The organism is Photobacterium sp. 270122K, from assembly GCF_059941365.1.
The window spans coordinates 57,672-172,260 of the sequence record NZ_JBPOEN010000014.1; the positions used below are offsets into that span (position 1 = coordinate 57,672).

The following is a 114,589-nucleotide window of genomic DNA, read 5'->3' on the forward strand; positions in this document are numbered from 1 at the left end:
TAGATGGCGTGCTCGAACAACGTATTTTAAGTATTCATAAGCTCGCCAATTCACCCGTGTTTCAACTGGCCCACGCACAGGCGTTAAGCCAAGGCAATTTCATGCCGGATTACCTGCGCGAATTGGTCAGAACCGATCCCGGCTTTAGCCGTATTGACGTGATCGAATACCAACAGGGGGCGCTGCAACCCATCGCCAGCTCTGTCCCCTTTAATTTGCGCAGCTTTAACTATTATTTGGCACAAGATAGCCTGACCCCCTTGCTGGATGATCTCCCCTCGCTCATCAGCGGCAAACGTGACTTGTTATTCACCCCGCCTCAGTTTGCGAATAACAAAGCTTTTGTGTATATCATCAGCCCCGTCGCTCACGTCCATCAAGCCGAGGATACCCGCGAACGGTTCTTGCTCATCAAATACCAATTGGATGAACTCAACAGCCAGCTGACCTTTTTAGGGAAGCGGATCAGCGATACCGATTACGTCATGCTGATCAACCCGCAAGGGGAAGTGGTGTTATCAGGCCGCCATCAAGGCCAGCAGCTCAATGCCTTTACCGATTTTTCCCGTTTCTATACGCAAAACCCCGATCTGGTCACTCAAAAGCCCGAAAAAGAAACCTTCGTCTTCACCCCAGAAGGCGATCTGGTGCCCGCAACGGATACCACGCCCAACCGTTCGCCGCTGCTGAGCTACACCAACCGCCATGGCGCCGAGATGGTCGCGACCCTTGCGCCACTGACCTTTGAGCAAGTCGGCTTTCCCCAATGGACACTGGTGTCTGTCACACAAAAAAATGCCGTCACCGCCACGTTGGATTATTTGCAGCAATGGTTCCTGACCGCCCTCTTTTTCACGGCCGGTATCGTGATCATTTTGTCACTGATCCTAACCCGCCATATCACTGAACCGCTGGCCAACCTGTCGCGCTTTGCTGCTCAATTCAAACTGGGTAATTATGCCCGCAACAAAAGTTTCCGAGGCCCGCAAGAATTTCAAATGCTGCACGATGCGCTCAACCAAGGGGCAGACAAAATTTCAGACGATACCCAACAGTTGAATCTCGCGCTGCACAAAGCCAAGTCTGCCGATCGCGCAAAATCGACGTTTTTGGCCAACCTCTCTCATGAAATCCGCACCCCGATGAATGGCATGCTAGGGCTGGCGCAATTGCTGCTGAAAACCGACCTCACCCGTGAACAAGATCAGCACCTGCGTACCCTGCTTGATTCGGGTAAACACATGATGTCACTGCTCAATGACATTCTCGATTTTTCTAAAATTGAGCAAGGGCAACTGGTCCTCGACCCGACCCATTTTTGCTTCACCGATTTACTCGGCACCATTGAAAGTACGTACCATTCCTTGGCACAAGAAAAAGGCATTGGTTTTCAAATTCACTGTGATTTTGACCAACGTCGCTGGTTCTTTGCCGATAAGGCGCGCATTCGCCAAGTGCTGTTTAATTTGCTCAGCAATGCGATCAAATTTACCGAAAAAGGCCGTGTAGATATCACGCTCAGCTTGGATGACACAGCAGGAACCTCGCCACGCCTAACCATCATTGTGAAAGACAGCGGGATCGGCATTCCGAAAAACCGCATTACCCAAATTTTTGACCCGTTTGCGCAAGCGGAAGTCTCTACAAGCCGCCGATTTGGTGGAACCGGCTTAGGGCTGAGCATCGTCAAACAGTTAATTGATTTGATGAAAGGGGACATCTCCGTCACCAGTTTGGAAACCATCGGCTCCACCTTCACGGTGGTGTTACCGCTCACACCGGGACACTATATTGCCGACGATTATGAAGATATTGATTTTGACAGCCGCGATTTTGCTCACCTGAATGTCTTGATCGTGGAAGACAACCCACTCAATGTGTTGATCATCGACAGCTTCCTCAAACAGCGTCAGTTTGTCACCACGGTGGCCAACAACGGCGCTGAAGCGCTGGAGATAATGGCGCAGCAAGATTTCGATTTGATCTTGATGGATAATCACATGCCCGTCATGGACGGCATTGAAACCATCGGCCGGATCCGTAAACTGCCCGCCCCCACCTGCAATACCCCGATTTTTGCCTGTACCGCCGATGTGTTTGCCGAAACCCAACGCAAAATGCTCGATGCGGGGGCCCAGTGTGTGATCACCAAACCGCTGGATGAACGTAAATTGGTGGATGCGCTGCAACGCTTCAAACACAAAATCACCGCCATGTCGCATGCCTCCACCTCAACGCGTAACGCCAGACGCCCCGTTTCCCGTGCAATGACCGAAGCAACAACGCTGGTGACAGCGCCGGTACCAGCGCCTGTCACGGCATCTGAAGCCCCCTCTCGCCCAATCACGCTGGCATCATGCCAAGCCACGGCTGCGGCTCCCATGGCGATAAGCGCGTCTGACTCCGATGGCATAGAGCCTGACTCGACCTCTCGCTCTGATACGGGTTCTGAGCAAGCGTCTGCAGCTGACGCAATAGCGAACACTAACGCGACATCTGGATCTGGCACCCCAAACACAATGCTGCCTGCGCATTTTGAAACACTCAATATTGATGCCTTGCTCGATTTAATGGATAACGATCATGACATCGTGACCGAGTTTCTGCACATGTTCTGCCACGAACACAGCCAAGATGGCCAACGTTTCGCACAGGCACTGGCCGTGCCGGACTTTGATCAGGCGATTTTGATCAGCCATTCCTTAAAAGGGGCAGCAGGCAGCATTTCTGCGCATGCCCTCGCAGCGGCCGCACAAGTTGTCGAAAAGCAGGTGAAACAACAGCAGCTACCATCGGATGCAGAGGTGGAGGCGCTCAATGTGGCTTTGAACGCGCTGGTTGAGGAAATTGCGCATAAACTGAATCCATAACGGCAAAAACTCGATTCGTGCGATCCTAAAGGAGGCCACCATGCGCGTTACTTTATCTTTACTGCCACTCGTTATCGGACTGGCAGGGCCGGTCATGGCCAAAAGCGACAGCAGTGCCAGCCCAACGATTGACCTACCGCCGGTACACGTCACGTGGGAAAACCCGCAAGACTACCGTGACGTACGCGCCGCGACCGGCAGTCAATCCCGCTTTGAAGCCCGCACCTTTAAGCATTTAACCGAATCGTTTAGCCACAATATGAAGCCCTATCTGACGAATGGACAAACCTTGTGGGTCACCGTCACGGATCTGGATTTGGCCGGTGACGTGAGGGAGCCTCGGGACGTACGTGTACTCAACGACAATACCCCACCGCGTATGACGTTCAGCTACATTGTGAAAGAAGGTGACACGGTGATCGCCCAAGGGGATGCCAACATCAGCAGTCTCGGCTATCAAGGCAAAGTCATTGGGTTGGCGCGAGATCGCCCTTACGCCTATGAAAACCAACTGATCAAAGACTGGGTGAAAAAGACGTTTTAGCCACACGCGTCACACCGTTCGCCCCCTTTCACACACTATGGCCACTGAATGTCAGCGGCCATTTGCTCAACATCGTTTGTTTTTCCACCATCTTATCGGCGACCCCTTCTTTATTTTCACGTGTTCACACACCCAAGAATAAACATATGATCATACTAATGATCATATGCTCACGCATTTCGCCCAATATTCACTCGGTAAAATACACATAAAAAAGCTTTGGATCCCCTAACTGCGAGACGGTCGTCATAAATAGTGCGACAACACCACGACTTAGCGGTGTTTGTGATTGACATTTTTTTTGAAAATGCTAATTATCAATTCATCAAATGTTCTTAAGCAAACCATCCGCTCAGCGCGAATGTTTTTGGTTTGCAGCGTAAGCGTTAAGAATGCGTAACAATGGTTTTGCTAGCCGGAATTTCAACTAGCATTGAAACACAGCCCACATGTATAAGGTCGATAGATATGAGCACTAAATTAGAACAACTGCGCGCACTCACCACCGTTGTTGCTGACACTGGCGATATCGAAGCTATCAGCAAGTACCAACCTGAAGATGCGACAACTAACCCGTCTCTCATCTTGAAAGCTGCTCAAATTGCTGAATACGCACCCTTGATCGATCAAGCGATCGCTTATGCAAAAGCACAAAGCACGAATAAAGAACAACAAATTGCTGATACGTGTGACATGCTGGCGGTCAACATTGGTAAAGAGATCCTCAATGTCGTGCCGGGCCGTATTTCGACAGAAGTGGATGCGCGCCTTTCTTACGACACAGAAGGCAGCATTGCCAAAGCCCGTCAGTTGATCAAAATGTACAACGACGCAGGCATTACCAATGACCGTATCCTGATCAAACTGGCCTCTACGTGGGAAGGTATTCGTGCGGCAGAAGTGCTAGAAAAAGAAGGCATCAACTGTAACCTGACGCTGCTATTCTCGTTCGCTCAAGCGCGTGCGTGTGCGGAAGCCGGTGTCTTCCTGATTTCACCGTTCGTGGGGCGCATCATGGACTGGTATAAAGCCCATGAAGGCCGTGATTTCGAGCCAGCAGAAGATCCAGGCGTTGAATCGGTAACGGCAATTTACAACTACTACAAAAACCACGGTTACAACACCGTGGTAATGGGCGCAAGCTTCCGTAACACCGGTGAAATTTTAGAACTTGCTGGCTGTGACCGCCTGACGATCAGCCCACAACTGCTGCAAGAGCTGGAAGATGCACAAGGTGAAGTGGTGCAAAAACTGGCGCCAGTCAGCGACATCCAACCTCGCCCAGCGGCAATGGCTCACGCTGAATTCCTATGGGAACACAACCAAGATGCGATGGCCGTTGAAAAACTGGCGGAAGGCATCCGTAACTTCGCCATCGATCAGGGCAAACTTGAGACCATGATCGCAGAGCGTCTATAACTGTATCTCCTTATTCAGAAAGCGGCCCGAAGCCGCTTTCTTCTTATTTAACACGATTTGAAGCAAATCATGGCTACAGTGGAAACCGATATGGAACAGACCACCCTTTCTCGTAAAGATCTTGCCAATGCGATTCGTGCGCTTAGCATGGACGGTGTACAAAAAGCGAACTCTGGTCACCCAGGCGCCCCAATGGGCATGGCGGATATCGCCGAAGTTGTTTGGCGTGGCCACATGAACCACAACCCACAAAATCCACAGTGGGCTGACCGCGACCGTTTTGTTCTGTCAAACGGCCACGGTTCAATGCTGATTTACTCATTGCTTCACCTGACAGGTTACGACCTTTCTATTGATGATCTGAAAAACTTCCGTCAGCTGCATTCAAAAACCCCGGGTCACCCAGAGTACGGTTACGCACCGGGTATTGAAACTACCACAGGCCCGCTTGGCCAAGGCATCACCAATGCCGTGGGCATGGCAATGGCAGAAAAAGCCTTGGCTGCACAGTTCAACCGTGACGGTCACGACATCGTTGACCACAACACCTACGTGTTCATGGGTGACGGCTGCTTGATGGAAGGGATCTCGCACGAAGCCTGTTCATTGGCGGGCACACTGGGCCTGGGCAAACTGATCGCATTTTGGGATGACAACGGTATTTCTATCGACGGTCACGTAGAAGGTTGGTTCTCTGACGATACGCCTAAGCGTTTTGAAGCGTACGGCTGGCACGTGATCCCAGCGGTTGATGGCCACGATGCTGACGCGATCAACGCGGCGATTGAAGCAGCAAAAGCGGATCCTCGTCCCACGCTGATTTGTACCAAAACGATCATCGGTTTCGGCTCACCAAACAAAGCCGGTTCTCACGACTGTCACGGCGCACCACTGGGCGCGGAAGAAATTGCCGCAGCCCGTGAGTTCTTAGGCTGGCACCATGCACCGTTTGAGATCCCTGCGGACATTTACGCGCAGTGGGATGCGAAAACGGCAGGTACCTGCAAAGAAGCAGCGTGGAACGATAAATTTGCTGCCTATGCAGCGGCTTACCCAGAACTGGCAGCAGAATATAAGCGTCGTGTAAACGGTGAACTGCCTGCTGAGTGGGAAGAAAAAGCATCTGCTATTATTGCGGATCTGCAAGCGAACCCAGCGAACATTGCGTCTCGTAAAGCGTCACAAAACGCACTGGAAGCGTTCGGTGCGATGCTACCTGAATTCTTGGGCGGCTCGGCAGACCTTGCACCGTCTAACCTGACCATGTGGTCGGGCTCAAAATCACTGACAGCAGATGATTTCTCAGGCAACTACATCCACTACGGTGTGCGTGAGTTCGGCATGACGGCGATCATGAACGGTATCGCCCTGCACGGTGGTTTTGTCCCTTATGGCGCGACCTTCCTGATGTTCATGGAATACGCACGTAATGCGATGCGCATGGCTGCACTGATGAAAATTCAGAACATCCAAGTGTACACCCACGACTCTATCGGTCTGGGCGAAGACGGCCCAACGCACCAGCCAGTAGAGCAAATCGCATCGCTGCGTCTAACTCCAAACATGAGCACATGGCGTCCATGTGATCAGGTGGAATCAGCAGTCGCGTGGAAACTGGCGATTGAGCGTAAAGATGGCCCATCTGCGTTGATCTTCTCGCGTCAAAACCTGGCACAGCAACCGCGTGATGCTGAGCAAGTGGCGAACATCGCCAAAGGCGGCTACATCCTGAAAGATTGCGCAGGCAAGCCTGAACTGATCTTGATCGCAACCGGTTCTGAAGTTGAACTTGCCGTGAAAGCGGCAGAGCAACTAACCGCTGAAGGTAAAGCGGTACGCGTGGTGTCTATGCCAGCAACCGATGCGTTCGACAAACAAGATGCGGATTACCGTGAAGCGGTATTGCCATCAGATGTAACCGCACGTATTGCTATCGAAGCGGGTATTGCTGACTTCTGGTACAAGTATGTGGGCTTTGACGGTCGCATCATCGGCATGACCACCTTCGGTGAGTCTGCGCCTGCGGATCAACTGTTCGAGATGTTCGGCTTTACTGTCGGCAACGTGGTAGAAACCGCACACACTTTGCTGGACTAATGCTTAAACAGCCTTGGCGGGGATAGCATTACGCTCTCGCCAATCACAGCACTTGAGGGCTTTACTGATGATTCAGTAAGGCCCTTTCTGCTTCATTTTGTGCCCATTTTATTTCCTCGCCTTCCCCCTTTTCATCGTAACTCTGTATATACCTCACAAAACCGCCATAAAATCGACTAAAAAATCGCGTGTTCGATGAAAATAACTGCAATTCATTTGATAATAGAAGACTGTTTTTTATTCAATTCCACTCACATCTAACCAATAAGGTAGTAATTATGACGTGGCAAGTCTCAGAGCTAATCCCTCTATTAAGTGATCATGACGGCTGGCAGGTTGACGCTAATGAGCAAACCTTGGTGCTAAAAAACGAAGACAATATTGAAGCGTTTCTGGCCGTTGCCGGCGAGCAAATTGTGGTAGAAGTTCTCCTCTTCCCTCAAGACAGCGTAAAAGATGTGAACGCGTTGAACGATGACATTCTCCGCACCCATAAGCTGTTCCCACTTTCAACCATTGGGATCAACCAAATTGATGGCACCAGCTACTACGTAGCCTTTGGCTCTCTGTCATCACAATCAAAAGCAGAAAGCATCGTCATCGAAGTCGCGACATTGTTCCGCAATGTTGAAGCCTTCATCGAACTGTATCAGGACCATCTCAAGGAGGTCGCGTAATGAGCGTATGGAAAAAGCTGTTTACCGCCATTAAAGGCGGCGTAAATGAAACCGCAGAAGCCGTGGCCGATAACCAAGCGCTGCGCATCCTGGATCAAGAGATCCGCGACGCCAAACTCGAACTGCGCCGTTCTGATGAAGCCCTTGTCAGCATTGTGGCCAAGCGTAAACTGTCACAACAAAAAGTCGACGGGTTCAACCACGGCATCACCGAATACGAAAGCCATGCGCGTAACGCGATGGAAAAAGGCCAGCAAGAATTAGCGCTGGAATGTGCTCAAAAAGTGGCAACGCTGCGCAACGAGCAGCAAGCTGAACAAGCTTACTTGGATCAGTTCATCACATCTGAGCAGCGTATGCGCACCAACATCAGCCAAGCCAAAGACAAACTCCGTCAGCTGGAGCAACAAGTGGATGTGGTGAAAGCCAATGAAGCGGTACAAAAAGCCCAAAGTGCCGTGTCGGCCACCAATGTCGGTGCCAATGCCAAAATGCACACCGCAGTAGAATCGCTCGACCGCATCAAGCAGCGTCAGGCGGAAAAAGCGGCCCAGCTTGAAGCGGCAGCTGAAATGGACGAAGAACAATCAGGCAGCGCGCTGGATAAAAAACTGGCCGAAGCCGGTATTACCGCAGGGAAAAGCGCGTCAGCCGAAGATGAGCTGAAGCGTATCCTCGGTCAGTAATGCTTAACGCTGTAACCGAATACTGACAAGGAGCTATCAATGTCACTCTGGTTTTTAGTTCGCCGCTGGGCGGCGTGTCAATTCCACGCATTGAGTGGTCGCAACCTCCTACTGATCATTCTCGGTTACTGCGGGCTTAGCTATGCCCTGCTCGCCCTTGCCGGTGAGCAGGCTTTAATCCACTCTGTTACAGACTTCATCTATTACCTTGTCGTCACCGCCTCCACCGTGGGTTACGGTGATATGTCGCCTTCCACCCCGTTAGGAAAGTGGATCGTGATGCTATTTGTGATCCCCGGCGGGCTAAGTTTATTTGCCATTGCCGTGGGCCGAATAGCCAGCCTGTTAGTCACTTATTGGAAGCGAGGCCTGCAGGGTAAACGGAGCCTTATCGTGAACAATCATATTTTAGTGCTGGGCTGGAATGCGCAGCGCACCTTACACCTGATCAAAATGCTGCAGCATGAAGAACGCGGGCGTCGCCCTATCGTGCTGTGTGCCCGTCAAGAAATCGACAATCCCCTACCGGGTGAAATTGAATTTGTTCATGTACCGTGTTTTTCCGATGAAGACGGCATGACACGGGCAGGGCTTGAACACGCCAGTTGTATTTTGATCGACAACCCCGAAGACGACATCACCCTCACTGCCGCGTTGTACTGTACCAGCCGGAATAAAACCGCACACCTGCTGGCCTATTTCAACGATGAGAAGCTGGGTAAATTGCTGAAAACCCATTGCCCGAATGCGGAATGCATTCCTTCTGTTGCGGTGGAAATGCTGGCCAAAGCGGCCGTCGACCCAGGTTCCAGCGAGCTTCACCACGAACTGCTCAGCACCCACCACGGCATGACCCAGTATGCGGTCAACTATCCCGAAGATGCGCAGCCGACGACCGTGGGCAATTTGTTTTTGGCATTCAAGCAACACTATGAAGCGATCCTGATTGCTATTGATAACGGTGACGGCGAGGGCGTTGAGCTTAACCCGCGTTTGGATCGTGCCGTCACACCAGGTAGCAAGCTATTCTATATAGCAGATGAACGCGTAAACCATTTCAACTGGCAGCAACACTGAGCCCCCTGATTGCGTTGGAGTAACTATGTTTGACTGGTTTAAGAAGAAAACCGCGCCCCCACCACCGGCAGACACCGGCCCTGAGTGCTTGGGGTTACGTTTGGGCGGCGCGTTTGAGTTGGACGACCTGAAACTCAAAATCATTGAACCCTTACTGACCATTGAAGGGGCCGCACGTACACAGCTGATCAAAGCCGTTGGCGAAGTTCAGCTTGATGAACAAACACGCATTATTCGCTATTACACCGATGATGATGGCTTTATCCAGATCCTGACGCATGGCCCGTCAGAAGCGGACATCAGTGAAGTGAAGCTGTATTATTTCTATGAGTCACGCCCGATTGACAGCGATGCCCAATGGCAACAACTGCTGGATAAGCAGATCGTGCAACCACAATGGACGCTCGATGATCAGGCGTTTGATAAAGTCTGGGACAACGATCGCCCTGTTGCGATGACCGAAAAAACCTGGCTGGAAAACGGTACGATCACGCAAACCGATCAGTTTGTGATGATCTACGACCGCGACTGCGGAGACGAACAGTTTGAATCCTTACTGGTGGCGGGGGAAGAAAAAATTTACCACAACCAAGCCGAACGCTGTCTTGCACTGAGCACCGGGTTTGATTTGTCTCCGACCGATTTCACCCTCATTGGCTAATCTTGATTCGTCACGATTTTTTACGTTAACCCCCAAAAAGATGGAACCTACATGGAAGTCTTAACAAACTCGCTGGCTGGCCTTGGCGCCTTTCTGCTGTACTTTTCGCTCTCGTTAGCTTTTTTGCTGTTGTTTAAATTCGTCTACGTGCGTTTTACCCCGCACGATGAATGGAAGTTAGTGAAAGACGACAAAAACGTGGCCGCCGCGATTGGTCTATCCGGATCTATTCTGGGCTATGCCATTGCGATTTCTGGGGCCGCCAGTAACTCCGTCAACTTGGTCGATTTTGCCCTGTGGGGCATCGTTGCCTTGGTGGCACAGCTGCTTGCCTTTGCCATTATGCGTTTTGGCTTTATGCCAAAAATTGTTGAGCGCATTGAGGCCGGTGAAGTGCCCGCCGGCATTTTGATGGCTGCCGTTTCCGTCTCTGTTGGCTTGCTTAATGCGGCCTGCATGACGTACTAGGAGGCAGCACAATGAAACGCAGTAAGCACGTTGTTCTGGGCAGTATGCGGAAAAATTGGCGCCCCGTCGTGATGGCACCATTCACCGCCGTGATTGCCAGTGCTGCCCTGTCTGGGTGCAGTGACTCGTCAGAAGAGGCCTCCATTTATCAGGGGCTGAATGACTGTATCGGCGATAATCCCGATTACGCGCAAGAGTGTCGTGCCGCCTACCAATCCGCCTTAGAGGAAGCCGCACGCACCTCACCAAAATACAGTACACGCGCAGATTGTGAACTGGAGTTTGGTATTAACGCGTGCATGCAAGCCCCCAGCAATGATTGGTTCATGCCGGCCATGGCAGGGTTTATGTTTGCCCGTATGCTCAATAGCGACAACCGCTACTATTCGCAGCCGATGTTCCGTTCCACTTACCCCACCAGCCGCTACTATGGCGATTGGGTGAGCTCAGACGGGCGTAATTACGGCAGCAGCAGTTACAAAAAATCCAAAGTCCGGATCAAGTACGATGACATGAAACCCAAGCCTGCCGTTAACCGCACCATTAAGCGCGGGGGGTTTGGATCAAGTGTATCGGCGAAATCGAGCTGGAGCAGCAACCGCGCCACCACGTCGAGCCGGAGTAGCAGCCGCAGCGGCTGGGGCGGGTAATCACCACCGTTTTTCCGGTTTCGCCCAATATTTCTCTCGGGGCGGATCATTAAAAAGCGAGTCACCGATGTGACTCGCTTTTTCTTTTCAGTGTTTCTTTTCGCCCTTTATCATCCCCCTGTGATCGATTCAGGCTACGGCAACGTTAGTAAGCAGGACACGTTCATATCTCGTCATTTGTTAATGTAACGTCGGCCTGCGCATCCCCTTGTCGCAGGTTTTTTTTGTCGTTTTTTTCCTCGTTATTTACTTTGTGCTTGTTATGGCTTTTCTGTCGTCATCAATGTGTACGGATCACTGAACATAGGATCGGTCAGCAGCACGTCATCGGTTAACGTCCCTAAGAAGGCCACCAACGCCGCTTTTTCTTCATCGCTCAATCCCAATTGTATCGGACGTCCACCCACACGACCCGATGTGGTGAGATCTGGGCTCAAGTTCGGATGAGGCTGTATGCCGCTGTTATAAAACTCCACCACGTCTTCCAAGGTCGCTAAACGCCCGTCATGCATATAGGGCGCCCCTACGCTGATATTGCGCAATGACGGCGATTTAAAGAAGCCCCCACTCGCGCCTTGATCGGTTTCGCTACTCGTCACTAAGCCATTTACATGGGCTTGATCCATCGCATGGGACGCGGTTTGGTGACACGCCACACACCCCAATGAGGTATGTTCGCCGTCAGGAAAACCGGCAAACAACTTATGGCCTAATTGCTCTTGCTCGGTAAACACCGCCGCAAAGTCAGGGGCATTCCACGAGCCCGCCACAAAGGCTTGATCGTATTTCGACTGATAACTCACCATCGAACGAATAAACTGCGCCAAAGCGAACGAAATGCGATCACTGGTAATGGCTTCATCCCCAAACGCCTGATCGAACAAGGACGGATAAAAGCTTGTCATACCCAGTTTGACCTCCAGATCGAACAGGTTCATGCCCATTTCCACCGAGTCCTGAATCGGCATCAGCACTTGCTCTTCAAGCGATCCCGCCCGTTCATCCCAGAAGAACTTGCCGTTACGGTAATAAGTGGCATTCGACAAACCCATGGAATGACGGCCCGTCAGTTTTCCCTCAAACCCGACACTGAATGTGTCGGGATCGGTAAAGCCATGGGCTTGAGCATGGCAAGACGCACACGAGGTGGAATTATTAGCAGACAGACGCACATCATAAAAAATGACACGTCCAAGCGCCGCCCCGGCATTGGTCACGGGGTTATCAAACGGAGTATTGTCTTGCCCTCTTACATTGCCCATCGGCGATGTCACCCGCGTGTAATGCAACGGCTGCGCCGCCAAATAGGCTTCATAATCATGAGATAACGATAAATCCGGCATCGGTAAGCCATCAATGTCCATCACCGGTTTGGGCTCGACTGGCGGTTCGACGGGAGGGGGCGGCGACGGGGTGACGGGTTGTTCCGTGTCTGGCGGCACAACGGCGGTACCCTCAGTGGCGTCGTCAGTGACCGGCGGCGTCGCCGCGACCTCTTCACTTTCATTGGATGCCCCAACGGCCGTCCCCGATGCATCAGACGGATCTTCACGGCACGCGGTGGCAGTCGCCAATACCGCGACCGCCAACATATAGCGGGTGATTTTCATTCAAACACTCCAAACCTAGCCAACTTAGGTTATCTGTGGGTTATTTAGGGTGACACTGAGCAGTCATTATTTTTATTCTGCCTTTGTACTCAACCTAGCAACCGGTCAGGTTCTTGTTTCTGACAAGTGAGATAAAAGCCTGTGAATGCAGGCAGTTAGCCCTACTTTCAATGATCTACTTCCCTCTTCTGATCACGGCAACCCCCGCATGATCCCCTGTTTTTCTACCTCCTCCTCATTCGTTAAACGCCTTAATAACCTTTTATTTTATAGGGTTAAGACCTTGTTCATGGGGAGAAAACCGCCCCTTTCGCCGGCAATTTGACAGATTCAGCTATAATTTTTCACTGACAACCTTTCAAGCGCCTCAGCGTACATACACCCCCAACCTTTCACGTCCAGACCAATAAGGGTTATTACGATGACAAATATGATGATTGTCGGCTGGCGAGAAACACTTAGCTTACCGAGCCTAGGCATTACCAAAATAAATGCTAAGGTTGATACAGGAGCCAGAACATCATCCCTGCATGCCTTCAAAATTGAAGAATTTCAGCAAGGTAACGAACTGTGGGTAAGATTTTGGCTTCACCCCGAACAAGACAATACAGCGATCGAACAGATCTGTGAGGCCAAAGTGATTGACCAACGCGGAGTAAAAAACTCTGGGGGCCAAGAACAAACCCGCTATGTGATCCAATCGGACTTGACCCTTGGCGGACAAACTTGGCCGATCGAAATCACCTTAGCGAATCGTGACAATATGGCTTATCGCATGTTGCTTGGCCGCACGGCCATGCATGGCCGGATCATGGTAGACCCTGAGCAATCTTTTTTAATCGCTTGCGAGGAGAGCAAGAAATGAAAATTGGCATTTTGTCACGTAACGCAAATCTCTATTCCACCCGGCGCCTTATTGAGTCGTGCGAAAGCCGTGGCCATGAAGTCAAAGTGATTGATGCCCTACGCTGCTACATGAATATCAACTCCGAGAAACCGCAGATCCATTTTAAAGGGGAAGAGCTCTCCGATTTTAACGCCATCATTCCGCGTATCGGTGCGTCCGTCACCTTTTACGGCACCGCCGTACTGCGCCAGTTTGAAATGATGGGGGTGTATCCGGTCAATGAATCGGTCGCGATCACCCGTTCGCGCGATAAGCTACGTTCCATGCAATTGTTGTCCCGCAAAGGGATCGGGATGCCGATCACCGGCTTTGCCAGTAAACCCGATGACATCAAAGATTTACTCGACATGGTAGGGGGCGCCCCTGTGGTGATCAAACTGCTCGAGGGCACACAAGGGATCGGCGTGGTCTTGGCGGAGACCAAAAAAGCCGCCGAAAGTGTGGTGGAAGCCTTTATGGGGCTAAAAGCTAACATCATGGTGCAAGAGTTCATCAAAGAAGCCGGCGGCGCGGATATTCGCTGCTTGGTGATTGGCGATAAAGTGATTGCCGCCATGAAACGACAAGGGGCAAAAGGCGAGTTTCGATCTAACCTGCACCGTGGCGGCTCGGCCTCTCTGGTAAAAATCACGCCGCAAGAACGCCGAACGGCGGTCGCGGCCGCAAAAATCATGGGGCTCAATGTTGCAGGGGTGGATTTACTGCGTTCTGAACGCGGCCCGTTGGTGATGGAAGTCAACTCCTCCCCCGGATTAGAAGGCATTGAAGCCGCCACCGGTAAAGATATTGCAGGTATGATTATCGAATTTATCGAAAAAAATGCCCCCAGCAAACGCACTCGTACCCGAGGACAAGGCTAACGCGTTCTCCCTCCGTTCGCTTGCGCATACCGATCGCTCTGCGTCACACCGTAGACAGCAAAAAGCCGACGCACAGGGCGTCGGCTTTTGACTATAGACCTCGGTGACGGCTACTGCGCCGCTTGTTTCGCGGTATTCAGCCAGCCATTGAAGGTGGACTGATTCGCTTTAATCCACGAATTCGCGTGTGCTTCAATATCTGCCGATGAGTTCTTGCCTTTGCTCATCAACATGTTTTGGGCGCTGACATCGTTGATGTTGAGTTCGATGATCTCAAACAGTTTCGCCGCTGCAGGGTTATTAGTCGTAAACGTCTTATTGGCGATAATACGCATCGAGTTCATTTCAAACCCGTAGTTCTTACCGTTTGGTAGTGTGGTATCGACATTCTTACGCTCACCCGGCAAGGCTGAGAACGGCACTTCCAGCCATACCACATCTTTACCCGGGATCAACACACCACTGACCCAATACGGCGTCCACGTGTAATACAGGATAGGATCGCCTTTCTTATAACGAGAAATGGTATCAGCAATGATCGCCGCATAGTTACCTTGGTTATGCGCGACAGTATCACGTAATTTAAAGGCACTGAGCTGCTCTTCGATCACCATCTCACAGCCCCAGCCTGGGTTACACCCGGTCAGGTCGGCTTTGCCATCACCATCAGCATCAAACAGTTTGGCCAATTTCGGATCCGTGAGCTGGCCGATATTGGTGATACCGTGCTTTTCAGCCGTTTTCTTATCAATCAAATACCCTTGCGCCGCACCCGTAATGTAATGGCCTTTGCGGTACAGTTTTTCGTCACCGCCTGCCATGGTGTATTTGTCCGCATGTAGCGGGAACCAACCCACGGTCAGGTATGTCGCATCCCCTTCCGCAATCGAGGTATAGCCAACGTTGTAATCGACTTCTTTGGTTGGTTTTACGGTATAGCCCAACGCTTCAAGGGCTTTGTTCACGATGAGCGTCTGAAAAGTTTCTTCAGCAACGGTCGATTGTAACGGCTGTACCGTCACCCCTTGGCCAGGTAACGATTCGGCCCATGCACTACCCGCGGCACACGCCGCAGAGATCAAGACACTGGCAGTCAGTGTCTTCTTCCATGAAGTGATCATGCGTTTTCTCCCATTTTTTTTACGCTTACAGACGATGATTGACGACGTACCATCAGGCCAACAGGCCCTTGGTGGTACCACTTACTTTTGGCATTGCGCAAGTTTGCACCTAATGCCTGCGTGATCCTGTCGAGCAAAATCGCCAGAATCACAATTCCCAGCCCCCCAACGGCGGCCAGTCCCATATCTAATCGGCCAATGCCGCGCAGTACCATTTGCCCCAGCCCCCCGACGGCAATCATGGAGGCAATCACCACCATTGACAGTGACAACATCAGAGTTTGATTCACACCGGCCATAATGGTTGGCATGGCGAGCGGCAATTGAATGCGATAGAGCATTTGTTTCGGGCTGGCCCCAAAGGCATGACCCGCTTCTATCAACTCCTCCGGCACTTGCTGGATCCCCAAAATGGTCAGTCTGACTACCGGTGGCAACGCAAAGATAATCGTGACCACAACGCCGGGTACGTTACCGATCCCGAACAGCATCACAATCGGCACCAAATACACAAAGGCTGGGGTGGTTTGCATCGCATCCAAGATAGGCCGCACCACTTTGGCCGCCGTCTGACTTCTCGCCAGCCAGATCCCCAGCGGCAAACCGAGCAATAAGCAGAAGAACACCGAGGTCATCACCAATGACAAGGTTGTCATGGCTTGTGTCCATGCACCGATCAAACCAATCACGAGCAACGCACCAAGGGTCGATATCCCCAACTTGAAGCCTGCAAATTGCCACGCTAACAAGAACAAGAGGACCAACATGAACGGGGCTGGTGTCGAGACCAAGGCGGATTCAAAGGTGGTTAAGATAAAATCGATCGGCACGCGAATGGCCTGAAACACGGGGCGGCCGTGTTCAACCATCCAGCCCAAACTGGTTTCTACCCATTGATCAAACGGGATGAGGGCTTCATTAAAGGGTTGCTGCCAATCAAACGCGGTTGACGCGGCATCGGCATCCGTCAGCCATGCCTGTTCGGCACTGTCTGATGAGGTGGTCGCCCATGGATCAGCCTGTTGTTCCGTCTGGCTCCATGGATCACTCGCAGGCGTACTTTCCTTAGCCATGTGTTTATTCCCTGTCTAATGTCTGAAGTAATCGTGCTTTAGTGATGACGCCATAATAGTGCCGCTCGTCATCAACCACTGGCACCGCATAAGGCACACTCGCCACCGGTCCGAGCACCTGATTGATCGGCGCATCAGGCGAGACGGATAACGGATCTGGCAATGCAGCGCTGGCCAGTGGGCGATCATCATTGTGGGCGCGAGTGAGCGACTCGACAGACACAATGCCGGAGAACTTATTGGCTTTATCGACGACAATGCCAAACTCTCGGTCATGCTCAAGCAACAATTGCAGCGCGGCCGCGGGGCCATCCACTTCGGATTTTTTCACCACCGCCGCCGGTTTTTTACGGGCGATATCTTTCGCAGAGAGGACCGTTGCGACATTCACGCCACGGAAGAAGGAACGAACATAATCATTCGCCGGATGATGAAGGATTTCATCAGGGGTTCCGACTTGCACCACCACGCCGTCTTGCATAATGGCAATTTTATCGCCGATGCGCATGGCCTCGTCCAAGTCGTGGGAGATAAACACAATCGTGCGCTTATCATCATTTTGCAGACGGATCAGCTCATCTTGCATCTCGGTTCGAATTAATGGGTCCAACGCAGAAAAGGCTTCATCCATTAATAAGATATCCGGATCGCACGCCAGTGCACGGGCTAACCCGACCCGCTGCTTCATGCCGCCGGACAATTCATCCGGGTAGGATTCGCAGTGGTTACCCAAGCCGACCCTTGTCAGCGCCGCACGGGCATTTTGTTGGCGCAACTCAAGGCTGAAACCCGCAAGCTCCAAACCGAACGCGGTATTTTCAATCACGGTCATGTGCGGCATAAGGGCAAAATTCTGGAAGACCATCGAAATGTTATTCCGCCGCACCTGACGCAGTTCATCTTCAGAGATATGGGCAATATCACGATCACGCAATAGCACGTTACCGCGTGTCGGCTCAATCAAGCGATTGAGCAAGCGCACCAAGGTCGACTTGCCCGACCCCGATAACCCCATGATGACAAAGATTTCCCCTTCATTGATCTGCAAGGAAACATCGTGCACCCCCACGGTTAATCCCGTTTGAGCGAAAATCGTGTCCTTATCCAGTCCCTTCTCGATTAACGGAAACGCCGCGTCAGGCTTATTACCAAACACTTTATACAGGTTCTGTACTTCTAATATGGTTGCCATTCAAACTCATCCTTGGCCTTGAACCATTAACAATTTAATCACAAAACAACGCATCGAACACTAAACAAATATGACAGCGAGATCAATCTTCCCCCTGCATCACATTCTCTGTTGCGCCTAGCCGGCAACATCACGACGAACCATGATTTTCCAACAAGATAGTTTGCGTTCTAATGGTGTGAAATTATTGTGCAACTACTGTTTTAGTATCAAAAGTTAGCACAAAAAGCGCACAGAACACAAAAATACTTTGAACTCTAACTATTTTCAATTCATTCAATAAGGGGCCATGACGGCACGACAAAACCCTTCGAGAAGTAATGAATTGCAGCCGAAATATAGGTGAAAAGTGTCTCAAAAAAGCGGTAGACAAGAGAGGGAGAAACAGAGAACAACCATGAAGAGGTCATGTTGTTATCACGACAAAAAAAGAGGCCGAATGGCCTCTTCAATGTCGCAGTAGGGTTAAGTATTACGCTTTAAATTCACGCAAATACTTATAAATCGCATGGCGGGTGATCCCCAGTCGTTCCGACACGATGGCTGTTGATTCTTTCAGCTCAAAGATACCGTTATCAAATAACTGCTTGGTGATCGCTTTATTTTTTCGTTTTAAATTCACCGCGCTGTCATGTTCAATTTCAGTAATGGCATGGTCAAGCGCCTGATTGATCACATCATTTGCGCAAGCGCTGAAGTTCTCACTTACACCAATATTGCTATGTCCGATATCGGGCATCAATGTTTTGATGATTTCGGGAAACGGAAACGACAGATTCATATTGATACAGAACATACCAATCGGCTTGCCTTCCTCTCCCGCCAAGATACACGTCGTCGACTTCAACAACGCGCCATCTTTACCTTGCGTAAAGTAACTTTTCGGCGTCACTTCACCGGTTTTTTCAAAAGCGCTGATCATTCTTAAGCCGAGATCGGTGATCGGTGATCCAAGCTTCCTGCCAGTATGGTGACCATTCACAATTTTCACGACCGACTTCTCAAAGCTCTCAAACGAGTGAATGACCACCTCGCTATGCGGCCCAATAAAATCGGCGATGGTTTCTGCTAACCGAAAATACGTAGAGAGGATCTCCTTATCCTTATCGGTAAATTTTGTTGACTGAGCTTCTGGGGTGTCGACACACATTTTAGATCACTTTTGTTAACTTTAACGAGTAACAGCCAGATGAAAATCCGCCATTTTTCCGAGCGATATTCCAATATCTTTGACTATGAAACGCTTTGTTGACCCTATTTGCAATACAAATACCGTTTCATACCCACAAAAGTTGAGCAAAATCACTAATCCAGAACAAAAACATCGCACAGAGTTCACTATCGTTAACTTGTCGATTCCGGTCACATTATTTAACCCTGATGTCGCTACACTAGCTCACATACTGTCAACGTAATCAATAGCAAACCTAAAAGTTCACTTTCTGTAACTTTTATCAGCATGACAAACCGATTCCACACCGTGTTTAACCATCGACGTTGATCAGAAATAAGTAACGACGAAATAGCAAACCACCTCACCGGTAGTGAGTGAACAACGGAAAGCAACACTGAAACCTTTTTCTTTTCGCTTTACACAATTTAGGAAGGTCAATATGGACATGAAAAATAGCAATGTACTTCTGGGATGGGTTGCCGCCATTTCTGTTGCCGTTATCTGGGGTGTCACCGGGGTGGTGTCTAAACCGCTGTCGATGGCGGTAGATCCGATGACATTGGTATTTTTCCGCTATGTCACCGCGGTGATTGGCCTGTCTGTGATTTACTTTTTCACGTCGAAAAGCGCTTCGCTAAGCAAAGATTTAGGCGGCAGCTTAAAAATTGACAAGAAAGACATTTTGAAAATCGCCCTTTGCGGCATCATCGGCCAAGGGGCGTTCTCTCTCTTTAATTTCTTGTCATTGTCTCACATTGGCGCGACGGAAAACGGCGTGATCCAAGGCATGCAGCCTTTTGCGACCGTCTTTTTTGGCATGATGTTCATGAACTTTAAGATGAACAAAGTGCAATGGGGGGCATTTACAGCGTCTGCATTGTGCATCTACGCCATGAGTGTGGGACCAACAACCGCGGTTGAGAACGGTAATTCACTACTGGGCTATGCCTATGTGACCGCCTCTATGCTATCACTGGCTTGGACTGCACACCTACGTGGCAGCCTTGCTGAGAAGTATGGTTCTGTTGTCTCTATGCTGTACCAGTACATTTCTGTTGCCGCACTGGGTGTTATCGCAGTATTCGCGATGGATCTCGACCTGTCACAAATCAACATTATTCTGTCTAGCCCACTGCTGATTGGCCTACTGATTTTCTTGGGTACGGGCATCTCAGGCGGTAGCTACCTGATCCAGCTTTACTCTTTCAAACAAATCGGCGTAGAAAAAGCGACGATGGCCCTGAACCTGATGCCACTTGTTGGCTATGTGGTAGCCGTCATGACACTGGGCGAAGAAATGGTACTGAGCAAAACCATCATTGTTTCACTGATTGTGGTAGCACTGTACATCTTCACCAAGTTTGAAACCAAAGAAACGGATAACAGCAAAGACGCAGCGCTGGTACCACAAAAAGCATAATTACATTTCACCTATAAACAAAAAGCGCTGCAGGCTATCTGCGGCGCTTTCTTGTTTTCCCCATGCTAGCCAATCACATACGCAGCACTGCGCTCCTCTGCATGGCTTTCTTCGCCCTCAGTGACAGTATTCCACATCAGCGTTGGCTCCCCCTTTCTTAACGGTACCGCCGATGAGTCAAAGACCATTTAACGGAATAATCCGTCAATAAAAGCGACCTGAGCAACAACCGGAACAACGACCTAATCAATGGCAGACATCGCCCTCAAAGGCCGTTACGGCTGACTTTTGAGGCTATGAGATGACGTAGGGATATGAGAGGTGGTAAGGGTATCTCGCCCCGTGTGATTGCACAGAGACCGTCTGTGAACGAGTACGGAATGACGCGGTTACTTATCCCGCTCTACCGTTTGTGACATGGCAAAATGCAACCGTGCTTTTAACGCATCTCTTTTCTTTTGTCGCTTTTTCTCTAAGTAATGCAATAGAAATGATGGCATGAACCTAGCTCCTTAACGTTCTACTTATCGTATGTGCTCGCTTGGTAAAAATAGACCGCCCCTCACAATATGCACCTAAGCTCACCTTTATTCCGGTAAAAATCCTACTTAGCTCACGTTGATGTTTCTATTTTAACCGCGTAAATACAAAGTGTTGCACCTGTTATATACCTAAAGCACACTTTTGCCAACCCTGTTGTATTCACCCAGGGCATACGAAATATAGCGTTTCACACTGAACGTCAGCGCACGACAGATAAAAATACAAAAAGAGTGTGAAAATAACAGCACTCCGCCAGTCATTGCATGTTTCATCGCAATAAAAAAAGAGGCCTTTCGGCCTCTTCTTTATCAATCTTTGGGGGGATCTAGCAAATTGCTATAGATTATAGGGCTTGCTCGCCTTCCCACACGATACGACGGTAGCGTGCTGGGTTCGTGTCGCCTTCTGTGCTAAATAGCATTACCACAGAATCTTCACCCAGACCCATCATTTGAGCGTGGGCACGGCCTTCTTCCGTCGTCATCAGTAGGTACAACATACCCATGGTGATCGCGCCTGATTCACCACTGATCACCGCTTCGTCGCCGTTCAGTGGGTTACCAAGAATACGCATACCGGTTGCTGCCACTTTGTCTTCAACAGACATGAATGAATGGCTGCAATCACGTAGAACAGGCCATGTCACTGGGTTTGGTTCACCACAAGCAAGACCTGCCATGATAGAACTTAGTGAGCCCGTTACGTTAACCATCTCGCCTTCAAGGCCAGAACGGTAAATACAATCTGCTGCTGCTGGTTCGCCGATGATCGCGTTGAAGTTATCTGCACCTAGACGATCAGCCATAAAGCCAAGTACGCCGCCAGCCATTGCACCAACACCTGCTTGAAGCAGTACGTGTGTTGGTAGACCTTCAGCCATTGCTTCTGCCTGCTCAACCGCTTCGTCAGCCATGGTCATGTAGCCTTGAGAGATCCATGTTGGGATCTGCTCGTAACCTTCCCATGCTGTATCTTGCACCAGCATCCAGCCGTTTTCTTCAGCCGTTTTGTTTGCTAGACGTACGGTGTCATCGTAGTTAACGTCAGTCACGATGCACTCTGCACCCAAGCCGCGGATACGATCAACGCTTGCCTGTGGTGAGCCAGCTGGCATGTAAACAACGGCTTTCTGACCCATTTCACGTGCAGCCCAAGCCACACCTGTACCGTGGTTGCCAGCGGTCGCGGTAGTGAATGCCAATGGCTTTTCTAGCTTAGATGACACGGTTTTCAGGTCGATTTCGCTGATGTCCATGTTCAGGTGCTCAGCCAATACGCGACCTAGCGCGTAAGAACCGCCCAGCACTTTAAATGCGTTCAAACCAAAACGTTTTGACTCATCTTTCACCAAAATTGCTTTCACGCCTAGCTGCTTAGCCAGGTTAGGTAGCGAAACAAGTGGCGTTGGGGTGTAGCCATCAATCTGCTGGTGGAAAGCACGCGTTGCCGCTGCGGCTTCTTTAGAAAACAGCGCGCTAACTTCGCCAGTGTAATTTGGGTTTTTAGATACTTTTAACATCGCGATCACTTCGGGCTAGAGGGTGAAAAAACTGGCAAACCTAAAACAGGGGAAACGGTTTGCCAGATTTAAAACAAAGAATTACTTGTTGATGTAAGCAACAGCTTCTACTTCAACTAGCGCATCTTTTGGTAGACGTGCTGCTTGTACGCATGAACGTGCAGGTGCAACGTCAGTACCGAAGAACTCAGTGTACACTTCGTTGAATGCCGCGAAGTTTTCCATGTCAGACAAGAAACATGTTGTTTTCAGCACGGTGTCCATTGATGCACCGGCTTCTTCCAAAATCGCTTTCAGGTTAGCCAGAGACTGACGCGCCTGCTCTTTAATGCCACCTTCCGCAAAAGCCATGGTTGCTGGATCAAGAGGTAGCTGACCAGAAGTGAAGACGAGATCGCCAAAGCCCAATGCTTGTGAGTAAGGACCGATGGCTGCTGGTGCTGAATCTGTGTGGATTTGTGTTTTCATTGTATGTCTCTTGCTATCCGTAACTATGACTTAAACTCGCGCAAATATTTATAAATTGCATGGCGAGTGATACCCAACCGTTCCGAAACCATTGCTGTGGCTTCTTTTAATTCAAAGATGCCGTTTTCAAACAACTGCTTCGTAATGGCTTTGTTCTTACCTTTCAAATTGATTGAGGCATCATTCTCAATGTCGGTGATGGCGTGATTTAACGCCTGATCAATCACATCATTCGCACTGGCGCTGAAGTTTTCACTGACCCCAATATTGGTATGACCCATTTCTGGCATCAGTGTTTTGATGATCTCTGGAAACGGAAATGACAAATTCATGTTAATACAGAACATGCCAATCGGTTTACCCCCCTCACCGGCGAGAATACATGTCGTCGATTTCAGCAACGCGCCGTCTTTACTTTGGGTAAAGTAGCTTTTCGGCGTGACCTCGCCCGTCTTCTCAAACGCGCTGAGCATCCGGAGTCCCAAATCAGTGATTGGGGATCCCAACGTCCTGCCGGTGTGATGTCCATTCACAATCTTGACGACTGATTTTTCAAAGTTTTCAAAGGAGTGGATAACCACTTCACTATGAGGCCCGATGAAATCTGCAATGGTATCTGCTAACCGATAGTACGAAGTGAGGATCTCTTTGTCCTTACCAGTAAACTTTGTTGACTGTGATTCAAAGGTCTTCTCGCTCATCTTAGGTCACTTTTGTTAACTAACATTGACGACATTGTGATGCAAAGGCCGCAACCTTTCAACTGCAAAATCAATTTTCGTTAACTATGGAACGCTATAAATGCTTTCTTAGCAACTAAAATAGCAACCAAAGTTCAAAAAAGTTGACCTTGCTCACTAAATTCATCCCGACAACCCTCTAATCAGTTCACAATAGTTAACTCTGAGAATCAGGTCACATTATTTAACTGAATTATCAGTAAACTGGCCGCCATAACGTCAACAATAGTGAACTTTAATGATTTTTGGTTCACTAGACGTAACCGAAATAAAAATAGATAAGTAATGAGGGATAACACATGATGAATCATCTAGCTCGCGGTTTTGAACTGGCTGAATTTGAAGAGCGTACAGCGCGTGCACAAAAAGTAATGCGTGAGCAAAATCTTGATGCAATGATCTTCACCACTGAGCCAAACGTTCGCTACTTCACCGGCTTCCACACGCAATTCTGGCACAGCCCAACGCGTCCTTGGTTCTTGGTTATCCCAGCTGAAGGCAAGCCAACTGCGATTATCCCTGAGATCGGTGCAAGCGGCATGGCCGGTACTTGGATCGACAACATCATTACTTGGCCTTCACCACGTCCAGAAGACGACGGTATCAGCCTAGTAGCAAGCTTCCTGAACTCGCTACCTTGCCGCTTCGGCCGTGTCGGTGCCACGCTGGGTATCGAATCTCACCTGCGTATGCCTGTAAACAACTACGTGAAACTGACTTCTCTTGTGAAGAAAGAGTTCGTGGACGTTTCTCTAGAAATGCACGGTCTTCGTCAGGTTAAGTCACCTGCAGAAATCGCAAAAATCAAAGAAATCTGCCGCATCACTAACGTGGGTTTCGCAAAAGTGCCTGAGTACGCACGTGCTGGTATGTCTGAGCGTGAAATCTGTAAGCGTTTCCGCATCGACATGCTAATGGAAGGTGCTGATGAGTGTCCGTACATCATCGCAGGTTCTGGCCCAGACGGTTACGACTCCATCATCATGGGTCCAACTGACCGTGTAATCGAAGATGGCGACGTCTTGATCATCGACACCGGTGCGGTACGTGATGGTTATTTCTCTGACTTCGACCGTAACTGGGCGTTCGGCTCTGCAAGCGAGCAAACAAAAGACGCGTACCGTGCAACGTACGACGCGACAACGGCGGGCTTTGAAGCAGCGAAACCTGGTGCAACCACCACTGACATCTACAACGCAATGTGGAAAGTGCTAGAAGCCAACGGTGCGCTAGGTAACGACGTAGGTCGTCTAGGCCACGGTCTGGGTATGGAGCTGACTGAGCGTCCATCTAACACCGCAACAGATAACACCGTACTAAAACCTGGCATGGTAATGACGCTAGAACCTGGCATGGTTTACGCACCAGGTAAGTCAATGGTTCACGAAGAAAACATCGTGATCACCGAAAATGGTGCAGAGTGGTTGAGCGAGCGTGCTGAACCAGAACTGATCATCATCAAGTAATTCGCAGCACCCTGACGACGACATAACAATAAGGGCTGGCCCACCAGCCCTCATCAAAGAGAAAAACACACATGAACACGATTGAAGACTTTAAGCAGTTTGAAGTGCCACTTTCGTACGTACCAGCACCACGTATTAACCGTACTCACATTGGTCTGGTTCAGCTAAGTACTGACCACTCTCTTGAAATGGATTGGGCAAAGCTACTCGGCACTCAAGCCGCTGTTTTCAGCTCTCGCGTTTTCTACAGCAGCGAAATGACACCTGAAGCGTTGGATCGCATCGCAAACGGTATCAGCGAAGCGTCTGATTTGATCGCTTACGGCCTACCAATGGACGTAATGGCATTCGGTTGTACCTCTGCCTCTATCATCATCGGTGAAGAGCGTGTGGCTGGCCTGCTAACCGCTAACCGTGGCGATATCCCTGCGACCAACCCGTGGACCGCTGCACAAGCCGCCTTTAAACACCTTGGCGCGAAAAAAATTGCCGTGTTCTCTCCGTACCCAACGGACGTTAACTTCCCACTTTACCAGCAGCTTACCAAAGCCGGTTTTGAAGTGGTTGTGCTAGGCTCTCTGGGCATTGAGCGTGATACTGATATCACGACGGTATCTAAAGAATCCATGCTAGAAGCACTGGAAAAAATCCTACCGAACTCAGGTGCAGACCTTGTGTTCATGTCATGTACTAACCTACGCGTACTTGACCATATCCAAGAAATTGAAGACCAATTCAATATCCCAGTCGTATGCAGTAACTCTGCGATGTTCTGGCACGCGATGCACCTAACTGGTAAAGCTGCATCTTGCCCAGGCTACGGCCACCTTCTGAATCTTGGCACAACAGCGCCAGTAGATTTAGACCGCATCATGAACATCGACACAGAAGCGACAGCGTAATCGTTCTTTTTAGATAACGAACGAATGACAGATAGGTTGTCAGTCAAAAAGTATCAAGTTTAGCGTTACCGGTTAGCGACCGTCCCCATGAAAGAGTTACGGAATTTAGGCCTTAAATAGGGGCTTACGGGGACGTTCGTCTTAATTAAATGGACAATAAAGGATTTAGATTATGAACCGTACAACAACAGGTTGGATAGCTGCAATTTTCATCGGTCTTCTATGGGGTATTCCATGGATCGTCGGCACCCCGATTTTGGAAGTGATGGATCCACAAGTACTCGTGTGGGCTCGCTATACTGTGGCTTTCATTACCCTTGCAATTATCCTTAACGTGGGTATTGCAACCGGTAAAGTTGAGAAGAAACGTGATTTTAAACTGAACTGGGAAAACCGTCATGACATCGTGTGGTCTGCCGCGTGTGGTATCATCGGTCAAGGTGCATTTAGTTTCTTTTCATTCCTTTCTCTTGACTATATCACTGCCTCTGAAAACGGTGTTATCCAAGGCTTGATCCCTATCTTGATTCTGACTGTCGGTTTCTTCCGCCACAATGCTCGTTTCTCTACCCTGCAGATGGTTGCAGCACTGGGTGCGTTCGTGGGTGTAGCGATTCTGGTTATGGATCCAACATCAGAAACCAGCGGTTTCAACATCGGTCACTTGATCTGTTTCGCAAGTGCGGCAAGTTTTGCAACCATGGCTTACGCTCGTGCTGAACTGGCAGAGAAATACGGCTCTGTTGCGACCATGTTCCACCAGTTCGTGTTCGCTTCAATCGGTTTCGGTCTATACCTTCTGTTCACAGGCGCTGACCTAAGCTCTGCACTGGGTATCTTCAGTTCTCCACTGCGTATCCTATGTATCACTATTTTGGGTGTAGGTATCTCTGGTGTGAGCTACATCATCTACATCTACGCTATGGAGCGTGTAGGCGTTGATGGTACAGGTATGGCACTGAACCTAATGCCACTGTCTTCATTCGTACTGGCTGTGTTTGCACTGGGCGAATCAGTAACACCAATGCGTCTTCTAGCAATCGGTGTGGTTATCGTTTCTATGATGATGTTCATGAAGTTCGGTAACGACAAAGCGAAAGCAGAAGCACTAGAAACACAAACAGCATAATCCAATAAATATAATATGAAGCGCAGCAGGTTTCCTGCTGCGCCGTTTGCACAAAAGAGGAAGTTCATTATGACCATTAAACAACAAGTGACTGAATGGCGTCGTCATATCCACAAACACCCTGAATTTGGCTTTGAAGAGGTGATGACTGCCGAGATGGTCGCGACTAAACTCGAAGCGTTTGGTGGTATTGAAGTTCACCGTAACATCGGCCAAACCGGTGTTGTCGGCATCCTTAAATGTGGTGACAGCGATCGCTCTATCGGCCTACGTGCTGATATGGATGCGCTACACATCCACGAAAAGAATACATTCTGTCATGCCTCTGTTCATGAAGGCGTGATGCACGCGTGCGGCCACGACGGTCACACGGCAATGCTACTGGGTGCAGCCCACGAATTAGCCCGTACCCGTAACTTCGACGGGACGGTTTACTTTATTTTCCAACCGGGTGAAGAGCACGGTGTGGGCGCAAAAGCGATGATCGCAGACGGCCTGTTCACGCGCTGGAAGATTGATGCGGTTTACGCGATGCACAACTTGCCGGGTATTGAAGCCGGTCACTTTGTGACACGCCCTCACTCGCTAATGGCGAGCGAAAGTAGCTTTGAAATTGAAGTGATCGCCACGGGCGGCCACGCGGCGATGCCACACATGGGCACGGACCCTATCGTTGTGGGCGCACAGATCGTGACAGCGATTCAGACCATTGTTTCTCGCCACCTAAGCGCGATTAATGAAACCGCTGTGATCTCTGTGACCGAGTTCGCGACCAACGGCACGGTGAACGTGATCCCTTCTCGTGTCACGATTAAAGGTGATACGCGCAGCTTCACTGACCAAGCATTGCACAAGATTGAAAAAGCGCTTGAGCGTGTTGCAGCGGGTACGTGTATGGCTGCGGGTGTTGACTACAAGTTCAACTTCAACAATAGCTTCCTGTCTACGATCAATACTCCGGAAGAAACGGCACATGCGGTACGCGCAGCCATTGCGGTTGCCGGTGAAGACAAAGTAAACGGCAGCTGTCAGCCTTTCACCATCAGTGAAGATTTTTCGTTCATGCTGCGTGAAGCCAACGGCTGTTACATCCTTGTGGGTAACGGTGTGGGCGAATGCGGCGGCACGGCGCTACACAACCCACTGTACGATTTCAACGATGAAATCCTGATGTCAGGCGTGAACTTCTGGCAGACATTGGTTGAGCAGCAACTGAACAAGTAGTTCTCCCCTTTTAAGTAAAACAAAGCCTAACCGGCGCGCTTTCCTCTTGTAAGATAAAGCACGCGGTTAGGCTTTTTTGTTACGCTTTCGTATTCTCATCACACCTTCCCTTTTTAGACGTTAAATCGATGTCACTACCAATGGAACTATCATTATTGTCAACATAGTTAATCATATGAATGACAATTATAAGCAAGATATCGCTCGCAACCTTTTGTGAAATGTCGACAGCGTGATTTTATTATTTATAGCTCAGTCCGTTCTTACTGGTTTCATTCCTTTGTTCAATTAACAATCATTTTTTATTCCCCTACTATCTGCCGGTATTAATACACGGAATAGATAACGTCAGAGGAAGAAAACGTGAAACGATCCTACTTATTACCACTCAGTTTGCTATTCGCTCCCCTTGCTATCGCGCAACAAAGCGATTCACTCTCACCACAATACCTTAATGCGGTATCCAACGACCTCGCTGCACTAGAAAGAACCCGCGTAGCAAAAGGCGTTGCCAAAGCAACCGGATCCATTCCAACCGCACCGAACGTACTGAATATCACTGAAATCAGTACCAGTGATTTCCCTGCTGTACAAGGCTTCTTCAGTGTGAGGGATGCAGAAGGTGTCCATGTTCCAGGGTTATCGACCAGTGACTTCAACGTTAACGTTTCACACCCTTCTCTGGCGGCATATCAAGTACCAACCGACCTATTAATCAGTGAACTTGGATCGAGCACATCAAAAGCCGATATTGCTTTTGTGATTGATTCAACAGGTTCAATGTCAGGCGAGATCCGTACAGTCATCAATAACGTGCGATCATTTGTCGATGCACTTTCGGCAGCTGACATTGATTATCGTTTGGCGGGTTTTTCATTCGGCGATGAAGTCCCCTATCGCGGGAAAATAAACTTTACCGAAGATGCAGAATCATTTAAAAGTTGGGTCTCGTCATTGTCAGCCAATGGGGGGAATGACTGGCCAGAAAACCCGCTCGATTCCATTATCGCAGCAGGCACCGAACTTGACTGGCGCCCTGATGCACAGCAAATTGTCATGCTAATTACCGATGCGCCTGCACACGTCGCTGCCGACGGGGGTAACAGTGCAACCACTGCCACTTTCTCACTAGCAGCAATGTCTATCGACAGCCAAACGTTTTATTATTCCTCACCAGAAATACAATATGACTCTTTAGGCAGCAGCTTAAACTGGCCCTTCAATGGGGAGGTGTTGCTCTCCGAACTTGGCGATGCCGTCACCAGTAGCTACCAATTTCGCTTTACCGATCCCGTCGGCCTTTTCGATGGTATGACACGTCAGTTGATGATCACACCGGAAGGATTACCTTACGTTCGTGATACTGCCCCCTATAAACCTGAAACCAACACCCTACGCCTTCCTCTCATTGTAAAAAATAACGACCCAGAACCTCGTAGTATCGAAGGCGCCCAGATCACGGTGATTGATAATGACGGCGATACCAAAACGTACATCAGTGATGCTCTCGGACGCGTTGACCTGGAATTAACCGGCGATAAAACATACCAAGTCACTGCTGGTCTCACCGGTTTTTACGCGCAGCAATCGATGGAAGTTATCACCTCATTTGATGACAGCGGCGATGTTATTCTCGACAAAACGGACCTTCTCTTTAATTTGGCACTACTGACCGTAGAAGACATTAAAGCTGACGTCAGCACGCGTCTAAACAAAATAAAAACGTTTAATCCTGCGGCTCTCTCTGGCTCACCGTTTGAATCTGAAGCGGATAATGCGCTCAACTGGCTTATTACCATTCCAAATACCGCCGACGAAAGTACGGGAGAAGGGCCCTCAGATGCGCAAAAAGAAGGCTTGAAGCGCATGGATATTGCAACAAAAGCACTCGACCTCTCCAATGAATACATCAAAAATGATGTGAATGTCATCGGTGGTAATATTGCGAAAACCGTTACAACATTCCTTGACCTACGCAGCACCTTTGATGATATTCAGGTAGGCTTGATCAGAGCCGCTAATGGCTTAGACCCCGATGCGGCAGACTGGGCAGCAGTACGTTGGTCCTATCAAAAAGTCAAAGATCTGCTCAATTCAACCGCCTCTACTGTCGGTCAATTCTCGACCAGCTTAAGTAATTTATTACTCGATGTCGTCAAAATGAATTTAGATGCCACGCATCACGGCATTATTGATCGACTCAAAGATCTGATTGCTACCGCATCGGCAAACCCTAACTTGCCATTACTTCAGACAGCCGCTCAACAAACCGCGCTGGAAATCCTCATTCCGCTGTATGAGAACGGGGTCGATACCACATTTAATGAATCGATTAATCGTCACTCATCCATCACCACCTCACAAACAGCAGGTGCCCTTGCAACGCAACTTAATCAAGCTAACCTGTCACTCAATGCCATGCTAAAACAGGCAGAAGCGGTCAAAGCAACCCTTGATACCGCGAGCAAGATCAGTGACTACGTCGGTGTTATTGGCGGTGTAACCAGCACAATCAATAATGTCTTTGATATTGTACCGAGTAAGTTCAGTCATACCATTCCGGCACTGGCGACGATAAAAACCGCACTGAGCGCCGTCGATAAAGGCCTAAAAGTGGGTGATATTTCTCTTTCAGCATCCAACTCGGCCTTAGCATCCGCCCATTTCTCCGTACTTGACGCGCAAATTGAAAATGTCATTACGCGTACCTCTACCGGTGCAGTTTCAAGCAAAGTCGCAGAGAGCGCCGCACCACGTTTGTACAACGAGCGTGCACTCGGGCACATACGACATAGCAATGAAGCCTTGCAAAAACACGGTATCCGTCTTTCACAAGATGTTATGACCGAACAATTCCACCAAGCCATTCAGCTCTTAGATAATAATGACACTGAGGCGTTCTTTGACTTCTATGTCAATACTCTCACCCCCTCCATGCTGAATTATCAAAACGATATCGATAGCATGATGACGTATGTGAGCAGTGCCGATCAATTGCAGACACCCAAACCCAGTCACTGGGATGCCCTACGGGCAGATGCGATTGCCGCAGCGATCAAGCTGAAACTCCAAGCCACGAGCAATCAGCTCGCAATCAGTGCGACGTTACTTGAACTGGGGACTGCAGATAGCGAATATGCAGCGCAATTAACACGGCAATTACGTGAGAAGTTAGCGAACTGGCAAGCCGAAAATACCTTACTGACTGTCGATGTAGCACAAGCCCGTTTGGTCGCCAGTGAGTTGGTCGGAACCAAAGGATTAATCAACCTTCAAACGGTAAATATCACCCGTCAACCAGAGGGCGATAATACCCACTTCACTATTGCCGTCACGCTCTCAAATATCGGCGATACAGCGGTGGACTATATCGCTCCAACCATCAGTACTGACTCCTTAACATTGGTCAGTGAAACGTATGGGGACGACACGAAATCTTATGAGAAAGGTGAGCGTTACCAACATCACTTTGTCTACTCCAATGAAAACAATCTAGAGCTCGACAAGCACACCTTGGATATTCAATTAACCCAGCGTGTAGGCTCAACGGACGTTACTGCAAATCAAATTGAGTTTGCTTATATCCCTGTCCTTGACAGTGATGGTGATGGCCTGCCTGATCATATTGAACAAGCACACGGGCTTGACCCGAATAATCCCGCCGATGCATACCAGGATCTGGACGGTGATGGTGTAAACAATACAACGGAATACCAGGTTGGGTTAAATCCAGACGATGCATCATCAAACGGTACCGATAAACCCGATATGGATAACTATATTGAAATGCTGATCCCCGGTGACGTATTGGCTGGCGATGTCAATCAAGACGGTACGGTGGATAGCCTCGACCTTGACCGCTTAATGGCCATGTACGGTATCAGCACGCAAACGGATACTAAGCTCATTCTCGGTGATTTTAACCGTAACGGTAAAATCGACCTCTTTGACATCACTACGTTGAAAAAACTGCAATAATCTAAGGAGAGACAACAATGAGAAAATGCCTCGTTTTACTTACGGCCTTGCTACTCACCGCGTGTAACTCCGACAGTGACACAAATGGTGATCCTAATACTGGTACTGGTGGCGGTGGTGATAAAAACTACAGCGCCAAAACATTAGGCCCAACCACCTTAAATAACACGGTCACTGTTGCTTTCATGGTAACGCCTAACGATACAACTGAATCTGTCACTGCAAACCCAACGGTTAACTTTGATCAGAACAGTGGCCAACTAACCATTGCGCAAGGTACAGGTATCCGCTCAGCAGAAGCCACCTTCTTGCTCACCAATAAACAAACGCTTGATATCACAAGTTGTGGTCATCTTGAAGCGCTGACACAGTCTGATTCAGGGTGTCTTTTGACGGTATCAGCCAGTGATCTTAATCAGGTTTACCTCAGTGGGGTGCAGCTTTTTGACCAACACGGTAATTTGATTAATACGGCGATTCAGTAATACGTGATGTAACCTATCACTCAAAACGCCTCCAACAGGGAGGCGTTTTTATTTCTGCTTTTATTCTCACTGTTGACTGACTTACATCGGGTTTACTTGCGTTTGCCTTTCCATTTATCAATCAGCTTGAACGCGATAAAAAGAATCACGCCAGCGCCGACCAATATCCAAAACACCTGATCGGTATAATCCATCTTATCCTCCAACCAACAGGCGTATCCATGGTGGATACGTTTACCACGCTATCAGTGTATCGCGTCAACAGTTTACCGCTTCACCCATGCATCCTGCCACGACGATCCGTATCCCGGTTCATAATGTGTGGCCGAGTTAATGTTGCACCAGCCACCTTCCGGGAACGGGCGGCACTGATAGGTGTGACCATCTCGTCCAAGCACCACGGTTTCACCGGCCACATAGCCACCGATACCGGTGGGATAAGCATAATCGTACCCCGCCCCGTCGGGCAGTGGCGCCGGTAATGATGTCGGAGGGGGTGTCGGTTTCGTTTCTGGTCGCGTTGGCTTCACCGGCAGGGTATTGTTCCCACCCTGCACCCAAATCGTGCGCTTAATGATCGTTGGCGCATCCTTGGTGTTCAACGGGGTGGCCGTGAACGTCACCGTGTACTGGCCGGCTTGGGTGGCGAGTACCGCCAACGCCGCCCGATCTTTTTTCACCTCATCACTGTCACGGGCAACCACGCGCTGCTGGCGGTTCTTTAGCGCCATATCCACCTTGTAGTCACGGCGAGTTTTCACTGTCACCGCAATCACCGCATGGCCTTCACGGTTTAAGGTGTATTGATCTTTTAAGCCCAGTAAGATCACTGGCACGTAATTGGGCTTGTTCACCGCTGGGGGCTTGGGCCGGGGTAATGGCACTGGTGTCGGCGAAGGTAACACCACAGGAGGTGTCACTATCGTGTCATCGGAACCGCCGTTGCCGTTAAAGCGGATATCACTGCAGTTATAAAAGCCTTCCCCAGCCGGATCGTTACGTTGCCAGCGGGTCACTAACGTCGCGTTGCCGCTTCGTCCAGCAGGCAACGTGACATCAAAGAAAAAATATTGCCCGTTACCTTCTTGCCGAGGCTGAATGTTGCCGTGCGACGCAATCAACTCAAGATCTTGCCAGCGCAACTTAGTGGTCGCCGCGTTAAAGCCGGGTTTGGTAATGTAGACCTGCCAAAAACTGGGAGTATGCGGGGCGGTGCCTCGGTAGCGCAGCGTAAACCTCTCACCTGCGCGCATCGTGGTGCGCTGCCAGTGCGCCGACGGAAGACTCATACCCCGTTTACCGCTATCGCCCCCAGAGCAAATCAATCCGTTAGGTACCGCCCGCTTCACGGCGGCCATGTTGTTGTAATCCGGTACCATGGCGGCGAATTCATTTTTTTGCACAAACTGATAGGAGCCCGAGGCTTTAAACGCGGCGCGGCAAGCGCGGTTTTTAATGCCAGAACCGTCAGCTGCACTCCAATAGCCCCCCGCCTCTTCACAGAAGACTTGGCGCGCTTTGGGGTAATCGGCCCAACCGTGGGCGTGCGCGGCACTGAACGGTAATGCGGTTGCTGATGTCGCCAGCATCGAAAGAAGGATCCATTGCTTTTTCATGCCGTCACCGCCAACACCAACACCAACAGGATCAACGGTGTGGCGTTATGCGCAACACCATCAGAAGGGGAAAAGTGCATGTCTGACGATGCGTGGAAAATGCGAGTACGGGAGACACAGCAAGGTTCAGCGGTTAACGTTAATACAGTCATAGTCACCTTCGGTATACGACGTGAGATCAATTAAAAACATTGTTCAAGAAACACTCACCTTACACCGCTTATCCCATGATGGAATGAAACCCTGACATCAGCAGGCATGAGAAGGCCATTTGTGCGAGAAGACCAACCATCACCTCTTTCTTCTCACACTTGTTTCGCCATAAAAACAGGTGTGAGATCACAGAACCACACCGTATCAAACCCAAAAACAGCGACCTGCCTCGATGTTTTACCCCCTTCCCCCCTTTATACTGACGTAATAGGACGCTTATTTTATGACCACTCGATAACGTTAAGGATGACGCATTGAGATACGTACCCAGTCATAATGATTTACCCAGTAGTGCATTAACCACAGACGCCATTGCACAGCGTATTACCCACTTTTCACGCTTTCCCCACCAACGAGCACCGGAAGCCGTGAAGATCCCCCTGCGATTGCTGGATCATTGGGTACACAGTGATGTGCCCAAATCCCCCCTCGATTTTATCAAACGCTTATACGCCACCGCTGATGCCTACACTGACCACGCTGTCATGCCGTTATCCGTCTGCCGCCAAGGGTGCGCTCACTGCTGCATTAACCGTCCGGTTGAAGTCTCTGCCGCGGAAGCGGTGTACATTCACACGCACACCGCCTTTCGCCTCAACCGCAAAGCCGAGCCGCTAAAAAAATACCTGCCCCCGGTGCGTACCCCATGCCCGTTCCTTAACACCCAGACCGCGCAATGCCACATTTATGCCGTGCGCCCTCTGGCCTGTCGCCTGTTAGCGCGCCTCGATCACTATCAACATTGTGATACCCAATCCCCCACGCAAGGGTTACTGACCATCGATAGCCATATGTACTTTCACGCCATCACGCAGCCGTTACATGACATCAGCCAGCAATTGGGCAGTGCCAACAACATGGCGGCTGTCGCTGAAATCCGGCAGTGGTTCGCTTCGCCGTCCGCAGACTAACCCGACTTTCTGGCGATCCTCTCTGAGGGCGAATACCGCTCACTTAAAACCGAGTGTTTTTTGTACAGCGCAGATTAAAAATGGCTATCTGTTTGCCATGACGACGAAAATTCGCCAAATTCACGAAAAAAAATGACTACATGAATCCTCACTTATTCTGCATAAGCATATTTCAGCATGGTGGCAACGAAAACGTTGCACTCGATGGAAGCTTTCCCTGAACCTGCGTCAAATCCCCCTCTAAGTGTATGAATTTACATACAAGCGTGATTTAAATCACACTTTGTAGGGTTTTATCAAAACCACTGGTCAGATTTGTATAACAATTTGAATAGGCATTTAGATTGGCTCAAAAAAACCGATTCATGCAATGCTTGATTGCATTTTTAGGGTTTTTAAATCATCAAAAATCAATAAGAATACGTCCATCGAATAGAGACACACTTTCTAAACGATTTAGTGAATATATTTTTAATTAAAAAGATATATTCATTAATGGATATATTCACATTGGTAAAACAAGTGAATATCGCTGTAATAAGAGCACATTCGTTATTTCTGAATATCACCAATATCAAATTACCGCCCTTTACTATACAGTCGCCACGGATTAGGCCACTCACCACTAAAGAGAATAAATATTATTCTGTCTCATCTGAATTGAGGGTTAATATAATGTCTTCAGATGCCAATAGTAAAAAAATGGGATTGGTTGGTTTAACCGTCCTTGTTGCTGTAAATATGATGGGCTCCGGTATTATTATGCTACCGGCGAGTTTGGCACAAGTGGGTGCCATTTCAATGTTATCTTGGGTAGTAACAGCATTAGGTGCAATGTGTATTGCTTACACCTTTGCTAAATGTGGTGCTTTCTGTAAGCGTTCCGGCGGTATGTCAGCGTACGCACAAGAAGCACACGGCAAATCTTCTTTCTTTATCTCTTCTTACACCTATTACGTCTGTTTAGTAATTAGCTGTGTAGCAATCGCCGTTTCAGCAGTGGGTTACATCAAACCTTTCATTCCTTGGTTAGATACCCCTGTACACACGTTCTTCGGTGTGTGTGCAATCCTTATTTTCACTATGTTCGCTAACTTTGGCGGCCCAAAAATCACAGGTCAAATCTCAGCATTCACGGTGTGGGGTATCATTCTTCCTGTACTGGGTCTGTCTGTTATCGGTTGGTGGTGGTTTGATCCACAAACATTCATGAGCGCATGGAACCCACACCACGACACCACAATGCACTCTGTTTCTTCTGGTATCGCACTGACATTATGGGCATTCTTGGGTATTGAATCAGCCGGTGCTAACTCTGATGCGGTTGAAAACCCAGAGCGTAACGTACCACTTGCTGTCTTGTTTGGTACGGGTTTCGCAGCGGTCATTTACATTGCCTCTACCGGTGTTATCCAAGGTATTATTCCTAACGCAGAATTGGCTAACTCAACCGCACCGTTTGGTCTTGTATTTAGCCACATGTTCAACCCAACCGTGGGTAACATCGTAACATTGGCAGCGGTTATTGCGTGTATCGGTTCTCTATTAGGTTGGCAGTTCACTAACGCACAAGTATCAAAAGCAGCAGCAGACGAAGGTCTATTCCCTAAAATCTTCGCGAAAACCAACAAAGCGGGCGCACCTATCTTCGGTATGCTTATCATGTTGGCGGCTGAACTAACACTGGCGGTAATGACTATCTCTCCTAACTTGATTAGTCAATTTAACGCCCTGCTTAACCTGGCCGTATTCATCAACATGGTGCCTTACATCTTGTCGATGACAGGCTTAGAAGTTCTACTTCGCAAAAACATGGCGACACAAAAGCAATACCGTTTCGGTGCGATTGTGGGTACGTTAGGTGTGGTTTACAGTATTTACGGTGTCTATGCTTGTGGTGCTGAAGCCGTGTTTGGCGGTACTATCCTGACGCTATTCGGTTATATCTTCTACGGCTTCATTGCAGCACGAGATGTTACCCCTGAAGTCTCAGAACCAAAAGTAAACGCATAATTTTCAAGTCGGTTCCTGTCACTATTTATTGTCATTGCACATGAACCGACAACGTAACACTTAATTAAATGACTGGTCTTAATCTTCATCCTTCTATTAAGGTCAGCCATTTAATTAATAGGTGAATAATAGACACATTCGAGCCACGGTGTTTTCACCGCTCGACATCAATATCAATTAACGTTAACAACTCTGCCTGACCTGTTTATCTCTATCAATATAAGCAAGCCATCCAGCTGAAAAGAACATTGCATATTAGGTATATTTATTATGAGCAACAACTTCAGCAAAATGCGCACTCTGGTTGTAGAGCCGCAAAATATCGATTCAAGCAGCTATGCTGCACGTACTACACAAGCGCTGATTGCAGAGCTAAACGAACGTACCATTGAAATCGTCACGGCAAATTCTTATGAAGATGCGAAAGCCGTTATTCTCGCGACACAAATTGATAGCTTAGTCCTAACGCTGGACAAATCTGAAGAGCAGATCCTTAATTCAAATGAAGAAGTTGACCTGCTAAATACGCTGAAAGAGCGTCAAACTGAAGTCCCTGTTTTCCTACTAGCAGAACGTGCACGTACGTCTATTCTTGCCAACCGCAAGCTTATGGAACGTGTTGACGAATGTTACTCTGTACTTGAAGACACCGCAGACTTCGTGGCTGGCCGTATCGTTGCTGCCATGAAGCGTTACCGCTCACAAGTGCTACCACCGTTCATGAAAGCGATGATGCACTACAACGACATCCATGAATATTCATGGTCTGCGCCAGGTCACCAAGGCGGTATCGGTTTCACTAAGACACCAGCGGGTAACCAGTTCTTCGAATTCTTCGGTGAAAACCTGTTCCGTACCGATATGGGTATCGAACGTGCAGCATTGGGTTCACTGCTTGATCACAGCGGCGCATTCAAAGAAAGCGAAGTGGAAGCAGCGAAAATCTTCGGTGCTCACGAATCTTACTCTGGCATTGTTGGTACATCGGGTTCAAACCGCACCATCATGCAAGCGTGTATGAAAGACGACGACATCGCGATCTGTGACCGTAACTGTCACAAGTCTATCGAACAAGGTTTGATCCTAACCGGTGCGCGTCCAATCTACATGGTACCAAGCCGTAACTGCTACGGTATCATCGGTCCGATCAGCAAAGTACAAATGAGCAAAGAAGGCATTGCCCTTAAAGCGAAAAACGCGGGTATTCCTTTCAACGCTGACGAGAAAAAAGCGGGCTACGCGGTAGTCACTAACTGTACTTACGACGGTCTGTGCTACCACTCAGAAGTGACTGAAGCGCTACTTGGCGAAAGCTCAAGCCGCATTCACATGGATGAAGCATGGTTTGGTTACGCACGCTTTAACCCTATCTACAAGGGTCACTTCGCGATGCGTGGCGATGCGAAAGACCACAAAGGTCCAACCGTATTTGCAACACACTCAACACACAAATTGTTGAACGCCCTGTCTCAGGCATCTTACATTCACGTACGTAACGGTGAAAACGCGATTAACTTCGACCGTTTCAACCAAGCTTACATGATGCACACATCGACTTCACCACTGTACGCTATCTGTGCATCTAACGATGTTGCAGCGAACATGATGAAGGGCGAAAGCGGCCTGTCTTTGACTAACGAAGTGAACCGCGAAGCGATCATCTTCCGTCAAAACATGCGTAAGCTATTCAACGACTACACCAGCGAAAACGACTGGTTCTTCAAACCTTGGAACGCAGAAACCGTTACTGAAATGAACGGCGACAAAGTGAAGTTTGAAGACGCGTCTGTTGAGTCGCTAATGACCATTCAACAGAACTGGAAACTGACTCCAGGCGACAAGTGGCACGGCTTTGACGAAATCGACAACGACTGGTGTATGCTTGACCCAATCAAAGTGAGCTTGCTGACTCCGGGCCTTGACGATAACGGTCAGTTCCTAGAAACCGGTGTACCTGCTGCACTTGTGACTGCCTACCTAGGTCGCTTCGGTATCGTACCAACCCGTACCACTGACTTCCAAGTGATGTTCCTGTTCTCAATGGGTATCACTAAAGGTAAACGTGACACCTTGATCAACACCTTGTTGTCATTCAAGCGTCACTACGATGCGAACGCGGATCTAGAAACGCTACTGCCAGAGCTTGTTGCGTCTTCTCCAGAAACATACAAAGGTCTCGGCCTGCGTGACCTGGGTGACCGTATGTTCCAATACCTAGTCCGTCACAACCCAGCGCAAGTGCTGAACGAAGCATACTCAAGCCTACCTAAGATGGAAGTGAAACCACGTACTGCTTACCAGTTCGTTGTGTCTGACGAGGTTGAGCTAGTGCCATCGGATGAATTGGAAGGCCGCGTTGCCGCGAACTCCGTGATCCCTTACCCACCAGGCATCCCAATGCTAATGGGTGGTGAAAACTTCGGTGATGAAACAAGTCCTCAAATCCAGTATTTGAAAGCACTTGAAGCATGGGACCGCGAATTCCCTGGTTTCGAACACGAAACTGAAGGTGCGGAAATCGAGCACGGTAAATACCACGTGCTTTGTATTAAAGCCGACGCGCTTTAATACAAACCGCAGGTTCATCCTGCCCTATCAGGGTGAACCTGCTCCCCAACTTTACTGATGACTGGCAATGACATCGGTAAAGCGTTTATTCATCGCCAAGGCGACTATCATCAGGGTGGCCATGGCGATGGATACACATTGACTGCCAAAGTATTGCCAAAACACTGTCTTATATTGTCGGCCTGCTGAATGCCGAAGGTAACGGTAGCAACTTACCTACGATCACTTCATTTAGCATTTTCCCACGCCCACCTCATGATGAAGAGGGCGTTTTTTTTATCCCGCTTTTACTGTCCCTCCCCCTATTACTGGCTCCTGCCTCCCCAGCTTGGCTTTTGCTCGTCGTCTTTTCCCTTATTTTCTTTCTTCTTTTTTGCTGATCTTTCTGCTTATCGTCTCGCTGACGCTTTCAGTCGATAGCACACCGCGTAGCCAATGCGGCAGCCTTTGTTGATGTACCTCACACTTTTCCCTTGATCAAAATAAAACTGTACCGTACAGTACGATAAATTCTCAAAAACAGTCAAAGGTAGCGATCAGATCCCGTAAGTCTGTCGGCGTGGCCGATACCACCGACTTCCTGATGATCGCCTTACATACAGGTGCTTTACGCATGAAGAAAAAAGTCATCGCCCTTGCGGCACTCATCGCGCTTTCTGTCGGTGGTTTTACCTACCTTGCGCCCAGTCATGCCATTCACACTGACAATGCTTACATCAAAGCGGATATCACCACGGTCTCGCCACAAGTCGGCGGGCAGGTAGCCACCGTGTTTGTGCAAGATAACCAGTGGGTCACCGCCGGCACGCCCTTGCTTGCCATTGATGATGCCGACTACCAGGCCAATCACGCCATCGCGCAAGCCGCTATCGCCGTCGCGGATGCCGCGCTGGCCAACAATGCTTCACGCCTGACCTTACAGACCGTGAACATTGAACAAGCCAAAGCGGCCATTGCCAGTGCGGAGGCCTACGATAAACAGCAGCGTGCCGACTTCGCGCGTTATCAAAAACTGATCGCCAAAGCCTCAATCAGTCAAACCCAGTTTGATGCGCAGCAAACCCGCACCATTGATGCTAAAGCGAAATTAGACAGTGCCCGCTTGGCGCTGCAAGCTCAGCAGAAAACCTATGATGCCATGCAGTCTGAACGCGCCCAGCTCACGGCACAGCGTCAGCAAGCACAATCGAAACTGACCTTGAGTGATATTGCCCTGAAACGCACCACTGTCTATGCGCCGGTGGATGGCTATGTGGCGCATCGTCAGGTGCAAGCCGGTAAATTTGTCCAACCCGGCATGGGCTTAATCACCTTGGTACCGAGCCATATCTGGCTGGAAGCGAACTTTAAAGAAACCCAACTGACCAACATGGCCCCCGGCCAAGCGGTGGAAGTGACGCTAGACATGTACCCGGACACACCGATCACGGGTACGGTTGAATCTGTTACCCATGCCACCGGCGCGCAGTTCAGCTTGCTGCCGCCCCAAAATGCCACCGGCAACTTTGTCAAAGTGGTACAGCGAGTACCGGTGAAAATCACCCTGCAGTTGCCTACTGACTTGCGCGGCAAAGTCTACCCGGGGCTGTCCGCCAATGTGACCGTAGATACCGCTGCGCCACAGGCGTAACAAGGGGCACGTATGAAACGGTATATGGCGTTAATAGTGGGGGCGGGGCTGAGCATGTTGGCCTTTGGCTTATCCTCAGCCTTGTTTGGTGCCGCCTCCCATGACATAGCAGCCACGCTGGGCTTGTCGCTGGATGAAGTCAGCCTGTTGAATGTCGCCTTCATGGCCATGCAGCTCATCGGCTTTATGATCGCGCCCTTATTACTGCGCAGCGTGGGCAATCGCCGCACCTTGTATGCAGCACTTGGCATGGTGTTTCTGGCCAGCCTCATGCTGATCACCCAACACCACGTCGGGTGGCATCTCGCCGCATGGATGCTTAACGGCTTAGGGGTCAGCTTGCTGTTGATCAGCGTCAACCTGATCGTGCTCAGTGCTTGCTCCTACCGTGCAATGACCTTGATGACAGGGTTTACCCTGACGTTATCGACCCTGCTGCCGATGGGGCTTTACCCGTGGCTGCTGGCCGACATCCTGGAGCACGCACCGTGGCAGACGCTGATCGCCATACAGGCCTGGTGTGTGGCAGCAGCAGGGATCTGGGCGTGGTTATACCCGCCACAGGATCACCCTTTGCCGAGCGTTGCCAAATCTTCACCGTGGGTGTATCTGCTGACAGGCTTAGGATGCAGCGGCATCGTATTTTTGTTAATGCGAGGCAGTCATTACAACTGGTTTGATTTCCCCGACTTTGGCCGCTGGGCACTGATCGCCCTTGCCTGCCTACTCTTCGCGGGAACAATCGTCTGGCACCGTAAACAGCCCGACGGCACAGGTACCCAACACGTGGTCAGCCACATCAAAGCCAATGTGTTTTTGTACAATGCCTTTCTGGCGGGATTTGCCGTGATGGCCAGCGGGGTTTTGTTGAACGGCTTTCTCGGGCAGGTGATGCACTTCAACGCAACCAACAGCGGTTGGGTACAAGCCCCGGCCTTTTTGACCATGTTGATAGGCATGGCGATCAGCTTACTGGCCTGTAATCAGCAAAAAGTGCCGGCCGATGCGATGACGCCATTGGGCGTATTGATGATCCTGATCTCGGTGTATCTGTGCAGTACCTTGCCTAGCAATGCCAGTGCAGAGACGTTGCTGTTGCCGATTGGCTTACGGGGATTTGGGGTGGGATTACTGAATGTTTCCGTGACTATTCTGGTGTTTGCTTATTTCAAGCCAGAACAACGTCCGGAGGGGATTGCCCTGTTCTATTTCATCCGTACCTTGGGGGGATTGATCGGCTCTGCCGTGTTCTCCCGCATCATTCAGGTGAAAAGCGCCCAGTCGATGGCTGAAGCCTCGCGTATGCTGCCGACAGAAAGCGCGGCGTTGCACCAATTTGAACAGCACATCAGTCAGGCACTAATGACGCAAGGGGTGATCCCGAACCCGGCGTTGGCCGCCTCGCAATTGAGCCAACTGATGAAAACTGAAGTCAGCACGCAGGCGCTCAACAATGCCTTTATTGGCTTTTTGATCGCCATCTTCGTGTTAACACCGGTGCTGCTGATCGGCAAAAAGCTCGCGGCCAAAAAAGCGCACTGAATACACGCCTTGTCGCCAAGTTTCACGCTTGGCGACGTCCTACACTCAATACCCTACACCCTGCATCCATCACCGCCTTCCTCACATCCCTTCGCGCTGATACAGCATGAAAAAAGCCTCAACCGCAGCGGTAATTTGCCCGTCTAATGCCGCCTTTTCCGGCAAGGGCTGACCAAGCAGAGCCAAGCTCAAATGATCTTGCTTAAACAGCGCCAACAGTTGTTCACAAGCGCGTTGGGCATCCGGGATCGCCAACGATTGTTGGGCCCACTCACTGTCGAGAAAGCGCACCAGGTTAGCATGGGCTCGGCACGGACCATGCTCCCAAAACGCCTGAGGAATGGTCGGGTGGGCATGAAAATCGTTAGACACAATGCGAAACAAACCCAAAATAGGATTGCTGCATACCAGTTGCAGGTAGTCATGGCCAAATTGCACTAAGGTGGCTTGCAAAGATCGTCCTTCTGTTTCGCTCAGGGCGAAAATGGGATCCACCTTCTTGGTGTTCGCCACCAGCACCGCCTCAAACAACCCTTCTTTATTGGTGAAGTAGCGATATAGCGTCTGCTTAGAGCCGCCGGTTTGCGCGACGATCTGATCCAGCGAGGTTTCTTTGTAGCCCTGCGCCAAAAACAGCTCAGTGGCAATGTCCAGGATCTTGTTTTGTTTTTCGAGGGTGGATGGTCGCATACCGTCTCCTTTATGCCATCAACCTGGCATGCCAACATTTTACTTAAGAAGAGCACTTAATCATGGTGCTCAAGAATACCGTTCAAAAAGCGTACTACTCAGTACGCATAGTTTACCACTCTCGCCGTATTGTGCCGCTGCATTTTAGCCACTTGTGACCAATATTTTTTCTCCATAAAAATCAATTTGATAAAAACAAACCTGTAATTATTTCGACTTTTATCGAAATAATTAATTGACGGCATCCTCTCCCACCTATATATTTCGACACATGTCGAAATGATACCTCTTTTGAAGGTGAGAATAATGAGTCCTGAAATCGTCACAATGATCAAAGATGCAGCAGACATGTTCCTGTTCCTCGCTGCCGAATTAACCGTACTGTTCCTGGTTGTGAGCTACTTGGTGGGGGTACTGCAAGAGTTTCTGACACCGGAAAAAATTCAATCTATTTTGAGTTCACGTAAAGGCAAGGGCTATGTTGTGGCCGCGCTGCTGGGTTCCATTACGCCATTTTGTTCATGCTCAACCATTCCTTTCTTGAAAGGCTTATTACGAGCACGTGCCGGTTTTGGTCCGATGATGGTATTCCTGTTTGCCAGCCCACTGCTTAACCCCGTGATCATCGGTCTGTTTGTGGTGACCTTTGGTTGGAAAGTGGCGATGTTCTACTTCCTTATCGCGATGGTCGTTTCTGTCGTGGCGGGCTTTGTGCTGGAGAAACTGGGCTTTGAACGCTACGTACGCCCTGAAGCCTATGAAATGGCCGATGCTGCATCTGGCTGTGGCACATCGTGTGGTGACAGCAAGCCAGCGGCTGAAAAAGCGCAACCAAAAGCAACATCATGCTGCACAAGTGAAGCCAAACCAGCACCTGCTGCTGCAACGTCATGCTGTACGGCGACAAAACCGGCACCTGCGGCTACCAACTGCTGTGATACCGCGCCAGCCGTCTCGAAACCGGTTATCGCCAAAGCCGTCGCAGCAAGCAGCTGTGGTAACGTAGTGGTCGAAGAGAGCGTTTATGACGAAGCTATCTATGAAGAAAGCACGCCAAAAGCCGACAGCCGTTGGATGCGTATCTGGCGTGCAACATGGAAAGACTTTAAGCAAGTGCTACCGTACTTACTACTGGGTATCTTTATTGGCTCGTTCATCTACGGTTTCATTCCAACCGATTTGATTGCTAAATACGCCGGTGAAGGCAAGTGGTATGCCATCCCAGTCGCTGCGATTATTGGTATCCCACTGTACATTCGAGCTGAAGCGGTGATCCCACTGAGTGCTGCACTGGTACAGAAAGGCATGGCATTGGGTTCAGTAATGGCTCTGATCATCGGTAGCGCCGGTGCGAGTTTAACCGAAGTGATTTTGTTGAAATCTATCTTCAAAAACCAAATGATTGCCGCGTTCCTATTCGTGATTCTGAGCATGGCTATCGGTGCTGGTTACCTTTACACCGTGTTGTTTGGCTAACCCCAACGGGCTGATAGAAAAGAACGGATACAACAATACAAACGCCCCGTCTCCCCCTGAGACGGGGCGTTTTTTATCGTGATTTTTTCTGTATCACGCGATGCGCGCCCTGTCGCTTTACAGTGTAAAACATGAAGCATGATGACCGCCCACCACGCACGATGCATCGCACCAATACACTATCCTTCAGGCCGCTTTACCCAGCAGTGAGTTATGCGCTTTTCACATGCTCATATACCGTTATACGAGATGAAAAATAAATGCTATTACGCTCACGTTTTTGCATTTCTCTTTGGCCCGTATTGACGCACATATCATTGCAGTAGATAACATTTATCTATGTGATATGGCTTTTTTCTATGGCTACCCCCCGTTTTTTGCATTTCACCCTATATCAGCGACCTTCTATGATGAGCCCATAAAGCGTTCTGCTCGGTGTGTTTCAAGACCCGTTTTCAACCGCCCACCGCGCATAACCCATATTGCAGGGATGCCTCCTTAGGAGTGCAGCACCAGAAAACATACTTCGCCCTATCAGGAGAAATACAATGATTAAAAAGTTATCGCTTGCCGTTTCCACCGCCTTATTATTCGCCAATCCAGCCTTGGCCGCAGACAATATCGTCGTGGGTGTCGAAAAACAGTACGTCACGTATTTCACTGAGCTCGCGGAGCAGTTCAACAAAACCCACGATGTGAAAGTGGAAGTGACGGCCACCAGCATGTTCGATCTGATGTCTGCCCTACCGACGCAGAAAGGCAACATCGCTGACTTATTCATGATCCCGAACGACCGTATCGGTGAGCTGGCAGACCAATACCTGATCGCACCGACCAACGTGACCATTAACGGCTACACCGCCGCGGCCACGCAAGCGTCAATGTACAATGACACGGCATACATGGTGCCAATGTCTACCGACACCACCTTGTTCCTGTACAACAAAAAAATGATGGATGCAGCACCTAAAACCCTGAAAGAACTGCCTCCGTCTGACTGGGCGGCGAAATTCACCGACTTCTACTTCACCGGCGGTCTGTTTATGACCAACGGCGGTTACATTTTCAAAGACAACAACCCAGAAGAAATCGGCCTGAGCAATGCCGGTTCAATCAAAGCGGCAAAAGCGGCACAAAGCCTGTATGACAGCGGTGTCAGCCACTGGACGCTTATGCAAGACGACACCGTGGCCTTCGACATCATGATGAAGTACTTCACCGAAGGTAAAGTGAAAGCCATCATCAACGGCCCATGGACCATCGCTGACATTGAAAAAGCAGGCATCGACGTAGGTGCAGCGCCAATCCCAAGCTGGGACGGCAGCCACCCGTACAAAGCCCTGACTGGCACCAAAGGCATGGCGATTAACGGCTACAGTGATCAGAAAGAAACCGCACAAGCCTTCCTCGCTTACCTAGCGACACCTGAGCACGCACAGAAGTGGTACAGCATGACGCGTGAAGTGTCACCAAGCCTGTCTGTGAACTACGCTGAAGGTTCTCTGCACAAAGCGATTTTCGACGCGACTAACATCGGTCAGCCAATGCCAAACATCCCTGAATTCATGAAGGTATGGGGCCCAATGAAGACCGCGCTGGCACAAATCGCCCAAGGCCAAGATGCCAAAGCGGTACTGGATGCCGCCGTCGATACGATTCAGTTCGATATCGAAGACATGTAAGGCCCGCTGTCGTCCTTACACTTACCGCACGGTGTCTGATGCTATCAGGCACCGTGTCGGTGCATCCCTCTCAACATCGTTACGCATGTCGTCATACAGTAGGTAATACATGAGTCAACAATTGGTTTTCTGGCTCTCAATAGTGATACCGGGCAGTGGTCATTTACTACTTCGCCGGACACGAGAAGCAATGTTCGGTCTCTCACTCTTCGCGTTAGAGATCTTGGTGTACTTTCAATTCATTCTGCCTAATTTCCGCTTACTGGCGGTCGAACAACCCCGCGGAAAACTCACCATCGGTGCAGAACGTTTTGTCGATGACTCTTTCCTGATCATGGTCGGCTCCACCATCGGTGCCATGATGATTCTGATCTTTTTGGCCCTGCACTATGCCTTTGCCCGTGACGCCAAAGACGTGAAGCGTCAAATCGACCTCCACGGCTACGCCATCACCTTTACCGAAAAGGTCCGTGGCCTGTCCCATGAAATCGTGCCCAACCTGATCACCGCGCCGAAGTTCATTCTGCTGTTTATCTTCGCCCTGTTGCCGGCGATTGTGTCGATCGTGGTGGCCTTCACCAACTATAAGCGCCCGGTTTTACCCCCTGCCTTCCTGATTGAATGGAAAGGCCTGTCTAACTTTGAGCGCCTGTTCACCAACGAACGTACCGCCGCCGCGTTTCAGGAAACCCTGACCTGGACACTGACGTGGACCTTCTGTGCCTCAGCCCTGACCATCGTGTTGGGGACGTTGCTGGCCGTTGTGGCCAACAACAAACTGATCCGCGGTAAAAAATTCTTCCGTACCGTGTACATTCTGCCTTGGGCCGTGCCTGCTTTCCTGACCATTTTGGTCTTCCAGCTGTTCTTCTCAAAAGTCGGCGGCATGAACACCATGGTGATCCCGTTCTTCACGGGCAACGAGTACGACATCAGCACGGCGGTGGGTTTCTTCCTCAATGCCGATTACGCCAAAATCACCATCATCTTGATCCAAGCATGGCTCGGCTTCCCGTACGTATTCATTCTGGTCACTGGCGTGTTGCAAACCATCCCGGATGATCTCTATGAGGCGAGCAGCATGGATGGCGGCAGCGCATGGACGAACTTCTTTGATATCACCTTGCCGCTGATTTTGATCAGTGTCGCGCCGGTTTTCATCACCCAGTTCACCTTCAACTTCAACAACGTCACCATCATGTACATGTTGGGTGAAGCCACCGTGCAAACCGTGGGATCGATTTACAAACCGCTCGATACCATCTCGTCACTGGGTTTCCGTTTAATGATGGATGCGAAATACAACGAAGCCGCCGTATACACCTTGATCACCAGTACCGTGGTCGGTGCGGTAGTGCTGTACTCGTGGCTGAAAGCAGGTGCCTTCAAGAATGAGGAAGTGATGTAATGGAAAAAACAATCACCCTAAACCATCCGGCGAAAGCGGCCAGCCCGCTGAATCGCCACATGATCACCAAACATCTGGGCTTGGTGTTCAGCTATGCGTTTTTGATTGGCATGGCGATTGTGATTATTTATCCGCTCTTGGTCACCTTGATGAGCGCGTTTAATGTCAGCAACTCGCTGTACTCGACCTCCTTTTTCCCGGAGAAATTCAGCCTGACTGAAAACTTCGTGCACCTGTTTAAGGACACGCCGTACATCAGTTGGTACCGCAACACCTTCTTGGTGTCGTTGATCACCATGGTGCTGTCGACCGCGATTGTGACCGTGTCGGGCTTTGTCTACTCCCGCTACCGTTACCAGTCGCGTAAAAGTGCATTGATGTCGCTGTTAATCATCCAAATCATTCCGTCAGGCAGTGGCTTGATCGCCTTGTATGCGATTGCGAGCTCATTGGGGATCTACAGCTCAGAGCACGCCACGCTGTATACCTATATCTTCATGATTCTGATCTACACCACCGGTGGGATCACCATGAATACCATTTTGATGAAAGGCTATTACGATTCCATCCCACGTGCGTTGGATGAATCCGCCAAGATTGACGGCGCGACCCAAATGCAGATCTTCACCGAGATTTTGCTGCCTTTGGTGAAGCCGATGATCATGGTTATTGCCATCTTCTGCTTCCTTGGGCCTATCGGCGACATCATCATGCCGAAGTTCCTGATCGCCAGCATGAGTGCTGAAGCCAAAACCTTGGCCGTGGGCCTGATGGGGCTGATCAACAACATTAAAGAATCCAACTACAACGTATTCGCGGCCGGTGCCGTGCTGGCGGCTATCCCGCCGGTTGTCGTGTTCTATAAATTTCAAGATTACATCGTGGGCGGTTTGACGTCTGGTGGAGTAAAAGGCTAATGAGCAAGATTTCCCTAAGAAATATCAATAAAAAATACCCAAATTCAGACACCTGCTCTGTGCGTGACTTCAACCTCGATATCGAAGAGGGCGAATTCATTGTGCTTGTTGGGCCGTCTGGCTGTGGTAAATCCACCACCCTGCGTATGATCGCAGGCTTGGAAGACATCACCGAAGGGGAGTTTTTGATTGATGGCAACCTGGTGAACAACGTCAGTTCGAAAGATCGCGACATTGCCATGGTGTTCCAGAGCTACGCCCTGTACCCGCATATGTCGGTGCGTGATAACGTAGGGTACGGCCTGAAGCTGCGTCACTTCCCTGCCGCTGACATTAACGAGCGCGTGGATAACATTGCCAAAGACTTGTTCCTGACCGAATACCTTGAGCGTAAGCCGAAAGAATTATCAGGCGGTCAGCGCCAGCGTGTGGCATTGGGCCGCGCCATGGTGCGTACCCCGAAACTGTACCTGATGGATGAGCCACTGAGTAACTTGGATGCCAAGCTACGAGCGACCACCCGTACTGAAATTTCGCGCATGCACCGCGAAAAAGGCGCGATCACCATTTACGTGACCCACGATCAGGTGGAAGCCATGACCATGGCCGACCGTATCGTGCTGATGTCGATGGGTGAAATTCAGCAGATCGGTTCGCCGAAAGAGCTGTTCACCAATCCGAAGAACTGCTTCGTGGCGACCTTCATGGGCATGCCATCGATGAACCTGATCAAAGGCCAGTACGAAGGCGGTCAGTTTACCTGTGAAAGCTTCACCATTACCGTCAGCGAGAGCGATCGCGCGATCTTGGATAACGCCGGTTACAACGGGAAATCCCTGCTGTTAGGCGCCCGTTCCAATGCAATCCGCTCTGGCAAGAAGTACGAACAAGCGTTCCCAGACTGCTGTTTTGAGACCACCGTGATGAACTCCGAATACTTGGGCGACTGCGTAAACGTGTTCTTCAATGCTGCCCCCATGAACCTGTTCATCGGCACGCTGGGCAGCGGTGAGCCGGATGTGACCATCGATGACAAAATCACCTTGGTGATCGACAACACCCAGCTGCACTTCTTTGATGCTGACAGCGAAGAGTCCATCAAGTACGCCGCGAAACACGCTGCCCTGTCAGCGTAATCACGGCATCACTTATCGGTATAGCAGCAACACCCGCGCGGTAAGGCGACCTACATTGGTCGCCTTACCGCCGGCTTTTCCCCTTCCCCATTCAAAGGAACACCCGCATGATTTTCCGTGGACAACTTCAACGCATTCATGACTACATGTTTCACATTGCGGTCGCGGTCGTCATCTTCATCGCAGGCTTCATTATTGCCTACAGTAACTTGCCGAAGCCGCAGTTTGACTACACCACCTTTACCACCCAACAGCCGCAGTTCCAGCAGTGCCTCAACAATGCTGCCCTGCAACAGCGCGCCCAGCAGTTTGAGCAAACCTATGCCACGCTGCCGCTAACAGAGATTCAGGCCAATTTTAAAGCCATTACAGATCAAGTACCGGATAACTGTGGGGCGTACCATGTCGAAAGCAGCTATGAACAATTGCAAGCCATGGCAACCCCGGTACTGACGGCAGCGCAACAGTACTATGGCGAGCAAAACGTGAAAGCGGTGAATGCGGTCTACACTCAACCCTCGCAGTACCGCGCCCTATTGGGTAAGCCTCAGCCGTACCTGTTCTTTATTTCTGACAGCAGCCAAACGCGCATCGCGGCGTTCAAAGCCACCCCCACAGCAGACAGGGTCGATGTGGTGCCGTTATGGGATCATGCCCATAGCCAAGACTTGGCGTACACCCAAGGGGAAGTGCAAAAGCTCTTGCTGGTTTTTAACGAAATCAAAAGTTAATGAAATCAAAAGTTAACGGCCACCCGTTCCTGATAAATTGATCTACGGTAAGTCATGGGTAAATAGATGAGGTTCTGGGGAATCGAGGGATAACAAGGGGTAGTATTGTGTTTCCCTGCCCCCTAAAATGGCGTTTTCTTCTCGACAGATCCTCGCTATGTTCAAGTTAATGCTTCAATTTATTCAAGTGGCTAAAACAGAGAATGTCACCCAAGCGGCCAACCAGTTGTGCTTAAGCCAACCGACGTTGAGCCATAACATGCATAAATTGGAGGAGAAGCTGGGCACTAAGCTGTTCAATCGCAACTCGAAGGGGATCACCCTGACCTCCAGTGGCGAACTGCTCTACGAACAAGCCAAAATGATGCAGCATTTGTATGAGAACACCCTGCATAAGCTGGAAAAACACAAGTTACGCCATCAAACCGAATTGAAAATTGGCTGTGGCGATGCCTGGTGGCATTTGTTTGTGCGCGATTGTGTCAGTGACTTCCGCCACGCCTACCCGCACAGCAACATCACCATTGATGTGGGCGATCACTTACAACTGATGAACCTCTTGCTCAGTGATGAGATCAGCATTTTTGTCGGCCACGAAATCTTGGGTCTGGCCCAATCTGAAGACATCTTGTTTCACCCTCTGTTCACCAGCCAAGAAGACGTTTTTGTGCGTCAAGGCCATCCGCTATTAGGGGTGAACTGCAGCAATGAAGACATTGCCCGCTTCCCGTCTGTCGACTTGGGTGCCAGCAAAAGCCGCTTTGCCCATTTGGTGCAACAGCAAAACGAAAAACTCACCACCTTCCAGAAGCGTCACTACCTGCAAGAGAAAGTGAAATATCACACCAACTCCCTCATGACCGCGATTGATTTGCTGCAAACCAGTGATGCGATCTTGCCGTATCCTGCCAGCATGAAAGCCTATTTTGCCCGATTCGATTTGGTGCCACTGCAAATGCAAGAGTGTTTCAGCACCGCGACTATTGGCGCGTACCTGCACAAAGACAGCCAGCAAAACACCGAAAGCAGTGAGCTATTGGCACAATTTAAGGCACTGTGCAGTCAGTTGGAATGGTAAGGCGAGTTGGCGAGTTGGCGAGTTGGCGAGTTGGCGAGTTGGCGAGTTGGCGAGTGAAAATATCAGGCTAAGTCTGGGATACCCTACAAAAAACACATAAAAAACGCCGAGCGGATTCATTGCTCGGCGCTTTTCGTTCGGTGTCTGTTTATCCGACTCAGACGGGATTAAATACCGATATTAGGCAATTCAGGGAATGGCCCTAGACCGAAGCTGCTGCGATCCGGATACAAGGTGTTATTCGCCTTGATGTTATACAAATCCTTATCATTGAACTTGCTCCCCACAAAGTCGTTACCCGTAATGTTAACGCTGATGCCAGCCGAATCCGAAGGCAGCCCCAGTAACACGTTACCGTTCTGACGCTCCATCAATACAGTGTTGTTTTGTAACTGCACTGATTGCGTGACGCCGCTTTTTATGCCTTCCAAACCAAAACCAATCAACTGATAGTTCGAGGTATTGGGCCCTTGCTCCAACACGCTGTCACGAATGATCAAGGTGCCACCATTAGGCACATCCACCAAACGGCTGTCAACGCCAGACAGCGAAGCGATTTCACTGTACTCAATCAAGGTGTACGGGGCGCGTGATTTGATCTCATGCCCCTGATCTTTCGAGCTGTAGAATTTGCTGTATCGAATTTCTAGCGCATCGTTATTACTGTACACCGCGTGCGCTAAACCGCCTTTTCCTAAACGCTCAAAACGGCTGTATTCAATCGTCAATTTCCCCGTACCGCCAGACGATAAAATCCCCTGCTCACTGTCGTGAAAATACACATGGCTCAAGGTCAAATCTTTGCCTTGTTGACGCACGCAAGCGCCGTTTCTGTCCGGCACACTCACACCGCTACACTCTATGCCTTCCAGCGTCACATCGTCGCCTTCCACCACAATCGCAGCCTTACCTTGAATCGCCACGCCAGAGAAATGGGTGCCTTCGCTGCCTTGTACAGTCACGCTATCAGGGGTAATAAGTAGCCCCTGTTTATACGTACCGGTACCAATCACCACTAAGCTGCTTGGCTGGATAGCCGCTTGCGCTGATGCCATGTCTTTGTACAGGGTGCCATCGACCGAAATCATCCCTTCTGGTACGTCTACGTCAGGATCGGGGGTCGGCACATCCGGGTTACCGGGATCAACCGGGGGCAACGTTTCATCAGGATCCGTCGGTGGGATCACAGGCAATTCAGGATCGACAGGCGGCGTCACAATACCGCCATTATTCCCACCTTGGTCGGGCGTCGTCGGTGTACTATCACCGCCGCCAGACCCACCACACGCGGCTAAACTGAGGGTTAACAGTAACCAGCTCCAGCGCCAATTGCCGCCAGAGTGAGGGAATAAATGACGCTGCTCAGACGCTAAATCTGACGCTGCCTGTTGTGTGTGTTGTGCTTGCTTGTTCATTATATTGTTATGTTATTTTTGCTAGGAAGGGCGCCGATCATCGCCAACCCCTCGACATCCGTTGTCAGTGTTTTGTCAGAGCAACACGCCCTTTTTTTCTCGGTTCCTCCCCCTAGCCAAAAAAGCCACGCTGATCAGTTCACTAGCCCTTTTTTCTCTGGCACCGTCGCGCCTGACAAACCCAACACTGCGCCCTAAAAACACACACAATACACATACAACAGTCTGTTTAATTTTTACCCAACATGCCGAACAAGGGCACGTAACCCCTCTCCCTCTTACGTCTGCAATGCTATGATAGCCATCTCTCTTGCCTTCAGGATCTGCCATGAAAATCGACTTAACCCAGATGGTCACGGAAAGCCGTAATCCCGCCAGTGAACACATCGATACCCTGCCGACCTTAGCCATGCTACAGGTGATCAACAACGAAGATAAAAAAGTGGCCGAGGCGGTCGAGCAAACCCTGCCCGCCATCGCAGAAGCGGTCGATGCTATCGCAACCGCTTTTCGTCAAGGGGGACGATTAATTTACACCGGCGCAGGGACCTCTGGTCGCTTGGGTATTTTGGACGCCAGTGAGTGCCCACCCACCTTTGGCTCCTCTCCCGATCAAGTGGTGGGCCTGATTGCCGGTGGACAACAAGCCATTTTTCGCGCGGTCGAGAATGCCGAAGACAATCACGAACAAGGCGCACGCGACCTAGAAGCGATCGCGTTTTCAGAGAAAGATGTCTTGGTCGGCATCGCAGCCAGTGGCCGTACCCCGTATGTATTAGGGGCGATGGCGCACGCAAAATCCTTGGGGGCAACCGTCGCCTGTATCAGCTGTAACCCAAACAGCCCAATGGCGCAGGCGGCAGACATTGCTATTACGCCTGTTGTGGGACCCGAAGTCGTCACCGGTTCATCCCGCTTAAAAGCCGGCACCGCCCAGAAACTGGTCTTAAATATGCTCACGACCGGCGCGATGATCCGCATTGGTAAAGTGTACGGTAACCTGATGGTCGATGTGGAAGCCACCAATGCCAAGCTGGTAGAACGTCAAAAGAATATCGTGATGGCCGCCACAGATTGCCCCCGTGAAGAAGCGGAAGCGGCGTTAGTGGCTTGTCAGGGCCACTGTAAAACCGCCATTGTGATGGTATTGACGGGGGGTGATGCGTCGCAAGCCCGCACATTGCTCAGCACCCATCATGGGATGACTCGTGAGGCCATTGCCAAAAACAGAGGCTGACGAACGCAATAAACCGGCAAAAAAAAGCCCAGCAAATACGCTGGGCAAAAAAATATACAGATGTCAGAACGATGACACAAATTAGCAAGCAGGACATGGATATCATATCCACTACCATCTTACGGGATACTTCCTTAACCCAAACTGGCGAGATTGAAAAAACCGAGCAAGAAACCCGCAACCTGTCCTGCTTACACCCAAAAAGCCCCCTGCGGGGGTAAGACAATACCGCCATCAAATGGTAAGGTAATCATTCTGTTTACCACAGGCATCCTCACTGTGGATACATACCGTACGATAACAAACATAAAAGAATAACCGTACATTGAAGCAGCCGTTAGCAACAAGGAAACCTGCATGATCCACACCCTCGATTTAAGCCTTTTGATTGAGCGTATTTCTGCGGCCGACGCGGAAGAACAGCGCCTCATTTTTAACGAACCGGAGATTCAACAGCTCGAAGCCGGTTCGCTGGCCACCTTGTTTGAAGCCCTGCCGCTTGACGAGCGTATGGAGTTGTGGCGACAACTGCCGCTGAACGATCACGTCGATGTATTGACTGCGATGCGTGCCGATACCCGTGAATGGGTGATCCAGTCGCTCACCGATGTCGAGTTGGATCTGGTACTGGCGAAACTGGATAACTTGTCGCTGATTGAATGGGCGGACTCGCTACCGGAAGAGATCATCGATCGTGCGATCGATATGCTCAGCAAAGAAGATCTGGAACTGTTTGATCGTGCCAACCAGTACACCGATGAACAAATTGGCCGTTACGCCAACCCCAAAGTAATTTCACTGCCACAAGGCATTTCCGTCAAGCGAGCCAAAGTGCTACTGGAACGGTACGGCTACCACTATCCGGCTCCCATTTATGTGGTTACGCGCAGCAAGAAATTCGTCGGTGCCATCAATTACCAACAACTGATGGAAGCGGATATCAGCGAAAAGCTCAGTACGCTGGCAGATAAAGAATGCCCGGTATTGGAAGATGATACTTCACTTACCGAAGCCGTCGAAGCCATTGAACACAGCGAGCGATTTAGCTTACCGATCGTCGATGATAACTATGCCATCGTCGGCGATATTGATCTGCATTTAGCCCTTGAGCTGATGCGCGAAAACTACGAAAGCACCTTGATGGCCAACGCGGGTATGAGTGAAGAGGACGACTTGTTCGCCCCTATCGCTAAAAGTGCGCGCAAACGTGCGATTTGGCTGGGGATCAACCTGATCACCGCGGTACTTGCTGCCATGACTATCAGCTTGTTTGAAGACGTGATCGCCGAAGTGGTGGCTTTGGCTATCTTAATGCCGATTGTCGCCTCCATGGGGGGCATTGCCGGTAGCCAGACCTTAACCTTGATGATCCGTGGTATGGCACTCAATCAGGTAACGGCCGGTAACCGCATGTCGCTATTGCGTAACGAATGCGGGATCGGTTTTCTCAATGGTGTGTTGTGGTCAGTACTGATCGGCCTCATGGCGGGGTTATGGTTCCAATCCCCAGTGATCGGTGTCGTGATCGCCGTAGGGATTATCATTAATATCATCACCGCCGCCTTGTTTGGGGTCTTGATCCCGGTCGCACTGGATAAGCTGGAGCTGGATCCTGCGCTGGCGGGCTCTGTGGTACTGACCACCGTCACCGATGTCGTCGGTTTCTTTGCCTTCTTGGGTACCGCAAAGCTGCTACTGCTGTAACGGCGCCATCTCAACAATCAACAGGCTGGCAATCGCCAGCCTTTTTTCTGCCTGCTCGTCCGCGTCTATCTTCAGAGTCTATCCTCGATAGCCTATCCTCTGACTGATACCGCCGACGCCCCCCCTTTTCACGCGCTTGATAAATTTCATCAACCGTGACCATAAAAACGTTCAATTTGTCACCGCCCCTCAACCGAGTACATTACGGTTATACCTTATTTTTCATAGACTTTTATTAACAGTCTGGTTTTTAGCTTTGCACAAGCACAAGCACAAGCACAAGCACAACACAAGGAACCTCAGTGGCCATGACATTCCAAGAAAAAATCAATCTGGCGATCGACGAAATGCAATTCGCCAATGTAAAACCGTACCGCAGCGACATGCTCCGCTATCGCCTCTTGGCTGCCCTCGGCATTCAGGCGCCACCGCCGTATTACCGCATCTTCCCGCTGAACGTACTCAGCCACTTTGTTAAATTCGCCCTTATCTACGGCGGTTTCATGTGGCTACTGGCATGGAAAGATATCCCCGAAATGACGGCGAGCATGATGATCACCAATACATCACTGGTTAGCCTGTTCTATGGCATGATGATGGCGTCTTACATTCGCTTTGAGGCCAAACGTAAAAAGCTGACCCCATGGCATAAATTGCTGGCTCCCCGCCCATAAGCAAGATTTGTCATAGAGACATTACCGCCATTCCCTTACTGGTAATGTCTCGACGACCACACGAAAAAACGCACCGCCATACACATGTCACACCCGCATATGTGATGAAATTCATAAATCCTTCATCAAAAGTGTCGAATCAACTCAATAGACCTGTATAATCAGGCAGTTATTATGAACACAGTTATTCAGCATGTGCACAAAAAGCCCTTACATCCTCGCGCTTCTCATCCTATGTTTCGGCTTTTTTGGCCATGATGCATCGGCAAACAACACCCAAAAAACCTGGCAAGAAAATTATTATACCCATCGTTACAGCGCTCCTCTTCAAGCTTTAGAGGTCTTACAACAACAATATCAACGCGCAAGAAATACGGCAGAAAAATTATATATCAAAGAATTGATGTATAATTTAATGATCAATAACAAACGTCCGTATAACAACCAAAATAATTTACTCCCTATTGAAAGAAAATATATTGGCGCGCTCATCTCCTCAACAAATGCTAACCATTACCAATCTAAAAAAGCATTATCAGAATTACTTACCGATGCCATACAAAGCAATAATAAACAACTCGAAGAATTATTAAATTATCAACTATGTAAAGTGGAAAACAAATTTGGCCGTTATGTTACCGGAGAGAAATATTGTAATAACCTGTTAACAATGATCAATAAAATCAATCATGTTACAACGGTACAAATTCACGATGCGTATATTGTTATTGCCATTAACAAAACACGCCAAGGGCTATATTCTGAAGCCCTCGATATTTATAATAGTATTATAAAAAGCCTGCCTCTGTATGTTCCCCCTGTCAGTGCTTATAACAATATTGCACTCATTTTGATCGATCTCAAACGCTATGATGAAGCAGAAAGGTACCTAAATAAGGCCATGGCACTGCTGCAGAAAACCCCTTCGGATAATATTATGGCGCAGGTCTATCACAGCACTGCCAGTCTCTATGATTTCCAAGGTAAAAAAGCAGAAGCCATTGATATGTATAAAAATGCGTTAACATTACTCGGGAAGAGTAACAATTTTTATGGTATCAGCTCCCTCTACCTCGGCTTAGGCGATATCTACCTCGGCATGGAAGACTTTGTTAACGCGGAGAAATACATCAATATTGCCCGAACAGTTGCTCAAACGGGGTATGATGAAGACATGTTGGCCAATTCCGTGCTCTCTCTGGGGTTATTGTTTAATAAAAAAGGCGAGAAAGAAAAAGCCCTTCACCACTTAAAGCAAGCCCTGAAAATGGGTGAAGACTTTGATAACTTTGAAGTTAAACAAACCGCATTAAAAGCCATTTCCGATATTTATTTCATCGTGAATGATAATTTAAATGCTTACCTTTACTACAAGCAATACGCCAATAATTTAGACTATTCGACCGTTAGCCAATTACCCCGCACATATAATTTGGTGGATGGTTCATTACGCGAACGTGAACTGTACAGCGAAAACAATGAACTAAAAAATGAATTAGAAACTATGCAACATGGCTTTGATCAAATATCAATGACCAATAAGGGTATTACCCTTTCTCTTTTATTATTATTTGCTTTATTGGTGATGACACACCTACTGTCCAAGCGGAAAAATGCACAACTTCGCCATGATCCACTCACGCAAGCGCTGCGACGGGAAGCGATATTACAAGAAATCAGCGACACCCCAGGCTGTTCCAACGCAGGCCATTTCAACACCCTAATTCTGTTTGATCTTGACCATTTCAAGCGGGTCAATGATACCTATGGCCACCCGGGAGGAGATGCCGTACTCACAGAAGTCGTGAGACGTTTACAGCAATATCTGGGGACTCGTGGTTTGGTTGGCCGCTTAGGCGGTGAAGAATTTGTCGTCCTGATCCCTAACAACGCGGTATTTCAGTCATCGCTGGACATTCAGCGTATCCATGCCGCAATCTGCCATCAGGCGATCACCTTGTACGGTCAACACGATGTCAATATCACCATCAGTTCGGCATTTTTAAATACCGAGTTATCACTGTCGACCTTTAAAGATCTCTATTTCATTTTGGATCAGGCGCTTTACTTTGTGAAAAACAATGGCCGTAATGCCACGATTGATGCTTTTAATGACCCGATTGATCTGCCTGCCGATGCGTTCAATACATTAATGATGAAAAACATCTGACGACGGCCTCTGACAACGAATAGCACTGAGATTAGGTCGCCTTATTTAGTCGGCCTGATCATCCCCCCGATGAACAACACGACGCACACCCACTGTCACTCTGATCTACTTTATTTGTCGATAGCGTGCATCTCCTGCTCTTTTTATCGACGTAAACAGACCGTGATCTCAAAATCAACACTGAGTTAACAAACACAACAAAATCCGCCAATAAAACTGATGCATATCAATTTCCCTTTAGCGCGCAATGGTTAAATTATCACCACTACAGTGCGATCAGGAGAGCGGAAATGAAAGTAGCGATGCAATGTCCCGAATGTCATTCCAACAGTGGCCTCGACCGTGTAAGACGCCGTTGGCACGAAAAATCACTGACTACCGCCGGGCATGAGAAACTGCAATGCCCAGACTGCCAAGCCTATTTCATGCGTGGCCTCGGCCAGCCGCGCCTGCTCTATATCGGCACCCATAATGCGGTTGCCAGCAAGGCCCCTGAGTTTGAATACGAGTAAATGATTCACTGGAGAAGCGGGCACCATCTCCCCCCCCCTATTTTACGACCTATTCTCTGACTTTAGCCTACGGTAGCGGATTACCTCTGCTACCGTTAAACGTGCCCCCCTCTTCAATGCCATACAAATCCATACCGTAATGCACTTGCCAAATGCCGTTATCCGGCATGTAATCACTATCATGCTCCCCTAACTGCAACCCGTCAGACACATGCATACAATGACAGATAAAAAAGGGCTAAAAGCCGTTGCTTCACTGGAAGCGCTCAAAGGCGTGGCCTCCCTCATTGTCGGGTTTAGCCTCCCGGCACTGGGCGGCCATGACATTCATGAAGCGGCAGCGTTCATTGTCAGCCACTCCCACCTTAATCCGGCCAATGAGATTGCTACGGCATTTTTGCACGCAGCCGACACACTGGCGGATACCAACATGCTGCTGATCACCCTCGGCGCTTGTGCTTACAGCCTGATCCGCTTTGTTGAAGCCTATGGCCTGTGGCACAGTTTATTATGGACAGAATGGTTCGCTCTGCTCAGCGGGGCCATTTACTTACCGTTTGAAGTGTATGAACTGTTTGTGCATACCAATGTGCTGAGCTTGGCTGTATTGCTGATCAATATTGTGGTGGTTGGGTATATGGCCTATATCTTACGTAACAAGCAAAACACGCATCCGCCTCACGCCTGATTGCCACGTTGCCGCACGGCATTTTCTTCTGTTGCGCGGCATTGTTCAAAATTCAACCTACATCAAATACCTGCCGCAAATTTCACGTCATAATCAATCATCCCCCCCTTGAAACATCATGTAAGAAGACAGTGGAAGGAGCGCACCATGGATGTACTCATTATTGCTGCACTGATCCTACTCAATGGCATGTTTGCCATGGCAGAAATTGCGCTGGTCACCGCCCGCAAAAGTCGGTTACAACGCTTGGCCGAAGAGGGGGATAACCGCGCAGCCCGTGCCATTGCTTTGGGGGAACACCCCACGCATTTTCTTTCCACCGTCCAAATTGGGATCACCGCCATCGGCATTCTCAATGGCGTCTTCGGTGAGGCGGCCTTGGCCGACCCATTCGCCCTCGTGTTACAACAGATGGGCATGAGCGCCTCAACCAGTTCGGTACTTTCCACCCTTGTGGTGGTGATCGGCATTACGTACCTGTCGATTGTCGTGGGAGAGTTAGTTCCCAAGCGCCTCGCACAGCAAAACCCCGAAGGGATCGCACGGCTCATGGCGCGGCCTATCTCTCTGCTGGCGACGTTGTCGCGTCCTTTTGTGACGCTATTATCCGCCTCCACAGAGCGCCTGTTGCGCGGACTGGGTAAAGACAGCGTCGTTGATGACAGCGGCACCTTAACGGAAGAAGACATTCGCGCCGTCTTGAAAGAAAAATCACACACCAGCCTGGCCGGCAAACAAGAGCATGACATGGTGCGTAATGTGTTCCATTTTGATGATCGGCGCGTGGTGTCCTTAATGACCCCACGCAACGCGGTGATCACGTTTGATCTCGACCAACCGCTGAGCAATAACCTCAATCGCTTAATTGCCTCGGAGTACCACTGTTTTCCTGTCACACACGGTGAATTAAATAATGCCAAAGGCATGATCACCGCCAAACAATTGCTGCATTACCAACAGAGCGCCTCACACGGTGACTTAACGCCATTTATCACGCCGGTCGAATGCATTCCAGAGCATTGGAGCGGCAGTCAGTTACTTGAGCATTTCCGCCACTCAGGCGCGTCCATGGTGTTTGTGGTCGATGAATACGGTGATATTCAAGGTATCGTCACCCCAAAAGACGTACTTGAAGCGCTGGCGGGGGAATTCAAACATCCTGATCCGGAAGATAAATGGTCTATCGAGCAGGCTGATGGCAGTTGGAGTATCGACGGCTTGATCCCTATTCTGGTGTTGCAAGATCTGCTCGACCTCAAACACTTACCGGGCGAGTCGCAAGGGGGATACCACACCTTAAGCGGCATGATGATGTGGTGTCTCGACGGTATTCCCGTTGAAGGCGATCACGTGATCTGGGGCGGCTGGCAATTTGAAGTCGTGTCGTTGTTCGGCAACCGCATTGATAAAGTGTGGGCGCACCGCCTGACCGATCACCCGAACAGCAAAAAAGAAGACGCCACCGCGGAAAAAGTGGCAGATTCTGACACCACGAATAAGCCTGTCACCCTCACTGCCGATGAGACGAAAGAGGCATCACCTTCTAACTACACATAAAGAAAATGCAGAGAGAAGCAACATTTTACATAGAATTGTCTTTTCATTGCACAAGGGGTGATACATTCTGCGCCATCACCCCTGTCGCTACGTTTTACCTCGCCGCAGGCGTGCCCCCAAGAACGGTAGGCAAATGTTATAGCGCTTTAAAATAGAGCTTAAAACCGGGCTTTATATAAAGTGAACGCTTACTTTGTGTATGCTTTTTCATGCAGTACATTTATGAAAACTAAAAACCTGATCGCCACCTTATTAATGGGCGTAAGCCTGTTGGGTACAGCTAGCTTTGCGCATGCAGATGACGACTTCACCCTTGGCCGCACCATTGTGTTTGAACACAACAGTAAAGATGCCGTGATCCCACTGATGGTTTGCCGCCGTGCCGATGCCATTCAAGTGAAAGCCGAGCGTGATATGCGCCTTGAGCGCGTTGTGGCGACATTCCGTAACGGTGAAACTAAAACCATTCGTTTCCACCGTAACCTCGATAAAAACGAACGTACCGACTGGCGTAAGTTTGCTTACACCCGTTGCGTAAAAAAACTGGAAGTGTTTGGTAAATCCAAAGGCTCTTCAGCAGGCGTGAAGATTTACGGCCGCAAATAATGCCCTGCTGACGCTTCGCCGTCTGCTTCCGTTACCTGTTGTACGTGAAAATAACAGACAAAAAAACGCCCTCACAGGCTCCCTGTGAGGGCGTTTTTTTCTTTCCGTGTTCAGTGGCCAATCAGCCGGATTACATCCGCAGTTCCACGCACTCTGACAGCGTACAATCCGAGTCCCCGCCGACATACACATCGATCATACCCGGCTCCACTTGCCAGCACAGCTGCGCCCCGTAGATCGCCAATTGACTCTCATCCAAGGTGAACGATACCTCCTGGCTTTCACCCGGCGCCAAGGTCACGCGAGCAAAGGCTTTGAGCTCACGCCATGGCCGCGTGGTGGATGAGACGCGGCGCGACAGGTAACACTGCACCACTTCATCAGCCTGACAGTCGCCAGTGTTGTGTACCGTGACGCACACGTTTATCGTCTTGTTCTGCGCCCATGTATTGTCCACCACCAGTCCATCGTAACGGAAGGTGCTGTAACTCAAGCCAAAACCGAACGGGTACAACGGTGTGTCTGACAGATCTTTATACGGCTTATAATCCTGATAATCGCGCATTTTGCCGACCGGCTTACGGCCGTAATACATCGGGATCTGCCCCGTGCTGCGTGGCACCGTCATGGTCAATTTACCGCTCGGGATGGCATCACCAAACAATAAGCGCGCCACGGCAAGGCCGGTTTCGGTGCCGGACTGCCACGCGTATAACAACGCATCGGCATAGCGTTCGATCATCGGTGACGGCACCGGACGACCAGTACACTGTACGACCACCAGCGGCTTGCCGGTTTGACCAATAGCTTCAATCAAAGCTTCTTGCCCTGCTGGTAACGTCAGCTCAGCAATGTTGCGCGCTTCACCGGTGCGACGGTGGCTTTCCCCGACACACAAGATCACCACGTCGGCACGGTGGGCACATTCCACCATTTCATCACTGAAAGCCGGGGATTCCGTGAGTAAAACCGTGTCTGGTGCCACTTGCTTGATGCCCGTCAGAATTGATGTCACATCTTGCGCATCGCCGTCTAAACACCATGAACCTAAATGTTGACGACGCGAATCCGCATGCGGGCCAATCACCGCAACCGTCAAGCCACGTTTTGCTAATGGCAAACACCCGCCGTTGTTTTTCAGCAACACCATGCTTTGTTCCGCCAACTGCAACGCCAATGCCACGTGTTCAGGGTGACGCAAGACGTGCTGATGACGCAGCGGATCGATATACGGTTGCTCAAAGATCCCCGCACGGAACTTGGCCGTTAATACGCGGCTAACCGCGTCATCCAATAAACCGTGCAACACAGGATCATCGCCAATCGCCACATCCAAGATGCCATCGAACGCGACATCGGTCATCGCCATGTCGACACCGGCTTCCAGTGCTTGTACCGCGGCGGTTTGCGGGCCATCAGCAACACGGAAATAAGCCAGATCGGAAATCGAGCCCCAATCACTGACCACCATGCCGTCAAAGCCTTGTTGCTCTTTCAGCCAGCCGCGGATCAAGGCTTTCGAGCCTGAAACTGGTGTGCCGCCCAAATCATTGAAACCGGACATCAAGGTGGTGACACCCGCCTCAACCGCCGCTTTAAACGGGGGTAAGTATACATTGTGCAGCGTGTTATCACTGATCTCGGTGGTGTCATAATCACGCCCGCCTTCCGCCGCGCCGTAGCCGACAAAATGCTTGGCGCAGGCTAACAGGCGATCTGGCGCCGATGGGTCGTCACCTTGGAAACCGCGTACGACCGCTTTGGCAAACTGGCTGGTCAAATACGGATCTTCACCGCTGCTTTCAATCACCCGCCCCCAACGCGGATCGCGCACGATATCGAGCATCGGCGCAAACGTCCAATGCACCCCCAACGAGGCGGCTTCACGAGCAACAGCACTGTACGCCTGCTCGACCAGCGACGGGTTCCATGAACACGCCTGCGCCAGTGGAATAGGCAACACCGTGGATTGGCCATAAATCACATCACGGGCAAAAATAACCGGAATCCCCAAGCGGGTCTCTTCCACCGCCGCGCGCTGAATCTCATTGAGTTGATGCGGGTCGACTGACTCGCCCGGCGCATTACCGGCCCATGCGGTATCGGCCAAAATGCGCGATCCCACACGGCCTTGCGCCACCTGCACCAAATAGTTGTCTCGGTGCTGTGCGTAGTCCAGCATCGGGGATTGACACAACTGACCGACTTTTTCCGCCACCGTCATCCGTGCGAGAAGATCGGCCACACGGGCTGAAACAGACAGTGTGGCATTTTGATAAGGCATCATAGCATCGCGCTCCTGCTTGCTGATTGAGGCTGTTCGTTAACAGACGTTGAGGGATAATCTACTGCCTGTTCGTGATAAACCGGAAAGGCTTCTCGCAAAAATTCATCCATTTCTTGATAGAGCGCGCGATTCTCCTGTTCAGCAGCCAGTCCACGCAATTGCAACGCCGCTTCTGGCACATAACGCATGTCGAGTTCCACATACATTTCAATGTATGCCAGCAGTTCATTGGTAGAGAGCTCAGTCAAAATAAGAGCCGTTTGTGCCTTCGCTTTGTCATAAAACGCTGGCTTTGGCCCTAACATCGCCCCTTCCCATGCTTCGACGACTTGCTGGTAACCGCCGCGATAGACTTGTTCGCGGCGCAGTTCCAGCTTATTCATGCCTTTGAGCGCTTCAACCTTGTGCCCTTGACTGTATTGCTGCTCAGCGTAGTCAAAATAATCGGCGGATAGCTGATAGGCTTTCAACCATGCCACACCGTAAGCACTGCCTACCAAGGCCGCAAACGCAATATATTTAATCCAACGGGCCATCACTTCACTCCTACCCCAGTGAACGCCTTAATGAAGTTCTTCTGTAGGCAGAAAAACACAATCACAACCGGTACCGCAATCATGGTGGTCATCGCCCATAACTGCTCCAAATTACTGCCTGGGACTTCCGTTTTGAAGTTGTATAGCGCCAGCTGCAACGTCATCAGTGAGTCATCACGCACGTACAACAACGGCCCCATGAAATCGTTCCATGCCCCCATGAAGGTCAGGATACCCACCGTCGCCAGAGCCGGACGCAGCATCGGCAGCACGATGCGGAAGAAAATACGCACTTCCCCCGCCCCATCGATACGCGCCGCTTCCAGATACGCATTGTCGATTTGCTTCATGAACTGCACTAACAAGAAGATGTTATACGCACTGATCGCGCCCGGAATGATCAACACACGATAGGTATTAATCCAATCCCATTCGTACATCATCATGTAGGTTGGAATCGTGAATAACACCGCTGGGATCATCATCGAACCCAAAATCAGCTTGAGCCAAAACTCACGCCCCGGCAGATTCGTTTTCACGATGGAATACGCCACCATCGACGAAAACAAGGTGTTCAGCACCGTGACGGAGACCGAGATAAAAATGGTGTTGAAAAAGACGCGGAATAAATCCACCGACTCAAACACTTCACGGTAACCATTGAGCGACCAACTGGTTGGCAGCGCATTGGGCGAGTGCATAATTTCAGGCCCCGTTTTAAAGGAGTTAATCACCATATAAAAGAAGGGGTACATCACTAACAGTGCTGCAAGGAATAAAGTGCCGTAAATTAACAGCAACTTTTGCCGACTCATGTTCATTCGTCACTTCCTTTACTGGTGATTTTTAATTGCATCATGGTGAGTAAATAAATCACCGCCGCCAACATTAAACCAATGGTCGAGGCTTCACCCATTTTCATTTGTTCAAAACCGGTTTGGTATAAATACAACACTGGGGTTAATGCCGATTGATAAGGACCGCCGCTTAAATCAAAATTCATAAATACTTCAATAAACATTTGCAGGCCGTTAATAATATTCATGGTCATCACGAACACAATTTGCGGCATGATCATCGGCAAGGTAATACGGCGTGTTTTACGCCACCACGATGCCCCATCAATGTCTGCGGCTTCAAACAGGGATTTATCGATACTGGCAATACCGCCCAAGAAAATGATCATCTGTACCCCGAACCATTTCCAGGCACTGAATACCGCGATTACGGGCATAGGTAGCCATTGCTCAAATTTCCAGAACACCGGCTCTGTCAGTATCTGCGAATTCAACAGGGAGGTTTGTACCGGACCCGAGGGACCTGAGATAAAATCAAAGATCACCATCGCAACTGTGATAGAGGTGATCACCGGAATAAACATCAAGGTACGAAACAAACTGGATAAGAACGTAATTTCATTCAGTAATAACGCTAACCCTAATCCGATCCCGAAGCTCAAGAAAACAAAGATAACCTGATTAAATAACACATTAAATAATGACTGCCAGAAGGTGATATCAGTCACCACGCCGACCCAGTTTGCCAATCCCACAAAGCGGGTATTTTCTGGCGAAAGGATATTAACGTTTAAAAAACTACTTTCAAAAGAAAGGAAAAAGGGATACAGCAAAAACACAACAAAATAGACAATCCAGGGCGCCAGGAAAAGATATCCTATCCCGATATTTTTACTCTTCATACAAAGACCATCAATGTAATTAGTAAGAAAGGATGAGTCGCTTATTTCTTAAAGACGTCGCGAGCCATTTCACCGGCTTGTTGCACTGCTTGCTCTGCCGTGATTTCATTTTTTAGTACCACTTTGGAATATTGCTGCAACACGATATTGGCAATATCCGATGATTGAGCAAAAGGTTCACTCATTACCGTGTGTGAAAGTTGTTCCACAAACGGTTTAGCTTCTGCGCTCTGGTAATACGGACGCGTTGCCAAGGCTTTCAATGCGGGTAATTGCCCCAGCGCCATGTTGGCTTTGTGATTCAATTCATCTTCCATCAGCAATTGCACAAACGCCCAACTTAACTGCTCTTGTTGCTCAGAGCTTTTGAAGATCATCAATGCACGACCATCTAACGTCGAGTACGCCGTTTGTCCCTCAGCGTAGGTAGGAATCGGAGCAACCCCCACATCGTCCCCTATCACCATCGGTTTCTCTGCCGCTTCTTGCAGGTTCGTCTTCCAACCGAACCCAAATTGCGGCCACATTCCAACCGTACGCGAGAAGAAGCTCTTTTCCATGGTCATGGGCGCGTATTGCTGCACTTTTTGCATGGTAGAGAAAAAAGTGGCCATGTTTGCAGCTTCACGATCAAACACCGGGTGCGTACCAAAACGGTTAAGCAAAGTGTATTGGCCTTCGTTGAAGCTGTAATACAACTGCGCCAACATGCCCCAATACCAACTGCCGGTCGACAGTACATCGTTCCAAAGTACCGTGCCGTATACCGGGCTGCCATCGGCGCGTGGAGGCAGTTGGTTGATTTTCTCCGCTGCGACTAAAAACGCGGCCCAAGTGCGCGGTGGTTGTTCCGGATCCAAACCGGCTTCGCGGAACAACTCCTTGTTATAAATCATCAGCTGGGTGGTGACATTCCAAGGAATGTAGTACGTGCGACCAAAGTTTTTACGTAAAAACTGTGGGTCAATGCGCTCAATCAGTGCGTCATAGCCCTCAAACCCATCGAAATACACCAACTTGCCCATCTTGGCGTATTTCGCCGGCTGGTAACCAAACACACCGGCATACAAATGCGGTAAATCACCGGCCGCCATGCGGGTCTCAAGGTTTTCGTCGTTAGACACCACCACCTTAACGTCGGGGTAGCGGGCAGCAAATTCAGGGATCACGTCCTTGCGGAGAAATTCCATATAATTACCCGCTGGCGCCATCACTTCCAATCGCGTAGTCTCGGCGACCGCCTGACTACTTAACACCATTAAACAAGCACACAACCACTTTTTCATTTTGCGAACCTTACAAGGTTTCCCTTGTGATTAATTTGGTTGGCAGGATTTTCACATCTTCCAGATCACTGTTACCCTGAATCGCTTTGATCAGTGTTTCTGCCGCTAACTCGCCCATCTCCGCTTTTTGGTGCGAAATGGTCGTCAGCGCTGGGATCATCAGTTCAGCCATTTGAATATTGTCAAAGCCGATCACTTTCATCTCTGATGGAATGGCAATGCCGTATTCTTTGGCGGCACGCATGATCCCAATGGCCATTTCATCGTTACCGGCAAAAATAGCAGTTGGACGCTCACCCGCAGCCAACAAATCTACCATCTGCTGATACGCCGTTTTTTCAGTAAAATCTGATTTGATGAGAAAATCGCTGTTAAACCCAATGTTAAAGTAACCCAACGCAGCGATGTATCCCTCTAAACGCTTCTGGTTATCGTAGGATTCTTCCGGGCCACCGAAGTAATAGACTTCTTTGCACCCTGCTGCGATCAGTGCCTTTGTTGCGGCAAACGCGCCACCGAAGTTATCAATCAAAATGTTGTAGATGTGCGGCGCTGACACTTCACGGTCAAGCACCACCAATGGAAATTCTTCCGTCGCAACCGATTTCAAAAACGCATCATCAAACGAGTGGGTCAGAATAATGGCCCCATCGACCATGCGATCGCGAATGTATTTGTACGCGGTAGAGTTTTCATTGCCGTACATACTGCAAGCCACCAAATCATACCCATGGCGGTGTACCACCTGCTCAATCCCTTTGACCAATTCACTGTAAACCGGACCGAACCATGAGTTGAAGAATAAGCCGATGGCCTGCGTTTTTTTCTGCTTCAATAACTTGGCATTGCTGTTTGCCACATACTTTAATTCGTTGGCGACTTTCAACACGCGCTCACGTGTTTCTTCACTGATCCTGTCGCTGCCATTGATGGCATAAGAAACCGTCGAAATAGACACATTCGCCTTTTTGGCCACATCTTTGATGGTTACTTTCATTACTACATCCTCCAGATGTCTTTAGGTGTCATTAACTCGGTATCTTGTGTTGCATCATTGCACCGCCTGTCGATGCTGTAGAAACGATTCTACCAACAAAACGGGGGCAGCCACAAACCTTACCAACGCACGTGATACGATTTTTTTGAACTCCCTCAGGGTTTATTCAGCCTGAGGGCAGCTCAATGTAATCAATCACTTAAAGTTTTACGACTAAGGTATTGTCACCATCCTGTAGCGCTTTACTCAACCACGCCGCATTAATTCGTCCGCCACCTGTACGGTAACGGTTCGCCGTCAGTGAAAATGGCACCGGATTACCGTTCAGCATCATGCTTTTTGGCGTATATTCACCACTTTCCGGCTCAATCACCAAGGTGATTGGACGCTGGTCAAGCTCGAAATTCAACGTCACAGTACCCAACTCTCGTGCCACGATCGGATCCAGTATCAAGTCCGTATTGTCGAAACGTACACCCAGTACATTCGCCACTAGTTGGTTGATGTAGATCCCCGGACCACTGGAGTAAATACGCCAGCCGCCTTTCACCGCTACCTTGCCCGCCTTCACATCTTCAAAGCGGTCGTAAGCGATATTTCGGTCGTTAAACTTGGCATCAGAGCTTGAGAAATACGCATTGGACTGACGTACTTCTGCGTTCGGTACCGCAGACTGAATGCCGACCGGCAGGATTTTATACAGGTTCTCGTACACGGCCTGCGCATCCCCCAACTTACACAAGGCTTCAATGAAGCGAATGTGGGCATGGCAGTACTGCAAGCCGACTTCACGGCCAAGGTTTGCCGCCAGCTCTGCACGCTTAAAGTAGGTCTGCTTACCGGCTTTGTATTCCGCCATGCGATCCATCAGGCGCACGCCGTCTGGGTGAACCAGATGTGCTTTGATCAAGGCCATGTGCTGCTTCGCCATCTCTGGGGTAAAGGTTTCAGAGATGATAGAACGGCTGGCAGGCAACAAGCGGTAGCTGATCCCGGTTTTGGTGTCTGACGGGTGAAGCAGGTGTTCAATGCCTTGTACTTCGCCATCCGCATCACGGTCGAAATGAATGAAACCGGCAATCACGTCATCTTTGATCAGGTAATGGTGATAATCCTGCTCCATGTTTTCCGCGAGCGTGAACAATTCACGACTGAAAGCGCAGTAATCACTGTGCGTTTCCAGTGCGCGGCCCAGCGTTTTCAGGGCTTGCAAGGTCAGCGGAATCGTCCAGCCACTCACCATGTTTTCACGCAATGACTGATTAGCAGGCTGCAAGGTATCATCCCAGTCACCATCGCCATAGCAAGACAAAGAAGTACCCGGTACCAAATTGTCATGAATGTGCTGAAGTTGACGCTGAATGTGTTCAAACAGGGTGTGCGTTTCTGTCGTGAACGCAAACTCTCCATCAATGGTGGTGTAAGGCAGTGGTGTCGCCAAAATTTCCACCTTGCCGGTCATGGTAATGAAGTCCGCAACGGCTTTCAGCGGCCATACCACGATATCACCGTGTGACTCTTCCTGCTGAATAGTGGCGTACTGATCAAACATGAACCACTGTGGCCACGTACCGGTTTCGATGTACTGGTGGCGGTAAATTTCATGAATCAGTGCTTCGGCACGATCAAACTGCTGCATCGACATGAACAGTTCAAATGGCCCTTGTGAAACATCTCGGGTGCCCCATGCCGCGCCTGAATACTGCTCCAAACCGTGTGGCGTGCTGTAGTGCACCAAGGCATTGTGAGTAAACCAATGCAGGGTTTCGTTCAGTTTCTGACTATTTGTTTCATCGTTGCTGAAATGCACATTGAAGCCTTTCATCAACGCTTGCTGGTTCTGGTAAGCCTGCTGGGTTTCTGTGGCGAAATCCAGCGTCATGCCTTCGGTGTTCACGCCGTTCAATTGGCCACCCATGCTGATCGAGGCTTTATCCGACAACTGACCTTTCAGTACCAAGTACTCAACCGCACCGGTTTCGCTGTGGGTGATCAACTCATGTGCTGACAGTGCGGCACACGGCATGATCGAGAAGTACAGGTCAGACGATCGTTCACTGATCAGGCCGTTTTCGCCAGTCACGATGAAACCATTCGCCCCTTGTGCAACCGTGATACCGCTCTCTTGCTCATTATTACCAAAAATCAATTGGTGAGAGACGGCGATCTCGATGTCACCTTCAATACCCTGACGCTGGATATCCAGCTGGATCACTGGGTGCTCAGCGCTGCTGAATGCACAAACAATCACATACCCTTCACGGTATTTGTAAATCCAACGGGAGTAGTTAGTGCCTACTTCGTATGCCGATGGCATGCCTAATGGGCGGTACGTTTCCCCTTCACGGATCCAGATACGTTGACCACTGTGAGTGTATTGGTTTAACGCATTACGGCACACGCCCAACAGTTTGTTGAATGAGGTATTACCCAACGTCAATTGGGAATTAAACACGCCAAACATGTGGTGTGTCGCGCTCATGATCGGATTGCGGTAATCGGTATTGTTACCCGATGCAATCACATGGCCAGTCGCACGCTCCAGGTATTTTTCTTTCGCCTGCAACGTCACGTACTGACTGTCACCGTAGAAGAAAGACAGTAGCTCTCCGTCTTTGTGTTCGTCGAAACGGCGCTCATCACCAAAGAAAGTCGTCACTTCTTCGTCTGTCAGTGGTACACCGACAACCGGCTGCGCTTTAGGCTGAGCAAGGGCTGGCAATAACGTTGCTGTTGCCCAATCAATCTCACCCGCCGTATGCAAAGCACGGATCGCATCGATAGACTGTGGGGCTGATACATTGGATTCCGGACAATGCGCGGTCACCACACCATAGAAGGTAACGTGATGGGTATGGCCGCTCGCCAACGTTGTCGGCGCGGATTGCAACGCCACGTAGCCCATTTCGTACTGATATTTTTCGTTCGCCAATTGTGGCGCTTGCAACGCTTTGGCTTCTCCGGTGATTTTGTATTCGGTACCGAAGAACTGATAGCCATCGGTGCTGAAGCTGTGAACCGGTGAGAAAGCCCCCAACTGGATCGCCGGGTTACCCGTACTTTGCGGCAGGTTCTGACGGCTGCACACCACATAACCGGTGTCTGCCTGCTCAAACACTTGATGGTCCAAGTACTGACAGCAGTAGGCTTCGTTCGTCTTCACCGCACCGGCATCCGCCATCGCGACATCCTGACCGTAAATCACGTCAATCGTCAGCGCGTCCTGCGCTTTATTGGTCACCGCCACATCATAGAAATAGGCGTTATCCGAAACATGCACACGCACCGTGGCATCAAACAGTGCAGAGCGCGTACGCCAGCACAGTGTGCCGTCAGCCAGTAGAAACGTTTCTATTTCGTTGTTAAAAAAAAGCAACGGTGTAACAGAATAGCCCTGATCGTCCGCAACGCGCAGGAACAGATTAGAGATAGCATGTTCTGCCACCGGTGTTTCAAACAGGGACACCATAAGGCTGCCGCTATAAATCGCGCGCAACGTGTGGTCAGCGTTGTAAACCAGGTTCAATCCCTGATGGCCCACCTGATGGGTGGCATTTGATCGAGTCTGTAGCATTGCGAGCATTCTCCAACTTCGCAAAAAATGAATTCGGTATTATTGGTAAAAAATATTGTGTTCGGTGGTTTCATCAAACAAATGGCACTTATCCATATTCAGGGTAAAGTGGCATTGCTCTCCCACTGCAGGGATGGATACCGCTCCCGCCAACTTGCAGATCACTTCTGTGCCCATGGTGGCAGCATGAAGGTAGACTTCTGAGCCCAACTCTTCCACGGCGGTGATCATGGCAGGCAACGTATTTGGCGTTTCAGCGGAGGCTAAACTCAGGTGTTCAGGACGGATCCCAACAAACACATGGCGACCTTCCCACATCGCCGCACGCACACAGCGCGCAGAAGGTAATGTCAGGGTGTAGTCACCCACACGTACCATGACGTCACCGTTGTCACTGATCACGTCACCATCCAACATGTTCATGGCTGGCGAACCGATAAACTCAGCAACAAATTTGTTTTTCGGGTTGTGGTAAACGTTCAGCGGCGTATCCACCTGCATCACCGCGCCTTTATTCAAGATGCAGACGCGATCGCCCATGGTCATGGCTTCCACCTGATCGTGCGTCACATAAATCATGGTCGCCGGATTACCGGATGCCTTCAGTTGCTGATGCAGACGCGTAATGCGCATACGCATCGACACACGCAATTTCGCGTCTAAGTTCGATAAAGGTTCATCAAACAAAAACACTTCTGGCTTACGTACCATGGCACGACCCAGTGCCACACGCTGACGCTGGCCACCCGACATTTGTTTCGGCTTTCGATCCAGCAATTCAGTGATTTCAAGTAGTTCGGCTGCTTCGGCGACACGACGCTCAATTTCCGCTTTTGGCTTTTTCGCCGTTTCTAAGCCAAACGCCATGTTTTCATACGCTGTCATGTGCGGGTACAGTGCGTAATTCTGAAAAACCATGGCAATGCCGCGATCTTTCGGTGGCAGATCGTTACAGACACGATCACCAATCGATAACTGCCCACTGCTGACACTTTCCAGCCCTGCCACCATACGCAGCATGGTGGATTTAGCACAGCCAGACGGGCCCACCAGCACCATGAATTCGCCATCAGCAATATCTAGGCTGACATCGTGGATTGCATGGAATCCGTTGTCATACACCTTGTTTATGCCTTCAAGTGTTACCTTTGCCATCTCTCTTCTACTTCCTGATTAACTTGCTGTAGAAACGTTTCTACAGATTAGGAGAATGTGCCAATCCCGTCAACGGAATCTCGCATTGAGCTCTAAATTCCGTGACGGCAATCTCTATTCCATGATGCTTAACGCTTTTCTGCTGGTAACTGAACATCTGCCACAAAATCGCTGTAAAGCGAGGCAAGATCCGCTTCCCAACCGTGACGAGCCATATACCGCGCCACATTATTCCGCACTTCATCAGCAATGAACGCCCCGACAAACATGCCCTGATCGATACCAATGATTTTTTCTGACACCTTGCCTTGATTGTCGATCGCATCAACCCACCCCGCCGTCGTTTCGACAGCAGGGTGTGCCGCTTTCAACGCCAACAGACGATTGATAGCATCTTGTTCATCAACCAACGCATACAACGCCAAAGCATGGGGAGAGCCTGTAGGGGCTTGCGCAATAGCATGGCCGTAGCGACGATAACTTTCAGAAACCGCTTCGACCCCAAATGCCAGGTAGCCGTTATCCACCGTCGCTGAAGCGGTTAGAAAGGGAATACCGTATTGATCGGCATAGCGTTTATGCACCTCACTGAAATCCTTGATCATGGTGTCATCCGGCATTAAGGCAGATTCATTGAGCCACAACGCCGGTAACATTGCCTGAAAATACGACCCGTCCCAGGTCAGCATAGGCTCGAAATAGTCACCATCTTGGTCATACTCGCCAGTCACCAATTCCATCTCCGTAAAGGCGCGCATTGGCACCACACTGGCACTGCCTTGAGTCGCTAATACCGCCCAAATCACCGCCAGCCGGCTTTCGTTGGCCTTGCGATCGATGTAATACGGTAAATAACGGTTTGCAACCGGATCCCATCCCGCCCGTAATAGCCCTTTTTGACTGTCGTATAATCGGCCCCAGCCCCGAATCTGCCTCTCTAGCAAGGCATCCACTCGGGCGGCCAGTTGGCGTAACGCTGTATTAGGGCTGTCATAAAAGGCCCCACTGACCGCTGCCAGAGAGAATGACACATTGCCATTATCGACCGCAGAGACCACACCATTTTGTGGTGCAACCAGCGCATCCCCTTTCAGGGTGTACAACCAGTAAAATAGGCCATTCCAGTGGGGCGCTTGCTCCAATTGTGCAATGACTTGTTCCATGCGAGTGATCGCTTGCGCCTCTCCCGCTTGCTGCATTTCCACCAGCAAATTCAAATACAGTGCAATCGCCGTGGTATTGGTGTATCCCGACGGCTGTGGCCCTGACGGCTGCATCAGGATGTGATCAAAGGGAACCTTGGCCGTTATTGATACGCCGACACCATCCAGAAAGTAATCCATATTGGTTTGCAACTCCTGCGTGAAGTTGCTGGGATAGAGGTGATCACGAAGCTCAATCGCGGTAATCGCCCCCTCTGGTTTTACAGGAGGCGTCCCCCCGCCAGTATGACCATTGCTGTCACTACCACCGCCCCCGCATCCGGCCAATACACTGACGATGACACTCGCGACACCGGTCATTTTTATCCACTGTTGCATGACATAATCCTTTTCTGCCACAACGCAGCTTTGTCACTGCGTCGCGACGACATTAGCAAGCAAAAAAAACGAGAGCCGGTTAAAAGGGCTCTCGCATCATCGTTAATTCAGCTCGGTTAGAAGGTCCAAATCAGGCCCACTTTGGCAAACACGCCTTCTTTGTCTCCCCAGGAATATTGATTGCCGTGATGCTGTCGCTGATCGCGATAAGCAAGATCGGCCAACACACTGAATGTGTTATTCAATGGGATCTCGGTATACAAGGCATAGTTGTTATAGCGGTAGCCTGACCCATCAAAGATCTTGGTTTCCCCCAGCTCATAACGCAGTTCAAGGTAAACGTTATTGTCAAAGCGGAACTGGACTAATGGCTTGATGGCTTTTTCTGTCCACGCAAAATCATTGGTGTCTTCGTGATACAACACCTTGGTGCCCAGATTGATCCAATCATTAAAGCGGTAAACATACAGCGGCTCGGTTTCATAGAACTCCGCTTTTTCTTCTTCCCAGTAACCCATTTCCAGGTTCAAATGCAGGAAGTGTTTACCCAGTGTGAAGTTCAATTCAGGCGTAATTTGGTAACGGGTTGTTTCTTGTAACCCCGTGACTTTCTCGTAACCAAATTCAAGCACGTAGTTGAAGTTTTCATTCACCCAATGCTCATAACGCGGCATGATTTCCGTAGTCAGTAATGGTTGACCTAACGACGTTTTATCTTCGCCAGAATAACGGTGCGTTTCTTTTAACAGGTAGGCAATACGCCAGCGATCACTGACCTTGGTCGAGCCATCGGCAAAAATGAACGATTGAAACAGTTCGCTCGGCGCGTTGTCGTACACGTACTCTTCGTATTCAAAACCGGTCAGCGCACGGGTACGCTTCACCGCAGGCATGGATTCCGTAGGCAGCAACACCTGACCAAAACCACCAATATCTTGCAACGATTCCAGTGAGATTTTCGCTTTGCCGTATCCCGGCATTTCCACGTTATCCCACATACCGTCCTGTGCGGTTTCTGCCATAGCGGAAGCACTAACCAGTGTGCCGATTAACAGGGCTAATGACTGCTTTTTCATGTTTTCTTCCTTGATTCAATTAACCGTTGTTTGGCACGTAACTCTTGTACATGGTGGCCACGTCATCGGTGTAGCCGCGCGCATCTAAATAACGCTGTACGTCATTGTTGATATCCTTCGCCAAAAATGCGCCAACAAACATACCTTGATCCAACGACAGGATTTTGGTCGACATACGGCCTTTGTCATCTACCGCGTCATACCAACCAAACTCCGATTCAATGGCAGGATGCACCGCTTTTAATCCTTTCAGCGCCGAAACCGCCGCATCCGGACTTACTAAGTAAGACAGCGCCACCGCATGCGGGGTACCGGTTTTACCTTCATGGATCACGTTGTTGAATTTCACTTTGCTTTCAGACAGGTAAGGCACACCGAACGCCGCATAACCGTCGTCCGTTGTTGCCGAAGAGGACACCATCGGAATGTTGTATTCTGCCGCATAGGCCATCTGGATGAAGGTCATGTCTTCCACCATGCGGTAATCTGGCATCAAGGCACGTTCATTCAGCCAAATCGCTGGTAGCATGGCCTGGAAGTACGCGCCATCCCACGTCAGCATCGGATTAAATTCGCGACCATTGAAGCTGTACTTATGGGTGTACAATTCCATTTTATTAAACGCGCTCATCGGCACCGCGTCGTCACCCATATCTTGCGTGATCAATGCCGCCCACAGTGGCGCCAAACGGCTTTCATTGGCTTTGCGGTCAATGTAATACGTAATGGCCGCATCGTTCGCGGTCGTCCAGCCGGCATGCATCAAGCCACGGCTTTCATCGTATAGCTTTGACCAACCGGCTTTTTGTCCTTCCAATAGCGTATCAATACGCGACACAATGGCTTGTTTTGCTGGTGCTTCTGAGGTCAGGTACGCCCCGGCTACACCCGCCAACGCAAAAGCAAGGTTGCCGTTATCTACCGCTGGTACAATGCCTTCTGCCGTCGGCTTCAATTCACCTTTCACAATGTCATACGGCCAGAAGTACAAGCCATTCCACGTAGGGGCTTTTTCTAACGTATCCAACACTTCCGCAATACGCACAAGCGCATCCGCATTACCGGCTTTTTCAACTTCCACCAGAATATTAAGGTAGAGGCCGATCTCTGTGGTATTCACGTAGTACTGAGGCACCACTTTGCCGTCTTTGATCAACACGGTGTCGTAAGGCACTTTCGCGTCTGTATCAACGCCCACACCGTCTTTGAAGAAATTCAGGTTGTTTTGGAGTTCTGCTTTGAATGTTGCTGGATACAGATGATCGCTCACCGTGATGTCATCGAGTATTACTTGGCTGGCCAATGCAGAGCCGCTTAACGACAGCATTAATGCACAGGCAATCCTGCTTATTGTTGTTTTCATTGTTCTATTCATCCTTTCTGAATCACGCCACACTTGCTTAAACGTTTCTACACATTGTCGAGGAAAGGATAATTTCGTCAATATCTCATTGGTGAGATTTGTGATCGCTATAGCTTTAATTTTCACCACCTATTTTACACCAATTAAAATAATCAATAAATAACAACAACTTAAACGCATTTCATAGTAAGAGGATGAAATATAACGCCATTTTGACATCTCATTTCCATCTCTATTTCATACATATACAGCGTTGCATCACATTTTTTTATACGTTTACACTATCGCCCAATATGGAAAAACAAGAGCAAAATTGGGGGTGATCACAATTTCATCGACCTGATTATTTTTTTGCTTGCAATATTTTTGGCGATCCAGCATCGTTTTTGCCGAAACGTTTATACAGGCATGTAACGCTCCCAAACAGACTGCCTGCACGGTCAGATTTAACGTGAGACAATGGACATGGAAATCAATATCAATAAGAAAGCCCTTATCGTCAGTGGACTATCACTTAGCCTGTTGGCAGGATGTTTGGACGACCCGTATCACTACCCGGAAGAAGAAGTGGTGCCACCACCGCCTTCGAACACCAGCAATATTTATGGCCCAGAGAGTGACGGTACTTTTGCTTTGTCGGTTATCGATAAAGACGCCCTACAGGCACCGATTAATGCTGACGGTTTTGTCAGCCAAGGCAATGTGTCGACCAGCAATATTTCCGGTCAAACACAAGGCAACCTGAACCTACGTATTGCAGAATCAGCAGCAGCACGTTTGGTGGCACACAGCAGCAACAGCGCAAACCTCGACATGGGCATCGCTGATCCTGCCACCAGCACACTGCAATTTGCTTTGCGTGTGATGGATAAGCCAGCGGTTGATCAGGACATTTACCTGACCACGCAGCGTGAAGACGGGAAAGACTTAGGCAAAGTATCATTGACGAGTGCAGTTATGGGCTACACGGGTGCCGCACCACAAACCGTGAAGGTACCACTGTCTTGCTTTACCGATGCCAACATGGATTACAGCGATACCTTGGCACCGTTTGTGCTGCATTCCAGCAGTGATCTGAACGTGGATATTGGTGATATTCGTGTCGTGACGAACTCTGTTGAGGAGGCTCATGTGTTGGCATGTCACACCAACAGCACTCTGGTGAAACCTGATGGCGATACCAACGTCTCCAAGATGTTTGTGATCGGCGCACCCGATGGTCAAGGTTGGGCAACCGCGCTGGGAACATGGATGACGGACAGCAGCAACATTCAGGTCGACTGGGGACACGATAGTTTCACCCTGACCCATACTAATGCCGGTGATGGCGCCAATGGTGGGGTGATCTTAAATCCAAACGACGGTACAGCGCGTGATATGGCGTTATTTGTCGAATCCGGCGTGCTTGAATTTATGATGAATGTTGAGAGTTATGGTTCACACCCTACCAAGCGCTTCCAAGTCCAGATGGAATCTCCAGCAGGCAACTCTCAGCCATACTTCTTACCAACAGGCTTTGCTGAAAATGAATGGCAACAAGTGCGCATCCCATTGAAAACCTTGTTTACACACCCTGATGGCAGCGTGGATATCAACGTGCTCAGTAACATCACAAAGCCCCTGTCATTATTGCCAGAATGGGTCGAAGCGGGTGACACACTACAAGGCATGAAATACACCTTATCTGGGGTGAAATTGGTACTGGATTAATGTAACTGATTCTCTTCCAACAAATAGACAAAGGGCAATGCGCATGCATTGCCCTTTTCGTCTTCTGCGTATTTGTCCTTGAGAGCTATCCCTCAAGGTTGCACTGCGCTACGTTTATTACTCATTGCTTACCGCTTACTCCGCAGGCGCGGTATCCACATTGATCACAAAGCCGCTGAGATCATCGGTCGCTACCACGGAATACACACCGCCGTCTTCCACGCTGGCATCACCAGTGATCAGTGGCTCAAGCGAGTTAGCAGGCGTGACGGCCAAGTTGTAGCTGCCGCCCGGTACATTCAAGACCGCATTGTCTTTGAATTCGACATCTTCCAATACCACGGTCGCCTCACTGAACATGCCATCGGCAGAGGCATGCACATCGACGGTGCCGGCTGCGGTGCTGGCATGCACCACGCGCACTTTGGCGTACGTGGCGACCGAGCGCAGATCTTCTTCAATCAATAATGGCTCGATATCAAAATCTGAAGCCGACACGAAACTGCCCACCGCATAAATGCTGGATGCGGTGCCACTGGCAACCTCCGTTCCCGGCGCATCAAACACCACAATAGACGGGTCAATATTGGCAACCACACTCAAGTCATAACTGCCTGCAGGTAAGTTTTCACTGCGAAACTCTTTAAAAGCGATGGCTTCAAACCCGGCGACCGTATTGCCGGAGGCTTGTACATCGACGGCCACCGCATCTTTCACCGCATGTACCACACGTACTGTGGCTTTCTCGCCCGTGTTGCGCAGTACAGCCATGTCATCGCCATCAGCCACCAGCAAATTCACCGGCGACACAGCGCCTCCATCGACATTCGGTACGGCGGTGATCATCAGATCACCCCCCCCGGCTAAATCCAACTCGCCACTGTCAAACACCACGTCTTTTTGACCCGCTAAAGTCACGCGAATACGGTAGGTCTCTGACGGCAGGGTCACAGGAAGGTCGGGACTGTCGACTTTAAATGCCAAACCCGAAATGGCAGGCGCTTCCGCCGTAATGCTGTCGGCAGTGCTGAGGTAGATATCAATCCCAGGTACGTCAGGGTGAGCATGCAGTACATCCACCCGTACCTGATTACCGCCAATGAAAATATCGTCACGCATTAATACAACGGGCTCAATGCTGGCTGTGTTATTCACGGCAAACACGTCATATTGCATGTCACCGGCCAAGTCTAGGTTCGCCGCAATCACTTCTAACGTTTCGTCTGCGGGTAGCAAGGCATCAACCGCCACATCATAGGTACCGCTATCAACCGCAAGAAACGGACTGGCTTGTTGGTAATCGACCTCTGCCAATGCATCCACCACATCACCATTGAGTTTTACCGCCACTTGCGGCGCATCGCTACTGGCATGGGTCACACGCAATTTAGCGGTGTCGTTATCATCGTTGCAGCCAACCAATAACGCGGCTGAAATCATCGCGAGGGATAAAGGTTTCAACGTCATAAGGGTATCCTCATTCTTTGTCTGTCATTGTTCACATACTGTTTCATCCATGGATGTGGACAATGGGAAAGTGCAGATAGATACGCTCAGACCAACAGCGTTGGATCAATAAAAATGCCCCCCTTTTTCTTTTATCGTCATCCAAAGCCTTATTTGCGACGTAAAGCAAAAGAGCAATAAAAAAGGAGTCGAACTGTGTATCAAGCCCCCACTTTTCCGCGCACCGTGTATCCACACACTTTGCCCTACCTGCAAACCACAGAGCATGGCATGCCGATGGGTAAACTGGTGATCTGGGGCAATGGGCTCCTCTTTACCCAAACCATCACTGACGGCTTACGCGCTGGTGGACTCTGGCTGGTGATGCAAGACAAATGCGGAACGGCCGCCATGGCGAAGGGCGATATCATGATGTTCGCCCATATTGATGATGTGGATTGGCTCAGTGCCTGCCAAATTAAACTCGACCTGACGATTCAGGCAAGCGGCGTATTACGTCATGATGCGACCCCGCCGTTGTGCTCGCGTCTACAAGGTGATATCACTGTGCGATGGCCTGATTTACCGCCATTGCCCGAGCATGACATTTTGCTGACCCGCTTAAAACAAGGGATGATTGAGCACCATTTCCCACTGCCCGCCAGCACCGTCGATGACTGGCCACGCACGCCCAACTGGGTGTGCTGGCGCTGGTTGGAAATATTACCTATCCCGCTCGCCACCAAACAACGCCTGCTCAAGCACCCGACGCCCCACCTTTGCATGCGTTACATAAAAAAAATCATCAGACACGGTGATCTTTCTGCTCAGCCATTGCGTTAATTGCACACGGACCCCATGCTTGCAGAGAGAGAAATGATCACATCCCATCCTGATATACACTCCGCGACTGGCAAGGAGTCTATGATAAATACCCCCACACCGGCGCTTGATGTCGCCGAGTTATTGGGCAACATTGCGCAAACACGCTGCCGTAAAAGTTACGAAACCTTGTTTACCTTTGTCGCGCCCAAGCTATTGAACTTTACACGTAAACAGTTGCGTGATGAGTCAATGGCCATGGAAGTTGTACAAGAGACCATGTTAAAAGTCTGGTTAAAAGCCCACTTGTACGAGCCCTCTAAAGGCGCTGCCCTTACTTGGATCTATTCCGTCGCCCGTAACGTGAAGTTCGACCTACTGCGTAAAACCAAGCACCAGCAAGATTGGGTGCAAGGGGACGATTTGTGGCCGATCATGCATGAAGAGCGCGATCCGGATAAACTGCCGCTGGAGTTTGAAGCTATCGTCAGTGAAGAACTCGACAGTTTGATCAACACGCTGCCCACCGCACAGGCCGATATTGTTCGTATGGTCTGCCTGCAAGGGGCGTCGCATCAGGACGTTGCCGATGCGATTGGCGTGCCATTGGGCACCGTAAAAAGTCGTCTGCGTTTAGCGCTACAGAAAATGAAGGAGGCCCTCGATGACTAATGTCCGTTTGCACCCCAATGAGGATGCACTGCTGCTGTTTGCCTCCGGTGATTTGGACCCCGCATCCAGCATTATGATCAGTACCCACCTAGAATTTTGCCCTCACTGCCGCCAGCGTGTCGCTAAACTGGAAGCCACGCAAGCCGATGCCACATGGCAAGCTAATACCACGCCGACACCTGCGGCAATGGCAGAGGCGTTACCGGCGGATTTGCATGCCATGATGGCGCAGATCATGACGCACACGGAGGCGCCAGACTCAGACAGTGAGCGGGCTGAAGCAGAAGATACATCGGCATCATCAGCCACGCTGACACTCGGGTCGCACCATTATCCACTACCGCGTGCGCTGCAACGCCATCACGACCAGATTGGCCCGTGGAGCAAACTGCCCGGCAATATCAAACGGGCCCATGTCGCAGTAGGCGGCAGCAGTAAAATGAACTTCATCTATATGGACAGTGACAGTGCGTTGCCAGAGCATACCCATCAAGGGCAAGAGATCACCTTGGTCTTGGCCGGTGAATTCCACGATGAAAACGGCACCTATCGTGCCGGTGATTTCGTGGTGCAAACCGCTGCTGATAAACACGTACCGCGTACTCATGAAGGGCAAGACTGCTTATGCCTAACCTTGCTTGATGCACCGCTGCACTTTACCTCGGGCCTAGCGACATTACTTAACCCGTTTAGTCAGTTGTTCTTTCGCCACTAGGTAAGTACACACTATCGCCGCTGTATTTGTTGATAAAGACATAGTCGTTTTTAGTGAGAAAAGACGACATCGAAAAGACAGCAGCAAAAAAGCGATAAACAAAAAAAGCCCCGCGCCTAAACAGCGCGGGGCTTTTTCATGCTGTGCCGATAAAAAGCACCACAGCGTTGACGCTTTACTTAAGCGTGAGCAACCTGCTCATGCGTCGGCGTTGCTGTGGGATCCGGCGTTTTCACATTGAAAAACAGCGCAAACAACACGGGCACCACAATCAAGGTCAGTACAGTGGCAAAGCCCAGGCCCGCCATGATGGTGATCGCTAACGAGTCAAAGAAGGCATCCGACACCAAGGGGATCATCCCCAAAATGGTCGTTAACGCCGCCATGCTCACCGGACGCACACGGCTGATCGCACTGTGTACAATCGCATCATACGGCGCTTTACCCTGCTCCAATTCAATGTTGATCTGATCCAACAAGACGATACCGTTTTTCAAAATCATCCCGCTCAGGCTCAGTAAGCCTAACAGCGCGGTAAAACTGAATGGTACATTCGTCGCCAATAAACCAATGGCTACGCCGATGATCGACAACGGCACCGTGGCCCAGATCACCAGTGACTTTTTCACCGAGTTGAACAAGAAGATGGTGATCACGAACATCAACAGATAACCCATTGGCATTGAGCTCATCATCGACTCTTGCGCGTCTTTCGACGATTCATACTCACCGCCCCACGTAATGTGGTAACCCACTGGCAATGACAAGGCTTCCACTTGCGGACGTACACGGGCAAACAAACTCGCGGCGGTTTCATCGCCCAGTACGTTATGGTCGGCCAATACCGTGAGTGTGCGCTTACGATCACGGCGCTGTACTAACGGCTCTTCCCACGCCAGATCGATACCATCAATCACTTGCTCAACCGGCACATACGCCTGCTGCACTGGGCTCCATAGCGTCAGATTCTGTACGCTGTTAAAATCCACCCGCTCGTTTTCAGGCAAACGGACTAGGATAGGCAACATCTGTGTGCCATCACGCAACAACCCGATGGTGCTGCCGCCATAGGCCATTTGCAGCGTCTGCGACAAATCTTCTTTCGAAATCCCCAAGCGACGGGCTTTGGTTTCATTGAACTGCGGTACCAGCACTTTGGTACGCTCACGCCAATCATGACGTACGTTACGCGCACCCGGATCAGCCAGCAGCACATTTTCCACATTCACCGCGATTTCACGCAGCACCTGCGGATCAGGGCCGCTAATGCGCGCTTCAATTTTCGACGCCGGTGACGGGCCAAACTCCATCAACTTAAACTGGAATGACGGCGATGCAAATTGCGTGGCGAGTGTCTCGTCGAGGGTGTGAAGCAACGCAAACATGCTCTCGCGATCGTCGGTACGAACCTGCAACTGCGCATACGCTTCATAGCTTTTCTCCGGTTGGTAGGTCAACGCAAAGCGCTGCAAGCCTTGACCGATCGATGCCGTCACAAACTTCACATTGTCTTGCTGGCGAATGTAGTGCTCGACTTGCTCCGTCTGACGCTGGGTTTCACGGATATCCGTGCCTTCCGGCATCCACATATCGACATAGAACATCGGCGTGTTCGACGGCGGGAAGAACGACTGTTTCACATGACCGAACGCGACCACCGCGGCCACCAACAACGCCAGCATGCTGGCCATGGTAAGCCAACGAAAACGCAGGGCAAACTTCAACGTGGCGCCAAACAGGGTAAACAAGGCCCCTTTGTACGCGTCATCTTCACTGCCTTCAGCCATATTTTGGTCGTTGTCTTTGAGCAGTAAATCCGCCAAGAACGGGGTTAACGTCAGCGCAGTGATCCAGCTCAGGAACAGCGAGTAACACAATACCCAGAACAGCGATCCCATGAATTCACCACTGGCGTCTTCCGACAAACCAATCGGGGCAAATGCGGTGATCGCAATGATGGTCGCGCCCAGCAACGGCCATTGGGTTTGCTTGGTGATATCCACCGCCGCCTGCACTTTGGTACGGCCTTTTTTCAGCCCGACTAAAATGCCTTCCACCACCACAATGGCGTTATCCACCAGCATCCCCAATGCAATGATCAGGGCGCCGAGCGAGATACGGTGCAGTTCGATATTGTTCAGCTTCATCAGAATAAACGTACCGAACACGGTTAACAGCAACACGGCACCAATGATCAACCCGCTGCGCAAGCCCATGGCAAACAGCAGCACAACAATCACAATCGCGACCGCTTCACCCAGACTGATGATGAAGTCTTTCACCGATTTATCGACTTCTTGCGCCTGATTGTAGAAGTTGTTTAAGGTGATCCCAGCCGGTTTCACGCTTTCCAGCTCAGCCAAACGCGCATCCACACGCTGGCCGACTTCCACCACGTTCACGCCATCGGCAAACGCAATCCCCAAGTTAATGGCTGGCTGACCGTTGAACAGCACCACGTTACTCGGTTTTTCCTGCACGCCACGGGTCACTGTCGCGACATCTTTCAGGCGGATCAGGTTACCGGTGTCACGCCCGTGGATCACCAGGTTCTCTACCGCTTCCACACTGTTCATGCTGCCGTTCGGGCGGATCACCAAGTTCTGGCCGTTGATCATGATTTCACCGGCAGACTGCACGCTGTTTTGCTGATTCAACAACCCAACGACCGTGTTCATATCGAGATTCAGCGCCGCCATGCGTTCCAGTGAGATCTCAACAAAAATCTGCTCTTGCTGCTGACCGGCGATGCTGACCTTGCCAATGCCTTCGACCAAATCCAACTCACGGATCAGGTAATCCGCGTACTGCTTCAGTTCCTCATAGGAATAGCCTTTACCGGTCATCATGTACATCACACCGTACACATCACCGAAATCATCCATGATCTGCAGCGACGTCACCCCAGCCGGTAACATCGGCTTGAGATCGTTCACTTTACGGCGCATCTCATCCCAGATCTGCGGCAGCTCCTCTGCCCCGTAGATCATCTCCATGCTAACCATGATTTGCGTCATGCCCGCCGAGGAGGTCGATGTCACCTTGTCGATGTACGGCAACTGGCGCACCGCTTTTTCAATCGGGTGCGTCAGTTCTTCTTCCACTTCGGTCGATGTTGCCCCTGGGTAGGTCGCAATGATCATCGCATCTTTAATGGTAAAGGCAGGGTCTTCTAAACGGCCCAACTCAAAAAATGAACTGATCCCGCCTACCGTTAAAATGATTAAAAACAGCCAGCTAATGACTTTGTTTTTAATTGAATATTCCGCAATGCTCACTGTACTGTCTCCATGAGAATACGAACGCATGCCATGATCGCGTCAACCTGTGTGGCAGGCTGTTCAACGCCCGCTTCCCACCCTGCCGGTTGCAGAGTTACTTCCAAATGCTGCACATTTTCACCAATTAATTGCCAAACCAGAAACTGACCCAGTTCGCTTATTACCATCAATCCCAACACGGTGATCCCGATACCGATGCCCCATCGCAATACCAACAAGCCACCATGACGCATCGCTGTAAGATTCACTGAGCAGACGCCTGAACGGGCACCGCAGATTGCACCGTCACGGCCATGCCATCACGCAACTTGCGCAAGCTCGAGGTCACCAGACGATCCCCTTGCGCCACGCCACGACCAATGATTGCCCCTTGGCTGTTGATGCGTTCAACGCCGACTTCTACGCGCTGCACTTTGCCATCCACCCATTTCCAGACGAAAAACTGGCCGTCTTGCTGGCCGGCATCCAACGCCAATAGCGGCAACACAAACCCTTGCTGCGTGCTCAGCCCCGCCGCTGTCATATCCACATTCAGGGTCACACTGGTACCGGGCAAAATGGCCGGTTCACGTTGCGGCATGTCAAACCACATACGGTAGGTTTGACTGTGAGGCGCAAGTTCGCTGGTGTGTTCACGGTACGTCACCGGATAACCGGTTTGCTCCGCGCCGAAATACGCCATCGGCTGATACCCTTGGCCCCCTTGCGCGGGATTAATCATCGCGATCACGGTATCCGACACCGGAATGTTGATGTAGACGCGATCATCCTGATACACGCTGACCACGGTTTCGCCCGGTGTCACCGCTTCAAAGGCTTCTTTTGGCACCTCCGCCACCACCCCGTCAAACGGTGCTAAAAGCTGGGTATAACCTCGGCGTGCCGTTGCGGATTCAAAGTTCACCTTGGCCAAACGCTGGTTGGCAACCAGTTCATCCAACTCGGCGTTAGACACCATCTTGCGACTGTGCAATTCACGGCCACGCTGCAATTGCTTGGTCGCCAGTTCAAACTGCACCTTGGCATCGCGCAACTGCTGGTCAAACTTGTCGGCATCTAACACCGCGAGCGATTGCCCTTTGGTGACGCGCTGGCCGGTACGTACCGACACTTGCTTCAGTTCACCTTCCACCCGAAACGCCAACGGCGTCAGCTCGGCGGCCTCCACCTGTCCATTGAAACGGCGGTATTGGCTGGCCACCGAATCGGTCACCGTAATGGTCGACACCGTTAACGGCGCGGGCGGTGTAATACCGTCTCCGTCTTGACAGCCTTGCAGCATCGCCAACGACAAAATCACCCATGATATTTGTTTCATTAAATTCCGCCCTCGCGTTCCCATGCGCGTACTTGCTGGCCAGACAACAATTCTTGTGCCCCCGCCGTCACAATCACCATGCCTTGTTGTAATCCTTCTACCACATCACCGCGCGCATTCAGCGTCAGTGACAAGGCGCTAACCACGCCTGTGGCGGGGTCTACCTGCCACACGGTGCCTTGCTGATCGTCTTTTTCTACCCAACTGCCCGCCGGCAAATGCAGCGCAGCCATGGCTGAGGGTTTACCGATATGCACCTGCGCCGACATGCCTGACAACATGTTGCGATCGGCCGGGCGGGCAACCGTGACTTTGGCGGTATAGCTGTTGGTGTCGGCATCCGGACGGGTGGACAGTTCTTTAAATTCGGCAGGCAACAACTGCGCGGCATAGTTGTCCATCACCACCCAGATCATCGCCGCTTGCAACGTCGCCAGATCGGTTTGCTCGACATAAGACACTGGCAAACTGAAACTCAAATCTAACGTGGTCACATTCTGTACATTCACAATCGGTTGGTTTGCGCCAACAAACTGGTGCGGATTCACATGCTTCAGCGAGACGGTGCCAGCAAACGGCGCATGCAACAGGGTGTGTTCCAGATCCGTACGGGCTTGCTCAAGGTTTGCCAACGCCGCTTTGTAGCGGGTGTCGTGACGGTCAAACTCATCGGTGCTGATCAGCTTTTTGCTAAACAGCTGCTTGGCGCGCTGAAACTGGCTTTTCGCCAACTCAAATTCCGCCAATTTGGCTTCAAACGCCAAGCGGTAATCGGTGTCATCCAACTGTGCTAAGACCTGACCAGCTTCAACATGCTGTCCCACTCGCACGGTGAGGGTGTCGATTTCACCAGGGACTTGAAACGACAGTTGTGCCCGTTGCGATGCTTCTGCCCGCGCCGGAAAGGCGTCGCTAGCGTGCGCTTTTTGCATCGGGATTTGATACAGCTTGACGGGTTTCACGGCGTCGACCGTGGGTTCAGATTGGGCTTGGAAACAGCCAGCCAACAGGCTGCTGGCAATAACCAAGACGGCGACCCGCATAAAAGGGGTCAATACGGTGGGATGTCCCTGCAAAATGTGTTCTCTTTCATTTTTTATTACACAGGCGTGCAGTATATGTTGATCGCAATGAAGATCAACTATATTTTACAGGTGGACAATAAAGGAATTTTCTGAGCAAAGACCCGATTAAAGATGACGGTCAATCACGGATTTAGGTACACTACGAGGCCTAAGCAGCCAAGATGGATGCGGGAAAACAAGCAGATAGCGTATGACAGAGAAAAAACAAGGGCGGCGCAGCGCACAAGCCGCCGAAGAAACCAAACTTCACATCATGACCGTGGCGGCAGACATGTTCTGCGAGCTGGGCTATGAGCGTGTCTCGCTGCGTAACATCAGTGAGCGCGCGGGAGTCTCTCACAGCTTGATCCGCCACCACTTTGGCAGCAAAGAGAAGATCTGGCACAGCATCAGTGATTGCTTAGAAGCCTATATGCATCACTACATGCACCAGTTGCTTGCTGACATTCCGCTGGCGTACCCGTCTCATCAACGGCTGTACCACTTTTCGGTCCGTATGCTGGCGCACATGATTGTGCACCCACAGGCGATTCAATTGATTGCCGATGCCGTGCGCCAAGAAGCCTTGTTTGATTACTTTATTGATAATTCAGGCAATATTGAAAAACTGGTGCAAGACTTGATTGATCCGGTCAATCAGGATTTCCCCCAACAGCAGATCGACATTAAAGTGCTGAAATGGCAACTGATGATGTACGGCCACGCCGCCGCCAGCATGAAGCCGTTTATTGCCGAGACCTGGGCCGATCAAAGTGATGATTTAGATGTGTGCCTGCGTAACCATTGGCAACTGTTCAATAAACAAATGGCCTGCTCGCTGAGTATTCCATCCGATGAGGTGCTCCACCCCACACACCTGAGTGAGTTGGTGTTAAACATTGACTGCAACTGGCAGAAGAAAGACGACGCTGAACAAGCTGATGCCGAAGACGTTTAAAGGTCGGGTTTATTGCGAGTCATTGTGTTGAGACATTGACCGCTCCCTCTCACACAAGCCATCGCTGTGTGAGGGGAATTATTCGCGTAAATACATTATGCCGACGCATTTTGTTTGAGTTCACGCAAATCGAATTCGATAACTTCAAGGGGAGGATTTTGATCTCTGATTTTTTGATAAATAGATCGACTGTCTTCTATGTTTTTATCTGATTTTTTTGATTCCGTATAAAGTACATCTACGTCATAGCCCACTTTTTCATTTATAATCGCTATTACCTCATCGATGGGCCGATCATTAAAATAAAAATCAGCAGTTGTTACTTTTTCGAAAATTTTCAATTTAATGTCATTTTCCTGTAAAGTTATTCCTTTAAAGAAAACGGTAATCTCTCCCAATTTTTCATTTACCTGTAAGTACAAAATAGAGTCATAAGGTATAACTTGATAATGATACTCTAGCCTCATGTTAATCGCTCTAAAAGCTAATAATGCAGATGCACCAGCGCCAACAAATATCATCGGGCTAAAAATCAATGCCATCACGATGCAAAAAATAACACCAAACCAGCCTATTCCCCTTACGATCTTATACGAAAGTTCGGATTCATCTCTATACCACCTTAATGCAATTTTTTCGTCACCAAACCGGTAGTCATAAATAAACCCAGCTAATCCACCCCAAAATACAAACCCAATAAACAATGAAGAAATTAATAACATAGCATAATAAACATCCCAAGCAGGTATTAAATTCTCCCATCCGTCTTTTAAGAATGAACCCAACAGGTACATAAACGTAAAACCAATAATGCCTGCCGTTTCACGAAGGTATTTAAACCCAAGGTAATCGAATCCCCGCCACTCCATTACATGACTTTCAGATTCCATCTGATCAAAATGTGCCTTTCCATATTTCTCGGCAGCTTCACTTATCGGAACATTTTTTATCATCTCAACATATTGTTCGGTAAGTTGGGGGTTACGGTAATTCGGTTTCATAAGTGTGCTTCAATCCTTGAAGATATAGAGGGGACAGTATGATGCTTGTCGCAGTGACCTGCCGACGATGCATCGCTGGTGCTATCAGCGATTTCACTGCTCAAGCGGTAGTGTGTACGTACGAACCGTGGAAACAGCTCACGATAATGACCAAAGGAGGCGATTGCCAGTTCCGTAGGGGATGGAACTGGCAAATTAAGGAAGACACAAAACGTTGAACGCTACCATCGATGAAAGTGTAGATCTGCAACCTACGCTGACACAGAACTATGAACACCCTCCTGGACTATGAACACTCTTCATTTTTTTCTTTGATCTTTTTAAAAACAGAATGCTCATAGACGTCTTTATATGTATTGACCTCTAAAACACTAACATTATCAATATAGTTAGCTAATTCTTTTATTATTTTGTTTTTATCATCGACTGTTTCATAGTGTAACACCCCAGAATAAAGTAAACTTCCTATAGAAGTAGACATTATTTCAGCAAACAAATCATCTTTAATGTCGAATATGACAGTTGGTGATTCAATAAAAACAAAATAATCTTTAGGTCTTGGATGGAATGTTGTTAAACCAAATGATAACAAGGCAAAACCACCCACTCCAGCAAAGATCATAGGCCCATACATCATACCTGCAATAATACAAGTAACAATACCTAACCAGGCCATTCCACGGGCTATCTTATAAGCATTATCTGGAATTTTCTCTTGCTTAGTAAAATGGATACCACTTTTTTTCACATAATATGAGACATTGTAATCAGGCATAAACAAATACCTTATAACAAAAATAAAGCTTGAATATAAAATTAGTAACGCCCAAAAACCAATATCACCGACTTTCATTCCTGTAATAAAAAAAATAATAAAAAAAAGAGTAACTGGAATGAAAATTGCGCAGCTCCATTGGATTAATCGCCCTTTTTTACCAATACTGGAACCCGTATAATCCCACTGATAAAGCGTTGTTTCATTAAGGATTTTTTCCTCGTATGATTGAATAAATTCTTCGTATGGCATTTAATCACTTCCAACTGTTAATCAATTAATATTCGCAATCTGCTTGTGTGCATGACCTTTGCCTGTGAGTATCTAGGGAAGGTCTGAAGTTTCATTTTTATACTTCAATCCTTGAAGATGTTGATGCCTGTCGCTATGACCTGCCGAGGGTTACGCATAGGCTCTATGTTCAGCGATTTAACGGCTCAGCGGTAGTGTGTGCGTACGAACCGTGGAGACAGCTCACGATAATGTTTACAACGAAAAGAGAATAAAGCCTTCGACCTGCATCGACCGTATTTGGGATGTCTATCACAGTCAGCGGAGAGTCTATCGCAAGAACGCTAGGGCTCACTCAGATGAGGCGGTCAGCGTCAGTCAGGTTTTATCGGCATGGCGCGCTTATGGGCGGTCGCCAAAAATTGGTTTTCAATACGACGCGCGCTTTTCTCTGAAATGGATAGCCCTTCGAGGTAATCGTCTATTTCGTCATACGTTACCATCAGCACGTCTTCATCCAGCAGTTGTGGCTTTTCTGATTCTAAATCTGCCGTCGGTGCTTTGGTATATAACGCTTTAGGTAGCCCGAGTGTTTTGGCTATCAGCCTGACTTGCCGTTTATTCAGGCCGACGAGCGGGGTGACATCACACGCACCGTCACCAAATTTGGTATAGAAGCCCATCACCGCTTCGGCATTGTGATCGGTTCCGATCACCAACCCACCCAGCAAGCCTGCAATTTCATATTGTGCCACCATTCGTTGCCGTGCTTTGACATTGCCCTTGGCAAAATCAAGCTCGCCACACCGTTGTTCACGGAGGCCATGCATCCCGCTGACCACTTCGCAATGCAAGGCATCAACCGCTGACTGAATATTCACGGTGTGCACGTGGTCAGGGCGTATATAGTCGAGCGCGGCTTGCGCATCTGACTCATCTAATTGCGTGCCATAAGGTAGCCTAACCGCAACAAAAAATGCGTCGTAACCGGTTGAACGCAGCTTTTCTACCGCTAACTGCGCCAGTCGCGCGGCGGCACTGGAATCAACACCACCACTGACACCCAGCACATACGCGTGTAAACCCGACGCCTTGAGCGTGTTAGCCAGAAAGGTGATACGGCGGTCGATTTCCTGCTTGGCATCGAACTCGCTCATGCTCTGTACGTGTAATTCATTCAGGATACGCGCTTTAATCATGCTCATGATCCTTCTCCATTATGCCGGGACGTTAAAACGACGCTTGAGATTTGCAAGGTATACGAGATCTTTACAGATGCTTTTACCGGGTTCATCTGAGATTTTCGCCACGGGTGAACCATCACACTGGGTCATCTTCATCACGATATTCAGTGGCTTATATTTAACCCCATCTTGGTTCACATAATCCCCCATGTCGTTACTCAAAAAAGTGCCGATACCAAAGCTGGTTTTGATCCGACCTTTAAAATGGCGGGCGATCTTTATGGCTAACTCAAAATCAAGGCTATCACTGAACACCAACGTTTTTGACAGCGGGTCAATGCCTTGCTTCTCATAGTGGGTAATGAACTTCTCCCCCCAGACAAACGGACACCCTGAATCGTGCCTTACCCCATCGAATAATTTGCTAAACATATAATCGAAATTTTCGAGGAAGGCGTCGGTGGTAATACAGTCTGTCAACGCGATACCCAATCGGCCGCGATACACCCTATTCCACGCTTCAAGTGCTTCAAAGAGGCTGTTTTTCACATTGACGATGGATTGATGCGCTTGAAACCATTCGTGGGCCTGCGTACCAATTGCGTTAATCCCATATTCTTTCGCCAAGTGATAATTACTGCTGCCCACAAACATGGCGGGGACTTCACGCTTCATATGTTGAACCATGTCGCTCTGTGTTCTAGCGCTGAAGCGTCGACGTGTCCCGAAATCAGCAAAGAAGAAATGCCCTTCCAGATCATTGTCTTTCACCGCTTGTTTTAGCCATCGCGTCTTCTTGTATAAAATTTCACGGTTTAATTCATCAGGCATGTCAGGAAAACAACGACGATTTCTCACTTCAGACACGATGGCCAGCACGGGGATCTCAAACAGAATGGTGGCGAACCAACTGCCTTTGCATCGAATAAAAAGCTGATCGTTTTCAATGCCAATGGACAAGCAACGGGCGGGATCAAGTCGGAAATTTCTCAACACGTCGAGGAAAGCCGGCTTCATGAAACTTATCTTTTTGAGATAGCTGATTTGATCATCAGAAAAACGCAGGTCTGCCAATCGCTGCAACTCTGTTTTAATTTCACCGCATAGTTCAGTGAGATCTTCCTCTGAACGGCAGATGAATTCATATTCTACCTCTAGACTCGGGTAGCGTTCCCACACGGCCTGCATCATATGTAGCTTATACGCATCCGTATCAAGCAAACTTGTCACGATGTGCTTCTGGAACAATCCTTTAGATATAAAATTCATGATAACCTTCCAAGTTGGTCAATTTGTTTGTCTAACAATATAATGGACCTACCCGTACAACTTAGTCAAGTAAGTTGACTAACTTTTTCTGGCAGATTTTTGCAACGGTTGTTTAAGTGAATGATTTCAAACAAACACATTAGACAAGGAAGTTGTCCAACTTTCTGTGTTCTGTTACTGTAGTGCCACAGCATAAGAGGACATACCGCATGATCAATACACTCGACTTCGCCTGTTTCAGGCTGAATAACGGCACACCTGAAATTCTTTTACGCATGCGGGACAACATCGACGAGCCAGCCTATGGTGAATATGCCTTAGTCGGCGGATGGGTATGGGAAGAGCCGCTACAACAAGGGGCGATGTTTGATGCGAGCCTTGAAGAAGCCCAAGCCAGAATCATTGAAATGAAAGTCGGCATTAAGCCTTCTTATGTCAGCCAAATTCAGACCCTCGGCAACAACTGGCGAGACGCGCGTGGCTGGTCAATGACGGTTATCCACCTCTGTTTCTTTAATAGCGCGGATTGCCATGCCCTCTCAGAAACAAATGGCATGAAGTGGGTGCCGGTTGCCTCCATCATTGAGGGTGAACAAGTTGGCCAGCAGTGGGTATCGAACACCGAAGAGGGCATTACGTTATGCTTTGATCATAACCTGCTCGCCACTCTGGCGTACCAAGCCATGCAGCACCGCCTAACGTACTCATCCCTGGCTTTTTATATTTTGCCTGACACCTTTTCCGTCCCCGACGTGATTGAAGCGTTTGCGGCGTTTGGGGTGCGGATTACGAAACAAACCATTGCGAATCGATGGGTTAAGTCAGGCCTGATCACCGATACGGGTGAAAAAGGCATCAGCCGTCGCGGTGGACAAAAGCCCACCTTGTACCGACTGGCAGAACAAGAACTGTCTTTCTTTGATGTGTCGCTTGGCAGAACAAGTCAGTAATATCGAGTCCACCTCCTCTCTCCCACCTCCCTCTCGCTAAGAGGGAGGACATACTCGGCTTTTCCCCTCCCTTATTCATCCTGACCCTTTCAATCATTGATCCCACAAAAAAGCCATGCTAACCTGACTCAAGTTGGTCAACTAACTTAACCAACAAGTTCAACCCAATGAATGTACGATAGAAGGAAACATCGCATGGTTAACTATTCGCACGTTGCATCTTTTGATGTCGATCCCCAAAACACGTTCACACCGGTCTGCCCCGACGAACTGCCTGTACCCGGTGGCAATGAGATTGCCGATGAACTAAACCAGAACGCAAAATTTGCCAGTAAGCGCATCTTGTCACGCGATGGGCATCCCAAAGATGCACTGTGGGTGGCTCAAAAACCCGAGCAAGTATTAACCGCAGCGAACCTGACGAATGTCGATCTATATTGGCCAGCACATGCGGTGATTGGCACGCTGGGGTTTGATTTAATTGATGGGCTGCCCCACCCTGTGATGGGCTATGACTACACCGTCACGAAAGGCATCGATAGCGACTGTCATCCCTACGGTGCTTGTTACCATGATTTGGCCAATACGCGCAGCACGGGGGTGATTGAGTACCTTAAATTAAATAACATCACGACGATCATCGTCGGCGGTCTCGCCCTCGAGTTTTGTGTCAAAACCACCGTCGAGCAACTCATGGATGCCGGCTTTCAGGTGATCATCAATTTGGCCTCGACACGCGCCCTCTCAGCAGACGGTGAAAGCGACACCCTTGCCGCGTTACGCAAAAAGCCGGGGTTCACCCTTGTGGAAAGCCATGCACAACTCGCTGACGCCATTCAACATTTGAATAATGACATCGTATGATTGGTGTATTCGGTTCTGCCTTTAATCCCCCAACATTGGGTCATGATGATGCCATTAAGCAGGCCCTCGACAAAGTCGATAAGGTTATCTTGGTGCCATCGGCTCTCCACCCGTGGGGGAAAAAGATGGTCGATTTTGATCTCAGAATAACGATGTTACAGACATACGTTGAGACAGCATTTCCTTGTGGCCGCGTGCAGGTGTCCGATATAGAGCGGACACTGGCACAAACAGGCCAGCCTGTTTTCACTTGGCAGTTAATGGCGTCTCTTGATGCTTTGTATCCAAATGAGAAGCTGATTTTTCTGTGCGGCCCTGATGTCGAGCAAGATTGGGATAAATTCCAAAAAGCGGCATACATCCGCGAAACATGGGGAGTGATGTCTGTCAGTGAAAGGAGAACGATCAGAAGTACATTGGTGAGAAAAAACATTGAAACAGGCAAACCGATTAAAGGCCTTGTCGCCCCCGCTGTAGAAGCGTTTATCTTGAGTAATCATTTATATCGATAGAGACGGTGCCATGAGGCCTGCTGGCAAAGCCCTTCGGCTCACGCTACATGCAACAAGCCCTTCTTGCCATCACCAACGACAGCCGGATACGTCCTCACTCAAAACGTCACGTTTGCATCGCTTTACTTTTAGATGGCACTCGAATTTTCACTCTCAACACCAAGACTGTCCGTATATTATTGGCTTTATCACCACTGAGTATCACATTCCACCCAGGCCGAGATAAATGGAGTGTCGAGGGAAATTTGTCGTATCAAAATAAAAGCCGCTGAGGAATAAGCGGCTTTATAATATTAATCACAATGTGAAAATTGTGATTGACCCTTATCAGCGGTTAACGCACTGTTTTTTGCTAATTGAGTTAATGAATCGGTTAAAATAAATTGCGCACCAACACCAGGCCAGTAATAACCATCATTACTCGTACAAAGGGTAATAATGACATATGAATCATCTATAATTGCTTCCTCACCTCGTTCCACAAACATTGTATAACTGATATTTGTTTGCTTTGTACCACGAATGGTTTCAATAACATCTGCGTAATAAACATGTTTACTGAGAGATTCGTCGTCAGGCATGTCGACAATTTCAACATTGGTGTGTTTAACAATTGCAGAGTACGGTGTGCTATCAATTGCCTCGGATAAAAAAGCCTTCTGGGCATCTACTTGTTCTTGATTTAGACTTTCGATTGCGAAGGTTTGGCAAGCCATCAGAGATAGACATATTAGCAAGAGTGAATATTTTTTCATATCATCTACCTATGTATAATTATGCTTCAGAGCCAGCAATGGTTGCTTTTTTTGTATAAACAGATAAAGAACCTTTTTCTGTGTTGTAATTACTTGGAACAACGAAGGTATCCCATACGTCTGCTTTGTATTTAGCGATGTTAACTTGATCACTTTGGTTTCCTCCAAGCATATACAAATGCTTGCCATCGTGGCTTTTTCCTACAACAAAAGCGACGTGTCCACCTCCACTACGACTTTTTATAGCAATTGCACCATGTATTGGGGCATCAATTTTTTTCCCGAAATTAACCCATTCACGAGCCCGAAAAGCATCTCTCACCGGTGTATAACCATGCTGTTTTACTACCCATGCGACGAAAGAGCCACACCAAGCATTTTTACCACCAGAATCATCAGTACCCCAGAATTTAGATGCTTTAAAGTATTCAAGGATACGAGAATTAGCCTTTGAACCTCTAATTTCAGCTTGCCCTACTTCTGCTAATGCGGTTTTCATCCAACTAACAGTCGTTACTATAGTTTCAGGTTCACTAACTACGCTTTTTATCGTTAATAGTTTATCTTTGATTTTCCGGTGAGTACGTCCGTTGGCGTCAATTCTACCATCAGGCCGCTGCATCATTATCACATTTTTTTGAAATGATTTGATTGCGTCAACAGTTTTGGAATTTTCTGGTTTAGTACCCAATTTCCCATCTACTACAAGTTTTTTTGTGGGTGAAATAAGGTGTAATAAGGTGTAATAACTGATTTAATGCTGTTTGAACGGCCTTAATATCCTGTACTGTGTTTTTACCACCAATTCCTACAGAGTGCGTAATGCGTAAATTACTCATCACGGATTTTCCTTAAATAATAAAAAGACATCGATTCAGTACTAAATATTACATAAGACAATGAAAAGATAGATAAAATAACAATTATTAATAGAGGGAGTAGATCATTGCGAGAAATGACGCATAAGATATGTAATGTTATTCGTTTTGTTTCATTACATAAAGAGTAAACAAATACTGGACACCCACCCTAAACAACCTGCCAACGCTTCCGTTCAACACCTCGGTCTACATCATGGAATATCTGCTCACATTCAGATTTCAGACATAAAAAACCTCGCCATCACGGACGTGTCCTCACCCAAAACGTCACGTTTGCATCGCTTTACTTTTAGATGGCACTCGAATTTTCACTCTCGCCGTTGCACTCTGGCGATTTACTGACAAAATACGCCCCGTCGATGCTGCCATGCACACATGACACGCTCTTTGAAGATCAATGGCTTGTAGATAAAAGGATTTTGACCATGCCTCGGTTTACTATGAACACCATGACTGTCGGGATATTATTGGCTTTATCACCACTGAGTGCCTTCATGTCACATTCCTCTCAGGCAGAGATCAGCCGTACGCCCATTATGGGTGGCTTAGTTAACTCAGCCGAAGTGCTACAACACCACATTGTTTCTTCTGTGTCTTATTCCACTCGCCTGACGCGTGATATGACATTGTTTACCATCGGCGGCCTCACCCTTGAAGCCTATCTTCTCAGCTTACCGCTTGATGCAAAAACCAAAGCCAGAGTGATGGGGCAACTTGCCGATCCCACGTACACTATCCCTCTCGGTTACTTTCTCTACCAATTTTATGACCGTTATACCGGTATCGGTAATGAAGACGCGTTTAAAGCCTATCTCAAAACGGTCTACGACGAGCGTGCATTAACAGGGTTTGAGCATTCGCTATTTACACTCAATGCAAAGACGAACACGGAAAACAAAGACCATAAAAAAGATCAAGCGCACCAAGACGGGATCAAGGTAGACGGTGAATTCATGGCAGCCATGGTCACCGTGTATGACGCATTGGTGCAGATTGGCGAATGGCAAAATATGGCGCAACTGCCTTCTCAGTACACCTACCTGACGAACAGTGCGCACGATCTGGCATTAGTCAGCCAAATACAGCCCATCGTTATCCACCTTCTCATGCAGGCTTCCGCAGGCATGGAAGACGGTGACATGAAAAATGCGTTGTTGGCCATTATTGATGACGATGCGCCAGCACAACAAAACAACAGCAACAGCAACAATAAAGCCCAAGCACTCACCATTACTCTTATCGACTTTATTCGCTTGAACGTACTGAAAGCATATCGTCAGTTTGTGTATCAAGATGAACGCGCCATCGCACTGAATAACTGGCTACAAAACGCGTTTAATGACCAGCCAAGCGATGCGATTGGCTTTTTACAATCGCAACAGCAGCGTCGATTAGCCGTACAGATCACGGTCGATGGCTTACAACAGGGGCTAATAGAAGGGTTGGTTGATCCGAAAAAGCCATTCATTGGCGTCGCGTACCACAATCATCTCAACCACAAAAAATACGACGCACCTGAAACGGTATCCAGCCCTGACCATGAGCAAGACACCCGTTTTTTACAGACACTGGCAGAGCAACCCTATAACGATCCGCACTACCTGCCCTTTTTCACTCGCTTGTATCAAGCGCACACTCCCTCCATCGCACGCGTTGGTATTTCATCGACACCCACCATCAGTGTGCGCAATCTGCCGATCATAAAAACAGGGGCCAAGGTGTCGGGTGAGCAAGGTACAGGTATTCCTAATTTTCATTTTGTGGATAGAGAGGAAGATCGCGCCTATTACTTCTTTGGCAACGACGCACTGCAACTCGATAGGCTGATGCAAGCGAACAACGTCAAAACAATGTTTGACCGCCTCAATTACCTGAAAACGCTCAACTGTAATGCGCAGTATGATTGGAATGCGCACACCAGTTACGACGCGTTAGTGAATTTAGGCGCCGGTGAAACCTTGCGTGATTTTGGTGAAAAGCGCTGCGTGCGTGAACTACAAGAAAGAGCAAAAACAGAACAACAATTAACGCGATTACGTGAACTGCTCATTCACGACATCACCGCTTATCAAGACATTCCTTCTTGGCGTTTTTACACCAAGCTTTCTCATCAATGGAAAGTTGAACAGGCCATTGAAACGTATGCCCACCTTGATGGCAAGGGCATGCCAGACTACACCTTGATCTACAACCCGTGGCCCGATCACTTTGCCCATTTCGTTGGCCCATTCAGTGACGAGATCATCATGCCCACTGGCGAGCTCAACCGACTCGATTATTGGATTGGCCAAGTGGAACAAACCTACCGTGATGCGGGCGTCTACCCACGTACATTATGGGGAATGGCGGGCGATCATGGCCTTGCGCCTGTTTACTACACCCTCAATCCTGAAAAAGCGATCTTTGCGCCTTTGGAGAAAAAACTCGGCTACCCATTGTCGGTTAGAAAGATATCGTCCGATGAAGGCGAAGGACCGAAAATAACCAATGCCCTCAATTCCCCCACCAATAAGGGGATAGATGTCGTCGTTGCCTCAACCGCGGGCGGCAACTTTATGCTCGATGTGTTCAACGCAACCCAAGGATGGAAAACTCAGCCGCGCTATCACGAACTGACTCAGTGGCAACCGATCAACAGTACCTCGAACGCTAGCACCTCCTTGAACAATAACGTCGACCTGATCGCTGAAACCCTCACGGCATTGGGCGATACGTTGGATTATCTCGTGGTGAGGGAAAGCACCTGCACAGAGCAAACGTGTCACGTGCGGTTAGTCGGCCAACGGGATGGCAAGCGTGTGGATGAGTTTATCCAACAGCAGGGTGACCGCTATTTTTATTCAGCGAAGGATCACAACAGTAGCTTACTCAACATCCATCAAATGAATCCTTACTTACCGTTAAAAAGCAAAGCGGACGTTGACACCTTCGCGCACTATTACAACCTGTGCGTGACCAGCGCTGAGCAAACCGACCCACACACATGGTGTGATGCCAATCAATGGCGCGCATTAACGCGCTTTACGCCGCGTCCTGATTCGGTCATCCAACTGGCCACACTCTACGCCGAGCCAAGAGCCGGAACCATCAACCTGTTCCCACGCGATGGCATTGGTTATAACACCCGAGTACCGGGTCGACACGCCGGTGAAAGCTATTTAGAGAAAGATGCCTTCATTGGCTTTTGGGGCGACCCGATCGGCCCACACCCTACCCCTCTGATCAGTGAAGAAAATGGGTCACTCGCCCCTACTTTGTTTGAATACCTCACTGGTGAAACCGTGGTCGTTAACCAAAATGGCTGGGGCTATCCATCACTCTTGAACAAGTTAGACGTTGAGCTTGATCTCGCGGATAAGTAACGAGCAAATTAAAAAACGGGAACGATAGCCAGTTCCGCAGGGGGGACTGGCTAGAAACGTTGAGGAAGGAGCGTCGATTGGCGTAAAACTCAATTGAAAAGCTTGTGGGAGGCTTCATCCAAGAAACGGTTAGGTTTTACGCGCTTTAAAAATGCTTCAGCTTGTTTTTCCAAATCAGATTGTTCTTCAGGGGTAATTAAAACATTATAAAGGTAATTTCCATTCTTATCTTTTTTATATATCCCATATTGCCCTTCAACTCTTACTTTAACTCTAGGTGACCAAGACATATCACTTCCTAATCCAATTGCAATCTTATGATAAAGATATGACATTTTATAATTTTCTTCAAACCCCCTCTTACCATCATGATATGAATAAGAAATATGCTCAGCCGCGTCACTATAACCTAGGTCTAAAGCTTTAAGTATCCATTTTTTTGCTTCTATTTCTCCAATTTCTTCATCAGAAAAAAACAAATTTAACATAGCCGGTGCATAACCATTTTCCGCAGCCAAGATCAAATACTCTAAATATTTATCCTCATCATCCCAAACAGAGGCTCCTCTCAATACACCGTACCATCCACTCTTGATTATATCCTCATAGAATTCACCACGCTTTTTCTTTTCATAAAAAGAGAATAATTTCCACCAATCTCCTTTGTTATGATAGTAAGCATACATGGCTTTTCCATCACCTTGATCCGCTAGCTTTTTAAAACCAGCTAGAGCCTTATCTTTCCACTCTTCATCACATGACCATCCCCTGAAATCACAAGGGTTTCTTAATCCACCCGGCACCATTAGTTCCATCGCCCAAGGGTCACCCATTCCTGCCGCTTGCAAAAAGCTATCACCAGCATCACTGTATTTTCCTGTTTCATAGTGGGCAACGCCTAACCAATATCGAGCATGGGCATTACCTTTTTCCGCTTCAGCTTGGAAAACGGCTTTGGCTTGGTCGTATTCAAATTGGTTGTACAGCTGTACGCCTTGCTCAATGTGGGCTTGGCAACTCGCATCGCAGTCATATGCAGAGGCTTGACTGGACGCGATGACGTTCATAAAAGTAAACATGCCTGCGAGTATCGAGGAGGAGGTTTTAGGTTTCATGTGCGTGCTGCAATCCTTGAAGGTTGTGGGTGTAGGAGGGTTACCGTATGACGAGGGTCAACGCTCAGGGCTATTTTCAGTGGTTTAGGGGATCGGGGGATAGTATGTACGTGCGAACCATGGAGACAGGTCACGATAATGAAACGAAGAAAAGGGATAGCCCACTAATTTACATCACTTGAATATTTTTTGAATGGGGGCAGTTACGCGAAAAGACAGCCAGGACATGACCCATTGAACATCAAATGTTATCCACTCTTAAATAATTCTCAATCTCACCAGATTAAGTTGCATAAGATAGGGGCAAGCAGTAATCTTGCGCCCGCTATACTACTGATATTTAAGTGTCAGCGTGTTTGGAATACCAACATTAGGACAATCCCCTCTTAAGGCTAAAACGCCTCAATAACGATAGTTTTGCAGCCTAATGATAGCGCAAGACGAACCTTTACTATGGCAATAAAAATACAGAAGATTCCATGACATTCAAAGAGATCCTTGAAGTACGCAATGTCCGCTACTTTCTCATGTTTCAAAGCAGCTACTTTGCTCGCTTTTATTATCCGGTATTCACCCTCCTCTACTTAGATTATGGCTTAACGCTCTCTCAATTTGCCATCCTTAACGTAGTCTGGGCGGCGACAATTGTGCTAGCTGAAGTTCCATCTGGCGCATTTGCAGATACCTTAGGCCGCAAAAAACTCGTCGTGCTGTCATCATTGGTGATGTTTATTGAAATCGCAATGATTGCGCTTGTTCCTACCAGCAATCCTACGCTGGTATTCAATGTATTTTTGATCAACCGAATACTGAGTGGCTTGGCGATGGCTTTGGCCAGTGGTGCGGATGAAGCCTTAGCTTACGACACGTTAAAGGAACAAGGTAAAGAAGATGCATGGCCAAAAGTGTTGCAAGTTCAGCTTCGCATATCCTCAAGCATCGGCATTTTTGTCACCTTAGTCGGCGCGGCTATGTATGATGTGAACGTTATGGCTACCGTCTATTCCTTCCTCGGCCTAGACGCACCGCAAAGCACGCAAGACATCATGCGTATTCCTGTTTTTGCCACCTTACTGGTGGCCATGCTCGCCATTTATGCCGCCGTCAACATGCGAGAAGCGAAGAAAATATTACCGCCAGATACGACGAAATGGGCAACCACGGTCGCGAGCCTCAAATTAACCGGCCTCACAGGTAAGTGGGTGTTATCCACGCCCTATGTGCTCTTCATCTTGCTCTACTACAGCTTATTTGAACACACGTCACGTATGTTTTTGACCATGAACAGCCAATACTATCGTGCGATTGATATTCCCATTCTCTATTTTGGTTTCATTGGCGCAGGGATCAGTCTACTCAAAATCCTATTGGCAGGGCAGAGCCGTCGCTTAGCGGAAAGCATGGCGCCTAAAATGTTCATTTTTGTGATGGGTTTAGCTACCATGGCAACCTATTACTGGATCAGTTTGGGCTGGTCAATTTACGGCGTTATACCTGCGCTCATCTTGATCTTTATTATCATGACGATGAACATTTTCATTAGCTATCATCTGAATAAAAATACAGAATCACACAACCGAGCGACCGTACTCAGTTTTAAAGGTCTTATGTTTAACCTGGGATACGGCTCAATCGGCGTTTTATATGCCTACTACTACAAATTGGTTTCTCAGAACTACACCGAACAACAGATAGCGCAACACATCGACTTTTTAGCGTCACTTTCCTCGTTTTTCTATTATTTTACCTTTTTGTTCGTTGCAATTAGTGCTGCCTTTTATATACAGCATAAGAAAAAAGCGATTTTTTAAACACCCAGCATAAGCGTTGAACCCTCGCTAATGAGCTCTTCCCCATTAGCGGGGATTTGCCACACAAAAATGAGCGTCGTACACAGCGCGTGTTTTTCCAACAAAACCTGCTTGCTGAAACTGGTTTATGTTGGGATTTTAAAGGCATCAGAAAAGTGGACACATCCGGTACAGAATAGGAACCTGACATTATCTCAGCTAAGAATCCACTTTCCTGGCAGGGTCGATGAGTATGTAGATCGGTGATTATGCTACACAGAACTTTAACCCCCTACCTCATAATGATAACTGGCTATCCTTACTGAAATTAAATATCAATTTCTTATCACTCACTCCTGATATGCTACTCATTAAATAATTGCAAGAAAATACACGGACCTTCTAACTCTATCTAATATATATCAACACATTTTATTACTATTTTTTTTATCTTCCTTATCCATTATTTCTCTATGCTTAGCATAAATAGGATGGTTATATTTATCGTCCATACTTTTCACATTCTTAACTATAAAACCTATTGATGATTTTAAAATATCGTCTATTATTTGATTTTTTTGACTTATGGACTGTGCATGTAAATCACAAGAATAATTAATGCTATGTTCACTCATTGATTTTATAGAAAAACGGGTGTCATTTATTGGATTAAAAAGCAAGGTCGGATGCGAAATAAAAACAGCGTAATCATTTTTTTTCGACTTAAAATTTGCAAAAAGAAATGACATCAGCGCAAATCCACCTGCACCAACAAAGATCATTGGACCATAAATAAGCACAGAAAATATACAAAGTGGTATACCAATCCATGAAATAATTCGTACAATTTTATATGTAATATCCGGAATCACTTCTCGCTGCTCATATCTAATACCGGTTCTTGTTACATAATAATTAAAACTATAATCAGGAAGCAATAAATACCTACCCACAAATAATGACACTAACAAGTGTATGGCACATATTAACATTCCAACTATTCCAAGGCTAAAATCTGATGCAATCAACAATACCACTGGAAGAAAACATGCCGCTGGTAATATAACAATCCATCTAATTAAAGACCCATACCGCCCACCTTCAAAGCCTATAAACTGCCATTGTAATAATATTTCTTTGTTTTTCAAATCTTCAATTCTTTTATTAATATCTAAAGCCATTATCAACCACCAACTTTGAGCGTCTGAATATCACCATCGATTGTTACCATCACCATATAAACATAACCCGGAATACTGTTTAACTTTTCTCCCTTATAACAAATTTTATTATTCCCTTTTGTATATAAATTCATTGGCATAATCACACCTACAGATATAGAAAAACTAATAAGACACCCATCTTAAAAACTCAACCATATGGTATATTCATTGACTATCTACTATTCAAGACTTTGCTTCCAACACTTCCGTCATATATCTCGGTCTATATCATGAAATCTCTGATGCATTAAAATTTCAGGCATGACAAAACCTAGCCATTAGGCCAGTAAGAAATGGAATATAAAAATCTTCAGGCTACATGAAGCAATCTTCGACTGGTGCTTACACCGCTCGTTCGTTGCTGGCCGATGTAGTGGTAATATTCACGCAGTAAGCCTTCCTTGCCTATCGCGCCAGTGAAGTTTTTCTCTAATCGATGCGTTAATTCCAACCAATTGTCTTCTGTCAGTCCAAGGCGGGAAACGATGTTCCGTGCCGTTTCCGGTGTGTTCGCCATGCCCGCACGCACAGGATAGAGATCAACATAAACCAGACACGCCGCCAACGCCGCTTCATCAAGCAAAGCTTGCGACTTAAATCGCCCTTCCCAAAAGCATCCTGTACAGCCATTCTCTTTATTGGCTTGGCGCGCGATGAGTTCGTTGAGAAACCGAATGAACCAACTGATCTCATGCAATCGCACACGCCAATCTTCGGCAATACGCTCAACCCACCCTCTCCGATGTTCATAGCACGTGCCGGTTAACGGGTCTTTACCACACAAAAATGAGCGTGTGCACAGCATAGTTTTCCAATGAAACCAGCTTGTTGAAGCTAATTTATGCTGGGATTTTATAGGCGTCAGAGAAATGGACACATCCGGTACAGAACTGGAACCTGACATTATCTCAGCTAAACATCCACTTTTCTGGCAGGGTCGATGAGTATGTAGATCTGTGATTAGGCTGACACAGAATTATGCCCCCCCCTACCTAAATAAATTCTCTAAACAATAAATGTGTCGTTTCATCAAGATAACGATTAGGCTTTACCCGCTGTAGAAAAACCTCCGCCTTTGTATCTATGTCGGATTGTTCCTTAGGGGTGATAATATAATTATATAGTACATTACCACTCTCATCTTTTTTCCTGTATCCATCTTCATCTAAAATCGGTTTTTTAACATCAAAGACACTTGATTTTTCACTTCGTAATCCTAGTGATAACTTATAATAATAATATGCTTGTAAATTACTCTTACCAACATCATTTCTACCATTTTTATAAGAAAGGTATAAATGTTTAGCCGCATCAGGATAGCCTAATTGAACGGCTTTTTTTATCCATTTTATTCCATTTTCAATGCCAATTATATTTTTGTAATAAAATAACACATACATTGAAGGAACATGTCCACGTTCTGCTGCCATCAATAAATAATCAACAAGATCTTCTTCAGACTTCCAGTCTGGACTAGATATTAATAATGAATATCCACCATGCTTGATTATATTGTCATAAATTTCATTTCTCTTTTTTTGACGGTAGAATGGCACGTATTCCCACCAGTGATCACTTCTTATAAAGTGCGCATACATAGCTTTTCCGTCACCTTCGGCCGCTAGTTTATCCCACCCTTGTAAGGCTTTCTCTGCCCATTTTTCATCACAAGGCCATCCAGCCATTTCACAGCGATTTGTATAATCATCCGGGACGAGAATATCCATTGCCCATGGATTCCCCATTTCAGCAGCCTTCAAGAAACTTTGACCCGCCTCATTGCGCTTACCAGTTGCGTACTGTGTGACCCCAAACCAATAAATTGCATGAGCATTGCCTTTATCGGCTTCTGCTTGGAAGACTGCTTTGGCTTGGTCAAATTCAAACTGGTTGTACAGCTGTACGCCCTGTTCTATAGAAACTTCGCAGCGGGCATCGTAATCAACAACACCGGCATGACTGGGGGCAACAGAAACCAGTGCAGCGAACAGCCCTGCAAGTATCGGTAAGGTGTGGGTTTTCATGAATGTACTTCAATCCTTGAAGATGTTTGGGGGTAGATGGGTTAACGTATGACTATGGTCAACGCTCGGGACTATTTTCAGTGTATCGAGGGGGCGATAGATAGTAGGTAAACGCGAACCATGGAGATAGGTCACGATAATGGGAGTAGGGAGATAGCCAGTTCCGTGGGGGGAACTGGCTAATGAGGAAAAGGGGTAGTGTTCAAAGTTTTGTGTCTTTTCCTACACTTATTCAGTTAAGGGAGAAAACATCATGGCTGATAAGTACGAAATTGATATTCAAGCATTCGCGAAAGCACTTCAATCAGGTCAAAACCTCAATGGTAAGGATGGCTTGCTAACACCGTTGATTAAGCAAATCACTGAAGCCGCACTGGGGGCTGAACTTGATGAACACTTAGCTAACTAAACATCCGCTAATCGCAAGAATGGCTCATCAAAAAAGACGGTAAAAACATCCTCTGGTGAATTCGAATTAGAAACGCCAAGAGAACGAAATGGCTCGTTTGAACCACAAACAGTCAAGAGATATCAAACCCGTCTTACCGATGAAATGGAAGGCAAAATTCTTTCCCTTTTTGCGCTTGGAAACAGCTATCAAGCCATTCGCGAGCACATATTAGATATGTACGGTATGCGTATTTCAAACGGTACAATTAACGCTATTACTGACCGTTTAGTGCCTGACCTGAGGGCTTGGCAGGAACGTGATCTCGAGCCGCTTTATCCCTTTGTGTGGCTGGATGCTATTCATTACAAAATCAAAGAAAACGGGCGCTTTATCTCGAAGGCTGTTTACACCGTTCTAGGCTTAACCGTTGAAGGCAAAAAAGAATTACTCGGGCTATATCTGTCTGAAAATGAAGGGGCACATTACTGGCTCAGCGTGCTGACTGACTTACAAAATCGAGGGGTTAAAGACATCTTGATCGCCTCTGTAGATGGACTGAAAGGCTTCCCAGAAGCCATTGAAACTATCTATCCGGAAACGGAAGTACAAGTCTGTGTGATCCATCAGATCCGCAACTCGATGAAATATGTCGCAAGCAAAAATCAAAAGGCCTTCATGACCGATCTTAAGTGCGTGTATAAGGCTGCTACACTGAATGCAGCAGAACAAGCCTTAGATGAACTCGAAGCTAAATGGGGCAAGCAATACCCACTGGTTATCAAATCATGGCGCAGCAAATGGGATAATCTGTCCGTATACTTCAAATATCCTGAACAAATACGACGAGCTATCTACACGACCAATGCGGTTGAGGCTGTACATCGCCAGTTCCGAAAACTGACCAAAACCAAAGGTGGTTTTGCTAACGAAACCAGCTTGCTAAAGCTGCTTTATGCCGGGATTTTAAAGGCTTCAGAAAAGTGGACACATCCGGTACAGTACTGGAACCTGACATTATCTCAGTTAAGTATCCACTTTCCTGGCAGGGTCGATGAGTATGTAGATCTGTGACTACGCTGACACAGAACTATGAACACCCTCTACCTAAATGTACTTTCTAAACAATTCATGCGTTGTCTCATCGAGATAGCGATTAGGTTTAACACGCAGAAGAAAGTCTTCTGCCTTTTTATCCATTTCGGCTTGTTCTTGAGGTTCAACCAGATAATCGTAAACAACATTACCATTTTCATCTATAACTTTTTTATTATTTTTATCTCTACGCGGCTCCTTAACCTTATATTCACGTAAAAAGTCACTTCCAAACTCACGTGCTATTTTATTATACAAATAAGCATAGGATTCATCCATTTCAAATCCCCACTTACCACTTCTATATGCATAAAAAAGTATTTTTGCAGCATCTGGATAACCAAGTTCCAATGCTTTATATATCCATTTCTTAGCATCATTCTTACCAATTACATCCTGATTAAAAAATAACGAAACCATTGCAGACACATTGCCATCATCTGCAGCTATTAATAGATATTTGATTTTATCTTTTTTATCGCTCCATTTTATATTGTCACTTAACAAAGCATATCCAGCATGTTCTATAATGTCATTATATATTTCATTCTTCTTTGATTGGCTATAAAATGGGACATGCTCCCACCAGTATTCACTCCTGATGAAATGTGCATATTTAGCCTTACCATCACCTTTCCCTGCTAGCTGTTCCCAGCCTTTCAAGGCTTTCTCTGCCCATTTTTCATCACAGGGCCATCCCGCCATTTCACAGCGACCGGTATAATCATCAGGCACAAGGATATCCATTGCCCATGGATTACCCATTTTTGCAGCCTTCAAAAAATTCTGGCCCGGTTCATAAGTCCCCCCCGTTGCGTACTGTGTCACGCCCAACCAATAGATTGCATGCGCATTCCCTTTTTCAGCTTCAGCTTGGAAAACGGCTTTGGCTTGGTCGTATTCAAACTGACTGTACAACTCAATACCTTTTTCAAGTTGAAGACCGCCAAAAACATACGGTGAAAAAAACAGCAACAACAAAACATATTTCATATTTATTTATTCCATTCCATCATTTTGTAATTATTCGCTTTAAATTTTTCAATCGATTCAGTATCACCGTTTTTGATGATAACAAAATTGTTATAATCTTCAATCAGCTGCATGTCATAGTAACCAGGAATTATTTTTATATATGGTGTCATTCTTTGTGTCATTTTATCAAAAACATCGCAGTAATAATTAAAATCATCTCTAAGTTCCCCCAAGTGTAATTCTCTATTTTTATCATTACTTGGTATGTATTTTTCCGATACCGACAAAATAAAAAACTTTTTTATTAATAACAGGTTTTCAATATACCGCCCCCACTGCGTTGATTTATCAATATAAATTGGATTTTCTAATCCCATTCTTTGCACTGTATTTTCAAAAATCCTCTGTTGTTGCTCACTTGGATTCTCCCCCCCCATCCACTCAAGAATTTGTATAATCGCTCTTCGTTGAACATTGTTATTGTTAAATGGCTTTTCTTGCTCATCTTCAGTTGAGAAAAATTTTGGAACGTTATGATAATGCACAAGAACCGTTAATAATTTAGATAATGTTTCAGCCGGCATGTTTTTTATCCAAATCTCGTTTTCGTCGTGTCTTTTTTTACTGGTTACATACTCAGCAATATAATAAGCATTATCTTTGTTTAGCGAATTCTTTTCCATTTGGGAAATTATTGCAAATGGTAATAACAACACTTGAGCTAATGACAATCGAAAACAAATTGACACAGTGAGTATTTTATTCAGAATAGAAAATGTCTCATCATCAAAAATCTCAAATCTAACAAATCCTGGCTCATTTATTATTTTCATAATTTCACCAATGAAATCAGATATAGCTGGGGGGTTCAATATAACAGAAAACTTACCTCCTATCCCTAAGCCTGCGCTTGCTGATATATTAAAAACCAGTATAAATCTTCCATTGTAGTAAGTACATTGAAAGAGTAAGTCCGCCCCCAACCCTAATGTTCCTCTTCCCCCGATTCCAGTCTTAAACAATTCAATACTTTTCTTCTCACCTACCTTGGTCCATCCTGCTGTGAGTTCAAGATTACCTCCAATCTCCACGCCCAAAAATGCGGAGGCTTCCACTTTACTTCCGACTCCGATCTTATTTCCGTTTTTTTTCAAAGAAACCGGTTTGTTTGGGTTGGCTATAGTTTTTATCGTTGTATATCCCGTTAACGTTGTTGTCGAAGGAAAACTCGCTTCAACGCCTAATCCATCCTGTCGCATATTTCCGATATGCAAGTCAACTCCTAACTTGGCATTCGCTGCAGCAAAACCGTGAAAAGTTAATTTAATGTTTATTTTAAGATCGCCAATATTTTTTTTAGCTGACTCTAATACAGTTTCATCATTTTTATCACTTGCGTATTTTTTATATAAAACTTCCATATTAAGTTTTATTTCATGATCAAACGTTATCGCAGCACTCGCAAAATCAAATCCAACCTTGCGTTCCCCGCCAATATGTATATATTTTTCGGTTGGTTTGATCATATCTTGTTGATTAGTTAATAATTCTTCTGCATACACAAACCTGAAAAATTGAGCTCCTGTTGATATTTTTGTTATACCTGGAAAGCCAAATATGTCTTGCTTTAATACCTTACCATGCCAAGGAAAAAACACCTCGATAGGTAATTTATTTTCACTTGTATAATTTACACTTTTAAATTGTATTTCTTGATATTTACCCTCGAAAACAAACTTACCAGGCGCTTTGCCATCGCCTATTCCCCCCTCCGGTGTAGTTAAAACCATCGGAGCGATACAGTCATTTTTACTCTCACTAAAAACAGCCAATTTAGAACGTAAGTAAATGATTTTTTCAGGGTTACTTGATAATGCACACTCAACAATGGACATATTACCACCTTCGCCTACCGCATAGATCTGATCTTCTAAATTTCTCGGTTCCCAGTCGCTTTCATCCCATATTAAAAAATTCGTCACTTTTACAGCATCAGCGGGTCTACCTGCATATGAATACTTATCATTCCTATATTTAACATGTGGCTTTGAAATTTTTGAGTTTGCAATACCTTTCAATATTTCAAGTCTATTTGTCAGTTTATCCGTATAATTTAAAAGTTTTTTAACATGTTCAGCGTAATCACTTCCTTCACCTAAAAGTTCTGAAAAATCAGTGATTCTTGTTATTATTTCCTTCGCTAATTCTAGGCTTAATGTATATGCAGGAAAGTATCCAATCTTATTAGAGAAATCACACTTTTCATTAAATGCATCTAATTCAAGAACTAATAGCTGTATACCTGAAGAATTTTCTTTTAAAAGTTTAATTGTTTTTTCAGCTTGCTCACGCCCATGGAATAATTCATTTTTTGTTAAGCATTGCTCTTTAACAAACGCCCCACTTTGATTTAAATTATATAGTGATTGGAAAAAATCCCTTTTATCTCCAAGAATATTATTATTTGTTAATTCTTGTCTTATTGATGGTAGACCTTTATCACACATCTTTTGTATTATTGGATCTACCTCATTCAACCAGAATTCATAAAATTCAAATATTTCTTTTAGGTCAAGTACTTTTGAATTAATGTTGATGTCTTGTGTTTTCAAACTATTGGAAATATTTATATTATTTCGCGCGGTTAATAGCAACTTTAAATTTTTATCTATATTGACATCTTTATCATATGTGTAATATCCACCTCGCGCCACAGCGAAATGATAGCCCTCTCCATCTGCAGGCTTATATGTCTTAGCAATATCGATTGCCATCTTTTCATAATGATCTATTTTATCTCCCATCTCACTTATAAGGTCTTTCCTTAGTGATAAATACGCTTTGTCTCTCACTTCATCATAATGCTTTAATATATTACTTACAGGCTCATTTATTTCAATGTCACGAATAAAACTATTCCTGTACTTTTTGCCCTCAAATTCAGATATATTTATATCATAATTACGCTCTATGCGATTAATACGTAATTGAATATTTTCAAGTCCAAACTTAGAATCTTCTGGAAGAGCGTAGTCTTCATTTGCAATATACAACTTACGAATAATTATTGTCTTTTTATAGTTGTCAGCAAGTTCATCACTTTTCTTTCTTAAAAATACCTCATGAGCCATTGAGTTAAAGGCATCCATTAGTCCTAATCTTGTCAACCCATGAAAAATACCTTCTTTGGACTTTCCTTTAATCGCTGATTGACAAATTTCAGCTTCCTCTAAAATCATTTCTTTTATATCTTCAGAAATTAAAAGTACTCTCTGCCTTTGATCTTTTGGGTGCTCAGGGATAAATAATGAATCAACAAATTCAGGCACCTTGCATTTAGGGAATATGGTATTTGGGCCTGGTGGTAATTGTTCTCTGCCTTCTTCGCTCGCATCTAATGCTGGTTTAACCGTATCGATGTTCTTTCCGTCAGATAAACGGTAACCGTCATCCTTTTGTTCTTCATTTTTAGGCGTACCACTTGGGTCGTTGTTCGGTGCACCGCTTGGGTCATTAGTCGGCGTATCACTTGGGTCGTTGTTCGGTGCACCGCTTGGGCCA

At 48.3% G+C, this 114,589-nt stretch carries 90 protein-coding genes and 4 pseudogenes (1 of these 94 running past the window's edge); 52 read left to right on the forward strand and 42 right to left on the reverse strand.

Annotated features, from left to right (window positions below; translation table 11 throughout):
• The 10 genes from ACSF8W_RS20980 to ACSF8W_RS21025 form a co-directional block, all read left to right on the forward strand.
• Positions 1-2,870, forward strand: partial view of a hybrid sensor histidine kinase/response regulator gene (locus tag ACSF8W_RS20980; protein ID WP_500849056.1) — the 3' portion only. It extends 172 nt beyond the left edge of the window; the window shows 2,870 of its 3,042 coding nt (coding positions 173-3,042); its start codon lies beyond the left edge, outside the window; its stop codon occupies positions 2,868-2,870.
• A 40-nt stretch (positions 2,871-2,910) separates the two neighbouring features.
• Positions 2,911-3,414 carry a DUF3016 domain-containing protein gene (locus ACSF8W_RS20985; RefSeq protein WP_500849057.1) on the forward strand — a complete coding sequence of 168 codons (504 nt, stop codon included), beginning with the start codon at positions 2,911-2,913 and terminating at the stop codon, positions 3,412-3,414.
• A 468-nt stretch (positions 3,415-3,882) separates the two neighbouring features.
• Entirely contained in the window at positions 3,883-4,833 is a 951-nt protein-coding gene (gene tal, locus ACSF8W_RS20990) for a transaldolase (RefSeq protein WP_500849058.1), read from the forward strand.
• Positions 4,834-4,923: 90 nt separating this feature from the next.
• Positions 4,924-6,930 (forward strand): transketolase, encoded by a 2,007-nt coding sequence (gene tkt / locus ACSF8W_RS20995; protein ID WP_500849143.1) that lies wholly within the window; start codon positions 4,924-4,926, stop codon positions 6,928-6,930.
• Between the two features lie 278 nt (positions 6,931-7,208).
• A complete protein-coding gene (locus ACSF8W_RS21000) occupies positions 7,209-7,607 on the forward strand; it encodes a DUF2170 family protein (RefSeq protein ID WP_500849059.1) in 399 nt (132 codons plus the stop codon).
• A complete protein-coding gene (locus ACSF8W_RS21005; RefSeq protein WP_500849060.1) occupies positions 7,607-8,293 on the forward strand; it encodes a PspA/IM30 family protein in 687 nt (228 codons plus the stop codon). Before ACSF8W_RS21000 ends, ACSF8W_RS21005 begins: the two co-directional genes overlap by 1 nt.
• A gap of 39 nt (positions 8,294-8,332) precedes the next feature.
• Positions 8,333-9,370, forward strand: a complete 1,038-nt coding sequence (locus tag ACSF8W_RS21010; RefSeq protein WP_500849061.1) for a potassium channel family protein — start codon at positions 8,333-8,335, stop codon at positions 9,368-9,370.
• A 25-nt stretch (positions 9,371-9,395) separates the two neighbouring features.
• On the forward strand, positions 9,396-10,031 hold the full coding sequence (locus tag ACSF8W_RS21015; RefSeq protein ID WP_500849062.1) for a YjfK family protein: 636 nt from the start codon (positions 9,396-9,398) through the stop codon (positions 10,029-10,031).
• Between the two features lie 51 nt (positions 10,032-10,082).
• Positions 10,083-10,499 (forward strand): DUF350 domain-containing protein, encoded by a 417-nt coding sequence (locus tag ACSF8W_RS21020; protein ID WP_500849063.1) that lies wholly within the window; start codon positions 10,083-10,085, stop codon positions 10,497-10,499.
• 11 nt (positions 10,500-10,510) lie between these two features.
• Entirely contained in the window at positions 10,511-11,149 is a 639-nt protein-coding gene (locus tag ACSF8W_RS21025; protein ID WP_500849064.1) for a DUF1190 family protein, read from the forward strand.
• Between the two features lie 260 nt (positions 11,150-11,409).
• Here ACSF8W_RS21025 and ACSF8W_RS21030 read toward each other — a convergent pair whose 3' ends face one another.
• A complete protein-coding gene (locus ACSF8W_RS21030) occupies positions 11,410-12,759 on the reverse strand; it encodes a cytochrome-c peroxidase (protein ID WP_500849065.1) in 1,350 nt (449 codons plus the stop codon).
• Between the two features lie 421 nt (positions 12,760-13,180).
• Between ACSF8W_RS21030 and ACSF8W_RS21035 the strand changes: the two genes are divergently transcribed.
• Both ACSF8W_RS21035 and rimK read left to right on the forward strand, forming a co-directional pair.
• Positions 13,181-13,624, forward strand: a complete 444-nt coding sequence (locus ACSF8W_RS21035; RefSeq protein WP_500849066.1) for an ATP-dependent zinc protease family protein — start codon at positions 13,181-13,183, stop codon at positions 13,622-13,624.
• Positions 13,621-14,526, forward strand: coding sequence for a 30S ribosomal protein S6--L-glutamate ligase (gene rimK, locus ACSF8W_RS21040; protein ID WP_500849067.1), 906 nt, complete (start codon positions 13,621-13,623; stop codon positions 14,524-14,526). The genes ACSF8W_RS21035 and rimK overlap by 4 nt, the downstream gene beginning before the upstream one ends.
• Positions 14,527-14,636: 110 nt before the next feature.
• Here the strand turns inward: rimK and proX are convergent, their stop codons facing one another.
• From proX to ACSF8W_RS21060, 4 genes are all read right to left on the reverse strand, one after another.
• Complete coding sequence (gene proX / locus ACSF8W_RS21045) at positions 14,637-15,647, reverse strand: glycine betaine/L-proline ABC transporter substrate-binding protein ProX (protein WP_500849068.1); 1,011 nt, start codon at positions 15,645-15,647, stop codon at positions 14,637-14,639.
• Entirely contained in the window at positions 15,644-16,720 is a 1,077-nt protein-coding gene (gene proW / locus ACSF8W_RS21050; RefSeq protein WP_500849069.1) for a glycine betaine/L-proline ABC transporter permease ProW, read from the reverse strand. Before proW ends, proX begins: the two co-directional genes overlap by 4 nt.
• Before the next feature lie 4 nt (positions 16,721-16,724).
• Positions 16,725-17,912: a glycine betaine/L-proline ABC transporter ATP-binding protein ProV gene (gene proV, locus ACSF8W_RS21055; RefSeq protein ID WP_500849070.1), complete on the reverse strand. Its 1,188-nt coding sequence runs from the start codon at positions 17,910-17,912 to the stop codon at positions 16,725-16,727.
• 472 nt (positions 17,913-18,384) lie between these two features.
• Positions 18,385-19,062 carry a helix-turn-helix transcriptional regulator gene (locus ACSF8W_RS21060; protein WP_500849071.1) on the reverse strand — a complete coding sequence of 226 codons (678 nt, stop codon included), beginning with the start codon at positions 19,060-19,062 and terminating at the stop codon, positions 18,385-18,387.
• A gap of 463 nt (positions 19,063-19,525) precedes the next feature.
• Here ACSF8W_RS21060 and ACSF8W_RS21065 point away from each other — a divergent pair, with 463 nt between their 5' ends.
• Positions 19,526-20,506 carry a DMT family transporter gene (locus ACSF8W_RS21065; RefSeq protein ID WP_500849072.1) on the forward strand — a complete coding sequence of 327 codons (981 nt, stop codon included), beginning with the start codon at positions 19,526-19,528 and terminating at the stop codon, positions 20,504-20,506.
• A gap of 886 nt (positions 20,507-21,392) precedes the next feature.
• Here the strand turns inward: ACSF8W_RS21065 and ACSF8W_RS21070 are convergent.
• The 3 genes from ACSF8W_RS21070 to ACSF8W_RS21080 form a co-directional block, all read right to left on the reverse strand.
• Positions 21,393-22,568 (reverse strand): diaminopropionate ammonia-lyase, encoded by a 1,176-nt coding sequence (locus ACSF8W_RS21070; protein WP_500849073.1) that lies wholly within the window; start codon positions 22,566-22,568, stop codon positions 21,393-21,395.
• A gap of 81 nt (positions 22,569-22,649) precedes the next feature.
• Positions 22,650-23,036, reverse strand: coding sequence for a RidA family protein (locus tag ACSF8W_RS21075; RefSeq protein WP_428475775.1), 387 nt, complete (start codon positions 23,034-23,036; stop codon positions 22,650-22,652).
• A 23-nt stretch (positions 23,037-23,059) separates the two neighbouring features.
• Positions 23,060-23,737, reverse strand: coding sequence for a helix-turn-helix transcriptional regulator (locus tag ACSF8W_RS21080; RefSeq protein WP_500849074.1), 678 nt, complete (start codon positions 23,735-23,737; stop codon positions 23,060-23,062).
• Between the two features lie 338 nt (positions 23,738-24,075).
• Between ACSF8W_RS21080 and ACSF8W_RS21085 the strand changes: the two genes are divergently transcribed.
• The 6 genes from ACSF8W_RS21085 to ACSF8W_RS21110 all read left to right on the forward strand — a co-directional run bounded on the left by ACSF8W_RS21085 (position 24,076) and on the right by ACSF8W_RS21110 (position 32,960).
• Entirely contained in the window at positions 24,076-25,242 is a 1,167-nt protein-coding gene (locus ACSF8W_RS21085; RefSeq protein WP_500849075.1) for a M24 family metallopeptidase, read from the forward strand.
• A gap of 71 nt (positions 25,243-25,313) precedes the next feature.
• Positions 25,314-26,144: a maleate cis-trans isomerase family protein gene (locus tag ACSF8W_RS21090; RefSeq protein WP_500849076.1), complete on the forward strand. Its 831-nt coding sequence runs from the start codon at positions 25,314-25,316 to the stop codon at positions 26,142-26,144.
• Positions 26,145-26,316: 172 nt separating this feature from the next.
• Positions 26,317-27,273 carry a DMT family transporter gene (locus ACSF8W_RS21095; RefSeq protein WP_500849077.1) on the forward strand — a complete coding sequence of 319 codons (957 nt, stop codon included), beginning with the start codon at positions 26,317-26,319 and terminating at the stop codon, positions 27,271-27,273.
• 69 nt (positions 27,274-27,342) lie between these two features.
• Positions 27,343-28,497, forward strand: coding sequence for a M20 aminoacylase family protein (locus ACSF8W_RS21100; protein WP_500849078.1), 1,155 nt, complete (start codon positions 27,343-27,345; stop codon positions 28,495-28,497).
• 363 nt (positions 28,498-28,860) lie between these two features.
• Positions 28,861-32,475 carry a dockerin type I domain-containing protein gene (locus tag ACSF8W_RS21105; RefSeq protein WP_500849079.1) on the forward strand — a complete coding sequence of 1,205 codons (3,615 nt, stop codon included), beginning with the start codon at positions 28,861-28,863 and terminating at the stop codon, positions 32,473-32,475.
• Positions 32,476-32,492: 17 nt separating this feature from the next.
• Positions 32,493-32,960 (forward strand): hypothetical protein, encoded by a 468-nt coding sequence (locus ACSF8W_RS21110; RefSeq protein WP_500849080.1) that lies wholly within the window; start codon positions 32,493-32,495, stop codon positions 32,958-32,960.
• A 266-nt stretch (positions 32,961-33,226) separates the two neighbouring features.
• Here the strand turns inward: ACSF8W_RS21110 and ACSF8W_RS21115 are convergent, their stop codons facing one another.
• Entirely contained in the window at positions 33,227-34,576 is a 1,350-nt protein-coding gene (locus ACSF8W_RS21115) for a lytic polysaccharide monooxygenase (RefSeq protein WP_500849081.1), read from the reverse strand.
• Positions 34,573-34,728, reverse strand: coding sequence for a hypothetical protein (locus tag ACSF8W_RS21120; protein ID WP_500849082.1), 156 nt, complete (start codon positions 34,726-34,728; stop codon positions 34,573-34,575). Before ACSF8W_RS21120 ends, ACSF8W_RS21115 begins: the two co-directional genes overlap by 4 nt.
• Positions 34,729-35,043: 315 nt before the next feature.
• On the opposite strand from ACSF8W_RS21120, the gene ACSF8W_RS21125 reads away from it, so the two are divergent.
• The 5 genes from ACSF8W_RS21125 to ACSF8W_RS21145 all read left to right on the forward strand — a co-directional run bounded on the left by ACSF8W_RS21125 (position 35,044) and on the right by ACSF8W_RS21145 (position 43,453).
• On the forward strand, positions 35,044-35,700 hold the full coding sequence (locus tag ACSF8W_RS21125) for a YkgJ family cysteine cluster protein (RefSeq protein WP_500849083.1): 657 nt from the start codon (positions 35,044-35,046) through the stop codon (positions 35,698-35,700).
• A gap of 675 nt (positions 35,701-36,375) precedes the next feature.
• Positions 36,376-37,713 (forward strand): putrescine-ornithine antiporter, encoded by a 1,338-nt coding sequence (gene potE / locus ACSF8W_RS21130; protein WP_500849084.1) that lies wholly within the window; start codon positions 36,376-36,378, stop codon positions 37,711-37,713.
• Between the two features lie 270 nt (positions 37,714-37,983).
• Positions 37,984-40,281, forward strand: coding sequence for an arginine decarboxylase (adiA, locus tag ACSF8W_RS21135; protein WP_428475765.1), 2,298 nt, complete (start codon positions 37,984-37,986; stop codon positions 40,279-40,281).
• A gap of 613 nt (positions 40,282-40,894) precedes the next feature.
• Positions 40,895-41,911, forward strand: a complete 1,017-nt coding sequence (locus tag ACSF8W_RS21140; RefSeq protein WP_500849085.1) for an HlyD family secretion protein — start codon at positions 40,895-40,897, stop codon at positions 41,909-41,911.
• 12 nt (positions 41,912-41,923) lie between these two features.
• Positions 41,924-43,453, forward strand: a complete 1,530-nt coding sequence (locus ACSF8W_RS21145) for an MFS transporter (protein WP_500849086.1) — start codon at positions 41,924-41,926, stop codon at positions 43,451-43,453.
• Positions 43,454-43,534: 81 nt separating this feature from the next.
• Here ACSF8W_RS21145 and ACSF8W_RS21150 read toward each other — a convergent pair whose 3' ends face one another.
• On the reverse strand, positions 43,535-44,143 hold the full coding sequence (locus tag ACSF8W_RS21150) for a TetR/AcrR family transcriptional regulator (RefSeq protein WP_500849087.1): 609 nt from the start codon (positions 44,141-44,143) through the stop codon (positions 43,535-43,537).
• A 306-nt stretch (positions 44,144-44,449) separates the two neighbouring features.
• On the opposite strand from ACSF8W_RS21150, the gene ACSF8W_RS21155 reads away from it, so the two are divergent.
• The 7 genes from ACSF8W_RS21155 (at position 44,450) to ACSF8W_RS21185 (ending at position 52,571) form a co-directional block, all read left to right on the forward strand.
• Complete coding sequence (locus tag ACSF8W_RS21155; protein WP_500849088.1) at positions 44,450-45,619, forward strand: permease; 1,170 nt, start codon at positions 44,450-44,452, stop codon at positions 45,617-45,619.
• 548 nt (positions 45,620-46,167) lie between these two features.
• The gene (locus ACSF8W_RS21160) at positions 46,168-47,301 is read left to right on the forward strand and encodes a sugar ABC transporter substrate-binding protein (RefSeq protein WP_500849089.1); all 1,134 of its coding nucleotides are present in this window, start codon (positions 46,168-46,170) and stop codon (positions 47,299-47,301) included.
• A gap of 190 nt (positions 47,302-47,491) precedes the next feature.
• Complete coding sequence (locus ACSF8W_RS21165) at positions 47,492-48,709, forward strand: ABC transporter permease subunit (protein WP_500849090.1); 1,218 nt, start codon at positions 47,492-47,494, stop codon at positions 48,707-48,709.
• A complete protein-coding gene (locus ACSF8W_RS21170; RefSeq protein WP_500849091.1) occupies positions 48,709-49,626 on the forward strand; it encodes a sugar ABC transporter permease in 918 nt (305 codons plus the stop codon). Before ACSF8W_RS21165 ends, ACSF8W_RS21170 begins: the two co-directional genes overlap by 1 nt.
• Positions 49,626-50,762 carry an ABC transporter ATP-binding protein gene (locus ACSF8W_RS21175; protein ID WP_500849092.1) on the forward strand — a complete coding sequence of 379 codons (1,137 nt, stop codon included), beginning with the start codon at positions 49,626-49,628 and terminating at the stop codon, positions 50,760-50,762. Before ACSF8W_RS21170 ends, ACSF8W_RS21175 begins: the two co-directional genes overlap by 1 nt.
• Positions 50,763-50,869: 107 nt before the next feature.
• Positions 50,870-51,493: a hypothetical protein gene (locus tag ACSF8W_RS21180; protein ID WP_500849093.1), complete on the forward strand. Its 624-nt coding sequence runs from the start codon at positions 50,870-50,872 to the stop codon at positions 51,491-51,493.
• A gap of 157 nt (positions 51,494-51,650) precedes the next feature.
• The gene (locus tag ACSF8W_RS21185; RefSeq protein ID WP_500849094.1) at positions 51,651-52,571 is read left to right on the forward strand and encodes a LysR family transcriptional regulator; all 921 of its coding nucleotides are present in this window, start codon (positions 51,651-51,653) and stop codon (positions 52,569-52,571) included.
• A gap of 167 nt (positions 52,572-52,738) precedes the next feature.
• Here the strand turns inward: ACSF8W_RS21185 and ACSF8W_RS21190 are convergent, their stop codons facing one another.
• The gene (locus ACSF8W_RS21190; RefSeq protein ID WP_500849095.1) at positions 52,739-53,986 is read right to left on the reverse strand and encodes a right-handed parallel beta-helix repeat-containing protein; all 1,248 of its coding nucleotides are present in this window, start codon (positions 53,984-53,986) and stop codon (positions 52,739-52,741) included.
• 328 nt (positions 53,987-54,314) lie between these two features.
• Here ACSF8W_RS21190 and murQ point away from each other — a divergent pair, with 328 nt between their 5' ends.
• The 5 genes from murQ to ACSF8W_RS21215 all read left to right on the forward strand — a co-directional run bounded on the left by murQ (position 54,315) and on the right by ACSF8W_RS21215 (position 60,283).
• A complete protein-coding gene (gene murQ / locus ACSF8W_RS21195; RefSeq protein ID WP_500849096.1) occupies positions 54,315-55,223 on the forward strand; it encodes an N-acetylmuramic acid 6-phosphate etherase in 909 nt (302 codons plus the stop codon).
• Positions 55,224-55,580: 357 nt separating this feature from the next.
• Positions 55,581-56,927 carry a magnesium transporter gene (locus ACSF8W_RS21200; protein ID WP_500849097.1) on the forward strand — a complete coding sequence of 449 codons (1,347 nt, stop codon included), beginning with the start codon at positions 55,581-55,583 and terminating at the stop codon, positions 56,925-56,927.
• 308 nt (positions 56,928-57,235) lie between these two features.
• Positions 57,236-57,601: a DUF6404 family protein gene (locus ACSF8W_RS21205; RefSeq protein ID WP_500849098.1), complete on the forward strand. Its 366-nt coding sequence runs from the start codon at positions 57,236-57,238 to the stop codon at positions 57,599-57,601.
• Between the two features lie 193 nt (positions 57,602-57,794).
• The gene (locus tag ACSF8W_RS21210) at positions 57,795-59,771 is read left to right on the forward strand and encodes a tetratricopeptide repeat-containing diguanylate cyclase (RefSeq protein WP_500849099.1); all 1,977 of its coding nucleotides are present in this window, start codon (positions 57,795-57,797) and stop codon (positions 59,769-59,771) included.
• A gap of 290 nt (positions 59,772-60,061) precedes the next feature.
• A complete protein-coding gene (locus ACSF8W_RS21215) occupies positions 60,062-60,283 on the forward strand; it encodes a hypothetical protein (RefSeq protein ID WP_500849100.1) in 222 nt (73 codons plus the stop codon).
• Positions 60,284-60,350: 67 nt separating this feature from the next.
• Here the strand turns inward: ACSF8W_RS21215 and ACSF8W_RS21220 are convergent, their stop codons facing one another.
• Positions 60,351-60,494, reverse strand: coding sequence for a hypothetical protein (locus ACSF8W_RS21220; protein WP_500849101.1), 144 nt, complete (start codon positions 60,492-60,494; stop codon positions 60,351-60,353).
• Between the two features lie 9 nt (positions 60,495-60,503).
• Here ACSF8W_RS21220 and ACSF8W_RS21225 point away from each other — a divergent pair, with 9 nt between their 5' ends.
• From ACSF8W_RS21225 to ACSF8W_RS21235, 3 genes are all read left to right on the forward strand, one after another.
• Positions 60,504-60,971 carry a DUF2127 domain-containing protein gene (locus ACSF8W_RS21225; RefSeq protein ID WP_500849102.1) on the forward strand — a complete coding sequence of 156 codons (468 nt, stop codon included), beginning with the start codon at positions 60,504-60,506 and terminating at the stop codon, positions 60,969-60,971.
• Between the two features lie 147 nt (positions 60,972-61,118).
• Positions 61,119-62,528 (forward strand): hemolysin family protein, encoded by a 1,410-nt coding sequence (locus tag ACSF8W_RS21230; RefSeq protein WP_500849103.1) that lies wholly within the window; start codon positions 61,119-61,121, stop codon positions 62,526-62,528.
• A 222-nt stretch (positions 62,529-62,750) separates the two neighbouring features.
• Positions 62,751-63,134, forward strand: a complete 384-nt coding sequence (locus ACSF8W_RS21235) for a DUF2541 family protein (protein WP_500849104.1) — start codon at positions 62,751-62,753, stop codon at positions 63,132-63,134.
• Between the two features lie 130 nt (positions 63,135-63,264).
• Here the strand turns inward: ACSF8W_RS21235 and ACSF8W_RS21240 are convergent, their stop codons facing one another.
• The 11 genes from ACSF8W_RS21240 to ACSF8W_RS21290 all read right to left on the reverse strand — a co-directional run bounded on the left by ACSF8W_RS21240 (position 63,265) and on the right by ACSF8W_RS21290 (position 78,648).
• On the reverse strand, positions 63,265-65,421 hold the full coding sequence (locus ACSF8W_RS21240) for a glycoside hydrolase family 3 N-terminal domain-containing protein (protein ID WP_500849105.1): 2,157 nt from the start codon (positions 65,419-65,421) through the stop codon (positions 63,265-63,267).
• A complete protein-coding gene (locus tag ACSF8W_RS21245) occupies positions 65,418-65,957 on the reverse strand; it encodes a hypothetical protein (RefSeq protein WP_500849106.1) in 540 nt (179 codons plus the stop codon). Before ACSF8W_RS21245 ends, ACSF8W_RS21240 begins: the two co-directional genes overlap by 4 nt.
• Positions 65,957-66,778: a carbohydrate ABC transporter permease gene (locus ACSF8W_RS21250; protein ID WP_500849107.1), complete on the reverse strand. Its 822-nt coding sequence runs from the start codon at positions 66,776-66,778 to the stop codon at positions 65,957-65,959. The genes ACSF8W_RS21245 and ACSF8W_RS21250 overlap by 1 nt, the downstream gene beginning before the upstream one ends.
• Positions 66,775-67,656 carry a carbohydrate ABC transporter permease gene (locus ACSF8W_RS21255; protein ID WP_500849108.1) on the reverse strand — a complete coding sequence of 294 codons (882 nt, stop codon included), beginning with the start codon at positions 67,654-67,656 and terminating at the stop codon, positions 66,775-66,777. The genes ACSF8W_RS21250 and ACSF8W_RS21255 overlap by 4 nt, the downstream gene beginning before the upstream one ends.
• 41 nt (positions 67,657-67,697) lie before the next feature.
• Entirely contained in the window at positions 67,698-68,942 is a 1,245-nt protein-coding gene (locus tag ACSF8W_RS21260) for an extracellular solute-binding protein (RefSeq protein WP_500849109.1), read from the reverse strand.
• Positions 68,943-68,952: 10 nt separating this feature from the next.
• Positions 68,953-69,939, reverse strand: a complete 987-nt coding sequence (locus ACSF8W_RS21265; protein ID WP_500849110.1) for a LacI family DNA-binding transcriptional regulator — start codon at positions 69,937-69,939, stop codon at positions 68,953-68,955.
• Between the two features lie 199 nt (positions 69,940-70,138).
• Entirely contained in the window at positions 70,139-73,513 is a 3,375-nt protein-coding gene (locus ACSF8W_RS21270; protein WP_500849111.1) for a GH36-type glycosyl hydrolase domain-containing protein, read from the reverse strand.
• A gap of 39 nt (positions 73,514-73,552) precedes the next feature.
• Complete coding sequence (locus tag ACSF8W_RS21275) at positions 73,553-74,668, reverse strand: ABC transporter ATP-binding protein (protein WP_500849112.1); 1,116 nt, start codon at positions 74,666-74,668, stop codon at positions 73,553-73,555.
• 128 nt (positions 74,669-74,796) lie between these two features.
• Positions 74,797-76,209 carry a hypothetical protein gene (locus ACSF8W_RS21280; RefSeq protein ID WP_500849113.1) on the reverse strand — a complete coding sequence of 471 codons (1,413 nt, stop codon included), beginning with the start codon at positions 76,207-76,209 and terminating at the stop codon, positions 74,797-74,799.
• A gap of 116 nt (positions 76,210-76,325) precedes the next feature.
• Complete coding sequence (locus ACSF8W_RS21285; protein WP_500849114.1) at positions 76,326-77,285, reverse strand: hypothetical protein; 960 nt, start codon at positions 77,283-77,285, stop codon at positions 76,326-76,328.
• A gap of 19 nt (positions 77,286-77,304) precedes the next feature.
• Positions 77,305-78,648 carry a glucoamylase family protein gene (locus ACSF8W_RS21290; RefSeq protein WP_500849115.1) on the reverse strand — a complete coding sequence of 448 codons (1,344 nt, stop codon included), beginning with the start codon at positions 78,646-78,648 and terminating at the stop codon, positions 77,305-77,307.
• Positions 78,649-79,113: 465 nt separating this feature from the next.
• Here ACSF8W_RS21290 and ACSF8W_RS21295 point away from each other — a divergent pair, with 465 nt between their 5' ends.
• The gene (locus ACSF8W_RS21295) at positions 79,114-80,358 is read left to right on the forward strand and encodes a putative glycoside hydrolase (RefSeq protein WP_500849116.1); all 1,245 of its coding nucleotides are present in this window, start codon (positions 79,114-79,116) and stop codon (positions 80,356-80,358) included.
• Positions 80,359-80,493: 135 nt separating this feature from the next.
• Here the strand turns inward: ACSF8W_RS21295 and ACSF8W_RS21300 are convergent, their stop codons facing one another.
• Positions 80,494-81,825, reverse strand: coding sequence for a DUF4397 domain-containing protein (locus tag ACSF8W_RS21300; RefSeq protein ID WP_500849117.1), 1,332 nt, complete (start codon positions 81,823-81,825; stop codon positions 80,494-80,496).
• Positions 81,826-82,020: 195 nt separating this feature from the next.
• Here ACSF8W_RS21300 and ACSF8W_RS21305 point away from each other — a divergent pair, with 195 nt between their 5' ends.
• The 3 genes from ACSF8W_RS21305 (at position 82,021) to ACSF8W_RS21315 (ending at position 84,013) form a co-directional block, all read left to right on the forward strand.
• Entirely contained in the window at positions 82,021-82,647 is a 627-nt protein-coding gene (locus ACSF8W_RS21305) for a hypothetical protein (protein WP_500849118.1), read from the forward strand.
• An 81-nt stretch (positions 82,648-82,728) separates the two neighbouring features.
• On the forward strand, positions 82,729-83,298 hold the full coding sequence (locus ACSF8W_RS21310; RefSeq protein ID WP_500849119.1) for a sigma-70 family RNA polymerase sigma factor: 570 nt from the start codon (positions 82,729-82,731) through the stop codon (positions 83,296-83,298).
• Positions 83,291-84,013: a ChrR family anti-sigma-E factor gene (locus tag ACSF8W_RS21315; protein ID WP_500849120.1), complete on the forward strand. Its 723-nt coding sequence runs from the start codon at positions 83,291-83,293 to the stop codon at positions 84,011-84,013. The genes ACSF8W_RS21310 and ACSF8W_RS21315 overlap by 8 nt, the downstream gene beginning before the upstream one ends.
• A 179-nt stretch (positions 84,014-84,192) precedes the next feature.
• Here ACSF8W_RS21315 and ACSF8W_RS21320 read toward each other — a convergent pair whose 3' ends face one another.
• Genes ACSF8W_RS21320 through ACSF8W_RS21335 form a run of 4 tightly spaced genes read right to left on the reverse strand, consistent with a single transcriptional unit; the run spans position 84,193 to position 89,688 of the window.
• The gene (locus ACSF8W_RS21320) at positions 84,193-87,291 is read right to left on the reverse strand and encodes an efflux RND transporter permease subunit (protein ID WP_500849121.1); all 3,099 of its coding nucleotides are present in this window, start codon (positions 87,289-87,291) and stop codon (positions 84,193-84,195) included.
• The gene (locus tag ACSF8W_RS21325; protein WP_500849122.1) at positions 87,288-87,542 is read right to left on the reverse strand and encodes a hypothetical protein; all 255 of its coding nucleotides are present in this window, start codon (positions 87,540-87,542) and stop codon (positions 87,288-87,290) included. Before ACSF8W_RS21325 ends, ACSF8W_RS21320 begins: the two co-directional genes overlap by 4 nt.
• A complete protein-coding gene (locus tag ACSF8W_RS21330; protein ID WP_500849123.1) occupies positions 87,539-88,612 on the reverse strand; it encodes an efflux RND transporter periplasmic adaptor subunit in 1,074 nt (357 codons plus the stop codon). Before ACSF8W_RS21330 ends, ACSF8W_RS21325 begins: the two co-directional genes overlap by 4 nt.
• Positions 88,612-89,688 (reverse strand): efflux RND transporter periplasmic adaptor subunit, encoded by a 1,077-nt coding sequence (locus ACSF8W_RS21335; RefSeq protein WP_500849124.1) that lies wholly within the window; start codon positions 89,686-89,688, stop codon positions 88,612-88,614. Before ACSF8W_RS21335 ends, ACSF8W_RS21330 begins: the two co-directional genes overlap by 1 nt.
• Before the next feature lie 199 nt (positions 89,689-89,887).
• Between ACSF8W_RS21335 and ACSF8W_RS21340 the strand changes: the two genes are divergently transcribed.
• Positions 89,888-90,634: a TetR/AcrR family transcriptional regulator gene (locus ACSF8W_RS21340; RefSeq protein ID WP_500849125.1), complete on the forward strand. Its 747-nt coding sequence runs from the start codon at positions 89,888-89,890 to the stop codon at positions 90,632-90,634.
• Between the two features lie 95 nt (positions 90,635-90,729).
• On the opposite strand, the gene ACSF8W_RS21345 is transcribed toward ACSF8W_RS21340, so the two are convergent.
• The 4 genes from ACSF8W_RS21345 to pncB all read right to left on the reverse strand — a co-directional run bounded on the left by ACSF8W_RS21345 (position 90,730) and on the right by pncB (position 95,094).
• On the reverse strand, positions 90,730-91,635 hold the full coding sequence (locus ACSF8W_RS21345; protein ID WP_500849126.1) for an immunity protein TsiV2 protein: 906 nt from the start codon (positions 91,633-91,635) through the stop codon (positions 90,730-90,732).
• Between the two features lie 286 nt (positions 91,636-91,921).
• Positions 91,922-92,662 (reverse strand): immunity protein TsiV2 protein, encoded by a 741-nt coding sequence (locus tag ACSF8W_RS21350; RefSeq protein WP_500849127.1) that lies wholly within the window; start codon positions 92,660-92,662, stop codon positions 91,922-91,924.
• Between the two features lie 353 nt (positions 92,663-93,015).
• The gene (gene nadE / locus ACSF8W_RS21355; protein WP_500849144.1) at positions 93,016-93,837 is read right to left on the reverse strand and encodes an NAD(+) synthase; all 822 of its coding nucleotides are present in this window, start codon (positions 93,835-93,837) and stop codon (positions 93,016-93,018) included.
• A gap of 21 nt (positions 93,838-93,858) precedes the next feature.
• Positions 93,859-95,094, reverse strand: coding sequence for a nicotinate phosphoribosyltransferase (gene pncB / locus ACSF8W_RS21360; protein WP_500849128.1), 1,236 nt, complete (start codon positions 95,092-95,094; stop codon positions 93,859-93,861).
• A gap of 209 nt (positions 95,095-95,303) precedes the next feature.
• On the opposite strand from pncB, the gene ACSF8W_RS21365 reads away from it, so the two are divergent.
• From ACSF8W_RS21365 to ACSF8W_RS21375, 3 genes are all read left to right on the forward strand, one after another.
• The gene (locus ACSF8W_RS21365) at positions 95,304-96,044 is read left to right on the forward strand and encodes a hypothetical protein (RefSeq protein ID WP_500849129.1); all 741 of its coding nucleotides are present in this window, start codon (positions 95,304-95,306) and stop codon (positions 96,042-96,044) included.
• A 195-nt stretch (positions 96,045-96,239) separates the two neighbouring features.
• Positions 96,240-96,908, forward strand: a complete 669-nt coding sequence (locus tag ACSF8W_RS21370) for an isochorismatase family protein (protein ID WP_500849130.1) — start codon at positions 96,240-96,242, stop codon at positions 96,906-96,908.
• A complete protein-coding gene (locus ACSF8W_RS21375) occupies positions 96,905-97,420 on the forward strand; it encodes a nicotinate-nicotinamide nucleotide adenylyltransferase (protein ID WP_500849131.1) in 516 nt (171 codons plus the stop codon). Before ACSF8W_RS21370 ends, ACSF8W_RS21375 begins: the two co-directional genes overlap by 4 nt.
• A gap of 293 nt (positions 97,421-97,713) precedes the next feature.
• On the opposite strand, the gene ACSF8W_RS21380 is transcribed toward ACSF8W_RS21375, so the two are convergent.
• Complete coding sequence (locus ACSF8W_RS21380) at positions 97,714-98,175, reverse strand: hypothetical protein (RefSeq protein ID WP_500849132.1); 462 nt, start codon at positions 98,173-98,175, stop codon at positions 97,714-97,716.
• Positions 98,176-98,194: 19 nt separating this feature from the next.
• Entirely contained in the window at positions 98,195-98,866 is a 672-nt protein-coding gene (locus ACSF8W_RS21385) for a TIGR02594 family protein (protein WP_500849133.1), read from the reverse strand.
• 615 nt (positions 98,867-99,481) lie between these two features.
• On the opposite strand from ACSF8W_RS21385, the gene ACSF8W_RS21390 reads away from it, so the two are divergent.
• Positions 99,482-102,418, forward strand: coding sequence for an alkaline phosphatase family protein (locus tag ACSF8W_RS21390; RefSeq protein WP_500849134.1), 2,937 nt, complete (start codon positions 99,482-99,484; stop codon positions 102,416-102,418).
• An 89-nt stretch (positions 102,419-102,507) separates the two neighbouring features.
• Here the strand turns inward: ACSF8W_RS21390 and ACSF8W_RS21395 are convergent, their stop codons facing one another.
• On the reverse strand, positions 102,508-103,533 hold the full coding sequence (locus ACSF8W_RS21395) for a tetratricopeptide repeat protein (protein WP_500849135.1): 1,026 nt from the start codon (positions 103,531-103,533) through the stop codon (positions 102,508-102,510).
• Between the two features lie 479 nt (positions 103,534-104,012).
• Between ACSF8W_RS21395 and ACSF8W_RS21400 the strand changes: the two genes are divergently transcribed.
• Entirely contained in the window at positions 104,013-105,344 is a 1,332-nt protein-coding gene (locus ACSF8W_RS21400; protein ID WP_500849136.1) for an MFS transporter, read from the forward strand.
• Between the two features lie 93 nt (positions 105,345-105,437).
• Positions 105,438-105,590: pseudogene (locus ACSF8W_RS21405) on the forward strand (IS256 family transposase); the annotation flags it as partial.
• Positions 105,591-105,745: 155 nt separating this feature from the next.
• Here ACSF8W_RS21405 and ACSF8W_RS21410 read toward each other — a convergent pair.
• The 3 genes and pseudogenes from ACSF8W_RS21410 to ACSF8W_RS21420 form a co-directional block, all read right to left on the reverse strand.
• Entirely contained in the window at positions 105,746-106,504 is a 759-nt protein-coding gene (locus ACSF8W_RS21410; RefSeq protein ID WP_500849137.1) for an immunity protein TsiV2 protein, read from the reverse strand.
• 2 nt (positions 106,505-106,506) lie between these two features.
• A complete protein-coding gene (locus ACSF8W_RS21415; RefSeq protein WP_500849138.1) occupies positions 106,507-106,644 on the reverse strand; it encodes a hypothetical protein in 138 nt (45 codons plus the stop codon).
• A gap of 395 nt (positions 106,645-107,039) precedes the next feature.
• Positions 107,040-107,267, reverse strand: a pseudogene (locus ACSF8W_RS21420) (transposase); the annotation flags it as partial.
• Positions 107,268-107,353: 86 nt separating this feature from the next.
• On the opposite strand from ACSF8W_RS21420, the pseudogene ACSF8W_RS21425 reads away from it, so the two are divergent.
• A pseudogene (locus tag ACSF8W_RS21425) lies at positions 107,354-107,506 on the forward strand (IS256 family transposase); the annotation flags it as partial.
• Between the two features lie 32 nt (positions 107,507-107,538).
• Here ACSF8W_RS21425 and ACSF8W_RS21430 read toward each other — a convergent pair.
• Positions 107,539-108,570, reverse strand: coding sequence for an SEL1-like repeat protein (locus ACSF8W_RS21430; RefSeq protein WP_500849139.1), 1,032 nt, complete (start codon positions 108,568-108,570; stop codon positions 107,539-107,541).
• A gap of 253 nt (positions 108,571-108,823) precedes the next feature.
• On the opposite strand from ACSF8W_RS21430, the pseudogene ACSF8W_RS21435 reads away from it, so the two are divergent.
• Positions 108,824-110,032: pseudogene (locus ACSF8W_RS21435) on the forward strand (IS256 family transposase).
• Between the two features lie 33 nt (positions 110,033-110,065).
• Here the strand turns inward: ACSF8W_RS21435 and ACSF8W_RS21440 are convergent.
• Positions 110,066-111,046, reverse strand: a complete 981-nt coding sequence (locus tag ACSF8W_RS21440) for an SEL1-like repeat protein (protein WP_500849140.1) — start codon at positions 111,044-111,046, stop codon at positions 110,066-110,068.
• Between the two features lie 2 nt (positions 111,047-111,048).
• Positions 111,049-114,589, reverse strand: a 3,541-nt coding sequence (locus tag ACSF8W_RS21445) for a hypothetical protein (protein WP_500849141.1), incomplete at its 5' end; no start/stop codon positions are given.

What these genes read in the sequence shown, in the direction of transcription:
- ACSF8W_RS21330 (WP_500849123.1), bottom strand. Translation starts at nt 88,612, where the DNA reads ATGAAACAAATATCATGGGTGATTTTGTCGTTGGCGATGCTGCAAGGC.
- tal (WP_500849058.1), top strand. Translation starts at nt 3,883, where the DNA reads ATGAGCACTAAATTAGAACAACTGCGCGCACTCACCACCGTTGTTGCT.
- ACSF8W_RS21085 (WP_500849075.1), top strand. Translation starts at nt 24,076, where the DNA reads ATGATGAATCATCTAGCTCGCGGTTTTGAACTGGCTGAATTTGAAGAG.
- tkt (WP_500849143.1), top strand. Translation starts at nt 4,924, where the DNA reads ATGGAACAGACCACCCTTTCTCGTAAAGATCTTGCCAATGCGATTCGT.
- ACSF8W_RS21060 (WP_500849071.1), bottom strand. Translation starts at nt 19,062, where the DNA reads ATGTGTGTCGACACCCCAGAAGCTCAGTCAACAAAATTTACCGATAAG.
- ACSF8W_RS21100 (WP_500849078.1), top strand. Translation starts at nt 27,343, where the DNA reads ATGACCATTAAACAACAAGTGACTGAATGGCGTCGTCATATCCACAAA.
- ACSF8W_RS21185 (WP_500849094.1), top strand. Translation starts at nt 51,651, where the DNA reads ATGTTCAAGTTAATGCTTCAATTTATTCAAGTGGCTAAAACAGAGAAT.
- ACSF8W_RS21340 (WP_500849125.1), top strand. Translation starts at nt 89,888, where the DNA reads ATGACAGAGAAAAAACAAGGGCGGCGCAGCGCACAAGCCGCCGAAGAA.
- ACSF8W_RS21170 (WP_500849091.1), top strand. Translation starts at nt 48,709, where the DNA reads ATGGAAAAAACAATCACCCTAAACCATCCGGCGAAAGCGGCCAGCCCG.
- ACSF8W_RS21005 (WP_500849060.1), top strand. Translation starts at nt 7,607, where the DNA reads ATGAGCGTATGGAAAAAGCTGTTTACCGCCATTAAAGGCGGCGTAAAT.
- ACSF8W_RS21400 (WP_500849136.1), top strand. Translation starts at nt 104,013, where the DNA reads ATGACATTCAAAGAGATCCTTGAAGTACGCAATGTCCGCTACTTTCTC.
- ACSF8W_RS21310 (WP_500849119.1), top strand. Translation starts at nt 82,729, where the DNA reads ATGATAAATACCCCCACACCGGCGCTTGATGTCGCCGAGTTATTGGGC.
- ACSF8W_RS21240 (WP_500849105.1), bottom strand. Translation starts at nt 65,421, where the DNA reads ATGATGCCTTATCAAAATGCCACACTGTCTGTTTCAGCCCGTGTGGCC.
- ACSF8W_RS21150 (WP_500849087.1), bottom strand. Translation starts at nt 44,143, where the DNA reads ATGCGACCATCCACCCTCGAAAAACAAAACAAGATCCTGGACATTGCC.
- ACSF8W_RS21265 (WP_500849110.1), bottom strand. Translation starts at nt 69,939, where the DNA reads ATGAAAGTAACCATCAAAGATGTGGCCAAAAAGGCGAATGTGTCTATT.
- ACSF8W_RS21115 (WP_500849081.1), bottom strand. Translation starts at nt 34,576, where the DNA reads ATGAAAAAGCAATGGATCCTTCTTTCGATGCTGGCGACATCAGCAACC.
- proV (WP_500849070.1), bottom strand. Translation starts at nt 17,912, where the DNA reads ATGGCAACCATATTAGAAGTACAGAACCTGTATAAAGTGTTTGGTAAT.
- ACSF8W_RS21290 (WP_500849115.1), bottom strand. Translation starts at nt 78,648, where the DNA reads ATGAAAACAACAATAAGCAGGATTGCCTGTGCATTAATGCTGTCGTTA.
- ACSF8W_RS21205 (WP_500849098.1), top strand. Translation starts at nt 57,236, where the DNA reads ATGACATTCCAAGAAAAAATCAATCTGGCGATCGACGAAATGCAATTC.
- ACSF8W_RS21190 (WP_500849095.1), bottom strand. Translation starts at nt 53,986, where the DNA reads ATGAACAAGCAAGCACAACACACACAACAGGCAGCGTCAGATTTAGCG.
- ACSF8W_RS21110 (WP_500849080.1), top strand. Translation starts at nt 32,493, where the DNA reads ATGAGAAAATGCCTCGTTTTACTTACGGCCTTGCTACTCACCGCGTGT.
- ACSF8W_RS21235 (WP_500849104.1), top strand. Translation starts at nt 62,751, where the DNA reads ATGAAAACTAAAAACCTGATCGCCACCTTATTAATGGGCGTAAGCCTG.
- ACSF8W_RS21000 (WP_500849059.1), top strand. Translation starts at nt 7,209, where the DNA reads ATGACGTGGCAAGTCTCAGAGCTAATCCCTCTATTAAGTGATCATGAC.
- ACSF8W_RS21030 (WP_500849065.1), bottom strand. Translation starts at nt 12,759, where the DNA reads ATGAAAATCACCCGCTATATGTTGGCGGTCGCGGTATTGGCGACTGCC.
- ACSF8W_RS21225 (WP_500849102.1), top strand. Translation starts at nt 60,504, where the DNA reads ATGACAGATAAAAAAGGGCTAAAAGCCGTTGCTTCACTGGAAGCGCTC.
- ACSF8W_RS21415 (WP_500849138.1), bottom strand. Translation starts at nt 106,644, where the DNA reads ATGCCAATGAATTTATATACAAAAGGGAATAATAAAATTTGTTATAAG.
- ACSF8W_RS21070 (WP_500849073.1), bottom strand. Translation starts at nt 22,568, where the DNA reads ATGTTAAAAGTATCTAAAAACCCAAATTACACTGGCGAAGTTAGCGCG.
- ACSF8W_RS21010 (WP_500849061.1), top strand. Translation starts at nt 8,333, where the DNA reads ATGTCACTCTGGTTTTTAGTTCGCCGCTGGGCGGCGTGTCAATTCCAC.
- ACSF8W_RS21230 (WP_500849103.1), top strand. Translation starts at nt 61,119, where the DNA reads ATGGATGTACTCATTATTGCTGCACTGATCCTACTCAATGGCATGTTT.
- ACSF8W_RS21015 (WP_500849062.1), top strand. Translation starts at nt 9,396, where the DNA reads ATGTTTGACTGGTTTAAGAAGAAAACCGCGCCCCCACCACCGGCAGAC.
- ACSF8W_RS21215 (WP_500849100.1), top strand. Translation starts at nt 60,062, where the DNA reads ATGAAAGTAGCGATGCAATGTCCCGAATGTCATTCCAACAGTGGCCTC.
- ACSF8W_RS21200 (WP_500849097.1), top strand. Translation starts at nt 55,581, where the DNA reads ATGATCCACACCCTCGATTTAAGCCTTTTGATTGAGCGTATTTCTGCG.
- ACSF8W_RS21395 (WP_500849135.1), bottom strand. Translation starts at nt 103,533, where the DNA reads ATGAAACCTAAAACCTCCTCCTCGATACTCGCAGGCATGTTTACTTTT.
- ACSF8W_RS21155 (WP_500849088.1), top strand. Translation starts at nt 44,450, where the DNA reads ATGAGTCCTGAAATCGTCACAATGATCAAAGATGCAGCAGACATGTTC.
- rimK (WP_500849067.1), top strand. Translation starts at nt 13,621, where the DNA reads ATGAAAATTGGCATTTTGTCACGTAACGCAAATCTCTATTCCACCCGG.
- pncB (WP_500849128.1), bottom strand. Translation starts at nt 95,094, where the DNA reads ATGAATTTTATATCTAAAGGATTGTTCCAGAAGCACATCGTGACAAGT.
- ACSF8W_RS21035 (WP_500849066.1), top strand. Translation starts at nt 13,181, where the DNA reads ATGACAAATATGATGATTGTCGGCTGGCGAGAAACACTTAGCTTACCG.
- ACSF8W_RS21285 (WP_500849114.1), bottom strand. Translation starts at nt 77,285, where the DNA reads ATGAAAAAGCAGTCATTAGCCCTGTTAATCGGCACACTGGTTAGTGCT.
- proX (WP_500849068.1), bottom strand. Translation starts at nt 15,647, where the DNA reads ATGATCACTTCATGGAAGAAGACACTGACTGCCAGTGTCTTGATCTCT.
- ACSF8W_RS21175 (WP_500849092.1), top strand. Translation starts at nt 49,626, where the DNA reads ATGAGCAAGATTTCCCTAAGAAATATCAATAAAAAATACCCAAATTCA.
- ACSF8W_RS21080 (WP_500849074.1), bottom strand. Translation starts at nt 23,737, where the DNA reads ATGAGCGAGAAGACCTTTGAATCACAGTCAACAAAGTTTACTGGTAAG.
- ACSF8W_RS21065 (WP_500849072.1), top strand. Translation starts at nt 19,526, where the DNA reads ATGGACATGAAAAATAGCAATGTACTTCTGGGATGGGTTGCCGCCATT.
- ACSF8W_RS21375 (WP_500849131.1), top strand. Translation starts at nt 96,905, where the DNA reads ATGATTGGTGTATTCGGTTCTGCCTTTAATCCCCCAACATTGGGTCAT.
- ACSF8W_RS21245 (WP_500849106.1), bottom strand. Translation starts at nt 65,957, where the DNA reads ATGGCCCGTTGGATTAAATATATTGCGTTTGCGGCCTTGGTAGGCAGT.
- adiA (WP_428475765.1), top strand. Translation starts at nt 37,984, where the DNA reads ATGAGCAACAACTTCAGCAAAATGCGCACTCTGGTTGTAGAGCCGCAA.
- proW (WP_500849069.1), bottom strand. Translation starts at nt 16,720, where the DNA reads ATGGCTAAGGAAAGTACGCCTGCGAGTGATCCATGGAGCCAGACGGAA.
- ACSF8W_RS21180 (WP_500849093.1), top strand. Translation starts at nt 50,870, where the DNA reads ATGATTTTCCGTGGACAACTTCAACGCATTCATGACTACATGTTTCAC.
- ACSF8W_RS21210 (WP_500849099.1), top strand. Translation starts at nt 57,795, where the DNA reads ATGTGCACAAAAAGCCCTTACATCCTCGCGCTTCTCATCCTATGTTTC.
- ACSF8W_RS21345 (WP_500849126.1), bottom strand. Translation starts at nt 91,635, where the DNA reads ATGAAACCGAATTACCGTAACCCCCAACTTACCGAACAATATGTTGAG.
- ACSF8W_RS20985 (WP_500849057.1), top strand. Translation starts at nt 2,911, where the DNA reads ATGCGCGTTACTTTATCTTTACTGCCACTCGTTATCGGACTGGCAGGG.
- ACSF8W_RS21380 (WP_500849132.1), bottom strand. Translation starts at nt 98,175, where the DNA reads ATGAAAAAATATTCACTCTTGCTAATATGTCTATCTCTGATGGCTTGC.
- ACSF8W_RS21090 (WP_500849076.1), top strand. Translation starts at nt 25,314, where the DNA reads ATGAACACGATTGAAGACTTTAAGCAGTTTGAAGTGCCACTTTCGTAC.
- ACSF8W_RS21075 (WP_428475775.1), bottom strand. Translation starts at nt 23,036, where the DNA reads ATGAAAACACAAATCCACACAGATTCAGCACCAGCAGCCATCGGTCCT.
- ACSF8W_RS21120 (WP_500849082.1), bottom strand. Translation starts at nt 34,728, where the DNA reads ATGACTGTATTAACGTTAACCGCTGAACCTTGCTGTGTCTCCCGTACT.
- ACSF8W_RS21410 (WP_500849137.1), bottom strand. Translation starts at nt 106,504, where the DNA reads ATGGCTTTAGATATTAATAAAAGAATTGAAGATTTGAAAAACAAAGAA.
- ACSF8W_RS21315 (WP_500849120.1), top strand. Translation starts at nt 83,291, where the DNA reads ATGACTAATGTCCGTTTGCACCCCAATGAGGATGCACTGCTGCTGTTT.
- ACSF8W_RS21140 (WP_500849085.1), top strand. Translation starts at nt 40,895, where the DNA reads ATGAAGAAAAAAGTCATCGCCCTTGCGGCACTCATCGCGCTTTCTGTC.
- ACSF8W_RS21145 (WP_500849086.1), top strand. Translation starts at nt 41,924, where the DNA reads ATGAAACGGTATATGGCGTTAATAGTGGGGGCGGGGCTGAGCATGTTG.
- ACSF8W_RS21165 (WP_500849090.1), top strand. Translation starts at nt 47,492, where the DNA reads ATGTTCGGTCTCTCACTCTTCGCGTTAGAGATCTTGGTGTACTTTCAA.
- ACSF8W_RS21250 (WP_500849107.1), bottom strand. Translation starts at nt 66,778, where the DNA reads ATGAACATGAGTCGGCAAAAGTTGCTGTTAATTTACGGCACTTTATTC.
- ACSF8W_RS21365 (WP_500849129.1), top strand. Translation starts at nt 95,304, where the DNA reads ATGATCAATACACTCGACTTCGCCTGTTTCAGGCTGAATAACGGCACA.
- murQ (WP_500849096.1), top strand. Translation starts at nt 54,315, where the DNA reads ATGAAAATCGACTTAACCCAGATGGTCACGGAAAGCCGTAATCCCGCC.
- ACSF8W_RS21270 (WP_500849111.1), bottom strand. Translation starts at nt 73,513, where the DNA reads ATGCTACAGACTCGATCAAATGCCACCCATCAGGTGGGCCATCAGGGA.
- ACSF8W_RS21440 (WP_500849140.1), bottom strand. Translation starts at nt 111,046, where the DNA reads ATGAAATATGTTTTGTTGTTGCTGTTTTTTTCACCGTATGTTTTTGGC.
- ACSF8W_RS21430 (WP_500849139.1), bottom strand. Translation starts at nt 108,570, where the DNA reads ATGAAAACCCACACCTTACCGATACTTGCAGGGCTGTTCGCTGCACTG.
- ACSF8W_RS21390 (WP_500849134.1), top strand. Translation starts at nt 99,482, where the DNA reads ATGCCTCGGTTTACTATGAACACCATGACTGTCGGGATATTATTGGCT.
- ACSF8W_RS21160 (WP_500849089.1), top strand. Translation starts at nt 46,168, where the DNA reads ATGATTAAAAAGTTATCGCTTGCCGTTTCCACCGCCTTATTATTCGCC.
- ACSF8W_RS21275 (WP_500849112.1), bottom strand. Translation starts at nt 74,668, where the DNA reads ATGGCAAAGGTAACACTTGAAGGCATAAACAAGGTGTATGACAACGGA.
- ACSF8W_RS21025 (WP_500849064.1), top strand. Translation starts at nt 10,511, where the DNA reads ATGAAACGCAGTAAGCACGTTGTTCTGGGCAGTATGCGGAAAAATTGG.
- ACSF8W_RS21370 (WP_500849130.1), top strand. Translation starts at nt 96,240, where the DNA reads ATGGTTAACTATTCGCACGTTGCATCTTTTGATGTCGATCCCCAAAAC.
- potE (WP_500849084.1), top strand. Translation starts at nt 36,376, where the DNA reads ATGTCTTCAGATGCCAATAGTAAAAAAATGGGATTGGTTGGTTTAACC.
- ACSF8W_RS21020 (WP_500849063.1), top strand. Translation starts at nt 10,083, where the DNA reads ATGGAAGTCTTAACAAACTCGCTGGCTGGCCTTGGCGCCTTTCTGCTG.
- ACSF8W_RS21300 (WP_500849117.1), bottom strand. Translation starts at nt 81,825, where the DNA reads ATGACGTTGAAACCTTTATCCCTCGCGATGATTTCAGCCGCGTTATTG.
- ACSF8W_RS21295 (WP_500849116.1), top strand. Translation starts at nt 79,114, where the DNA reads ATGGAAATCAATATCAATAAGAAAGCCCTTATCGTCAGTGGACTATCA.
- ACSF8W_RS21255 (WP_500849108.1), bottom strand. Translation starts at nt 67,656, where the DNA reads ATGAAGAGTAAAAATATCGGGATAGGATATCTTTTCCTGGCGCCCTGG.
- ACSF8W_RS21095 (WP_500849077.1), top strand. Translation starts at nt 26,317, where the DNA reads ATGAACCGTACAACAACAGGTTGGATAGCTGCAATTTTCATCGGTCTT.
- ACSF8W_RS21280 (WP_500849113.1), bottom strand. Translation starts at nt 76,209, where the DNA reads ATGCAACAGTGGATAAAAATGACCGGTGTCGCGAGTGTCATCGTCAGT.
- ACSF8W_RS21260 (WP_500849109.1), bottom strand. Translation starts at nt 68,942, where the DNA reads ATGAAAAAGTGGTTGTGTGCTTGTTTAATGGTGTTAAGTAGTCAGGCG.
- ACSF8W_RS21350 (WP_500849127.1), bottom strand. Translation starts at nt 92,662, where the DNA reads ATGCCATACGAAGAATTTATTCAATCATACGAGGAAAAAATCCTTAAT.